Annotated in this window: 109 protein-coding genes, 1 other RNA gene and 1 riboswitch (2 of these 111 cut by a window edge); of the genes, 47 read left to right on the top strand and 63 right to left on the bottom strand. The window is 64.1% G+C overall.

All coding sequences use genetic code 11. The annotated features are described in order from the left end of the window. On the top strand, positions 1-677 hold the 3' portion of the coding sequence (locus FJ430_RS06750) for an alpha/beta fold hydrolase (protein WP_140704627.1). 385 nt of this gene lie to the left of the window's left edge; only the last 677 of its 1,062 coding nucleotides appear in the window; the start codon falls outside the window, past its left edge; the stop codon is at positions 675-677. A 182-nt stretch (positions 678-859) separates the two neighbouring features. Here the strand turns inward: FJ430_RS06750 and pyk are convergent, their stop codons facing one another. Both pyk and FJ430_RS06740 read right to left on the bottom strand, forming a co-directional pair. Continuing rightward, positions 860-2,287, bottom strand: a complete 1,428-nt coding sequence (gene pyk, locus FJ430_RS06745) for a pyruvate kinase (protein ID WP_140704625.1) — start codon at positions 2,285-2,287, stop codon at positions 860-862. Next, the gene (locus tag FJ430_RS06740; RefSeq protein ID WP_181175304.1) at positions 2,284-2,841 is read right to left on the bottom strand and encodes a DUF1036 domain-containing protein; all 558 of its coding nucleotides are present in this window, start codon (positions 2,839-2,841) and stop codon (positions 2,284-2,286) included. Before FJ430_RS06740 ends, pyk begins: the two co-directional genes overlap by 4 nt. Before the next feature lie 170 nt (positions 2,842-3,011). Here FJ430_RS06740 and FJ430_RS06735 point away from each other — a divergent pair, with 170 nt between their 5' ends. The 3 genes from FJ430_RS06735 to FJ430_RS06725 all read left to right on the top strand — a co-directional run bounded on the left by FJ430_RS06735 (position 3,012) and on the right by FJ430_RS06725 (position 5,598). Next, complete coding sequence (locus tag FJ430_RS06735) at positions 3,012-3,809, top strand: N-formylglutamate amidohydrolase (RefSeq protein ID WP_140704623.1); 798 nt, start codon at positions 3,012-3,014, stop codon at positions 3,807-3,809. 55 nt (positions 3,810-3,864) lie between these two features. Then, entirely contained in the window at positions 3,865-4,173 is a 309-nt protein-coding gene (locus tag FJ430_RS06730; protein WP_140704621.1) for a DUF1244 domain-containing protein, read from the top strand. A 243-nt stretch (positions 4,174-4,416) separates the two neighbouring features. Further along, positions 4,417-5,598: an MFS transporter gene (locus tag FJ430_RS06725; RefSeq protein ID WP_140704619.1), complete on the top strand. Its 1,182-nt coding sequence runs from the start codon at positions 4,417-4,419 to the stop codon at positions 5,596-5,598. On the opposite strand, the gene FJ430_RS06720 is transcribed toward FJ430_RS06725, so the two are convergent. Beyond that, a complete protein-coding gene (locus tag FJ430_RS06720; protein ID WP_140704617.1) occupies positions 5,556-6,470 on the bottom strand; it encodes a LysR family transcriptional regulator in 915 nt (304 codons plus the stop codon). The two genes, FJ430_RS06725 and FJ430_RS06720, sit on opposite strands and share 43 nt — an antisense overlap. 96 nt (positions 6,471-6,566) lie before the next feature. Between FJ430_RS06720 and FJ430_RS06715 the strand changes: the two genes are divergently transcribed. Then, entirely contained in the window at positions 6,567-7,523 is a 957-nt protein-coding gene (locus tag FJ430_RS06715) for an SDR family oxidoreductase (protein ID WP_140704615.1), read from the top strand. Here the strand turns inward: FJ430_RS06715 and FJ430_RS06710 are convergent, their stop codons facing one another. The 5 genes from FJ430_RS06710 to FJ430_RS06690 all read right to left on the bottom strand — a co-directional run bounded on the left by FJ430_RS06710 (position 7,524) and on the right by FJ430_RS06690 (position 14,111). Beyond that, positions 7,524-7,682: a DUF3309 family protein gene (locus tag FJ430_RS06710; protein WP_140645812.1), complete on the bottom strand. Its 159-nt coding sequence runs from the start codon at positions 7,680-7,682 to the stop codon at positions 7,524-7,526. A gap of 199 nt (positions 7,683-7,881) precedes the next feature. Next, positions 7,882-11,058 carry an efflux RND transporter permease subunit gene (locus FJ430_RS06705; protein WP_140704613.1) on the bottom strand — a complete coding sequence of 1,059 codons (3,177 nt, stop codon included), beginning with the start codon at positions 11,056-11,058 and terminating at the stop codon, positions 7,882-7,884. Between the two features lie 74 nt (positions 11,059-11,132). Then, positions 11,133-12,332, bottom strand: coding sequence for an efflux RND transporter periplasmic adaptor subunit (locus tag FJ430_RS06700; RefSeq protein WP_140704611.1), 1,200 nt, complete (start codon positions 12,330-12,332; stop codon positions 11,133-11,135). A gap of 85 nt (positions 12,333-12,417) precedes the next feature. Beyond that, on the bottom strand, positions 12,418-12,630 hold the full coding sequence (locus FJ430_RS06695) for a hypothetical protein (protein WP_140704608.1): 213 nt from the start codon (positions 12,628-12,630) through the stop codon (positions 12,418-12,420). 59 nt (positions 12,631-12,689) lie between these two features. Then, entirely contained in the window at positions 12,690-14,111 is a 1,422-nt protein-coding gene (locus FJ430_RS06690; protein ID WP_140704606.1) for a coniferyl aldehyde dehydrogenase, read from the bottom strand. Positions 14,112-14,384: 273 nt separating this feature from the next. Between FJ430_RS06690 and FJ430_RS06685 the strand changes: the two genes are divergently transcribed. Further along, the gene (locus tag FJ430_RS06685) at positions 14,385-15,269 is read left to right on the top strand and encodes an AraC family transcriptional regulator (RefSeq protein WP_140704960.1); all 885 of its coding nucleotides are present in this window, start codon (positions 14,385-14,387) and stop codon (positions 15,267-15,269) included. 89 nt (positions 15,270-15,358) lie between these two features. Here the strand turns inward: FJ430_RS06685 and FJ430_RS06680 are convergent, their stop codons facing one another. Beyond that, on the bottom strand, positions 15,359-16,489 hold the full coding sequence (locus FJ430_RS06680; RefSeq protein ID WP_140704604.1) for a patatin-like phospholipase family protein: 1,131 nt from the start codon (positions 16,487-16,489) through the stop codon (positions 15,359-15,361). A 495-nt stretch (positions 16,490-16,984) separates the two neighbouring features. Continuing rightward, positions 16,985-18,070: a citrate synthase/methylcitrate synthase gene (locus tag FJ430_RS06675; protein ID WP_140704602.1), complete on the bottom strand. Its 1,086-nt coding sequence runs from the start codon at positions 18,068-18,070 to the stop codon at positions 16,985-16,987. An 89-nt stretch (positions 18,071-18,159) separates the two neighbouring features. Here FJ430_RS06675 and FJ430_RS06670 point away from each other — a divergent pair, with 89 nt between their 5' ends. Then, the gene (locus FJ430_RS06670) at positions 18,160-19,305 is read left to right on the top strand and encodes a citrate synthase (protein ID WP_140704600.1); all 1,146 of its coding nucleotides are present in this window, start codon (positions 18,160-18,162) and stop codon (positions 19,303-19,305) included. A 79-nt stretch (positions 19,306-19,384) separates the two neighbouring features. Here FJ430_RS06670 and FJ430_RS31590 read toward each other — a convergent pair whose 3' ends face one another. The 3 genes from FJ430_RS31590 to FJ430_RS06660 are packed head-to-tail and all read right to left on the bottom strand — an operon-like array spanning position 19,385 to position 20,539. Continuing rightward, a complete protein-coding gene (locus tag FJ430_RS31590; protein ID WP_264296185.1) occupies positions 19,385-19,534 on the bottom strand; it encodes a hypothetical protein in 150 nt (49 codons plus the stop codon). Then, positions 19,470-19,808 (bottom strand): thymidylate synthase, encoded by a 339-nt coding sequence (gene thyA, locus FJ430_RS06665; RefSeq protein ID WP_264296135.1) that lies wholly within the window; start codon positions 19,806-19,808, stop codon positions 19,470-19,472. The genes FJ430_RS31590 and thyA overlap by 65 nt, the downstream gene beginning before the upstream one ends. A gap of 11 nt (positions 19,809-19,819) precedes the next feature. Then, positions 19,820-20,539, bottom strand: coding sequence for a winged helix-turn-helix transcriptional regulator (locus tag FJ430_RS06660; RefSeq protein WP_140704598.1), 720 nt, complete (start codon positions 20,537-20,539; stop codon positions 19,820-19,822). 205 nt (positions 20,540-20,744) lie between these two features. On the opposite strand from FJ430_RS06660, the gene FJ430_RS06655 reads away from it, so the two are divergent. Continuing rightward, the gene (locus tag FJ430_RS06655) at positions 20,745-21,977 is read left to right on the top strand and encodes a flavin-containing monooxygenase (RefSeq protein ID WP_140704596.1); all 1,233 of its coding nucleotides are present in this window, start codon (positions 20,745-20,747) and stop codon (positions 21,975-21,977) included. 439 nt (positions 21,978-22,416) lie between these two features. Here the strand turns inward: FJ430_RS06655 and phaR are convergent, their stop codons facing one another. Further along, positions 22,417-23,010 (bottom strand): polyhydroxyalkanoate synthesis repressor PhaR, encoded by a 594-nt coding sequence (phaR, locus tag FJ430_RS06650; protein WP_140645823.1) that lies wholly within the window; start codon positions 23,008-23,010, stop codon positions 22,417-22,419. Between the two features lie 305 nt (positions 23,011-23,315). Between phaR and FJ430_RS06645 the strand changes: the two genes are divergently transcribed. The 6 genes from FJ430_RS06645 to FJ430_RS06620 all read left to right on the top strand — a co-directional run bounded on the left by FJ430_RS06645 (position 23,316) and on the right by FJ430_RS06620 (position 31,601). Beyond that, positions 23,316-24,500: an acetyl-CoA C-acetyltransferase gene (locus tag FJ430_RS06645; protein WP_140645824.1), complete on the top strand. Its 1,185-nt coding sequence runs from the start codon at positions 23,316-23,318 to the stop codon at positions 24,498-24,500. Between the two features lie 124 nt (positions 24,501-24,624). After that, complete coding sequence (gene phbB / locus FJ430_RS06640) at positions 24,625-25,350, top strand: acetoacetyl-CoA reductase (RefSeq protein WP_140704594.1); 726 nt, start codon at positions 24,625-24,627, stop codon at positions 25,348-25,350. A gap of 714 nt (positions 25,351-26,064) precedes the next feature. Continuing rightward, positions 26,065-29,619: a helicase-related protein gene (locus tag FJ430_RS06635; protein ID WP_140704958.1), complete on the top strand. Its 3,555-nt coding sequence runs from the start codon at positions 26,065-26,067 to the stop codon at positions 29,617-29,619. Positions 29,620-29,770: 151 nt separating this feature from the next. Then, positions 29,771-30,157 carry an RNA-binding S4 domain-containing protein gene (locus FJ430_RS06630; protein WP_140704592.1) on the top strand — a complete coding sequence of 129 codons (387 nt, stop codon included), beginning with the start codon at positions 29,771-29,773 and terminating at the stop codon, positions 30,155-30,157. A gap of 151 nt (positions 30,158-30,308) precedes the next feature. Continuing rightward, positions 30,309-30,647: a ferredoxin FdxA gene (gene fdxA / locus FJ430_RS06625; RefSeq protein ID WP_140645827.1), complete on the top strand. Its 339-nt coding sequence runs from the start codon at positions 30,309-30,311 to the stop codon at positions 30,645-30,647. A gap of 372 nt (positions 30,648-31,019) precedes the next feature. After that, complete coding sequence (locus FJ430_RS06620; protein WP_140645828.1) at positions 31,020-31,601, top strand: CarD family transcriptional regulator; 582 nt, start codon at positions 31,020-31,022, stop codon at positions 31,599-31,601. A 299-nt stretch (positions 31,602-31,900) separates the two neighbouring features. Here the strand turns inward: FJ430_RS06620 and FJ430_RS06615 are convergent, their stop codons facing one another. The 3 genes from FJ430_RS06615 to FJ430_RS06605 all read right to left on the bottom strand — a co-directional run bounded on the left by FJ430_RS06615 (position 31,901) and on the right by FJ430_RS06605 (position 34,285). Then, entirely contained in the window at positions 31,901-32,671 is a 771-nt protein-coding gene (locus FJ430_RS06615) for an amino acid ABC transporter ATP-binding protein (protein WP_140704590.1), read from the bottom strand. Then, entirely contained in the window at positions 32,668-33,348 is a 681-nt protein-coding gene (locus FJ430_RS06610; protein WP_027166691.1) for an ABC transporter permease subunit, read from the bottom strand. Before FJ430_RS06610 ends, FJ430_RS06615 begins: the two co-directional genes overlap by 4 nt. A 163-nt stretch (positions 33,349-33,511) precedes the next feature. Next, the gene (locus FJ430_RS06605; protein ID WP_140645831.1) at positions 33,512-34,285 is read right to left on the bottom strand and encodes an amino acid ABC transporter substrate-binding protein; all 774 of its coding nucleotides are present in this window, start codon (positions 34,283-34,285) and stop codon (positions 33,512-33,514) included. A gap of 305 nt (positions 34,286-34,590) precedes the next feature. Here FJ430_RS06605 and FJ430_RS06600 point away from each other — a divergent pair, with 305 nt between their 5' ends. The 3 genes from FJ430_RS06600 (at position 34,591) to FJ430_RS06590 (ending at position 37,616) form a co-directional block, all read left to right on the top strand. Continuing rightward, positions 34,591-35,454, top strand: coding sequence for an RNA polymerase factor sigma-32 (locus FJ430_RS06600; protein WP_140645832.1), 864 nt, complete (start codon positions 34,591-34,593; stop codon positions 35,452-35,454). A gap of 171 nt (positions 35,455-35,625) precedes the next feature. After that, complete coding sequence (locus tag FJ430_RS06595; protein WP_226892096.1) at positions 35,626-36,642, top strand: caspase family protein; 1,017 nt, start codon at positions 35,626-35,628, stop codon at positions 36,640-36,642. Further along, positions 36,642-37,616, top strand: a complete 975-nt coding sequence (locus tag FJ430_RS06590) for a tetratricopeptide repeat protein (protein ID WP_226892095.1) — start codon at positions 36,642-36,644, stop codon at positions 37,614-37,616. Before FJ430_RS06595 ends, FJ430_RS06590 begins: the two co-directional genes overlap by 1 nt. A gap of 73 nt (positions 37,617-37,689) precedes the next feature. Here the strand turns inward: FJ430_RS06590 and FJ430_RS06585 are convergent, their stop codons facing one another. The 4 genes from FJ430_RS06585 to thiB form a co-directional block, all read right to left on the bottom strand. Then, positions 37,690-39,156 carry a M48 family metalloprotease gene (locus FJ430_RS06585; protein ID WP_140654974.1) on the bottom strand — a complete coding sequence of 489 codons (1,467 nt, stop codon included), beginning with the start codon at positions 39,154-39,156 and terminating at the stop codon, positions 37,690-37,692. A 153-nt stretch (positions 39,157-39,309) separates the two neighbouring features. Continuing rightward, the gene (thiQ, locus tag FJ430_RS06580; protein ID WP_140654971.1) at positions 39,310-40,098 is read right to left on the bottom strand and encodes a thiamine ABC transporter ATP-binding protein; all 789 of its coding nucleotides are present in this window, start codon (positions 40,096-40,098) and stop codon (positions 39,310-39,312) included. Next, complete coding sequence (gene thiP / locus FJ430_RS06575) at positions 40,095-41,711, bottom strand: thiamine/thiamine pyrophosphate ABC transporter permease (protein WP_140704588.1); 1,617 nt, start codon at positions 41,709-41,711, stop codon at positions 40,095-40,097. Before thiP ends, thiQ begins: the two co-directional genes overlap by 4 nt. Positions 41,712-41,935: 224 nt before the next feature. Further along, positions 41,936-42,937: a thiamine ABC transporter substrate binding subunit gene (thiB, locus tag FJ430_RS06570; RefSeq protein WP_413467864.1), complete on the bottom strand. Its 1,002-nt coding sequence runs from the start codon at positions 42,935-42,937 to the stop codon at positions 41,936-41,938. Between the two features lie 51 nt (positions 42,938-42,988). Beyond that, a riboswitch (TPP riboswitch) is annotated at positions 42,989-43,094 on the bottom strand. A 136-nt stretch (positions 43,095-43,230) separates the two neighbouring features. Here thiB and FJ430_RS06565 point away from each other — a divergent pair. The 4 genes from FJ430_RS06565 to FJ430_RS06550 are packed head-to-tail and all read left to right on the top strand — an operon-like array spanning position 43,231 to position 46,297. Continuing rightward, positions 43,231-43,875, top strand: a complete 645-nt coding sequence (locus FJ430_RS06565; protein ID WP_140704584.1) for a thiamine diphosphokinase — start codon at positions 43,231-43,233, stop codon at positions 43,873-43,875. 10 nt (positions 43,876-43,885) lie between these two features. Further along, complete coding sequence (locus FJ430_RS06560) at positions 43,886-45,700, top strand: ABC-F family ATP-binding cassette domain-containing protein (protein WP_140704582.1); 1,815 nt, start codon at positions 43,886-43,888, stop codon at positions 45,698-45,700. A gap of 55 nt (positions 45,701-45,755) precedes the next feature. After that, the gene (locus FJ430_RS06555) at positions 45,756-45,998 is read left to right on the top strand and encodes a type II toxin-antitoxin system CcdA family antitoxin (RefSeq protein WP_140645840.1); all 243 of its coding nucleotides are present in this window, start codon (positions 45,756-45,758) and stop codon (positions 45,996-45,998) included. Beyond that, positions 45,998-46,297 (top strand): CcdB family protein, encoded by a 300-nt coding sequence (locus FJ430_RS06550; protein ID WP_140645841.1) that lies wholly within the window; start codon positions 45,998-46,000, stop codon positions 46,295-46,297. The genes FJ430_RS06555 and FJ430_RS06550 overlap by 1 nt, the downstream gene beginning before the upstream one ends. Positions 46,298-46,324: 27 nt before the next feature. On the opposite strand, the gene FJ430_RS06545 is transcribed toward FJ430_RS06550, so the two are convergent. Together FJ430_RS06545 and FJ430_RS06540 are read right to left on the bottom strand one after the other, a co-directional pair. Continuing rightward, the gene (locus FJ430_RS06545; RefSeq protein ID WP_140704580.1) at positions 46,325-48,121 is read right to left on the bottom strand and encodes a hypothetical protein; all 1,797 of its coding nucleotides are present in this window, start codon (positions 48,119-48,121) and stop codon (positions 46,325-46,327) included. Between the two features lie 69 nt (positions 48,122-48,190). Then, entirely contained in the window at positions 48,191-49,489 is a 1,299-nt protein-coding gene (locus FJ430_RS06540; RefSeq protein ID WP_140645843.1) for an adenylosuccinate synthase, read from the bottom strand. Between the two features lie 320 nt (positions 49,490-49,809). On the opposite strand from FJ430_RS06540, the gene FJ430_RS06535 reads away from it, so the two are divergent. Continuing rightward, a complete protein-coding gene (locus FJ430_RS06535; RefSeq protein WP_140704578.1) occupies positions 49,810-50,709 on the top strand; it encodes a DMT family transporter in 900 nt (299 codons plus the stop codon). Positions 50,710-50,817: 108 nt separating this feature from the next. Here FJ430_RS06535 and serA read toward each other — a convergent pair whose 3' ends face one another. From serA to glmM, 5 genes are all read right to left on the bottom strand, one after another. Continuing rightward, on the bottom strand, positions 50,818-52,419 hold the full coding sequence (serA, locus tag FJ430_RS06530; RefSeq protein ID WP_140704576.1) for a phosphoglycerate dehydrogenase: 1,602 nt from the start codon (positions 52,417-52,419) through the stop codon (positions 50,818-50,820). A gap of 65 nt (positions 52,420-52,484) precedes the next feature. After that, positions 52,485-53,660, bottom strand: coding sequence for a phosphoserine transaminase (locus FJ430_RS06525; RefSeq protein ID WP_140704574.1), 1,176 nt, complete (start codon positions 53,658-53,660; stop codon positions 52,485-52,487). A gap of 196 nt (positions 53,661-53,856) precedes the next feature. Beyond that, on the bottom strand, positions 53,857-54,642 hold the full coding sequence (locus FJ430_RS06520; protein ID WP_140704572.1) for an outer membrane protein: 786 nt from the start codon (positions 54,640-54,642) through the stop codon (positions 53,857-53,859). A 201-nt stretch (positions 54,643-54,843) separates the two neighbouring features. Beyond that, positions 54,844-55,686 carry an outer membrane protein gene (locus FJ430_RS06515; protein WP_140704569.1) on the bottom strand — a complete coding sequence of 281 codons (843 nt, stop codon included), beginning with the start codon at positions 55,684-55,686 and terminating at the stop codon, positions 54,844-54,846. 220 nt (positions 55,687-55,906) lie between these two features. Next, positions 55,907-57,259: a phosphoglucosamine mutase gene (gene glmM / locus FJ430_RS06510; RefSeq protein ID WP_140704567.1), complete on the bottom strand. Its 1,353-nt coding sequence runs from the start codon at positions 57,257-57,259 to the stop codon at positions 55,907-55,909. A gap of 369 nt (positions 57,260-57,628) precedes the next feature. Here glmM and FJ430_RS06505 point away from each other — a divergent pair, with 369 nt between their 5' ends. Next, positions 57,629-58,489 (top strand): hypothetical protein, encoded by an 861-nt coding sequence (locus FJ430_RS06505; RefSeq protein ID WP_140704565.1) that lies wholly within the window; start codon positions 57,629-57,631, stop codon positions 58,487-58,489. Positions 58,490-59,002: 513 nt separating this feature from the next. Here FJ430_RS06505 and ftsH read toward each other — a convergent pair. The 10 genes from ftsH to ybgC all read right to left on the bottom strand — a co-directional run bounded on the left by ftsH (position 59,003) and on the right by ybgC (position 69,443). Continuing rightward, positions 59,003-60,937, bottom strand: coding sequence for an ATP-dependent zinc metalloprotease FtsH (gene ftsH / locus FJ430_RS06500; RefSeq protein ID WP_140645850.1), 1,935 nt, complete (start codon positions 60,935-60,937; stop codon positions 59,003-59,005). A 105-nt stretch (positions 60,938-61,042) separates the two neighbouring features. Next, positions 61,043-62,419, bottom strand: coding sequence for a tRNA lysidine(34) synthetase TilS (tilS, locus tag FJ430_RS06495; protein ID WP_226892094.1), 1,377 nt, complete (start codon positions 62,417-62,419; stop codon positions 61,043-61,045). After that, entirely contained in the window at positions 62,413-63,579 is a 1,167-nt protein-coding gene (gene ybgF, locus FJ430_RS06490) for a tol-pal system protein YbgF (protein ID WP_140645851.1), read from the bottom strand. Before ybgF ends, tilS begins: the two co-directional genes overlap by 7 nt. Before the next feature lie 210 nt (positions 63,580-63,789). Beyond that, positions 63,790-64,296, bottom strand: coding sequence for a peptidoglycan-associated lipoprotein Pal (gene pal, locus FJ430_RS06485; RefSeq protein ID WP_126080754.1), 507 nt, complete (start codon positions 64,294-64,296; stop codon positions 63,790-63,792). 243 nt (positions 64,297-64,539) lie between these two features. Further along, on the bottom strand, positions 64,540-64,917 hold the full coding sequence (locus FJ430_RS06480) for a four helix bundle protein (protein WP_140704563.1): 378 nt from the start codon (positions 64,915-64,917) through the stop codon (positions 64,540-64,542). A gap of 49 nt (positions 64,918-64,966) precedes the next feature. Further along, on the bottom strand, positions 64,967-66,253 hold the full coding sequence (gene tolB, locus FJ430_RS06475; RefSeq protein WP_226892221.1) for a Tol-Pal system beta propeller repeat protein TolB: 1,287 nt from the start codon (positions 66,251-66,253) through the stop codon (positions 64,967-64,969). Between the two features lie 66 nt (positions 66,254-66,319). Next, positions 66,320-67,474, bottom strand: a complete 1,155-nt coding sequence (locus FJ430_RS06470; RefSeq protein WP_140704561.1) for a TonB family protein — start codon at positions 67,472-67,474, stop codon at positions 66,320-66,322. 7 nt (positions 67,475-67,481) lie between these two features. Continuing rightward, a complete protein-coding gene (gene tolR, locus FJ430_RS06465; protein ID WP_140645854.1) occupies positions 67,482-67,940 on the bottom strand; it encodes a protein TolR in 459 nt (152 codons plus the stop codon). A gap of 9 nt (positions 67,941-67,949) precedes the next feature. Further along, the gene (gene tolQ, locus FJ430_RS06460; RefSeq protein ID WP_140645855.1) at positions 67,950-68,660 is read right to left on the bottom strand and encodes a protein TolQ; all 711 of its coding nucleotides are present in this window, start codon (positions 68,658-68,660) and stop codon (positions 67,950-67,952) included. A 309-nt stretch (positions 68,661-68,969) separates the two neighbouring features. Continuing rightward, entirely contained in the window at positions 68,970-69,443 is a 474-nt protein-coding gene (gene ybgC, locus FJ430_RS06455; protein WP_140704559.1) for a tol-pal system-associated acyl-CoA thioesterase, read from the bottom strand. 131 nt (positions 69,444-69,574) lie between these two features. Here ybgC and FJ430_RS06450 point away from each other — a divergent pair, with 131 nt between their 5' ends. Further along, positions 69,575-70,825, top strand: a complete 1,251-nt coding sequence (locus FJ430_RS06450) for a glycoside hydrolase family 5 protein (RefSeq protein ID WP_140704557.1) — start codon at positions 69,575-69,577, stop codon at positions 70,823-70,825. A 96-nt stretch (positions 70,826-70,921) separates the two neighbouring features. Here the strand turns inward: FJ430_RS06450 and FJ430_RS06445 are convergent, their stop codons facing one another. The 6 genes from FJ430_RS06445 to FJ430_RS06420 all read right to left on the bottom strand — a co-directional run bounded on the left by FJ430_RS06445 (position 70,922) and on the right by FJ430_RS06420 (position 76,318). Further along, complete coding sequence (locus tag FJ430_RS06445; protein WP_140704554.1) at positions 70,922-71,824, bottom strand: metallophosphoesterase; 903 nt, start codon at positions 71,822-71,824, stop codon at positions 70,922-70,924. A 133-nt stretch (positions 71,825-71,957) separates the two neighbouring features. Further along, entirely contained in the window at positions 71,958-72,995 is a 1,038-nt protein-coding gene (ruvB, locus tag FJ430_RS06440; protein ID WP_140645859.1) for a Holliday junction branch migration DNA helicase RuvB, read from the bottom strand. Between the two features lie 43 nt (positions 72,996-73,038). Then, a complete protein-coding gene (gene ruvA / locus FJ430_RS06435) occupies positions 73,039-73,659 on the bottom strand; it encodes a Holliday junction branch migration protein RuvA (protein WP_140654908.1) in 621 nt (206 codons plus the stop codon). A gap of 10 nt (positions 73,660-73,669) precedes the next feature. Further along, on the bottom strand, positions 73,670-74,179 hold the full coding sequence (gene ruvC, locus FJ430_RS06430; protein ID WP_140704551.1) for a crossover junction endodeoxyribonuclease RuvC: 510 nt from the start codon (positions 74,177-74,179) through the stop codon (positions 73,670-73,672). A 232-nt stretch (positions 74,180-74,411) separates the two neighbouring features. After that, positions 74,412-75,476, bottom strand: coding sequence for a glycosyltransferase family 2 protein (locus FJ430_RS06425; RefSeq protein WP_140704547.1), 1,065 nt, complete (start codon positions 75,474-75,476; stop codon positions 74,412-74,414). Positions 75,477-75,787: 311 nt separating this feature from the next. Then, positions 75,788-76,318 (bottom strand): DUF1465 family protein, encoded by a 531-nt coding sequence (locus FJ430_RS06420; protein ID WP_140654898.1) that lies wholly within the window; start codon positions 76,316-76,318, stop codon positions 75,788-75,790. A gap of 561 nt (positions 76,319-76,879) precedes the next feature. Between FJ430_RS06420 and FJ430_RS06415 the strand changes: the two genes are divergently transcribed. Beyond that, positions 76,880-77,431 (top strand): DUF2269 family protein, encoded by a 552-nt coding sequence (locus tag FJ430_RS06415; protein ID WP_140704545.1) that lies wholly within the window; start codon positions 76,880-76,882, stop codon positions 77,429-77,431. A 31-nt stretch (positions 77,432-77,462) separates the two neighbouring features. Here FJ430_RS06415 and FJ430_RS06410 read toward each other — a convergent pair whose 3' ends face one another. Beyond that, on the bottom strand, positions 77,463-78,233 hold the full coding sequence (locus FJ430_RS06410; protein WP_140704952.1) for a sulfite exporter TauE/SafE family protein: 771 nt from the start codon (positions 78,231-78,233) through the stop codon (positions 77,463-77,465). Positions 78,234-78,396: 163 nt separating this feature from the next. On the opposite strand from FJ430_RS06410, the gene FJ430_RS06405 reads away from it, so the two are divergent. Further along, positions 78,397-78,855, top strand: a complete 459-nt coding sequence (locus FJ430_RS06405) for a GNAT family N-acetyltransferase (RefSeq protein WP_140704543.1) — start codon at positions 78,397-78,399, stop codon at positions 78,853-78,855. Positions 78,856-78,889: 34 nt separating this feature from the next. On the opposite strand, the gene FJ430_RS06400 is transcribed toward FJ430_RS06405, so the two are convergent. Both FJ430_RS06400 and FJ430_RS06395 read right to left on the bottom strand, forming a co-directional pair. After that, positions 78,890-79,288 carry a GFA family protein gene (locus tag FJ430_RS06400; protein WP_140704541.1) on the bottom strand — a complete coding sequence of 133 codons (399 nt, stop codon included), beginning with the start codon at positions 79,286-79,288 and terminating at the stop codon, positions 78,890-78,892. A gap of 148 nt (positions 79,289-79,436) precedes the next feature. Continuing rightward, entirely contained in the window at positions 79,437-80,165 is a 729-nt protein-coding gene (locus tag FJ430_RS06395) for a class I SAM-dependent methyltransferase (protein ID WP_140704539.1), read from the bottom strand. Positions 80,166-80,376: 211 nt separating this feature from the next. Between FJ430_RS06395 and FJ430_RS06390 the strand changes: the two genes are divergently transcribed. From FJ430_RS06390 to FJ430_RS06355, 8 genes are all read left to right on the top strand, one after another. Continuing rightward, the gene (locus tag FJ430_RS06390; protein WP_140704537.1) at positions 80,377-81,024 is read left to right on the top strand and encodes a thiamine phosphate synthase; all 648 of its coding nucleotides are present in this window, start codon (positions 80,377-80,379) and stop codon (positions 81,022-81,024) included. Between the two features lies 1 nt (position 81,025). After that, complete coding sequence (locus tag FJ430_RS06385) at positions 81,026-82,144, top strand: tetratricopeptide repeat protein (RefSeq protein ID WP_226892093.1); 1,119 nt, start codon at positions 81,026-81,028, stop codon at positions 82,142-82,144. Between the two features lie 143 nt (positions 82,145-82,287). Next, positions 82,288-82,854, top strand: a complete 567-nt coding sequence (gene efp, locus FJ430_RS06380; protein ID WP_140645868.1) for an elongation factor P — start codon at positions 82,288-82,290, stop codon at positions 82,852-82,854. A 23-nt stretch (positions 82,855-82,877) separates the two neighbouring features. Continuing rightward, positions 82,878-83,678 carry an inositol monophosphatase family protein gene (locus FJ430_RS06375; protein WP_140704535.1) on the top strand — a complete coding sequence of 267 codons (801 nt, stop codon included), beginning with the start codon at positions 82,878-82,880 and terminating at the stop codon, positions 83,676-83,678. A gap of 192 nt (positions 83,679-83,870) precedes the next feature. Then, a complete protein-coding gene (gene trhA, locus FJ430_RS06370) occupies positions 83,871-84,563 on the top strand; it encodes a PAQR family membrane homeostasis protein TrhA (protein ID WP_140704533.1) in 693 nt (230 codons plus the stop codon). Positions 84,564-84,674: 111 nt separating this feature from the next. Continuing rightward, complete coding sequence (locus tag FJ430_RS06365; protein ID WP_140704530.1) at positions 84,675-85,697, top strand: MotA/TolQ/ExbB proton channel family protein; 1,023 nt, start codon at positions 84,675-84,677, stop codon at positions 85,695-85,697. 1 nt (position 85,698) lies between these two features. After that, positions 85,699-86,727 carry a peptidoglycan -binding protein gene (locus tag FJ430_RS06360; RefSeq protein ID WP_140704528.1) on the top strand — a complete coding sequence of 343 codons (1,029 nt, stop codon included), beginning with the start codon at positions 85,699-85,701 and terminating at the stop codon, positions 86,725-86,727. A 355-nt stretch (positions 86,728-87,082) separates the two neighbouring features. Further along, positions 87,083-87,508 carry a hypothetical protein gene (locus tag FJ430_RS06355; RefSeq protein WP_140645873.1) on the top strand — a complete coding sequence of 142 codons (426 nt, stop codon included), beginning with the start codon at positions 87,083-87,085 and terminating at the stop codon, positions 87,506-87,508. A gap of 106 nt (positions 87,509-87,614) precedes the next feature. Here the strand turns inward: FJ430_RS06355 and FJ430_RS06350 are convergent, their stop codons facing one another. Continuing rightward, on the bottom strand, positions 87,615-87,968 hold the full coding sequence (locus FJ430_RS06350) for a DUF1304 domain-containing protein (protein ID WP_140704526.1): 354 nt from the start codon (positions 87,966-87,968) through the stop codon (positions 87,615-87,617). 148 nt (positions 87,969-88,116) lie between these two features. Between FJ430_RS06350 and FJ430_RS06345 the strand changes: the two genes are divergently transcribed. The 3 genes from FJ430_RS06345 to FJ430_RS06335 all read left to right on the top strand — a co-directional run bounded on the left by FJ430_RS06345 (position 88,117) and on the right by FJ430_RS06335 (position 90,409). Next, on the top strand, positions 88,117-89,604 hold the full coding sequence (locus FJ430_RS06345; RefSeq protein WP_140704524.1) for a carboxypeptidase M32: 1,488 nt from the start codon (positions 88,117-88,119) through the stop codon (positions 89,602-89,604). Positions 89,605-89,702: 98 nt separating this feature from the next. Then, a complete protein-coding gene (locus FJ430_RS06340) occupies positions 89,703-89,981 on the top strand; it encodes a hypothetical protein (RefSeq protein WP_140646566.1) in 279 nt (92 codons plus the stop codon). Continuing rightward, positions 89,978-90,409, top strand: a complete 432-nt coding sequence (locus FJ430_RS06335; protein ID WP_140654870.1) for a type II toxin-antitoxin system VapC family toxin — start codon at positions 89,978-89,980, stop codon at positions 90,407-90,409. The genes FJ430_RS06340 and FJ430_RS06335 overlap by 4 nt, the downstream gene beginning before the upstream one ends. Positions 90,410-90,416: 7 nt before the next feature. Here FJ430_RS06335 and FJ430_RS06330 read toward each other — a convergent pair whose 3' ends face one another. Next, the gene (locus FJ430_RS06330; RefSeq protein ID WP_140704522.1) at positions 90,417-92,219 is read right to left on the bottom strand and encodes an ABC transporter transmembrane domain-containing protein; all 1,803 of its coding nucleotides are present in this window, start codon (positions 92,217-92,219) and stop codon (positions 90,417-90,419) included. 206 nt (positions 92,220-92,425) lie between these two features. On the opposite strand from FJ430_RS06330, the gene rpmE reads away from it, so the two are divergent. Next, complete coding sequence (gene rpmE, locus FJ430_RS06325; RefSeq protein WP_027166741.1) at positions 92,426-92,647, top strand: 50S ribosomal protein L31; 222 nt, start codon at positions 92,426-92,428, stop codon at positions 92,645-92,647. A gap of 324 nt (positions 92,648-92,971) precedes the next feature. Here rpmE and FJ430_RS06320 read toward each other — a convergent pair whose 3' ends face one another. Next, entirely contained in the window at positions 92,972-93,613 is a 642-nt protein-coding gene (locus tag FJ430_RS06320; protein WP_140704520.1) for a TetR/AcrR family transcriptional regulator, read from the bottom strand. A gap of 128 nt (positions 93,614-93,741) precedes the next feature. On the opposite strand from FJ430_RS06320, the gene FJ430_RS06315 reads away from it, so the two are divergent. Next, positions 93,742-94,218: a DUF1772 domain-containing protein gene (locus FJ430_RS06315; RefSeq protein ID WP_140704518.1), complete on the top strand. Its 477-nt coding sequence runs from the start codon at positions 93,742-93,744 to the stop codon at positions 94,216-94,218. A gap of 33 nt (positions 94,219-94,251) precedes the next feature. Here the strand turns inward: FJ430_RS06315 and FJ430_RS06310 are convergent, their stop codons facing one another. From FJ430_RS06310 to FJ430_RS06300, 3 genes are all read right to left on the bottom strand, one after another. Then, a complete protein-coding gene (locus tag FJ430_RS06310; RefSeq protein ID WP_140646562.1) occupies positions 94,252-94,560 on the bottom strand; it encodes a SelT/SelW/SelH family protein in 309 nt (102 codons plus the stop codon). 11 nt (positions 94,561-94,571) lie between these two features. Continuing rightward, positions 94,572-95,321 (bottom strand): YebC/PmpR family DNA-binding transcriptional regulator, encoded by a 750-nt coding sequence (locus tag FJ430_RS06305; protein WP_140654856.1) that lies wholly within the window; start codon positions 95,319-95,321, stop codon positions 94,572-94,574. A gap of 204 nt (positions 95,322-95,525) precedes the next feature. Beyond that, positions 95,526-95,849, bottom strand: a complete 324-nt coding sequence (locus FJ430_RS06300) for an ArsR/SmtB family transcription factor (protein WP_140704516.1) — start codon at positions 95,847-95,849, stop codon at positions 95,526-95,528. Between the two features lie 51 nt (positions 95,850-95,900). Between FJ430_RS06300 and FJ430_RS06295 the strand changes: the two genes are divergently transcribed. Genes FJ430_RS06295 through FJ430_RS06285 form a run of 3 tightly spaced genes read left to right on the top strand, consistent with a single transcriptional unit; the run spans position 95,901 to position 97,300 of the window. Then, the gene (locus tag FJ430_RS06295; protein ID WP_140654849.1) at positions 95,901-96,383 is read left to right on the top strand and encodes an SRPBCC domain-containing protein; all 483 of its coding nucleotides are present in this window, start codon (positions 95,901-95,903) and stop codon (positions 96,381-96,383) included. 43 nt (positions 96,384-96,426) lie between these two features. Continuing rightward, the gene (locus FJ430_RS06290; RefSeq protein ID WP_140704514.1) at positions 96,427-96,819 is read left to right on the top strand and encodes a VOC family protein; all 393 of its coding nucleotides are present in this window, start codon (positions 96,427-96,429) and stop codon (positions 96,817-96,819) included. Positions 96,820-96,871: 52 nt separating this feature from the next. Beyond that, entirely contained in the window at positions 96,872-97,300 is a 429-nt protein-coding gene (locus tag FJ430_RS06285; RefSeq protein ID WP_413467863.1) for an SRPBCC family protein, read from the top strand. Here the strand turns inward: FJ430_RS06285 and FJ430_RS06280 are convergent. The 5 genes from FJ430_RS06280 to ssrS all read right to left on the bottom strand — a co-directional run bounded on the left by FJ430_RS06280 (position 97,297) and on the right by ssrS (position 100,573). Further along, a complete protein-coding gene (locus FJ430_RS06280; RefSeq protein WP_140704512.1) occupies positions 97,297-98,061 on the bottom strand; it encodes a TerC family protein in 765 nt (254 codons plus the stop codon). The two genes, FJ430_RS06285 and FJ430_RS06280, sit on opposite strands and share 4 nt — an antisense overlap. A 70-nt stretch (positions 98,062-98,131) precedes the next feature. Further along, complete coding sequence (locus FJ430_RS06275; RefSeq protein WP_140704510.1) at positions 98,132-98,956, bottom strand: TIGR00282 family metallophosphoesterase; 825 nt, start codon at positions 98,954-98,956, stop codon at positions 98,132-98,134. Between the two features lie 49 nt (positions 98,957-99,005). Next, complete coding sequence (locus tag FJ430_RS06270; protein WP_140704508.1) at positions 99,006-99,530, bottom strand: DUF3592 domain-containing protein; 525 nt, start codon at positions 99,528-99,530, stop codon at positions 99,006-99,008. Positions 99,531-99,688: 158 nt separating this feature from the next. Then, positions 99,689-100,273, bottom strand: coding sequence for a 5-formyltetrahydrofolate cyclo-ligase (locus tag FJ430_RS06265; RefSeq protein WP_140704506.1), 585 nt, complete (start codon positions 100,271-100,273; stop codon positions 99,689-99,691). A gap of 144 nt (positions 100,274-100,417) precedes the next feature. Further along, positions 100,418-100,573, bottom strand: a non-coding RNA gene (ssrS, locus tag FJ430_RS06260) — 6S RNA. 161 nt (positions 100,574-100,734) lie between these two features. Between ssrS and FJ430_RS06255 the strand changes: the two genes are divergently transcribed. The 4 genes from FJ430_RS06255 to msrB all read left to right on the top strand — a co-directional run bounded on the left by FJ430_RS06255 (position 100,735) and on the right by msrB (position 103,805). Next, on the top strand, positions 100,735-101,574 hold the full coding sequence (locus FJ430_RS06255) for an AAA family ATPase (RefSeq protein ID WP_140704504.1): 840 nt from the start codon (positions 100,735-100,737) through the stop codon (positions 101,572-101,574). 88 nt (positions 101,575-101,662) lie between these two features. Beyond that, positions 101,663-102,109 carry a GNAT family N-acetyltransferase gene (locus tag FJ430_RS06250; RefSeq protein ID WP_140704502.1) on the top strand — a complete coding sequence of 149 codons (447 nt, stop codon included), beginning with the start codon at positions 101,663-101,665 and terminating at the stop codon, positions 102,107-102,109. 7 nt (positions 102,110-102,116) lie between these two features. Further along, positions 102,117-103,307 (top strand): vWA domain-containing protein, encoded by a 1,191-nt coding sequence (locus FJ430_RS06245; RefSeq protein WP_140704500.1) that lies wholly within the window; start codon positions 102,117-102,119, stop codon positions 103,305-103,307. 93 nt (positions 103,308-103,400) lie between these two features. Beyond that, entirely contained in the window at positions 103,401-103,805 is a 405-nt protein-coding gene (msrB, locus tag FJ430_RS06240; protein WP_140646549.1) for a peptide-methionine (R)-S-oxide reductase MsrB, read from the top strand. A 154-nt stretch (positions 103,806-103,959) separates the two neighbouring features. Here the strand turns inward: msrB and FJ430_RS06235 are convergent, their stop codons facing one another. Next, positions 103,960-104,301: a hypothetical protein gene (locus tag FJ430_RS06235; protein WP_140646548.1), complete on the bottom strand. Its 342-nt coding sequence runs from the start codon at positions 104,299-104,301 to the stop codon at positions 103,960-103,962. Positions 104,302-104,461: 160 nt separating this feature from the next. Here FJ430_RS06235 and FJ430_RS06230 point away from each other — a divergent pair, with 160 nt between their 5' ends. Further along, entirely contained in the window at positions 104,462-104,980 is a 519-nt protein-coding gene (locus FJ430_RS06230) for an arsenate reductase ArsC (protein ID WP_140704498.1), read from the top strand. Positions 104,981-105,002: 22 nt separating this feature from the next. On the opposite strand, the gene FJ430_RS06225 is transcribed toward FJ430_RS06230, so the two are convergent. The 4 genes from FJ430_RS06225 to FJ430_RS06210 all read right to left on the bottom strand — a co-directional run. Continuing rightward, complete coding sequence (locus FJ430_RS06225) at positions 105,003-105,452, bottom strand: hypothetical protein (protein WP_140704496.1); 450 nt, start codon at positions 105,450-105,452, stop codon at positions 105,003-105,005. 22 nt (positions 105,453-105,474) lie between these two features. Continuing rightward, entirely contained in the window at positions 105,475-105,735 is a 261-nt protein-coding gene (locus FJ430_RS06220; RefSeq protein ID WP_095767239.1) for a DUF2312 domain-containing protein, read from the bottom strand. Between the two features lie 232 nt (positions 105,736-105,967). Then, a complete protein-coding gene (pyc, locus tag FJ430_RS06215) occupies positions 105,968-109,426 on the bottom strand; it encodes a pyruvate carboxylase (RefSeq protein ID WP_140704494.1) in 3,459 nt (1,152 codons plus the stop codon). Positions 109,427-109,722: 296 nt separating this feature from the next. After that, positions 109,723-110,010: the end of a branched-chain amino acid ABC transporter substrate-binding protein gene (locus FJ430_RS06210; RefSeq protein ID WP_140646544.1), read on the bottom strand. Its footprint extends 831 nt past the window's final position; only the last 288 of its 1,119 coding nucleotides appear in the window; the start codon falls outside the window, past its right edge — the gene reads right to left on this strand; its stop codon occupies positions 109,723-109,725.

Genomic DNA, 110,010 nt, shown 5'->3' with positions numbered 1-110,010 from the left:
TCATCGTCGCCCATTCCTTCGGCGGCGCGATCACCACGGCCTTCGCCCGCCAGCATCCGCACAAAACGCTCGGCCTCGTCTTCCTGGCTCCCGCCACGCATCCCTGGCCGGGCGGCGCGACGGCCTGGTACTACAAGCTCGCCGCCATGCCGGCGATTGGCTGGTTGTTTTCCGAAACGCTCGCTTATCCGGCCGGTATGCTGCGGATCGGCAATGCGACGGCTTGCGTCTTCTCGCCCAACAAACTGCCGGACTTCTATATCGACAACACCTCGATCCCGCTGGTGCTGCGGCCGTCCGCCTTCCGCGCCAACGCCCGCGATGTCGTCCAGCTCTACGACTATGCACGCTCCGCCTCGCCGCACTATCGCGAGATCAAGGCGCCGACGGTCGTGATATCGGGCGATCGCGACAAGGTGGTCTACGCGACGATCCACTCCATCGGCCTGGAGCGCGACATTCCCGGCGCCGAGCTGGTCTGGGTCCACAATCTCGGCCACAAGCCGGACTGGATCGCGTCCGACCTCGTGGTCGGCGCGATCCGGAAAGTCGCAGGCAAGGATGTCGATCTACAAGCGATGGCCAGGACCGTGGAAGGCCGGCTCGCCGGCGATGCCTATAACGACGGCAAATGCCCCGACATCAAAGTGCCCGACGCCGAGCTCGCGCCGACCTGATTTTTGGGAAATTAGCTCCTGAATGCCACGGCGGAGACGGTTAGGTGTGTCGAGATTCACGTCAGGCCGAGTCGAAAGTAGTGGCTTCCGAGAACTGGAGCGGAGCGCACTTTAAGTACGTGAGCACCGGAAGCGCAGGTAGCCGCTACTTGCAGGCCGGCCTCACCTGAATATCGGCATATTTAATGCGCGTCCGATCCCAGATACGCTATCCGCAGCATATTGGTCGAACCGGGCGTCCTGAGCGGCACGCCGGCCGTGATGATCACCCGGTCGCCCGGCTTGCCGAAGCCTTCTTCCAGCGCGATCCGGCAGGCCCTGTCGACCATGTCGTCGAGGTCGGTGGCATCTGGCGAGACGACGCAATGCGTGCCCCACAGCAGCGACAGGCGACGCGCCGTATTGAGGATCGGCGACAGCGCCACGATCGGCACCTGCGGGCGTTCGCGCGCGGCGCGGAGCCCAGTGGTGCCCGATGCGGTGTAGGAGATGATCGCCGACAGTTTCAGCGTCTCGGCGATCTCGCGCGCGGCCAGCGAAATGGCGTCGGCCCCGGTGGCCTCGGGCTCCGAGCGCTGCGCGTTGATGATGCCGGCGTAAGTCGGGTCGGCTTCGACCTTGGTGGCGATGCGGTTCATCATGGCGACCGCTTCGACCGGATAGGCGCCGGCCGCGGATTCGGCCGAAAGCATGATCGCGTCCGCGCCTTCGAAGACGGCGATCGACACGTCGGAGACCTCGGCGCGGGTCGGCACAGGCGCGGTGATCATCGATTCCAGCATCTGCGTGGCGATCACCACCGGCTTGCCGGCGCGGCGCGCCGCGCGCGTGATCTGCTTCTGGATGCCGGGCACCGCTTCGATCGGCATCTCGACGCCGAGATCGCCGCGGGCAACCATCAGCGCGTCGGAGAGCTCGATGATTTCGGGGAGCCGCGCCACGGCCTGCGGCTTCTCGATCTTGGCCATGATCAGCGCGCGGCCGCGCGCGATCTTGCGGGCCTCCGCCAAATCCTCCGGCCGCTGCACGAAGGACAGCGCCACCCAGTCGACGCCGGTGGCGAGCACCGCATCGAGATCGGCGCGGTCCTTCTCGGTCAGCGCGCCGACCGGCAGGTCGGTGTCGGGCAGGCTGACACCCTTCTTGTCGGAAATGCCCGAGCCGGCGACGACCGTGCAGGTGATCGACTTGCCGTCGCTCTTGACCGCCTTCAGCTCCAGCTTGCCGTCGTCGATCAAAAGTCGGTGACCGGTCTCGACCGAGCTCAGAATTTCGGGATGCGGCAGATAGACTCGCTTCGACGTGCCGGGTTCGGGATTGTCGTCGAGCGTGAATGTCTGCCCTGGAGTCAGCGCTTCCTTGAGGTTGGCGAACTTGCCGACCCTGAGCTTCGGGCCCTGCAGGTCGGCGAGGATGCCGATCGGCCGGCCGACGGCCTCCTCGACGGCGCGGATGCGGCCGACCAGCGTGCGCATCAGTTCGTGGTCGGTATGGCTCATATTGATGCGGAAGACATCGGCGCCCGCTTCGAAAAGCTTCTTCAGCATCTCCTCGGATGAGGAAGCCGGACCGATGGTGGCGAGGATCTTGACCTTGCGGTTACGTCTCATTGACTGTTTGTTCCCGGAGCGGGGGCCGCTGCTGGCGCGCCTCCCGTTGCGGGCTCGTCGGTCAGCTGGACCATCCAGCTGGCCTGCTCGCCCGTGTCATATTCCTGAAATCCGGCGCGCTGGAAGCCCCGGGCGACGCAATCATTCACGCCGGCGATCTTGAACTCTTTTTCGGCGACGCACATGTTGATCGGGCCGTCCCAGCGCCCGCCGCGTTCGGCGTCTTCTGCATAAAGATAGTAAAACCTTGATGACAGCGGACCTTCGATCAGCGTCTTGCAGGTCGATCCTTCGATGTGCCACCAGCCCTCGGTGATCCAGCCGGCCTTGGCGCGATAGCCGATGCCGACGCCCACCAGATTTTGCGTTGCGTTGCAAACGCGGAAGTCGGCCCGGGCCGGCGAGGTCGCGGCTATCGCGAAAAATCCCGCGCCGATGATCAGCAACGGCACGACCAGGCGCTTGCGCAACCGGCCGGCAAAACCCATCGCAGATCCCCTTGCGAACCACATTTGCATCTCTCGAAGCCCCTTTTCAGCAAACTCAGGTCGCATGTCAACGCGCCGTTTTGTTCAATTCCAATCGATTTAGAAGGGCCCGTCGCGGGAATTCTCCACCCGTCGGGGATTTTTTGCAGAAACCTTGGCCAAACAACGGCATTGCGCCGGCGTCCTCTTCGTGGAATGACGATAGCACATCGCAGACGCCATCCCCTTTTCAGCCGATGACCCGATCCACAGTTTTCACGCCATTCGACATTGTCGAGGGCGACCGCAAGAAAGGCGTCGTGCTTCTGGCCGATCACGCCCGCCGCGATCTCCCCGACGAATATGGCAGCCTCGGGTTGCCGGCATCCGAATTCGATCGTCACATCGCCTATGACATCGGCGTCGAGACGGTGACGCGCGAGCTTGCCGCGGTGCTCGATGTGCCTGCCGTGCTTGCCGGCTTCTCGCGGCTGCTGATCGACCCCAACCGGGGCGAGGACGACCCGACCATGATCCGCCAGCTCTATGACGGGACCGTGGTGCCGGGAAACTATCCGATTGCCCGGGAGGAACGCGAGCGGCGGCTCGACCGCTTCTACCGGCCCTACCACGACGCCGTCGGCGCGATGATCGCCTCCGTCGCGCACGCCTCGGGCAAGGCGCCGTTCATCTTCTCCGTGCATTCCTTCACGCCGGTGATGCAGGGTTTTGTCCGCCCCTGGCATGTCGGCGTGCTGTGGGACCGCGACGACCGCGTGGCGCGGCCGCTGATCGACACGCTGGCCGAGGATAAGTCCCTCGTCGTCGGCGACAACGAACCCTATGACGGCGCGCTGCGCGGCGACACCATGTTCCGCCACGCCATCGTCAACGGCTACGCCCACGCGCTGATCGAGATCCGCCAGGACCTGATCGCCGACCGTGCCGGCGCTGTCGCCTGGGCCGAGCGCCTGGCACCGATCGTTGACGCCATCGACCGGCGTCCCGATATACATGAGGTGAAAATGTTCGGCTCGCGCACCGGACCCGCATGAAAGGCCGTCGGGCCAGACATGTACGTGATGAGACCGACAGTCCAGGAGTTCCTCAATGACCGAACTCAACGACAATCAGAAACGCGATTTCGAGGCAGCCGCCTTCCGCAGGTTGGTGACGCATCTGCGCGAACGCGGCGATGTCCAGAACATCGATTTGATGAACCTCGCCGGCTTCTGCCGCAACTGCCTGTCCAACTGGTATCGCGAGGCCGCCGAGGCCGAGGGCGTCGCGCTCTCCAAGGACGCTGCGCGCGAGATCATCTACGGCATGCCCTATGCCGAATGGCAGGCGCTCAACCAGACCGACGCGTCGGAAGCCAAGAAGGCCGAGTTCGAGGCGCGGCGGCCTAAGGATCACTAACGATGCCGAACGCTTTCGCGACTTCGTCATTCCAGGGCGGAGCAAGGAGCGGAGCGACGCGCGCAGACCCTGGATGACGAACGGAGGCGCGTTTCGGCCGATCTCCACGGCGGCAGCCCGCCACGAACGAAAACGGCATCGGTCGCTCGCTTGGTCCAAGCACTTCCCGAACGCGGTTCTTGACTGCTGATTGAATCGATCTAATTTGCCGCGCGAACCCCTTTGCATGGCGGATTTCAGACCATGAGCGTGCAAACCACGATGCAGGCCGCGACGCGCGGCCGCTGGGCCGTCGCCGGCATTTTCCTCGCCAATGGTTTCTTGACCGGCAGCTGGGCGCCGCAGATCCCGGTGTTCCTTACCCGACTCGACATCACGAGATTCACGCTCGGCCTGCTGATCCTCCTGTTCGGCGTCGGCGCCGTGATTGCCATGACCTGGTGCGGCCATCTCATTTCCAGGCATGGCTCGCGCACCGTGACGCGTTGGTTCGGCATCTGCGGCAGCTTCGGCCTGCTGATCGTGGCGCTCGCGCCCAACGTCCCCCTGGCGGCCATTGCCATGCTCGTCTTCGGCGGCTCGATCGGCGGCATGGATGTCGCGATGAACTCCAACGCCGTGGTGGTGGAAAGGCGGCTCTCCCGGGCGATCATGTCGTCCTCGCATGGCTTCTGGAGCCTTGGCGGCTTCGCCGGCGGCGCGCTCGGCGGCTATTCGATCCAGAACTACGGGTATCTTCCCCATGCCGTCGTGGTGACGGCGATCGCGTTTGCCGTCATCGCCTTCGCCATTCGCTATCTCGTCGCGGACGACAAACCGCAGGCCGTCGAGCACCAGAAATTCACGCTGCCGCGGCACACGGCCGTCTACCTCGTCGGGCTGATGGCGCTGCTCACCATGATTTCGGAAGGCGCGGTGCTCGACTGGGCGGCGCTCTTCCTGCATCAGGAGCTGGGCGCCGATCTCGCGGTCGCCGGCCTCGCCTACGCCGCCTTTTCCGGAGTCATGGCGCTGATGCGTTTCCTGGGCGATGGCGTGCGCAACCGCTTCGGCGCGGTGGCGACCTTGCGCGGCTCGGCGCTGGTCGCCGCCACCGGCATGCTGGTCGCCGGTCTCTCGCCCTCGCCTTACCTCGCCATTGCCGCTTTCGCCTTCTGCGGCTTCGGCATCGCCAACATGGTGCCGATCCTCTTTTCGGCCGGTGGCAACCAGGAGGGCATGTCGTCGGGCACAGGCATGAGCGTCGTCACCACCATGGGCTATTCCGGCATCCTGGTGGCGCCGTCGGCGATCGGCTTCGTCGCCGAGCATTCGAGCTTCGGGCCGATCTTCGTCGCACTGTCCGGGCTGCTGGTCATCGTGCTCTTGATGGCCGGGCTCGCTCACCGGGCCGAGTTCGCGCCCGAGCCTGTTCCTGCCGAATAGCGTTTCAATTCTTCATGCAGGAAGTCCGCTACGCGGCGGATGCGCCTGCTGGTGCGCACGTCGCGATGCATGGCGAGCCACACGGGCAGGACCGGCAGCGGTACATCGGGCAACAGCTTTTCCAGGTCCGGATCGCGGTCGGCCAGCGGCTCCTGGCCGATGCCGATACCGTTGCCGGTCCGCACCGCTTCCCACAGCACGATCTGGTTGTCGGTCCGGAAGCGGAAATGGCTGCGGCCGACCGGAATGCCGAACGCGGTGAAACCGCGAATGATCTCGTCGCTACGGTCGAAGCCGACCAAGGCATGCTCGGCAAGGTCGGCGGGTGTTTCGGGCCGGCCACGCCGGTCGAGATAGGCGCTTGCCGCACATAGGCACAGTGGAATGTCGGCGACCTTGCGCGCCACCAACTCGTTCTGCGCCGGCCGGACCATGCGGATGGCGATATCGGCATCGCGGCGCAAGAGGTTCTCGACCTGGTTCGAGGCGACGATCTCGACCTCGATGCCCGGTTCCTCCTCGCCAAGACGGGCCATCATCTGCGGCAGCACAAAGGCCGCGACCACCTCCGAGGCGGCGATGCGCACGGTGCCCTCGATTGCCTCGACGGAGCCCAGCGCCAACAGCGAAAAGGCATTGGCCTGCTCGCTGACCGCCCGGCCGCGCTCGTAGAGCGTGCTGCCCGCCTCGGTCAGCTCATAGCCGCGCCGCCCGCGCCGGAACAGGATGACGCCAAGCGCCGCCTCCAGCTCGGTGATGTGGCGGCCGAGCGTCGGCTGGCTGGCCGCAAGCCTGCGCGCGGCGCCCGACAGACTGCCGGTTTCGGCGACGGCGACGAAGCTCTTGATCAGGTTCCAGTCGAATTCTTTCATTCATTTTTGAATAACAGATCGCCGAACTCAGTCAATTTCAATTCGCCCGCGAAGGCATCAGATTGATCGGGCAAACGCAAACAACGGAGAGAACAGATGACCAAGATCGCAATCCTCGGCGCCAATGGCCGGCTCGGCCGCATGGTCGGCAAGGCTTTCATCGACGCCGGCTTCGACGTCCGCGCCGTCACCCGCACCGGCAAGGTGCCGGCGGAACTGAAGGGCGCTATCGCAGTTGCCGGCGATGCGCTCGACCGCCAATCCCTGATCCGCGCAACGGAAGGCGTCGACATCATCTTCAACGGCCTGAATCCGATCTACACCGACTGGGGCAAATGCATGCCGATGGCAGAAAACGTCATGGCCGCCTGCCGCGAAAACGGCGCGCTGCATCTCTTCCCCGGCACCGTCTACAATTACGGCTCGCCGATGCCGCAGGTGATCACGGAAGCGACGCCGTTCCATCCGACCACCGAAAAGGGCCGCATCCGCTGCGCCATGGAAGCGCTGTTCCGCGACGAGGCCGAAGCCGGCCGGGTGCGCACCATTGTCCTGCGCGCGGGCGATTTCTTCGGCGGCACCGGCTCAGGCTCCTGGTTCGACCTCGTCGTCGCCACCAAGATGAACAAAGGCGTCTACACCGCGCCCGGCCCAACCGACCTGACGCATGAATGGGCCTACCTGCCGGACTTCGCCGTCGGCTTCGTCGGCCTGGCGCGCAATCTCGACAAGCTCGGCTTCTACGAAGCCATCAATTTCCCCGGCCACGCCATCACCGACCTCGATATGAAGGCCGCGGCCGAGAAGGCGCTCGGCCGCAAGCTGAAGCTCTCCTTCATGCCCTGGTGGGTGCTGCGCGCCGGCAGCCCGTTCGTGGCCATGTGGCGCGAGATCGTCTCGATGTCCTATCTGCGCTTCGAAGCGCACCGGCTGGTTTCCACGCAGCTGGAACAGGTCATCGGCGAAATCCCGCACACCCCGCTCGACGAAGCGGTGAAAGAAGCGCTGCGGGATATCGGCATCGCCGCGGAACCCGCTCGCCGGGCCGCCTGATCAGATCCTGCCCATGAGCACAAGGATCAGCAGCACGACCAGGACGACGCCGACGATGCCGGACGGCCCATAGCCCCAGGATCGCGAATGCGGCCAGGCCGGCACGGCGCCGATCAGGATCAGGATCAGGATTATTACGAGAATTGTGCCGATCGTCATGAGAAACCCTCGCCGTCTGGTTGAACTTGAGGGCACAATGCAAAAAGCCGCTCGGTTGTTCCCGGGCGGCTTTTGTCTCTAATGCATGTCGCGCAAAAGTGTGCAGCGGTTTTGCGATAACGACATGCATGAAAACAAAGGCCTAAAGCGCGTCGCCTGAATCCGCTTCAGCGCGACGCGCTTTAGGCTTGGAAGCGCTCTATTCCGCTGCTTTCGGGAAGGCCTCCGCCGGCCCCGCGCCGGCCTCGCCGGCCGGCTCGTCGGTCGAGACCTGGCCCTTGCCGCGCCGGAATAGGCGGCTGAGCCAGTGGCGCCGCTGGCCGGGCTTCACCTTGGCGCGGGTGAACACCATCAGCATCGAGGGCGTCACCACCAAGGTCAGCAGCGTGGCGAAGGACAGGCCGAAGACGATCGCCGAGGACAGCGAAATCCACCATTGCGTCGACGGCGCGTTGATCGTCGTCTCGTGATGAAAGATTTCGAGCCCGAGGCCGAAGGCGATCGGCAGCACGCCGAGGATGGCCGACACCGCCGTCAGCACCACCGGACGGGCGCGCTCGCGGCAGGTCTGCAGCACCGCCTCCATCTTGTCCCAGCCTTCCTCGCGCAGCCGGTCATAGGTGTCGATGAGCACGATATTGTTGTTCACCACCACGCCGGCGAGCGCGATGACGCCGATGCCCGACATGACGATGCCGAAGGCCTCGCCTGTCAGAAGCAATCCGAGGAACACGCCGATCGTCGCCATGACCACGCAGGACAGCACCAGCCACACGCTGGTGAACTTGTTGAACTGCGCCAGCAGCACCAGGAAGATCAGGAAGATCGCAGCACCGAAGGCCTTGCCGAGGAAGGCGCTGGCCTCCGCGCTGTCCTCGTTGGAACCGGCGAGCTTCCAGCGGATGCCGCTGCCGAGATTCATGTCGGTAACGGCCTTGGTCACCTGCTCCTGCACCGCCGCGACCTGCGCGCCGGCGCTGACATTGGCCTGCACCACCACGGTGCGCGCGCCGTCGATGCGGTTCAGGATGCCGACGGTCGGCTCCGGCTTGCGCACGACGAAGTTGGAGATCGGCACCGAACCTTGCGAGGTCTGCACCCTGAGCTCGTCGAGCGTCGACAGCGTACGCCGGTCCTCGGGCAGGCGGAGCCGGATGTCGACCGCGTCGTCGGCGCCGGCCGGCCGGTATTCCGACAGCTTGAGGCCGTTGGTCACCAGTTGCACCACCGTACCGACCGAAGTCGGGCTGATGCCGTATTGCGCAGCCTTGGCGCGGTCGACCTCGATCGCCCAGTCGACGCCGGGCGGCGGCAGGCCGTCCGAAATATCGATGACGTTGGGGATCTTGGCGATGCGTGCCGCGACCGCGCGTGCCTTGTCGTCGAGCCCCGCCGGGTCGACGGCCGACAGCCTGATCTGGATCGGCTTGCCGGTCGGCGGGCCGGCTTCCGGCACGCGCACTTCGACATCGACGCCGGGAATGCCGGCCATCACGCCGCGTAGGTCGTCGAGGATCTGGTTGGCCGACTTGCGCTCGCGCCAGTCGACGAATTCGTACTGGATGACGCCGACCACGTCTTCCGGGATGTCCTGGCCGCCGCCTTGCGTCTTGCCGACACGCGTATAGACCGACTTCACGCCGGGCCAGCCGAGCAGGCGGTTCTCCGCCGTCTTCGTCGCCGCGTCCATTTCGGCCAGCGAGAGATTGCCGCGGGCATGCACATAGAGCAGGCCGTAGTCCGGCTCGACGCTGGGGAAGAACTCGACGCCTGCGCCATATTTCGAATAGGCGAAGCCGACGCCGACCAGAAGGCCGACGGTAAGCAGGATGACAGTGATCGGGAAGCGCACCGCCTGCTTGACCACGGCCATGTACCAGCCGTCGCGGTTGCCCTCCTCGTGATGCTCAGGCGCCTTGGCGAAGATCGCGCCCAAAGTCGGTGCGAAGACCAGCGCGTAGAGCATCGAGGCCGACAGCGTCACGATCAGCGTGATCGGCATGTATTTCATGAAGTCGCCGATGATGCCCGGCCAGAACAGCAGCGGCGAGAAGGCGGCGATGCGCGTCATCGTCGCCGCGATGACCGGGCCGGCCATGCGCTTGGCGGCCAGCGCGAAGGCGTCCGCCTTCGGCATGCCCTCGCTCATGCGCCGTTCGGCGAATTCTGTGACGATGATGGCGTCGTCGACCAGCATGCCGACCGCCAGGATCAGGCTGAACAGCACGATCATGTTGATCGTGTAGCCCATCATGGCGAGCAGCAGGATGCCCATCAGGAAGGACGACGGGATGGCTAGGCCGATGAGCAGCGAGGCTCGACCCGACAGCGCGTAGAGAATGACGATGAAGACCAGGATGACGGCGATCATCACATGGTTCTGCAGGTCGCCCAGCAGTTGGTTGACGAAGACCGACTTGTCCTGCGTGTAGGTGACATGCATGCCCTCGGGCATCGTCTTGATGAAATTGTCCGACACTTCCCTGACATGGGTCAGCGTGTCGATCAGATTGGCGCCGATGCGCTTCTTCACCTCGATGGCGATGGCTGGCCTGCCGTCGAGGCGCGTCACCGTTTCGGCATCCTTGAAGGTCGAGCGGATCGTCGCGATGTCTTTTGCCTGCACCACCGCATTGGGCGTCGCGACGACCGGCAGATTGGCGACATCCTCAGGCGTCTCGATCAGCGACGGCACCTTGACCGCGTATTTGCCTTCCGAGCCCTCCAGGTTACCGGCGGCAACCAGGCTGTTGGAGGAGGCGACACCCTGGATCACCTGGTCGAGCTGCAGCCCGTAGGAAGAGAGCTTCACCGGATCGACGACGACCTCGACGAGGTCGTCGCGCGCCCCCTGCAGCGAGCCTTCGAGCACGCCGGGCACTTCCTCGATGCGGTCGCGCAGCTCGCGCGCGGCCGACGTCAGCACGCGTTCCGGCACATCGCCGGAAAGCGTGACGACGAGGACCGGGAATTCCGAGACGTTGACCTCGTTGACCGTCGGCTCCTCGGCCGCCTGCGGCAGGTCGGCCTTGGCGTCCTGCACCTTGCTGCGCGTGTCCTGCAATGCCGTCGCGAGGTCGGTCTGCGGCTGGAACTCGACCAGCACGTAGCCGCCGCCCTGGAAGGCGGCCGAGCGCATCTCCTTGAGCCCCTTGAGGCTCTTGAGCTTGCTCTCCATCGGCCTCAGCAGCAGCCGCTCGGAATCCTCCGGCGAGATGCCCTGATAGATCAGGCTGACATACATCATCGGAATCGGAACGTCGGGTTCCGCTTCCTTCGGCGTCGACTGATAGGCGACCCAGCCCGCGACGAGCAGGAACAGCAGCGCCGATATGGTGAGGCGGGCGTTGTTGATGGCGAGTCTGACGATATCCATGACTTCGGCCTGTTATGCTTCGGAGGCTGCGGACTGCCGTCGCCGGGGTGGCCCGGCGCGCGCCGCGTCGTGCTTTACTGCGTGCCGGCGGTGGCTTCGCCGATCAGCTTGCTGATGGTCGCCTGGTCCGCCTCGACGGGCTTCACCAAGTCGCCTTCCTTCACCAATTCCTGGCCGGCGACGATGATGCGCGCATCCTGCGGGATGCCGCCCAGCACCAGGCCGTGCGGCGTGTCGTCGACGAGATCGATCGGGAAGAACGCCACCTTGTCGTCCTTGCCGACGGCGCGGATGCCGAGGTCGCCCTTGTCGCCCAGCGTCACCACCGAGCGTGGCAGCATGACCGCATTGGTCGGCTCGGCGCTGAGCGTGATCTCGGCCGTCATGCCGGCGGGGATCGAACCGTCGCCATTGGGGATCGCCACCTCGACGCGGAAGGTACGGGTCTGCGCCGAGGCATCGCGGCTGATGTAGCGCACGGTGCCGGTGACCTTCTGGTCATTGACCAGGCGCACGTCGGCCTCGTCGCCGATCTTGACGTAGCGCAGGTCGCGCTCGCTGATCTCGCCGCGTGCGATCACCGGATCGAGCTTCAGGATCGTCGCCACCTCGCCGCCCTGCATCACCGAGCTGCCTAGCTCCACCGGGATGCGGTCGATGACGCCGTCGAACGGCGCCTTGACCTCGTTGCGGTCGAGCTCCGCCTGCGCGGTGTCGAGCTGCGATTGCGCAAGCGTCAGGTTGGAGCGGGCGGTGTCGAGCTGCAGCTTGGGCAGATTGCCGGTCTTGGCCAGCCGCTCGGCGGCGTCGAGCTCGGCCTTGCGCTGCACCAGCAACTGCTTGGCGTTGTCCACATTGGAGATCTTCTCCTCGGCCGCGAGCATCAGCACGAGGTCGCCAGTCTTGACGTGATCGCCCTGCTTGACCGGCAGCTTTTCGATGACGCCATTGACGCGGGTTGCAAGAACCGCGCGCTTGTCGGCCTCGGTCAGCCCGGAAACGCGGATGGCGCGCGCAAAGGTCTTGCGCGGCGGCGTCACCACCGCGACGGTGCGCGGCGCAGCCTTGGGCTCGGTTTGCGCCTCGTTCGGCTTGGTGGTGTCCGGCTTCCCGGCTTCAGGCTGCGCCGGCTTGCCGGCGTCAGCCTGCTTGTTGGCGGTAACCGTCTTGTCGGCGGCGCTGCCGACGGAGGAAAACTCGCCCGTCCCCATCCAGGCCGCGAATCCGATGAGCACGACAATGGCTGCAAGCTTGTGAAACCTGATTTTCGGCATCGTCATTTTTCCGTTGCAGGACCTGGCGAGGTCGGCGCTTCCGACTTCGGGCGCGCGGCCGATATGGGTGCGCGCGGGGCCCAGTTCAATTTGCCGTGAACGGCGAAGCGCCGCTTCTACCTGAAAGTTGCGGCGCAATATAGCCGGAAAAGTTGCGGGAACGTTGCGGCGTGGAACGCTGTGCCTCGACAAATGCAAGCTTTTCTGCCAGCCGGCTGCCGCTTTTGCAGGCGCGGTGACAGGTTTCCCCAAGGTTACTGGCAGCAGCCGTCAGCATGATGCGAAAAATCTTCCGCATGCAGCGACAGTCGCCCGGCTGGAGCGCAGTCACGCCCCGCCATTTCCCGGCTGAAGTTGTCAAGTGATGAGGTTCAGCAGCCGGAAGAGACGCTCGAAGGTCTTGCCATAGGGCGGGCGCAGCAGGCCGCCGGCGCTGAGCTTCGACTGGATGAAGATCGGCTTTTCCTTGCTGAAGGTGCGAAACCCCCATTCGCCGTGATAGGCGCCGGTGCCGCTCTCGCCGACGCCGCCGAAGGGCTGCCGCTCCTGCACCAGATGCAGCATGCAATCATTGACCGTGACGCCGCCGGCCACGGTTTCCCGCATGACCCTCTGGCGATTGGCGCTGTCGCTGCCGAACCAGTAGAGCGCCAGCGGACGCTCGCCCCGGTTCACATGTTCGATGGCCTCGTCCACCGTGCCATATTCGACGATCGGCAGCACCGGCCCGAAGATCTCCTCGCGCATCAGCCGCAGATTCTCGCCGGCATTGCGCACCAGCACGGGCGCCATCTTGCGGTCAGTGACGCCAAGCTTCTCGTTCGCAGGATTGATCTCGGTGATGTCGGCGCCACTGTCGCGCGCTTCCGCGACCATGTCACCCAGCCGCCGGTGATGCCGCTCGCTGACGATCGCCGTGTAGTCGCGATTGTCGCCAAGGCGCGGATAGAGCTTTGCGATTGCCGCCGCGAACTTAGCCGCGATCGCCGCGCCCTGGCCTTGCGGGACCATCAGATAGTCCGGCGCGATGCAGGTCTGGCCGGCGTTGAGCAACTTGCCATAGGCGACGCTGGCGACCGCCGCGTCGAGATCGCAGGAGGGATCGAAGATCGCCGGCGACTTGCCGCCGAGCTCGAGCGTCACCGGCGTCAGATTGGCGGCGGCGGCGAGCGCAACCTGGCGGCCGACGGCCGTCGAGCCCGTGAACAGCAGGTGATCGAACGACAGGGACACGAATGCCTTGCCGACCTCCGCGTCGCCAACCATCACGCTGACCTCGTCGGCGGCGAAATATTTTTCGACCAGGCTGGCAAGCAGGTCCGAAAACTTCGGCGTCAGCTCCGACGGCTTGATCATAACGCGGTTGCCGGCAGCGAGTGCCGCGGTCGCCGGCGCAACGGCGAGCTGGAACGGATAGTTCCAGGGCGAGACGATGCCGACGACGCCGAGCGGTTGCGGCAAGAGGCGGTTGCGTCCCGGCAGGAACGGCAGGCTGGTGGCGACGCGCCGCTCGCGCATCCAGGCGCCGAGATGCGACAGCGCATGCCTGATGCCGGCGCGCACGACGAACAGCTCTGCAAGCCGCGTTTCCTCAGCCGAGCGTGCCGAAAAATCGCTGTCGATCGCAGCACATATCTCGGCTTCATGCTTTTCGGTGAGCGCCAGAAGGCGGTTCAGCCGGTCCTTGCGCGCCGCCAGCGTCGGGAACGGCTCCTTCTCGGAGGCCCTGCACTGCGCTTCAAACCTGACCCCGAGAGCGTTCTGTCCGGTCTGCAGCATCGCTTACCTCCCCTTTACGTTCAGGTAAGTTACATCGGCCAAGCAACCGAATCCAGCATTTGCCTCGATCCAAGCGATCCGGATATCCCGTTTGGCACCCGTCATCGACATAGGAAAGCCACCGGTCCGCAAACCGCCCTTTTCGCCGTTCATGCATGAATTGGCGTGCAAACGGTCCTTGGCGGCGGTGGGCGGCTCGCGACAGAACCGCAAGATCGGTCGAGCGCCTCATGTCCGCGCGGCTTAGCTGATGCTGCCACGGAGAATGGAACGATGAAGGCGGCAGTTCAAAACCACCATGCCCGGATGCGGAGGGTGCTGGATCACATAGACCGGCATCTGGACGACGATCTGGACCTGGACGCGCTGAGCGGCGTCGCGGCCTACTCGAAATATCATTTCCACCGGCAGTTCACGGCGACCTTCGGGCTGTCCGTGCATCGCTATGTCCAGCTCGCCCGCATGAAGCGCGCTTCATGCCGGCTGGGCTGCGCGGATGCCGAAAGCGTCACCGATATAGCGATGGATGCCGGTTACGACGCACCGGATGCCTTCGCGCGCGCCTTTCGGCAACGGTGCGGCCAATCGCCCTCGTCGTTCCGAAGGTCTCCCGACTGGGGTTCGTGGCTGATGGCCTTCGGGCCGCTCGACAACGCGAGGAGAAAGCTCATGCAGATAATCTTTACACCGGAAGACGTGATGATCCGCGACGTGCCGCCCACCCCGGTGGCGATCATGGAACATCGCGGGGATCGGGCGACGCTCGGCGATACCATCCAGCGGTTCATCGCCTGGCGCAAGGCAGCCGGCCTGTCGCCCGAAACGAGCCCGACCTTCAACGTCTTCCGGTCCGAAAGATGTCCCGCTGTCGCGGCCGACTACAGCATGGACATTTGTGTCGGCACCGACCGGCCGATCGACGCGGGCGACGAGCAGATGAAGGCTGGCGTGATCCCCGGCGGACGCTGCGCCGTGCTGCGCTACCCCGGCAACACCAACAATCTGGAGCCGGCCGCGCTTTATCTTTATCGCGACTGGCTTCCGGCCAGCGGCGAGGAAGCACGCGACTTCCCGATCTATTGCCAGCGGCGGCTGTCCTTTCTTCCGGAGATGTCGGTGCCCGAGATCGTCACTGAACTCTTTTTGCCTCTAAAATAGCGCGGCGGGAAAGCGGCCTTTCTCTTCCGTTCGAAGGAACGGGCCGCAATCCAACCAATCTCGGCTTTACGAGCTCACGGCCTGGGCAATCAGGCGCGGCGCCGCGCGGATTCCGGCTTGATGCGCGCGGCGAGGAATTCCTTGACGCGACGGCCCGGCGCCGGGCCGCGCAGCGGCTTGAACCCATCGTCGAGCTCGCCCGATAGATCGAGCGTGGCCCGCTGGCCGACGGCGTCGTAATTTTCTTCCAGCCAGTCGCTGGCGGCGCTGCGGCCGAGGTCGCGCAGATAGGCGATGAAAGCCCATTCGGCATTGACCTTGGATGAGGCGGACAGGTCCTTGAAGGCCTCGTCGGCATCGATGCGGTGCATGCGGATGTCGCGATATTCGCCATGCGGCAGGCGCCCGGCCGCGATCAGTTCCTTGACGAAGGCGATCGAGCGGAATTCACGCAGCAGCCCGGCGTTGAAGGTAATCTCGTCGATGCGGTTCTGGATCTCGTTGGCGCTTTTCGGCGTGCCTTCGCGCACGACCGGATTGATCTGCACCAGAAGCACGTCCTCGGTCGCCGCCGTCTTGAAGAATGGATAGAGCGCCGGATTGCCGCCATAGCCGCCATCCCAATAGGGCACGCCCTTGATCTCGACCGCCTGGAACAGCTGCGGCAGGCAGGCCGAGGCCATCACCGTGTCGAGGTCGATCTCGCCGTCGGAGAAGACGCGCAGTTGCCCGGTTTCGACATTGGTCGCCGAGATGAACAGTTCCATCGATTTGCAGGTGCGCACGTTGTCGAAGTCGATCTCCTTCTCGACCACATCGCGCAGCGGGTTGAGGCCGAGCGGATTGGCGACATAGGGCGAGAACACCCGCGACATCGTGTCGAAGAAGACATAGCCGGGTGTGTTCTCGATCGACCAGTTGCCCCAGACCACGTCCCAGGGCATGCGCTGCACCGGGCTGAAACGGCCCTTCGAGGCCACCGCCCGCCAGAAATCGTCGAGCTTTTTTCGCGCGCCTTCCACGCCGCCCCGGACAAACCCGTCGGCCAGCGCCACCGCGTTCATGGCGCCGGCGCTGGTGCCGGACACCGCCGCGATCTCCAGCCGCCCATCCTCCAGCAGCCGGTCGAGCACGCCCCAGGAAAAGGCGCCGTGCGAGCCGCCGCCCTGGAGGGCAATGTTGATCTTCTTCTTTTCCTCCGCCTTGCCGTTCTTCGCCATGGCGTTCCTTGTCTCGATGCGCCGCCCTACCGCCGCGTCATTTGGACGGAGCCGGTGCAGTCAGCCTATGTTGCAGTGCAGCATATAAGGGCGGACCAAGGCAAGAACACGAACACACAAGCGTGATCATGGATTTTCCTCGCCCCACGAAGTGGGCTACAGCATGCTGTGACTGGCGTGACTGATCAGACCTGAGGCTTGATTGCCACGTGGTTCCCCCAATCCGTCGCTGCTTCGCAGCGCCACCTTTCCCCCCTCCGGAGGGAAAGGAAGGGAGCCCTTGCTGGACGAGCGTTGTCGGCAAAAAGCCTGGCGCGCCTTTCCTCTACCCCGTCGATCGGGGGAGAGGTGGCTCGGCGAAGCCGAGACGGAGTGGGGGTCGATCAGCGCTACATTAGCCAATGCATGCGCCAAGCTGCCATACACGCTATCGCCAAAGGCCAGCCGCTTGGAAATGTGTGCATGCCGTAGACAAAGTGGGGCGAGGAACTACCCTCAGGCGACGAGATCCGGCACCGGCCCGACATAGCGCGACTGCGGCCGGATCAGCCGTCCGGTCGCCTGCTGTTCGCGGGCGTGGGCGATCCAGCCGGCAACGCGGCCGGCGGCAAAGACGTTGGAGAATGCCTCTTCCGGGAAGCCGACCGCTTCCAGGAGAAGCGCGGTGTAGAACTCGACATTGGTCTGGATCGAGCGTTGCGGCTTGGCGATGCGAAGCACTTCGAGCGCCGCCTGCTCCACCGTCTCGGCGAAGGCCAGCCGGCTGCCGGTCTCGTTGCGGGAACCGAGCTGCCGCACGACGGCCTTCAGCGCGTCGGCGCGCGGATCGCGCACACGATAAATGCGGTGGCCGAAACCCATGATGCGCCGGCCATGCGCGATCTCGTTGCGCAGCCATGCCGTGGCGTCGCCGCTCGCCTCGATGGCGTCCAGCATCTCGATCACCGGCCCGGGCGCGCCGCCATGCAGCGGCCCTTTCAGCGCGCCGAGCCCGGCCAGGACCGCCGAGGTCAGGCCGGCCTGGGTAGAAGCCACCACGCGGGTCGCGAAGGTCGATGCATTGAGGCCGTGGTCGCAGACCGTCACCAGATAGCTGTCCAGCGCCTTGGCAAGCGCCGGCGAGGCGGTGGCGGCAAGCATCCGCAGCATGTCGCCGGCATGATCGGCATTTTCGTCGGGAGCGATCGGCGTCTCGCCCCGGCCGAGGCGCAGCAGCGCCGGCGTGAGCACCGCCGGTGCCGCGATCAGCCGCAGCGCGTCGGCAAGCCCGTCACCGTCCGACAGGACGGCCATGCCGGCCCGCATGCCGCTATAGACATCGAGCGGCGCCAGCTGCGCAAGCATCGGTTTCACACGATCAAATACTTCCACCCGCGCCTTGCCGATCGCCTTCGCCAGTTCGGCATCGCTGGGAAGGTCGTCGAAGAAGCCGTCGAACAACAGCCGGACCACCTGCGCGTAGCGCCAAGGGCCGGCGAGTTCCATCAGCGAATGGCCGCGGATGGTGAGGTGCCCGCCTACACCGTCGACATCGGAAAGCACCGTGTCGGCCGCCACAACATCATCGAGCCCATTCGCCATGATCGTCTCCTTGACCTTTTGTGCATTGCAATTAATGCTGCGCAATCAATGCATCAATCTTGATCAAGATAATCAATGTAAGGCGGCAAATGACGGAATGGCTGTCGCGGGAGCAAGCGCTGGAGCGGCTGAACGTCCGGCCGCAGACGCTTTATGCCTATGTCAGCCGCGGCCGCATCGGCATGAAACCGGACGACACCGACCCGCGCCGCAGCCAGTACCGCGCCGACGACATCGCCGTGCTCGCCACGCGCCGCGACCGCGGAAGGAGCCCGCGGGCGATCGCCGAGAGCGCCATCGCCTGGGGCGAGCCGGCGATCGCCACCTCCATCTCGACGGTGCTGCATGGCCGCCTCGTCTATCGCGGCAGGGACGCGGTGGAGCTTTCGGCGACGGCGACGCTCGAGGAGACCGCCGAACTCGTGTGGGCTTCCGACCGTCCGGTGTCGTTCGCTCCGCTGACCCCTTCGGCTGCCCGGCAAAGCGGCACGCCAACGGCATTTGCCAGGCTTTCGGCGCTGGCTGCCGAAGGCTGGCCTTCGCTCGGCCGCAGGCCGGCCATGCTGCAGCAGGACGGCGCCGCCGCCACCAGCGCTCTGGCCTCCGCGCTCGGCGCGACGCCGGGCTCGGAGCCAGTGCATGACAGGTTGGCGCAGGGCTGGTCGGTGGACGCCGCGGGGGCAAAACTCATCCGCAAGGCGCTGGTGCTGCTCGCCGATCACGAGCTCAACGCCTCGACCTTCGCCGCCCGCGTTGCGGCCTCCACCGGCGCGCCGGTCGCCGCCTGCCTGCTCGCGGGTCTCGCGACGCTGAGCGGCCCGCGCCATGGCGGCGCGGGCGCGGCGGCGATCGCGCTGGTCGAGGACGCCGAGCGGCTGGGTCCTGACGAGGCGATCGCCCGCTGGCTCGCGCACGACCGGCCGCTGCCGGGCTTCGGCCACCCGCTCTACCCCGAAGGCGATCCGCGCGCCGAGGGGCTGTTTTCCGATTTCAGGATCGATGACGGCCTGTTGCAACTGCGCAAGGCGGTTCTTGCCGCGACCGGACTGCATCCGAACATCGATTTCGCGCTGGCCGCGATGACGCGCGGCCTGCGTCTGCCCGCCGACGCCCCGTTCCGCCTGTTCGCGCTCGGCCGCAGCGTCGGCTGGACCGCGCATGCCGTCGAGCAGGTGACCAGCAACAGGCTGATCAGGCCCCGCGCCCGCTATGACGGACCAATTGGCGCGGGATGATGACCTTGGAGATCAGCCGGAACGCGTTTGAGGTCGTCATCCTGGGGCGGAGCGTGTGGCTGCCGCGCTATTGGGGACTCTAGACGGCGATCGGCGCCTTGATGCTCGCATCCGCGAGCCGGAAATCCTCGAAGCGGAAGGCGAAGAGGTCTTTCACCTCCGGATTAATCCATATCGTCGGCAAGGCCTTGGGGCGTGCGCCGCATCTGCTCGCGCGCCTGCTCGAAATGCTCGAATAAAGATGCGCATCGCCGAGCGTGTGGACGAAATCGCCGGGCTTCAGCCCCGGTCACCTGCGCCACCATCATGGTGAGCAAGGCATAGGAAGCGATGTTGAACGGCACGCCGAGAAAGATATCGGCCGAGCGTTGGTAAAGCTGGCAGGAGAGCCGGCCCTCCGAGACATAGAACCGAAATAGGCAATGGCAGGGCGGCATCGCCATATTGGAGGCTTTGCCCGAGATCATCGCATCGACAAAGTGCAAAACGCCTTGGCCCGCCAACGCAATGCTGCTTAGGCCGCCTTGGGACTCTTCGCGACACGCCTCTCTACTCGCTCGGACTTCACGTCGGCAAACTTGGACCTGGCAAGCCAACGTGGCAGGGCCGATCTTGCTCGGGCGCTACCGATCGCTTCGATCCTGCTTTGGCTGAGCGCGGCGTGAAGTGGAAGATCACCGCGCCAGACGTAGATCATGTCGCGCAAGGTCGTGGTTAGGTAGAGATCGACATCAAACGCAGGATCAGTGATGCAGAGCTGCGTGGCGCCATTCTCGCCGACAAACCAGTAGTGCCGCCAGCGAGCCGGTCGCTCGCGGAACGTAAGCTTCACGACCGAACGCTGTGCTCCGAAGGCATCCGGATGCGCCCCCCTTTCAATTGCCCAGAGAAGCAGACCAGCATCGAGTTCATGATCCATTAGCTCTCGGCGAGACCACCGTTGACCCCAGACGCCGAGCGCGTGCACCAGCGGCATCAGATCTTGGCCTGGCGCCGTGAGGTGGTAAGTCCAACCGCGCCCTGATTCCGGTAGGCGCCGCTCAACAAGTCCCTCCGCCTCCAGTTGTTTGAGGCGCTTGGAAAGGAGGGTCGGAGACGCCCGCGCAACACCGCGTTGAAGTTCAGAGAAGCGCGAAACGCCCTTACCGAGGTCGCGCAGGATCAATGGCGTCCAGCGCTCGCAGAATATCTCGGCGGCTTTGGAAATGGGACAGAACTGCCCGTAACTTCTCAATGGCCCGCTCCTTCTGTCAGCGTATCAACGCAAGAATACTACACTTTGTGGAGTATTCGAGTGCAAGGCGTCGGGGCAAACTCATCCAAGCAAGAGGCAGGTCGCCGCGCATCGCGGGCTGGCCGCGGTCGGTTGCCGCGCCCAGCGCGTGCGAGGGCTGTCGGAAGGATGGTGACGAGATGAACGATGGCCATTGGGGGCGGCCATGAGCGAAATGGGCGTTCTGGATGCCGTGGTTGTGGGCGCTGGATGGGCCGGCCTCGGCGTCAGTTATATGCTTGCCCAATCCGATATGCGGCATTGCGTCCTTGAACGCGGGCGAATCGGCGAAACCTGGCGGACCCAGCGTTGGGACTCGTTCCACTTCAATCTTCCCAACATGTACAGCGTGATGCCGGGCGATCGTTACGATGGCCCGGACCCAGAAGGGTTTATGACGCATATAGAGTTTGCGACTCTCCTTGAAGACTATGCGCGGCGCTACCAACTCCCGGTTCGTAACGGCATCTCGGTCACAAAACTGAAATCAAGTGACGGGCTCTTTCACATTGTGACGCCTGAGCAGACGTGGCGGGCGAAAAACGTGGTTGTCGCCAGCGGCAGCTTGAACCGTCCGCGTCGACCAGTTTCCGCCTCAGCGTTGACGGATGGCCCAGTACAGCTCGATGCCTCTGACTACCGTAATGCCGACGACCTTCCCGCCGGAGCTATCCTCGTCATCGGCAGTGCGCAGTCTGGCAGTCAAATCGCCGAAGATTTGATTCTGGCAGGCAGGGAGACCTATCTTGCGACGGGCCATATTGGCCGCCTGCCGCGATGCTATCGCGGGCACGACATTGTCGTATGGATGGTGAAGACCGGATTGGTCGATGCGCCGCGCAAGGATTTCGTCGATCCCTCCGGTCGCGTTGCCGGCAGGCCCCTGATTGGCGCTTTGCACACGATAAGTCTGCAATCTCTCAGCGCCCAAGGCGTCATGCTGCTCGGACGATTTCTCGGCGTGGAGAACGGCCAGCCTGTCTTCGCCGACGACCTTGTTGGGAATATTCGGTTCGGCGACGAGATTTCCGCGCAATTCAAAAAACGTATCGATGAGTTTATCGAACGCAGCGGTCTCGATGCCCCCGCACCCGTTAAGGAGGAGGCGGAGGCAGTCGCTCCGCGCCTACCCCAGCGCCCCATTCTGTCGCTCGATCTCGTAGAGCGGAACATTTCAGCGATTGTCTGGTGCACCGGCTTCCAGGGCGATTTCAGTTGGATCGATGTACCCGGTGTTCTCGACAAGCAAGGCCAGCCGGTTCACGAAGACGGCGTTGCCCCGATTCCCGGAATCTATTTTGCCGGGCTCGATTTTGCGTCCACGCGCCGGTCGGGCACCGTTATGGCCATTGAAGACGAGGCGCGTCGATTTGTCGGCCAAATATTAGCTCGGACGTGATCCGGTGACGGGTGAAGAGGTCACCTATCCGAATCGAATTCAGGAGGGTAGACGGCCAACAATCGGTGAGGACGCGCCTCTCGGAGCTTTGTTGCTCGGGCGGGCCGGGAGTTTCGAGGGTGGGACTTTGGGGCGGCCCTTGAACCGGCCTTCAACCGTTCGATGCGGTTGAAGGCCGGTCAGGCGGTGCAGGAGCTGGAGCGCTTGTCGTCCGCAGCCTCGACAGCCTAATCTGTCGCGAAACGCCAAAAGCCGCCTTTCGGCGGCCTCGGTCTTCTTCAAATCGGCACCATAAGCGACACTGGAACTGTTCGGCCTCAAATTTCCACCGTAAGTAAGTGTCGGTCTCGGTCAAAACCTGTCCGAGGATGACGAAGGGATGGGTCGGTTCGGCTAATCTCAGGCGCGGCGACCACCACCAACGACAGCCACCAACCCGTCAGGACATCGTGTCCAGCTTGCGCTGCATGGCCGCAATCTGCGCCTTCAATTCCTGCAGATCGTCGCCCTTTTCTTCCTTCTTCGGCGGCTCGGCCGGTGCTGCCGAATTGCCGCCGGCGGGCGGGAACGGCGTGAACATGCGCATGGCGTTCTGGAACATCTCGACATTGCGTCGCGTCTGTTCCTCGAGCGCCTTCATCGGCGTCTTCATCATGTCGATCGGCGTCTTGCCGAAGGCACCCTTGAGCTGCTCGCGAAACCGCTCCTGCTCCTTGGAGAAGGCGATCATCGACTGTTCGAGGAAGCTCGGCACGATCATCTGCATCTGATCGCCGTAAAAGGAGATGAGCTGGCGCAGGAACGGGATCGGCAGCATGTTCTGCCCTTCCTTGTTCTCCAGCTCGAAGATGATCTGCGTCAGCACCGGGTGGGTGATGTCATCGCCGGTCTTTGCATCCTGGACCGTGAACTCCTCGCCCTTCTTGACCATCTCGGCCAAGTCCTCGAGCGTCACATAGGTGCTTGTGCCGGTATTGTAGAGCCGGCGATTGGCATACTTCTTGATGACGATCGGGTCGTCTTTTGCGGCCATCCGTATCCTCCCCAGGACACCGGCACCTCTAGGAGTAAGCGGCCGGTAACGATTGCGCCCTTTAACCAAGATACGCGCAAAAGCGTCACAATTCCAAGCGGTTTGTGCACTGCGGCATCAATTAATGCTGCACAGCCATTGCAAAATCCGCCGCATGGCCAACGTCACGTTACCGCGACTGGCGCGCGCTCTGCTTGCCGCGCATGGCGGTCATGCCCATTTCCGGTTTGACTCAGGGTTTCGAACGGGCAAGAAAGTCCTAAAGCGATCTCGAAAATACGACACCTCGAAGTCTGGAGAAGAAAATGTCCGCTTCCAATTCCATCGTCGTCGCCAGCGCCGCCCGCACCGCGGTCGGCTCCTTCAACGGCAGTTTCGCCGCAACGCCCGCGCATGAGCTCGGCGCCGTCGTCATCAGGGAACTGCTGGCGCGGGCGAATGTCGAGGCGGCGGAAGTCGACGAAGTCATCCTCGGCCAGGTGCTGACCGCCGCGCAAGGGCAGAACCCGGCTCGCCAGGCCTCGATCAATGCCGGCCTGCCGAAGGAGACCACCGCCTGGGGCCTCAACCAGGTTTGCGGCTCGGGCTTGCGCGCCATCGCGCTCGGCATGCAGCAGATCGCCACCGGCGACGCCAAGGTGATCGTCGCCGGCGGCCAGGAATCGATGTCGATGTCGCCGCACGCCGAGCACCTACGCGCCGGCGTCAAGATGGGCGACTACAAGATGATCGACACCATGATCAAGGACGGCCTTTGGGATGCCTTCAACGGCTATCATATGGGCAACACCGCCGAGAACGTTGCCCGCCAGTTCCAGATCACCCGCGAAACCCAGGACGAGTTCGCCTTGGCCTCGCAGAACAAGGCCGAGGCCGCGCAGAAGGCCGGCAGGTTCAAGGACGAGATCGTCGCCTTCACCATCAAGGGCAAGAAGGGCGACACAACAGTCGACCAGGACGAGTACATCCGCCACGGCGCGACGCTCGACGCCATGACCAAGCTGAAGCCCGCTTTCGACAAGGACGGCACGGTCACCGCCGCCAACGCCTCCGGCATCAATGACGGCGCCGCCGGCGCGCTGCTGATGACGGAGGCCGAGGCCGCCCGGCGCGGCATCACTCCGCTGGTGCGCATCGCCTCCTGGGCGACCGCCGGCGTCGATCCGGCGATCATGGGCACGGGGCCGATCCCTGCCTCGAAGCGGGCGCTGGAAAAGGCCGGCTGGTCGGTCAAGGACCTCGATCTCGTCGAGGCCAACGAGGCGTTCGCCGCGCAGGCCTGCGCCGTCAACAAGGGCATGGGCTGGGATCCCTCGATCGTCAACGTCAATGGCGGTGCCATCGCCATCGGCCATCCGATCGGCGCTTCGGGCGCCCGCGTCTTCAACACGCTGGTCCACGAGATGCGCCGCCGCGGCGCCAGGAAGGGCCTCGCCACGCTGTGCATCGGCGGCGGCATGGGCGTGGCCATGTGCGTGGAAGCGCTGTGAACTCAGCGAGTAGCGAATAGGGAGTAGCGAATAGGGAAGAAGAAGCGTCGCGCGGCGGGACATCGGACCCTACTCGCTATTCGCTACTCTCTACTCGCTCAGACGATTTTAAAGGGAGGACCACATGAGCAAGGTAGCAATCGTCACGGGCGGATCGCGCGGCATCGGCGCGGCGATATCGGTCGCCTTGAAGAACGCCGGCTATTCCGTCGCGGCGAACTATGCCGGCAATGACGAGGCGGCGCAGAAATTCAAGGCCGAGACCGGCATCCCGGTCTACAAATGGTCCGTCGCCGACTACGAGGCCTGCGCCGCCGGCATCAAGCAGATCGAAGCCGATCTCGGACCGGTCGGGGTGCTGGTCAACAATGCCGGCATCACCCGCGACGCCATGTTCCACAAGATGACGCCCGCGCAGTGGAAGGAAGTCATCGACACCAACCTCTCCGGCGTCTTCAACATGACGCATCCTCTGTGGAGCGGCATGCGCGACCGCAAGTTCGGTCGCGTCATCACCATTTCCTCCATCAACGGCCAGAAGGGCCAGGCCGGCCAGGTCAACTACTCGGCCGCCAAGGCCGGCGATATCGGCTTCAGTAAGGCTCTTGCCCAAGAAGGCGCGCGCGCGGGCATCACCGTCAACGTCATCTGCCCCGGCTATATCGCGACCGAAATGGTCAAGGCGATCGACGAAAAGGTGCTCACCGAGCGCATCATCCCGCAGATCCCGGTTGGCCGCCTCGGCGAGCCGGAAGAGATCGCGCGCTGCGTCGTCTTCCTGGCGTCCGACGAGGCCGGCTTCATCACCGGCTCGACCATCACCGCCAATGGCGGCCAGTACTTCGCCTGATACCCAACTTCGCCTGATACCCTTTTTGCGCCGAGGCGGCCCCGACATCGGAGCCGCCTTTTTGCCCCGTCGACAAGCTCGGCGCGACACCTTGCCTCAATTCGGCACGCAAAGGTTAACGGCAGCAGCCTCCTTTATGCGCAACTCCGCCAACAAGCTGTGAATTCTCGGTGGGTAAGCTGTGGATAACACCATATCTAGGGGTGAACAAACCGGGAAAATAACCGGATCGCTGATTCGTCGCCGATTCGTTCTGGCTTTGGCCGGAAAGTTAACGGCGGACGGCGCAAACGTCACCGAATCCGTTAAAGGCGATTAAGAAAAATCAATAATTTCATAACTTTGAGGGCAAGGCTCAAGTCAACCGCGACCGTTGCCCGGCAAAAGTTAACGACAGTCTCGGTCAGACGGGGCCACGCAGGAATCGGGCCAATTCAGCGATTCAGCATGTGGTGAGACTCGCCGTCAAAAAACCCACATATAGCCGTGAACAAAACCTGAATCAGAACGAGTCAGCGATTCGTCGCTGATTCGTTCCAGACTCGTTCCAGCCGTTAACAACGACCGATTTTGCCCACCCCGGTCCGCTCTGCCTGTCCCCAAAGGAACATTCCGCTTTCGCTTCGCGCCCGAAGTCCCTATGTGTCGCCTGTCACACGCGGCAGCACCGCCGTGCTTCAGACTACAAGCGGCAGAAACCTTATTTCCGAGCCGATGAACATCCAGCCGAAACACTCCCAGCCGCTGATCCTTTCGGGCCGCGACGTGACGGCCGTGCTGGGGCCCACCAACACCGGCAAGACCCATCTCGCCATCGAGCGCATGGTCGCGCATGAGACCGGCGTCATCGGCCTGCCGCTCAGGCTGCTCGCCCGCGAAGTCTATGCCCGGGTCTGCGAGAAGGTCGGCGCCCACAAGGTGGCGCTGATCACTGGCGAGGAGAAGATCGTGCCTGCCGGGGCGAAATATTCGGTCTGCACCGTCGAGGCGATGCCGCGCGAAACCGACGCCACCTTCGTCGCCATCGACGAGGTGCAGCTCGCCGGCGATCTCGAACGCGGCCATATCTTCACCGACCGCATCCTGCATCTGCGCGGCCGCCAGGAAACGCTGCTTCTCGGCGCTGCCACCATGCACGGCATCCTGCAGCGCCTGTTGAAGGGCGTGTCGGTGGTGACGCGGCCGCGGCTTTCGCACCTTGCCTATGCCGGCTCGAAGAAGCTCACCCGGCTGCCGCGGCGCACCGCTATCGTCGCTTTCTCCGCCGACGAGGTCTACGCCATCGCCGAGCTGATCCGCCGCCAGCAGGGCGGCGCGGCCGTCGTCCTCGGCGCGCTCTCGCCGCGCACCCGCAACGCGCAGGTGGAGATCTTCCAGTCCGGCGATGTCGACTATCTCATCGCCACCGACGCCATCGGCATGGGACTGAACCTCGACCTCGACCATGTCGCCTTCGCCCAGAACCGCAAATTCGACGGTTACCAATACCGTAACCTGACCGCCGCCGAGCTTGGCCAGATCGCCGGCCGTGCCGGCCGGCACCTGCGCGACGGCACGTTCGGCGTCACCGGCCAGGTCGATCCGTTCGACGAGGATCTGGTCGCCAAGATCGAGGGACACGACTTCGACCCGGTGAAGGTGCTGCAGTGGCGCACCGCCGATTTCGACTTTTCCAGCCTCGATGCGCTGAAACGCTCGATCGAGGCCAATGCGCCGGTGGAAGGGCTGACCCGCGCGCTGCCGGCCGTGGACGCGCAGGCGCTGGAGCATCTGTCGCGCGATGGCGACATCCGCGCTTTGGCCACCGGCAAGGAGCGCGTGGCGCTGCTGTGGGAAGCCTGCGCCCTGCCGGACTACCGCAAGATCGCGCCGGCCCATCATGCCGACCTCGTCGCCTCGATCTATATGGACCTTGCGCGTCACGGCTATGTCGATGAGAATTACATGGCCGAGCAGGTGCGGCGCGCCGACACGACGGACGGCGATATCGACACGCTCTCGCACCGGATCGCGCAGATCCGCACCTGGACTTTCGTCTCCAACCGCCCCGGCTGGCTGGCCGATCAGCTACACTGGCAGGAAAAGACGCGCGAAATCGAAGACAGATTGTCGGATGCGCTGCATGAGCGGTTGACGAAACGCTTCGTAGACCGCAGGACTTCCGTCCTCATGCGGCGCCTTAGAGAAAATACCATGCCTGAAGCCGAAATCAGCCCTACCGGAACCGTCCTCGTCGAAGGCCATCATGTCGGCGAGTTGCAGGGGTTCCGCTTCACCGCCGACCAGAGCGCCGGCGGCGAGGACGCCAAGGCGGTGCGCACCGCCGCCCAGAAGGCGCTCGCCGCCGAGTTCGAGGCGCGCGCCGAGCGCTTTGCCGCTTGCGCCAATGGCGACCTGGCTTTGGGCTCGGACGGCGTCCTGCGCTGGATCGGCGCGCCGATCGGCACGCTGGTCGCCGGCGACGAGGCGTTGAAGCCGCGCCTGGTCCTGCTTGCCGACGAGCAGCTGACCGGGCCTGCCCGCGACAAGGTCGCGGCGCGCGCCGAGCGTTTCGTCAATTTCCAGATCGAGTCGCTTTTGAAGCCGCTGGTCGACTTGAAGAATGCCGACCAGCTCACCGGCATCGCGCGCGGCATCGCCTTCCAGCTGGTCGAGCATTTCGGCCTGATCAATCGCCGCGACATCGCGGAGGAGATGAAGTCTCTCGACCAGGAAGGCCGCGCGGCACTTCGCCGCCTCGGCGTGCGCTTCGGCGCCTACCATGTCTTCGTGCCGGCGCTGATCAAGCCGGCGCCTGCCGGCCTGGTGACCTTGCTCTGGGCGCTGAAGAATGACGGCAAGGACAAGCCGGGCTTCGGCGACGTGGTGCATGCGCTGGCCTCCGGCCGCACTTCCGTGGTCATCGACCCGGCCTTCGACAAGACCTTCTACAAGCTCGCCGGCTACCGCAATCTCGGCCGCCGCGCCGTGCGCGTCGACATCCTGGAAAGGCTCGCCGACCTCATCCGCCCGGCGACCAACTGGAAGCCTGGCCTCGGCCAGCGTCCGGACGGCGCCTATGACGGCCACGCCTTCATGGTGACGCCGCCGATGATGTCGATCCTCGGCGCCACCGCCGACGACATGGAGGAGATCCTCAAGGGTCTCGGCTATCGCTCCGAGGCAAAGCCGGCCGCCGAGGTGAAAGCGAAGCTCGACGCGCAGGACGACGCCGCCCGTGAAGCGGCCGCGGCCAAGCTCGCCGCGGAAGAGGCCGCTCGCGCCGCGCGGGCGACGGAGGCGCCCGCCCCCGAGGCCGCCACCGTGGCAACGTCCGGCGAGAGCCCGGAGACGGACAGCACCGAAATCCATGCCGCGGAAACCCCGGCCGAGAGCGCGGCGGAGCCTGTCGACGAAACAATCGGACAGGAAACTCTGGCCGCGGAAGCCACGGAAACCGCGGCGGCAAGCGAACCGGCGGCGCAAGGCGATGAGCCGGCCGGCGAGGCCGTGACGGAGGAAGGAGTGCCCTTGGCTGAGGCCGAGTCCTCGCGGACCGAAACCCCGGCCGAGAGCGCGGCGGAGCCTGTCGACGACACAGCTGGACAGGAGACCGTGGCCACGGAAACCGCGGCGGCAGGCGAACCGGCAGCGCAAAGCGATGAGCCGGCCGGCGAGGCCGTGACGGAGGAAGGCGTGCCTTCGGCTCAGGCCGAGTCCTCGCAGACCGAAACCCCGGCCACGAGCGAGACCCCCGCATCGACTGAAATGACGACGGAAGCCGAAACCGCGGCCGAGACTGAAGAGCCGAAGCCTGTCCTTCTGTGGCGCCAGGCGCGCTTCGACCATCAGCGTCCGCGCCATCGCCACGACAACCGTCGCGACAATCGTCCGCGTGGCGGCCAGCCCGCGCGCGATGGCCAGCCTGGCGCCGCTGCCGGCCAGCCCGGCGATCGCCCCGCCCAGGAAGGCCGCCGCGAGCAGCGCGACGGCGCCGGCAAGCCGCGCTTCGACCGCTCGAAGTTCAAGCCACGGCCGGAAACCGGCGACAGGCGCGAAGGTGGCGAACGGCGCGAAGGCAGGCCGCAAGGCGAGCGGCCAGATCGCCACGAGGGGGGCCGCCGCGAGGGCCGGCCCGAATGGAAGGGCAACAGGCAGGACGGCAAGGGCAACGCCCAGGGCGGCAAGCCGGCCTTCCAGGGCAAGCCGCGCGAGGAGCGCCCGCAACGCTTCGATCCGGATTCGCCCTTCGCCAAGCTCGCCGCCTTGCGCGACCAGCTGAAGAAATAGGTTCGAGCATGATCCCGAAAAGTGGGGCCCGGTTTTCGGGCGAGATCATGCTCCATCAAAGAGCCAGCATGATCCCGAACCGAAGGACCGCGCCAGCGAAAAGTGGGAACCGGTTTTCCGATAAGATCGTGCTCCAACAAAGCTAGCCCCGATGGTTGGAGAGGGCCGCCAGCGCATCGACAAATGGCTGTTCTTTTCGCGCGCGGTGAAATCGCGGTCCCTGGCGGCGAAAGTCGTCGTCGCCGGGCGTGTCCGCATCAATCGCGACAAAGCAGCGCAGGCCTCCGATCTGGTCAAGCCCGGCGACGTTCTCACCATCACGCTCGAGGGCCGTATCCTGGTCTGGAAGGTGCTGAATTGCGGCACGCGACGCGGTCCGGCCGACGAGGCGCGGCTGCTTTACGAGGACATGTCGCCGGCGCCGACACCCAAGGGCGAGACGGTTCCGGATGCCATTCCAGGCCTGCGCGAGGCCGGCAGCGGGCGCCCGACCAAACGCGAGCGGCGGCAGACCGACCGCCTGCTCGGCGATGATTGAATTGGGCCAGCCGGACCGCCAGCGGCGAGACCGCTGGAATTCTATTCCCCGGGGCCGGCAGTGCCCGAATGCCCTGCCCTTGCAAGCAGCCGGCAAAGGCGTTACCTCAACCTGAAAAAGCCGAGCAAATCGGGACGTTCCGGAGCCTGCAATGACCTATGTCGTGACCGACAATTGCATCAAATGCAAATACATGGACTGCATCGAGGTCTGTCCGGTCGACTGTTTCTACGAGGGCGAGAACATGCTCGTCATCCATCCCGACGAGTGCATCGACTGCGGCGTGTGCGAGCCCGAATGTCCTGCCGACGCGATCAAGCCGGACACCGAGGGCGGCCTCGACAAATGGTTGCAGGTCAATTCCGAATACGCCGAGAAGTGGCCCAATATCACCGCCAAGAAAGAGCCGCCCGCGGACGCCAAAACCTTCGACGGCGAGGCCGGGAAGTTCGAGAAATATTTCTCGCCGGAGCCCGGTGAAGGCGATTGATGCTGGCGCCGGCGACGCCGGCATGACGCGACGTAACGCGACCGATACAGTTGCTGTCTTGACAGGCAGCGACCCCGTTTGGCGTTAGCGAACGCAGCAAAACCTTGATTCTTCCGACTTTTTGTGTTACATCAACGAAACATGCCGGTGACACAACGTCGATTTATGGCGCTAACGCCCCAAATCACTGAAAGGTGAGCTTTTAGATCCGGACCAGAGCGATCTGGGGCAGGCGGCCGCATTCGTGCGGTATGCCGGTCCCTGCTTTTCCGGTGGGTTCATCCTGTTGCGCGGCTAATGGTCGGCTATCGCCGACCCCATCGGTTCGAGCCGGCATGATGCCGGCTGCACAACTAAGGAGTTCAGGGCGTAATGGCAACGATCACCCCGCAGAAGAAGTCCAACGCGGCCCGCCACGGGTTCAAGACCGGCGAGTTCATCGTCTATCCGGCGCATGGCGTCGGCCAGATCGTGGCGATCGACGAGCAGGAAGTTGCGGGTCACAAGCTGGAACTGTTCGTCATCGATTTCCAGAAGGACAAGATGCGGCTCAAGGTACCGGTCGCCAAGGCGACCTCGATCGGCATGCGCAAGCTGTCGGAAGAGGACTATGTCGACCGCGCGCTGAAGGTCGTGCAGGGCCGCGCCCGCATCAAGCGCACCATGTGGTCGCGCCGCGCCCAGGAATATGATGCCAAGATCAATTCCGGCGACCTGATCTCGATCTCGGAAGTGGTGCGCGACCTTTACCGCGCCGACAACCAGCCGGAGCAGTCCTATTCCGAGCGTCAGCTCTATGAAGCCGCGCTCGACCGTATGGCCCGCGAGATCGCCGCTGTGAACCGCATGTCGGAGACCGAGGCGGTTCGCCTCATCGAGGTCAACCTCAACAAGGGTCCGAAGCGCGGCGCCAAGGCCGACAACGAAGAATCCGAACAGGAAGAAGCTGCCTGAGCTTTTTCGCTCATTGAACTACGAAGAACCCGGCCTCGCGTCGGGTTTTTTGTTTGGGCTTAAAGCATGTCTCCCGAAAGTGGACCCGGTTTCGGGACAAAGACATGCTTAAAATCAAAACTTAAAGCAGGTCGCGTGAATCCTTTTTCACGCGACCTGCTTTAATGCATGTCGCGCAAAAGTGTGCAGCGGTTTTGCGACAACGACATGCATGAAAACAAAGCCTTGAAGAAGCGGCGGCCCCCGCTCTTTACCCGGACCTTCGGTCCGGTCTCCCCACAAAAGGGGAGGTAAAGGACTCAGCCGCCAGACTCCTTCTGCGCTTCTTCCTGCCGCAGCGAGGCGATGAAGCGCTTGGTCCGCTCGCGCTCCGGATTGTCGAACACGACCGAGGCTGGGCCTTTCTCGACGATCGAGCCGGCATCGAGAAAGACGACCTCCTGCGCGATCTTGGAGGCGAGCCTCAGATCGTGCGTCGCCATCACCATGGTTGTGCCTTCGCGGGCAAGCTGCCCAAGCACGTCGACCACTTCCTGCGCCAGTTCCGGATCGAGCGCCGAGGTCGGCTCGTCGCAAAGCAGCACGCGCGGCGACGGCGCCAGCGCCCGGGCGATCGCCACACGCTGCTGCTGGCCGCCGGACAGCGTCGCCGGCCAGGCATCGGCCTTGTGCGCCATGCCGACCTTTTCGAGCAGCGCCATGGCCCGCTCGCGCGCCCTTGGCTCCGGCCATTTCAGCACCGTCACCAGCCCTTCCATGACATTCTCGATCGCGGTGCGATGCGGGAAGAGCTGGAAATTCTGGAACACCATGCCGGTCTGCAGGCGAATGCGCTGGATGTCCTTGGCCGGCACCTTGATGCCCGGATGGAATTCCAGCCCCTCCTCGCCGATGCGCAAAGCGCCCGACGTCGGGATCTCCAACAGGTTGATGCAGCGTAAGAGCGTGCTTTTGCCGCCGCCCGAAGGGCCGACCAGCGCCGTCACGCTGCCCTCGTCCAGGCTGACGGTGACGCCTTTCAGCACCAGATTGTCGCCGAAGCGCTTTTCGATGTTGCTGAGGCCGATCATGCGTTGGCCTCCAGGAACCCGCCATAGCGGTTGAGCCGCACCTCCAGCCGCGCCTGTAGCGCCGACAGCACCGAGCTCAATGCGAGATAGAGCGCCGCCGCCTCGACATAGAGGATCAGCGGCTCATATGTGGTGGCGACGATGCGCTGCGCCGCCTGGAACATCTCGGGCACCGTGATCGCCGCCGCCAGCGAGGTATCCTTGACCAGCGAGATGAAGGTGTTGGAAAGCGGCGGCACCGCGACGCGGCCGGCTTGCGGCAGGATCGTGCGCCGCATCGCCTGGCTCCAGGTCATGCCGATCGAGTAGGATGCCTCCCATTGGCCTTTCGGCACCGAGCCGATGACGGCGCGAATGATCTCCGACGTATAGGCGCCGATGTTGAGCGTGAAGCCGATAAGCGCGGCGGGAAAGGCATCGAGCAGGATGCCGACCGACGGCAGGCCGTAGAAGATCAGGAACAACTGAACGAGCAGCGGCGTGCCGCGAAAGATCCAGACATAGAAGCGAACCAGCGCAACCAGCGGCTTTGGACCGAACAGCCGGATCAGCGCCGTCACCAGTCCGGCGATGAGCCCGAGCGCGAAGGACAGGAGCGTCAGCGGCACGGTGAAAATCAGCGCCGCCCACAACAGCGTCGGCAACGATTCCAGCATCAATTGCAGCCAGTGCGGCACGGAGCGCTTCTCCCTTCCAGATACGGCGGCGCGTTCCCCCGTCTGGACTGACTATCATGCAAAAACCGGCGGGCCGTCAAAGACGGCGGCGCATGAATATCGTGCAAAAAATAACGGGCCGTCTTTGACGGCCCGCCGGTTTCCGAACAAGAGGACGATTGCCTTACTTCGAAACGTCCTGGCCGAAATATTTGTCGGCGATCTTCTGGTAGGTGCCGTCGGCCTTGATGTCGGCCAGCGCCTTGTTGATGGCCGCGACCAGCTCCGGATCGCCCTTGCGCACGATAACGCCGGAATAGTCGGCATTCTCTTCCTGCGCGGCGATCTTCACATTGGCGTCCGGCTTGTGCTTCTTGAAGTCGAGGAAGGACAGGCTGTCGTTGATGGTGGCGTCGGCGCGGCCGGTGAGCAGAAGCTGGATCGACTGGTCGAAGCCGTCGGTGCCGACGAGCTCGGCGCCATTGGACTCGGCGAGCTTGCCGAAGTTGGAGGTCAGCGACTGCGCCGACTTCTTGCCCTTGAGGTCGGCGAAGGTCTTGATGTCGGTGTTGTCGCCGCGCACGATCAGCACCGCCTTCGAGGCGATGTAGGGATCGGAGAAGTCATACTTGGCCTTGCGCGCATCGGTGATGCCGACCTCGTTGATGACGGCGTCGTAGCGGTTGGCGTCGAGGCCGGCGATCAGCCCGTCCCACTTGCCTTCGAGGAACTCGACCTTGACGCCGAGCTTGTCGGCGATGGCCTTGGCGATCTCGACATCGAAGCCGACCAGGGCGTTGGATTCGTCATGATAGGTGAAGGGCGCGTAGGTGCCTTCGGTGCCGACCTTGATGACGCCCGCCTGCTTGATCTGGTCGAGATTGGCGCCGGCATGCCCGGCCGTGACCGCCAGAACCTGCAACGTTCCGGCGACAAGGAGCGATTTGAGCCATTTCATTTTTCTGTGATCCCGTTTTGACCGGTGCCCCGGCGCGATTGTGAGAGCCGGAAACTGACAGATAGAAGGCCGCGAAATAAGGAACCAGATTTCAAAAATCGGCTCTTCCAGAAATCCGTTTCTCAAAATTGCCTGATAACCGCCAACCGACTCTTTCGGGCCGATAACAAAACGTTCCCGCTGGCAATATTTGCCCCCTCGGACGGCGGAACCATCGATGCGCCTGACACGTTGCATGGCTGTTGTAGGGCGCGGCGGCATCTTTTCAACCGCTGTAAGCCCACTCACCACCAAAAGGAGCCGGCATGATCGAGGACGCGGCAGGACGGACGCTGGTCCGGGCGGCAATGAAGGCTCCTTATCTCGAGCGTGACGAGGAGCATGTCCTCGCCTTGCGCTGGAAGGAAGAGAACGACCAGCACGCGTTGCACAGGATCACCGTCGCCCATATGCGCCTGGTCATCTCGATGGCCTCGAAATTCCGCCATTACGGCCTGCCGCTCGGCGACCTTATCCAGGAGGGCCATGTCGGCCTGCTCGAGGCCGCCGCCCGTTTCGAGCCCGCGCGCGAAGTGCGCTTCTCGACCTATGCCACGTGGTGGATCCGCGCCTCCATGCAGGATTACATCCTGCGCAACTGGTCGATCGTGCGCGGCGGCACGAGTTCGGCGCAGAAGGCGCTGTTCTTCAACCTGCGGCGTCTGCGCGCCCGCCTCGCCAACGGCGCCGAGCCGCTCTCCAATGCCACGCTCTATCGCGAGGTCTCGGCCGCGCTCGGCGTTCCGGAAGCCGACGTTGCGATGATGGATTCACGCCTGTCCTCGCCCGACAGCTCGCTCAACGCGCCTTTGGCCGATGAGAACGGCGCCGCCGAGCGGATGGATTTCCTGGTCTCCGAAGACCCGCTCCCCGACGAGATCGTCGGCGACCGGATCGACATCCAGCGCCGGGCTGTCTGGCTGAAGAGCGCGCTCGGCGCGCTCAACGCCCGCGAGCTTCGCATCATCGAGGAGCGCAGGCTGAGCGACGACGGCGCCACGCTGGAAGCGCTCGGCGAACAGCTCGGCATCTCCAAGGAACGCGTCCGCCAGATAGAGGCCCGCGCCATGGAAAAGCTGAAGCTGGCTCTTGTGAAGCAGAATCCGGAATTTTTGGCGGAAGCGGCCTGAAATTAATGTAATTAAAAAATCAAAGATAAGAAATTTATTAAATAAGAATATATTCGCCGTCGAGGCGATTTTTCCTCGGTAACGCATATTGATTGTGAGCTCTTTAACAGACCGCTGCGCCGCAATCGGCTTTTTTGACGCCTCCAGATCATAACATATGGGGGATCTGCCATGCTGCGATGCTGCGCGCTCCTTGCAGCCCTGTTCCTCGTGGGCCTCACGACATTCGAAGCGCACGCCGATCGAAGGGTTGCCCTCGTCATCGGCAATTCCGAATATCGCGAAATCCCGGCGCTCAAGAATCCGGACAAGGACGCGGAAGACGTGTCCAATACGTTCCGGCTGGCCGGCTTCGAGGTGTTCGCCGCCAAGGACCTGACCAGGCTTCAGTTCGAAGAGCGGTTCCGCAACTATCTGGCGGCAGCCGACGGCGCCGATCTCGCGGTCGTCTACTATTCGGGACACGGCTTTCAGATCGGCGGCGAGAATTTCCTGATTCCGGTCGATGCGTCGCTGAAAGATGCGGCCGACATGGAGGTCCAGGCGATCAAGGTCGACGACATATTGCGGCAACTGCGCTCGAGATCGAAGATCCAGATGATCATCCTCGACGCCTGCCGCAACAATCCCTTCCCGCGCAAGGACTATTGGCTGCGCGACCAGTTGATCGTCGCCGGCGACAGCGGACTTGCGCAGGTAACAGGTTCGCAGAACACGCTGATTGCCTATGCAACCGAGCCGGGGGCGGTCGCCTATGATGGTTCCGGCGATCTCAGCCCGTTCTCGTCGTCCTTCTCCCGCCGCGCGCTGGCGCCGGACCAGGAGATACGCTCGGTCATGGCGGCCGTGCGCCGCGACGTGGTCAAGGCCACCAACGGCAAGCAGGTTCCGTGGGAGAACTCCTCGCTGATCGACGATGTCGTGCTGATGCGCGGGGCGGAGCAACCAGCGCCACCGCCTTCCGACGCGCAGCAGAACGAGCAGGTGGCGGAGCGCGGAATCCAGGTTGGCGATGTCGCCGAGGCGATTGGAAGTCGCGATATCCGCGTCCCGGTCGGCGTCGGCCCGGTTCCGCTGAAACTGGTCTTCCGGCCAAGGATGCCTCGATCAGCCTCAAGCTTGCGAGCTACCCGGCGACCGGAACGCTGTCCTTGCCCGGTCGCGTCCTGTCGCCGCAATCGAGCCTGATGGCCGCCGAGGTCGACAATCTGCGCTACGAGCCGCAGATCGGCTCGGCCGCTCCCGTCGAAGTCGGCTTCGAGATCCGTGTGGGCAACGCCGCGAAGCGGGCGACGATGAAACTGTCGCCGGGCGCCGACCCTTGCGACCAGGCCGCCGGCGAGCCGCTCGACCTGCAGGGCGTCGTCTCGGGACGGTTGCCGAACGAGATCGGCGGCGGGGCTCTCGAGACCTGCGAGGCGGCGGTGAAGTCCTACCCCGACATTGCGCGCTTCCGTTACGAACTGGGGCGGGCGCTGCTGGCGGCGGGCAGGATCGACGAGGCCAGGCAGGCCATCCAGGAAGCCGCGGACAAGGGACATATCCGCGCCCTGTTTGCGCTCGGCTCTATCGCCTCGTCCGGAACAGGGACGGCTGTCGATGCATCGAAGGCGAACGGCCTCTATTCGAAGGCGTCGGACAACGGAGACCCCTACGCCCTGGCCGCCTGGGGACGCGCTTTGTTCAATGGCATCGGCGTCGAGCGCGACACCGGCAAGGGCCTGGACCTGCTGCTCCAGGCAGCGGCGATGGGACATGTCGACGCCATGAAGGAGCTTGCCGTGATCTTCACGGAAGGCCGCAACGGCGTGCCCGCCGACCCGGCCCGCGCCCTGGCTTTCCTCAAAGCCGGCATGGAGCGGCAAGACGTCTATTCGATGGGCGTTCTCGGTCTTTCCGCGCACCCCGCGCGCACCACCCCCGTGGTCATGGCGTGCAAGGCCCCGAAGGTCATCACGAAGATAAAAGTGGTGCGCGTGCCCGTGTCGAAACCGAAGACCGTCACACCGACAATTCCGGGGGCACCAAAGGTCAAGCCGATGCCAACGGGAACCGGGAGGACATCCTGGACTGGTGGCAGTAGCCGCGCTGCCAGCACCGGCGGTGGCAATACCGGCGACGGCGAAGGTGACGGCGGCGACACCGGTAGTGACGGCTTGTGAAGGACAACGGCTCCCGGCCCGGGCGATTGTTCAAATAGCCGACGGCGCCTGGTTGGTGCGAATTCGCAGGTCCCTACCTGTCGGTGACGATCTTGACCTTGTCGCCCGACGACACTGTCGCGCCCGGCGACATGGCGTTGAGCACGCGGAACAGGTCGAGCTTGCGGTCGACACCGACCATCTGCGCGGCGAGCGAGCCCATGGTCTGGCCGGCCTGGACGGTGACGACCCTGATATGCAGCGGCTTCAGCGCCGCCTTCTCGGCCGGACTCAGCACGCGGAAGGAGCCGCTGACCGAGCGCGCCACCGGGTCCAGCGAAGTGCTGGCCGAGGGCGCGGCCGTCAGCAGCCTGTAGACTTGGCCGCCGGCGCGGATCACTGCGATGTCGAACTGCCAGCCTTGCGCGCTGGCATGCGCCGTCGCCGCATCGTTGCCGTTGATCGTCTCCTGGCGCACGCTGGCGTCTTCCAACCCCGCCACCCAGCCGCTGCGGATGTAATCGGTGAGCGAGACGGACTTGTCGATCGCCACGCCGTCGAAGCGGATGGCGATGTCGCCCGGCCCGGTCGCGGTGACGGCGGCCGCCGAATTGTCGATGACGAAGCCGTCCGGCACCGTGAAGGAGACGCCGAGATTGGGGTGCATGAAGGTCTGGCCGCGCACATAGCCTTCTTCCGGCGTGTCGCCGTAAAGCAGGCCGTCGATGCCGGCCAGAAATGCGTCGCGGTCGCGCGTGCCGACGCCGGGCGGGCCGAAATTGCGCGCAAGGCGCTGCGCCAGCTCGATGCGCTGCGGCGTGTTGGGGTGCGTCGCCAGGAAGTCGAGGCTGGCGTCGGTGGCGCCGCTGACCGAGCGGAAATCCGTATAGGCCGACATCGACTGCAGGAAGCGACCCGCCGCATAGGGATCGTAGCCCGCCTCGCCGATCGACTTGATGCCGATGGCGTCGGCCTGCAGTTCCTGGTTGCGCGAGAATTGCGCAAGCCTGAGCTTGCCGCGGATGAGCGCCGCCTTGGCCGTCGGGCTGTCGCCGAGCACATCGGAAACCACCTTGGTCGCCAGGCCTTCCTCGGCTTCGAGTTGCTGCCGCTGCAGGCCGTGATTCGCGGTGACGTGGCCCATCTCATGCGCGATGACCGCGGCAAGCTCGGACGAATCGTTGGCCAGCGCCAGCAAGCCGCGCGTCACATAGAGATAGCCGCCCGGCAACGCGAAGGCGTTGACGTTGGGTGAGTTGAGGATGGTGATGCGATAGGTTTGGGTAGGGTTCGCCGACACCACCGTCAGATTGCCGACGACCTTGGCCACCATGCGTTCGAGCCTGGGGTCGGAATATTCGCCGCCATAGGTGGCGAGAATCCGCGGATGCTGCGCCTTCGCCATTTCGGCGAGCTTGGCGTTGGCGACGACATTGTCGACGGTGATCGGCTTGTCGGAAGGCTGGAAGCCGCTTTCCTGCACGTCCGGCGGCGTGAACATCTGGCAACTGGCCAGTACGGCAACACTCGCCAGCGCGAGAAATCGTGCCAGCGGCCTCATCCAAACCTTCTCAGCGCCGGTCGACAGATCGGCTTCCTTTCGAACTCTTTCGGCAAATCGCTGCCCAGCCGGACTAGCATGGCCGGACCTAGCCACACTCCCCCGGACAAGGCAAGCAAACGCCGGATCGCCCGTTGCCGGTTTGGCCGTAAATTATGTCCGCTTCCAGGCAATATGTTGTGATCCGGCAACGGTGCCGGCTCGATCGCCGATATAGCGCCGGAAGGCGTCCGGTCCAGACCGATCGAAGAAATCATCCGCCGGCCCGGTTGCCGCGATCGTGCCTTCGTCGAGAAAAGCCACGTCCTGGCCGATGCGGCGCGCATCTTCCGGCTGATGCGTGACGAACAGCACCGTCATTTCGCGCTCGGCATGGATGCCGGCCATAAGGTCGAGCATGTCGTCGCGCAGCGCCGGGCCGAGCGACGCGAAAGGTTCGTCGAGCAGCAAGACTGGCCGGTCGCGCAACAGCACCCGCGCCAGCGCCACGCGTTGCCGCTCGCCGCCGGAAAGCTCGCGCGGCAACCGCCTTTCCTTGCCCGCAAGACCGACCCGCGCCAGCGCCTCGGTGACGTCGGCGCGATCGGCATCGCCGAGTTTGAGCGACGGCGAGCGGCCGAGCCCGACATTGGCTTCGACCGAAAGATGCGCGAACAAATTGTTTTCCTGGAACACCATCGACACCGGCCGCGCCGAAGGCGGCGTGTTGCCGAGATCGGCGCCGCCGATCAGCACCTTGCCCGCATCGGGCGTTTCGAAGCCGGCTATCAGATTGAGCAGCGTCGACTTGCCGGAGCCGCTCGGCCCCATGATGGCGGTGATCCTGCCGGCCGCGAATTCGGCGTCGAAACTGAAGGAGGATTCGCCATAGCTGAACGAGACGCCCTCCAGCGCGACGGTGAGGCCCTTTTGCGCGGCGGCGCCATCGATGCTCGTCGTCATGACTTTCCTTCCCGCCCCAGCCAGTCGGCGGCGACCACCAGCATCAGGCAGACGAGGCCAAGCAGCAAGGCAAGCCCCGCGGCGTCGGCTGTCCGGTAGCTGCCCATGCGCGCCAAAAGCAGATAGGGCAAGGTCTGCACGGAATCGCTGCCGAACAGCGCGATCACGCCGAGATCGCCGAGCGACAGCGCCACGGCGAAAGCGAAGCCGGTGGCCAGGGGCCGCCTGAGCGACGGCCAGTCGATCAGGCTGAGCCGGGTCCAGCCGGATATGCCGAGCGCCAGGCAAAGCCGCTCGTGGCGCTCGCTCGCCGCGTCATAGGCCGGGCGAATGGCGCGGATGGCGAAGGGCATCGCCATCACCGCGTTGACGGCGACGACCATGGCCGGCGCGACGGCGAAGACATCGGTGACGTGGCGCAGCGCCAGGAACCAGCCGGCGCCAAGGACGATTGGCGGCACGACCAGCACGAAGCCGGCGCCAGTGTCGGCGGCATGTTCGAGCAGGCCCATGGCGCCGCCTGCCCGGCGCCGCAGGGCCAGCGCGCGCCGCGCCGCGATCAGCGCCAGCGACAATGTCACGCTGAGCAACGCCGCAAGCAGGGCGAGGCCCGCGCTGGTGAGCGTCGCGCGGCGCACCGCCTCCTCGTCCGCCAATCGGCCGAGGTCGGCCTGAAGGCCTGAAAGCACGGTCGCCAGCATCGGCCCGGCGACGAACAGCAGGGCCAGCGCGATGAGGCCGGCGTTCAGCACGCTTTCGGTCCGTCCCGCCGAAAGGTAGCGGCGTGGCGCCACCGGCAGATTGGCATCGCCGACCGTGTTGGCGCCGAGCCGCGTGAGCGCAACGACCACGACGAAGGTGAGCGCGATCTGCAGCAGCGTCAGCACCACGGCGCGCGCGGGATCGAAGTCGAAGCGCAGCGCCTGGTAGATGGCGACTTCCAGCGTCGTCGCGGCCGGACCGCCGCCCAGCGTCAGCACGATGGTGAAGGAAGTTATGCAGAGCATGAAGACCAGCCCGGCGATCCCCGGCAGGGCCGCGCGCAGCACCGGCCATTCGATCAGCCGGAAAGCCGGCCGGGCTCCCATGCCGAGCTGACTCGCCAGCCGCCACTGGTCGGCGGGAACGGTGCCCAGCGCCTCGAGGAAGAGGCGCGTGGCCAGGGGCAGGTTGAAGAAGACATGCGCGACAAGGATGCCGGAGAGGCCGTAGATTCCCGGCCAATCCCCACCGCCAAGTTCGGCGAAGACGCCGGCAAGATACCCCGCCCGTCCATAGAGCGCCAATATGCCGAGCGCGGCGACGATCGCCGGCAAGGCCAGCGGCACGGTGAACAGCTGCAAGATCAGGCGACGCCCGGGAAAGGTCGGATGTCTCGACAAAGCGCGCGCGACCAGCAGCGCCGGCGCGACCGACAGCAGCGTCGACAGAGCCGCCTGCCACAGCGTGAAGCGGGCGACGCGCAGGAGGTAGCCGTCGAAGGCGGCGGCAGCGCCGGAGAGATCCTGCGCGCCTTCGAGGACAAGGCCGGCGAAGGCGCCGCCAATAAGGAAGCCGATGGCGGCAAGGGCGATGACGCCGGCGGGGATGCGGGAGTCACGCGCGTGTCGCACGCTGCGCCATTTGAGTTCGAGCTAACGAGCGCCGCGTTCCTTCGCGCCCCCCTCTGTCCTGCCGGACATCTCCCCCTCTAGGGGGGAGATTAGCAGCTTCGACGCCCCGCTTAGTCCTGCAGCATTGGAGATTGGCGAAAGTCGGCGTGACAGCCAATCTCCCCCCCTGAGGGGGAGATGTCCGGCAGGACAGAGAGGGGGGCCTCGGCGCAAGCATCGCAGCCCTACTTGCTCATCACCGCCAGCCACTCATCCACCCAGGCCTTGCGGTTGGCAGCCACTTCCTCGGGGCTGAACAGCAAGGTCTTGGTCGGCTTGACCAATTTGTCGAAGGCCGGGTTGAGCGGCTTGTCGGTCTTGCCGGCCGGGAACATCCAGTTGGTCTCCGGAATCACGTCCTGGAATTTCGGTCCGGTCATGAAGGCGATGAACTTTTGCGCCAGCGGGTTCTTCGCGCCCGTCGTGGTGATGCCGGCAACCTCGATCTGCAGGTACTCGCCTTCCTCGAAAGAGGCCGCCTGATAGCGCTCGGTGTTCTCGGCCACCATGTGATAGGCCGGCGAGGTGGTGTAGGAGAGCACCATCGGCGCCTCGCCCTTGGTGAACAGGCCGTAGGCCTCGCTCCAGCCCGGCGTCACCGTCAGCACCTTCGTCTTGAGCTTTGCCCAGGCCTCCGGCGCCTTGTCGCCATAGACGGACTTCACCCACAAGAGCAGGCCTAGGCCGGGCGTCGAGGTGCGCGGATCCTGGATGACGATCTTGTCCGTGCCGGCGCCCTCCACCAGGTCCTTCAGGCTCTTGGGCGGTGTCTTCAGCTTCTGTGTGTCATAGACGACGGCGAAATAGCCATAATCGAACGGGACAAAAGTGTCGTCGCTCCAGCCGCCAGGCACGTTGATGCCGGAGACTTCGCCATGCGGCGCGAACAGGCCGCTCGCCTTGGCATCCGCCGTCAGGTTGGTGTCGAGGCCGAGCACGATGTCGGCCTTGGTGCCGGCGCCCTCGAGCTTCACGCGGTTGAGCAGCGCCACGCCGTCGGCCACCGAGACGAATTCGAGATCGCAGCCGCATTCGGCCTCGAACTCCTTCTTGACGGCCGGGCCCGGCCCCCAGTCGGCGGTGAAGCTCTCATAGGTATAGACGGTGAGCTTGTCCCTTGCCTCTGCAGGCGCGACGCTCGCCAGAAGCGAGACAAGACCGGTTGCGAGAATGAGATTGGACAGCATTGCGCGCATCGGCGCCTCCTTCGTTCGAGTGACAAGGATTGAGGCGCCGGATGGTCCGAAACGTCTAATCCCTCCGCCGGTACAAACCGGATCAGGTTCAGCGGGTTGGCTTGATCGCCTCTCAGCCGGATCACGTCCGGCACCCCGTTAGAGCGTTTCGACAGATAGGCCCCGCCGAAGCGGCGCGCAAGCGGAAGTTTGCCGGGCAGCTGATGTTCGGACGGCAGGCGCGCAACCGAAGCGCGGGCCGTCCGGCTTCCGTTTCGCTTGGAGGGCTGGTAAGGGCCACGGCCATGGGCACATTCACCATCCTGCTTGGCGGCGAGCTTGTCCGCACGCCCCGGCTCGAACGCCAGATCGAAGGTTCGCGCGTCATCGCCGCCGACGCCGGCATCGGCCATGCCCGCATGCTTGGACTGGTGCCGGAGCTGTGGGTCGGCGATTTCGACTCGGTGCCTGCCAATCTGCCGGATGATCTCGCCGCCGTTCCGCGAAAGGTCTTTCCGGCCGAAAAGGACATGACCGATGGCGAGCTCGCCATAGCGGAAGCGCTCCAACGCGGCGCCACCAGCCTTGTGCTGGCCGGCGCCTTCGGCGGCAAGCGCGCCGACCATGCTTTCCTGCACCTGGCGCTGGCCGTGCGGCTGGCAGAGGCCGGCACCGAGGTCTTGCTGACCAGCGGCGCGCAGGAAGGCGTTCCCATCCTGCCTGGCAAGGCCGGCTTCGACTATGACGACGGCACCTTGTTTTCGGTGCTCGGCTTCTCCGAGCTCGCCGGCCTGACGGTGACCGGCGCCAAATGGCCGCTCGACCGCGTCGAGGTGGCGTTCGGCTCCTCGCTCACTATATCAAACGAGGTCAAAGGGCGGCTCGACATCGCGCTGGAGCGCGGCCGGGCGCTGCTTCTGGCCCACCCCTATCCTCTTCCAGAAAGCTGACATTCCAGACATGGCGCCGCCACTCCTCAATCTCGACGGCATTAAACTGACCTTCGGCGGCACCCCGCTGCTCGACGGCGCGGCGCTCAGCGCATCCGCTGGCGAGAAGATCGCGCTGGTCGGACGCAACGGCTCGGGCAAGTCGACGCTCCTCAAGATCGCCGCCGGCATGATCGAGCCGCAGGACGGCGAGGTGTTCCGCCAGCCTTCGGCGACCGTCCGCTATCTGCCGCAGATGCCGGATATGGACGGCTTCGCCGACGTGCGCGCCTATGTCGAGGCGGGCCTCGGCCCGGCCGACGATCCGCATCGCGCCACCTATCTGATGGAGCATCTCGGCCTTACCGGCGAGGAGCGTCCGAACGACCTTTCCGGCGGCGAGGCGCGCCGCGCCGCGCTTGCCCGCGTCATGGCGCCGGAGCCCGATATCCTCCTGCTCGACGAGCCGACCAACCATCTCGACCTGTCGGTCATCGAATGGCTGGAAGAGGAACTCGCCCGCACCTCCTCCGCCGTCATCCTGATCTCGCATGACCGCCGCTTCCTCGAGCGCGTCACGCGCGCCACCGTCTGGCTCGATCGCGGCCAGACGCGGCGGCTGGACAAGGGCTTTGCCCATTTCGAGGAATGGCGCGACCAGGTGCTGGAAGAAGAAGAGCGCGAGCAGCACAAGCTCGGCCGCCAGATCGTGCGCGAGGAGCACTGGCTGCGCTATGGCGTGACCGCCAGGCGCAAGCGCAACATGCGTCGCCTCGGCGAGTTGCAGACCATGCGCCAGCGCTTCCGCAGCCATCGCGGCGCCGAAGGCACTGCCACCATGGTGGCGAGCGATGCAGCCGAATCCGGCAAGCTGGTGATCGAGGCCAAGGGCATCGACAAGAGCTTTGGCGAGCTCACCGTGGTCAAGGGTTTCTCGACCCGCATCCAGCGCGGCGACCGCGTCGGCCTGGTCGGCGCGAACGGCGCCGGCAAGACGACATTGTTGAAGATGCTGACCGGCGAGCTGGCGCCGGATGCCGGCACCGTGCGGCTCGGCGTCAATCTGGAGATCGCGACGCTCGACCAGAAGCGCGAGGCCGTCGACCCGGCCGAGACGCTGGCGCATTACCTCACCGACGGGCGCGGTGAGAACCTTGTTGTCAATGGCGAGCAGCGCCATGTCGTCTCCTACATGAAGGATTTCCTGTTCAAGCCGGAGCAGGCGCGCACGCCGGTGCGCGAGCTTTCCGGCGGCGAGCGCGCGCGCCTGCTTCTGGCCCGCGTGCTGGCGCGGCCGGCGAACCTTCTGGTGCTCGATGAGCCGACCAACGATCTCGACATGGAGACACTGGAGTTGCTGCAGGAACTGGTCGCGGGCTTTGCCGGAACCGTGATCCTGGTCAGCCACGACCGCGACTTCCTCGACCGCACCGTCACCAGCGTGATCGCGCCGGACGGCAACGGCCGCTGGATCGAATATGCCGGCGGCTATTCCGACATGCTGGCGCAGCGCGGCGGCTCGAAGCTGGAAGACCGCAAGGCGAGGTCGAAGGCCGAGGCGAGCGAGGCTGGATCGAAAGCCGAACAGGCAGCACCCAAAGGCCCCGCCAAAAAGCTCTCGTTCAAGCAGAAATTCGCATTGGACTCGCTGCCCAAGAAGATCGAGGCGGTGACGGCCTCGATCTCGCGGCTGGAGAACAACATCGCCGACCCGTCCTTCTACGAGCGCGACCCGGCCTCGTTCCAGAAGACCATTGCCGCGCTCGACAAGGAGCGCACGACGCTGGCCGCGCTTGAGGAAGAGTGGCTGGAACTGGAGATGCTACGGGAAGAGATGGAGGGATGAGCAGCTTGCTTGCACGCAGATATGCGCTTATTCTATGCGCATGAAGAGGTAGGCCATGCTCCATTCAACTGCAAAACCGCAACGCAAATCGGTCAATACCTCGATTGATTCCAGATTGATCGAGGAGGCCAAGGCATTGGGCATCAACATGTCCCGCGCTGCCGAGCAAGGGATCGCTAAGGCAATTTCTGCCGAGAAAACGCGTCGCTGGCAGGAAGAGAACAAGGAAGCGCTCGAAAGCTCCAACGAATATGTCAAACGCAACGGTCTGCCTTTAGCCAAGCACCGGCTGTTTTGATGGCCCGTTATGATTTCTATCGGAACGCAGGAAGCGACGGTTATCTCCTTGATGTCCAGTCCGACATACTGGAACACCTCGACACCAACGTCGTCGTTCCGCTTCTGCCGCCCAACATCGCACCGTTGCCGGCGCGCAGGCTAAATCCGATCTTCAGAATCGATGGCAAAGACCACGTGATGGTCACTCAATTCATTTCGGCTGTAATGGCTTCGGAATTGCGGGCGGCAGAAGGAAACCTCGCAAGACATCACGATGAGATCGTCGCCGCTCTCGACATGCTGTTTCAGGGCTTCTGAGCGGTAGCTCAAGACCGCCGCTGTTCCTCACCCCGACGTCTTCGCTGCCCAGGCCTTCAGCGCCTCGTCGAAAACCTTCTCGCCCGGGATGCCCTTTTCCATGGTGAGCAGCGCGCGGCGTCCGGTCTTGTAGACCACGGGCACGTCGATCCAGTCCTGGCCGCGAAGCAGCGTCAGGTTGGCGTCCTCGTCCGCCTTGGTGTCGTTGAGCGCGACGAGGAAGAAGCCGTCGGCGATCTTGGCCGGAATGCCGATCAGCGGGCTGCCGGCATCCTGTTCGGAGCTCTTCATGGCGATGCGCAGGATGTTGTCGACGCCGCCGCCGTCAAACCCTTCCGGCGTCAGGAAGATCATCTCGACGATGTGGCTGGCCGGCAGCGTCTGGTCGGTGTTGCGCCGGATCGTCATGCGCAACTGGATATTCTTGCCGGGGATCGTCGCCTCGGCGCGGATCGCCGGTTCGGGCGGCAGATCGCCGCCGGGCGATTCCTGCACCAGCGACCAGACGATGCTGCCGGGCTCGGCCGTGCCCTGCTGCGTGCTGGTGCGCTCCTCATAGAAGATCGCCTTCTGTCCTACCGGCACGGTCGCAGTCGTCGGCGCTGGCGCGGGCGGCGTCGTGCCTGCGGCCGGCGGCGTTGCTCCAGCCGCCGGTGGCGTGGTGCCAGCCGCGGGCTGCGTTGCCGCATCAGCCGCGGGCGGTGTTGTTCCGGCCGCTGGCGGCGTCGGATTGGCGGCGTCGGTCGGAGCCGGCGTTGCGGCAGGCGCCTCGGGCGTTTGCGTGGCCGGAACAGGCGGTGTCGTCACCGGCGCGGCCGGCGGCCGGGAGGTCAGCGCCGCGACGGATTCGCCTTCGCCGATCGTGGCCTGTCCGCCGGCCGGACCGGGATCGGTCTCCTTGCCCTCGGGTGTCAGGCGTTGCGTGAATTTGGTCGCGTCGGCCGGCTCGCTGGCGCTGGGCGCAGCCGGCGGGGCCGCCGTCTCCGTCGCCGGCTTGGCCGGAGCCGGCTTGACCAGCGGCTCGGTCGAGACCGTCTTGCTGCCGCCGCCAAGGCCGAAGAGCGAGCCGAACGCATTCTTGTTCAGCCATATGCCGTAGCCGCCGCCGGCGAGCACCAACAGCGCGATGAGAGCGGCGATCAAGCCGCCATAGCTGCGCTTGCGTTCCTGCCGCTGTGGCCGCAGGCGCTGGAAGGTATCGGCCGCCGGCTGCTCGTCATTGGCAAAGACATCGCCGCCGTCATCGGCATCGTCCATGCCCGTCAGGCCTACATCGTCCTCGCGCGGCGACGGCATCGGCGGCGGCGCCTTCTGCCAGGCTGGTTCGGCCTTTGGCGCGGTCTGCCAGTTCGGCTCCGTCCTTGCCGTGTTCTGCCACGCCGGCTCGGCTTTCACGGGGTTCTGCCGCGCGGGCTCCGCCTTCGGCGCGCTTTGCCAGCTTGGTTCCGTCCTGGCGGGCGCGGGCGCCGGCCTGAACGGTTCGGATTTGAACGGATCCGGCTTGGCAGGCTCAGGCGCCGCCGGCTGGCGGGAATGGCTCGGCTGGTTCTTGTTGCGGTCGATGGAGGAGAAAATATGCTCCAGCTCCGCCAGCGGATCCTCGGCCGGAACGGGTTTGGCATATTCGCGCTCGACGCTGGAGATGGCATCTTCCAGCGAGCGCTTCTGCTTGCTGACGACATCGGGCGCAAGCGGCGGGGAATACTCGGCGAGCTTCTTCGCCAGCACCGCGCGGGCACCGTCGTATATCTGTTTGCGCACCTCGAACGAAGGGTCCACCTTCTTGTCGATCTGCTTTTTCAGAACACTAACGAAATCTGCCATGCGTCAGGTGACCTGCATTCTTTTCCCGCCGGCCGCAAATCAGCCGTAGCGCCGGGAAGGGCTGTGAAACTAGTCTTGAAACGGATCGGTCACAAGTATTGTGTCGTCCCGCTCGGGGCTGGTGGAGAGCAGCGCCACCGGGGCGCCGATCAGCTCCTCGATATGGCGGACATATTTGACGGCTTGCGCCGGCAAATCGTTCCAGCTTCTGGCGCCGGCCGTGGTTCCCTTCCAGCCTTCGAGCGTCTCGTAGATGGGCTCGACCCGCGCTTGCGCGCCCTGGCTGGCCGGCAGGTAATCGATCGTCTCGCCATCGAGCCTGTAGCCCGTGCAGACCTTGATCTCGTCCAGCCCGTCGAGCACGTCGAGCTTGGTGAGAGCGATACCCTTGATGCCGTTGACGGCGACGGCCTGGCGCACCAGCACGGCGTCGAACCAGCCGCAGCGGCGCTTGCGGCCGGTGACCACGCCGAACTCATGGCCGCGCGTGCCGAGGAACTCGCCGATCTCGTTCTTCTGCTCGGTCGGGAACGGTCCCTCGCCGACGCGCGTCGTGTAGGCCTTGGTGATGCCGAGCACATAACCGATGACGCCGGGGCCCACGCCCGAGCCGGCAGCCGCCTGCCCGGCCACGGTGTTGGACGAGGTGACGAAGGGATAGGTACCGTGGTCGATGTCGAGCAGCGTGCCCTGCGCGCCCTCGAACAGGATGCGCTCGCCGGCGCGACGCTTGTCGTCGAGCACCTTCCAGACACGGTCCATGTAGGGCAGGATCTCGGCGGCCACCGAGGTCAGCTCCTGCATGATCGCCTCATGCGTCGCTTCCGCATGGCCGAGCCCGCGACGCAGCGCGTTGTGGTGCGTCAGCAGCCTGTCGACCTTCAAGGGAAGTGTTTCCAAATCCGCCAAATCCATCACCCGCACCGCGCGTCGTCCCACCTTGTCCTCATAGGCGGGGCCGATGCCGCGGCGGGTCGTGCCTATCTTGGTTCCGGAATTTGAGGCGGCGTCTTCGCGGAATCCGTCCAGCTCCCGGTGCAGCGACAGGATAAGCGCGGTGTTTTCGGCTATTTTCAGGCGCTCCGGCGTGACCTCCACGCCCTGCTCCTTGAGCTTCTTGGCTTCGGCGACGAAGGCATGCGGATCGAACACCACGCCATTGCCGATGATCGAAAGCTTGCCTTCCCGCACCACGCCCGAGGGCAGCAGCGACAGCTTGTAGACCTTGCCGTCGACGACCAGCGTATGGCCGGCATTGTGGCCGCCCTGGAAGCGCACGACCACATCGGCCCGTTCCGACAGCCAGTCGACGATCTTGCCCTTGCCTTCGTCGCCCCATTGCGAGCCGACGACCACCACATTGGCCATGTTCTTTTCCCTTGAAATGCCGCGCGGGCGGCCTGAAACGACAGGCCTCTATAGCGTCTAGCGCAGGCGGGCGCGACCCTTTCTTTGCCGCCGAAACCATCCTTGGAGCATGACCCCGAACCGAAGGTCAGCGAACCCAAAAAGCGGGAACCGGCTTTCGCAAGTGACCATGCCCCACACAGGAGTTGGATCAAAATGACGCCGCCGGCGAAACGTCAACCTGATCCAGGCACAACAAATTCCGGCTTTCGCATCATTTACTTGCCGCCGCCTCCACTCTAGGCCGGGCTGAATCCTCGAACACCGAGGCCGGAACCTCCATGCACCGAGCCGCCTATCTGTTCCTTCTGTCGACCATGCTCCTGTGGGGCGGCAATTCGGTGGCGGGCAAGCTTGCCGTCGGCCATGTCTCGCCGATGACGCTGGTGTTCCTCCGCTGGGTGATGGCGGTGCTGATCCTGCTGCCCGTCGGTTGGCGGACGCTGCGTGAGGATTGGCCCGAAGTGCGCAGGCACTGGAGGTTGCTTGCCGGCCTCGGCGCCTGCGGCTTCACCATCTTCAACGTCATCTTCTACACGGCGCTTAACTACACGACCGCCATCAACGTCTCGATCGAGCAGGCAGCCATCCCGATCGTCATCATCCTTGCCAATTTCGTGCTGTTCAGGCTGCGCGTGCAGCCTCTGCAGGTCGTCGGCGTCGTCCTCACCATCGTTGGCGTCGCGCTGACCGCCAGCCATGGCGACCTCGGCCAGCTCTTGAAGCTCGATCTCAACTTCGGCGACGCCATCATGCTTGTCGCGGTGCTTTGCTACAGCCTCTATTCGGTGGGGCTGCGCCTCAAGCCGGCAATCCGCTGGCAGAGTTTCATGCTGGCGCTGTCGATCGCCGCGCTGCTGATCTCCGTGCCCTTCTTCGTCTGGGAGGTCGCATCTGGCCGCGTCATCGTGCCGGATGCGCGTGGATGGGCGCTCACGCTCTACACGGCGCTCGGCGCCTCGGTCGTCTCGCAGGTCCTTTACATCAAGGGCAACGAATTGATCGGCGCCAACCGCGCCGGGCTGTTCATCAACCTGGTGCCGATCTTCGGCACGCTGCTTTCGGTGCTGATCGTCGGCGAGCAGTTTCAGGCCTATCAGGCTTTCGCGCTGGCGCTTGTCCTCGGCGGCATTGCACTTGCCGAGTACAGCGGCAGCCGAGCAGCGCTGCAGACGGGATGATGTCTCAAATCATGCGCCAAGCAGCCGCCGGGTGACGGCCATATCATAAATTAGCGGCCCGCCTGCTGCTGCAGGCGGGGCATTTCATGTCGGACGATGGATGATCGGCTACTCGGCACCGACGTCGAAGCGAAGCCGCTTCGCCGAGTCGATCGACTTGTGCGCGCGCACCTGCTCCAGCACTTTTTCCGGGAAGGGCGCGTCGAGATAAAGCAGCGCGATCGCATCGCCGCCCGGCCGGTTGCGGCCGAGCTGGAAGTTGGCGATGTTGACGCCGTTCTCGCCGCACACCGTGCCGAGCAGGCCGATGATGCCGGGCGCGTCGGCATTGGTGGTGTAGAGCATGTGCTGGCCGACCTCGGCGTCGAGATTGATGCCCTTGATCTGGATGAAGCGCGGCTTGCCGTCGGAGAAGCAGGTGCCGGCGATCGAGCGCGTCCTGTGCTCGGTCTTGACGGTGAGCTTGATATAGCCGTCGAACACACCCGACTTGTCGCGCTTGACCTCGGCGACGATGATGCCGCGCTCCTTCACCATGATCGGCGCCGACACCATGTTGACGTCGGAGACCTGCGGCCGGATGAGGCCGGCAAGGGCGGCGCTCACCAGCGCGCGCGTGTTCATCGTCGCGGTCGAGCCGTCGAACAGGATCTCGACCTCCTTGATCGGATCCTCGGTGACCTGGCCGACAAAGGCGCCGAGCACTTCGGCGAGCTTGACGAAAGGCTTCAGCCGCGGCGCCTCCTCGGCGCTGATCGAAGGCATGTTGATGGCGTTGGAGACCGCGCCCTTGATCAGGTAGTCGCTCATCTGCTCGGCGACCTGCAGCGCGACATTTTCCTGCGCCTCGGTGGTCGAGGCGCCGAGATGCGGGGTCGCCACGACATTGTCCATGCCGAACAGCGCGTTCTGCTCGGCCGGCTCGACCTCGAACACGTCGATGCCGGCGCCCGCCACCTTGCCGCTCTTCAGCGCCGCGACCAGGTCCGCCTCGACGACCAATCCGCCGCGGGCGCAGTTGATGATGCGCACGCCGTCCTTCATCTTGGCGATCGCGGCCGCATCGATGATGTTGCGCGTCTTGTCGGTCAGCGGCGTGTGCAAGGTGATGAAGTCGGCGCGGGCGAAGAGCTCGTCGAGCTCGACCTTCTGGACGCCGAGCTCCTCGGCGCGGCTGTCCGACAGGAACGGGTCGAAGGCGATCACATGCATCTTCAGGCCGACGCCGCGCGTGGCGACGATCGAGCCGATATTACCGCAGCCGATCACGCCCAGCGTCTTGCTGGTGATCTCGACACCCATGAAGCGGTTCTTTTCCCACTTGCCGGAATGGGTCGAGGCATTGGCTTCCGGTATCTGTCGCGCCAGCGCGAAGATCATCGCCACCGCATGCTCGGCCGTGGTGATCGAATTGCCGAAGGGCGTATTCATCACGATGATGCCCTTGCGGCTGGCGGCCGGGATGTCGACATTGTCGACGCCGATACCGGCGCGGCCGACGACCTTGAGCCTGCCGGCGGCATTGATCAGTTTCTCGGTGACCTTGGTCGCCGAGCGGATGGCGAGGCCGTCATACTGGCCGATCACCTCAAGCAGCTTTTCCTTGTCCTTGCCGAGGTCGGGCAAGTAGTCGACCTCGATGCCGCGATCCTTGAAGATCTGCACGGCGGTGGTGGAAAGTTTATCCGAAACGAGAACGCGGGGCGCCATCACGGCCTCCTTGAAGGGGATTGGATGTGTCGGAAAATGGTGGCGGCCGGAGGCCGCCACGGATTTCAGGCCGCTGCCTTGAGCGACGCCTTTTGCGTGGCGAAGGCCCAGTCGAGCCAGGGCAGCAACGCTTCGAGATCGGCGGTCTCGACGGTGGCGCCGCACCAGATGCGCAGGCCGGGCGGCGCGTCGCGGTAGGAGCCGATGTCGTAGGCGACGCCCTCCTTGTCGAGCGAAGACACGATACCCTTGGCGAAGGCCGCCTGCCCGTCCGCATCGAGCGCCGCCACTTGCGCGTCGGTGAACGAAAGGCACACGGACGTGTTCGAGCGCGTCGCCGGATCGACGGCGAGGTGGCCGAGCCACGCCGACTTGTCGGCGAACCGGTCGAGCACCGCGGCATTGGCGTCCGCGCGGGCAATCAGCGCCTCGAGCCCGCCGATCGACTTCGCCCAGTGGAGCGCGTCGAGATAATCCTCGACGCACAGCATCGACGGCGTGTTGATGGTCTCGCCCTTGAAGATGCCTTCGATCAGCTTGCCGCCCGAGGTCAGGCGGAAGATCTTCGGCAGCGGCCAGGCCGGCTTGTAGGTCTCCAGCCGGGCGACGGCGCGCGGGCTGAGGATCAGCATGCCATGCGCGCCCTCGCCGCCCAGCACCTTCTGCCAGGAAAAGGTGACCACATCGAGCTTTTCGAAATCGAGCCGCTGCGCGAAGGCGGCCGACGTCGCGTCGCAGATGGTCAGGCCCTTGCGGTTCGTAGGAATGAAATCGCCATTCGGCACACGCACGCCCGAGGTCGTGCCGTTCCAGGTGAAGACGACGTCGCGGTCGAAGTCGATCTGGGTCAGGTCGGGCAGTTCGCCGTAGCCGGCCTCGATCTTGCGCATGTCGGCGAGCTTCAGCTGCTTGACGACATCGGTCACCCAGCCGGAGCCGAAACTTTCCCAGGCGACCATGTCGACGCCACGCTTGCCGAGCAGCGACCACAGCGCCATCTCGACAGCGCCGGTATCCGACGCCGGCACGATGCCGATGCGGTAGTCCGCGGGAACCTTGAGGATTTCGCGCGTCAGCTCGATCGCCTGCTCGAGCTTGCTTTTGCCGATCTTGGCGCGGTGCGAGCGCCCGAGCGCGGCAGCTTTGAGCGCCTCGACCGACCAGCCGGGGCGTTTTGCGCAAGGACCTGAAGAGAAATTGGGGTTTGCCGGACGGAGTCCGGGCTTGGTAAGCGTCGTCATCGTGGTCTATCCTTCCAGATAGTGGCCCCTCGTTGGGGAGGGGTGGCCCACGGACGGCGATATGCGCTTAGACCTTCGGCGTCAAGAACAAAGTTTTTGTCGCTGTCAGGATATTCCCTTCGACTGATGCTCGATCCGAAACGAAAACGGCGGGGCCTTCAGGGACCCGCCGTCGAAACCTCTGCGCCTACTCCGCTCACCAGAGATCGTAACGCAGCCCAAGCTTGATCTGATGGTTGCTGATGCCTTTGTGGACTGGGAAGGAATTCAGGCTTGCGGCCGTAACATATTCGGCATCGGGCGCGGAGAAATACTGATAGCCAAGATCGATCAGGACATTCTTCGAGACCTGATAGGCAAGGCCGGCGTTCAATGTGTATGCCAAGGAATATTTTGTTTTGCTGCTGCGCTGAGAGAAGTCGTCGCTTGCGTCACCGTTGTCAGTGAAATAGTCCGCCGAAAGGCTGTATTTGCTTTGAACGATGCCGATACCAGCGCCAATATAGGGCGTGACGCCGACATACGTGCCAAGGTCGACATAGCCGTTCAATATGCCTGAGAAGGCATAGTTCTTGAGGCTTCCGGCTCCCACGGTCGCCGTTGCCGGCGCCACCACGGTGGCTGTGTCGTCATAGCTGAAGCTGGCTTTGTTGCCGGGCAGGTATCCGAGGTTGAGATCGGCGCGGAGATAGTCATTGAAATGATACCCGAAGCCGACGCTCGCGAAATAGGCGTCCTCGCTCTCGCTGAAGCTTGCGCTGGCGATCGCTGACGGGAAGGTGAAATCCCCGTTTTTGAAGCTCTTCTGCGGCAGATAGGCGACATCGCCGCGCAGGTACCAGCCCGAGCCGACCTCGACCGGCTGGTAGTCCGGCGCCTGGTCGGCATAGACCGGCGGATCGTAGTCCGCCGCCAGCGCCGGCGTCATCGGCAACAGGATGGTTGCGGCAAGCGCTGACGCGATACGCGATCTGGATATCATGGTCCCCGGCTCCCGAAATTGGCGCCAGCCGCGAACGCGGACGCCGTTTCAAGGAGCCATTGTTAACCATAGTGGTTAAGTGGCGGTTAAGGATAACAGCCGGTTACCGAATTGATTTTGATCGGATTTTAGCGGTCATAAAAGGCGAAAGCCGCCCGGCTGGCGCCGGGCGGCTGACGAATTTCGGGATAATGAAGACGATTACTTGGTGTAGATCGGTTCCGGCTGGTAGGGCTCTGGCGGCGGAGCGCAGTCGGACTGGCCGAACTGGTAGCGGAGGCCACCGCGAACTTCATGCACGCTGATGCCGTGATCGTAGCCCGGGCCTACGTTGCTGTCCGAAGCGTATTCGAACATCTTGCCGCCATTGATGTGGCTGTAACGGTAACCGACATCGAGCTTGACCTGATCGGTCAGGCAGTAGGAAGCGCCGGCCATGAGGGCATAGGCGAAGCGCCAGCCCTTGCCGCCGCTGTGCTCGAATGAGCCATCGTCATCGGTGTTGTGCAGCGTATCCCATTTGACCCAGGCGCCGCCGATGCCGGCACCGACATAAGGCGTAACGCCGTGCCATGTGCCGATGTCGACATAGGCGTTGGCCAGAAGCAGCATGGCGCTGTAGGAACTCGTGTCGCTGGAAGTGCAGGCATGTACCGTAGGTGTGGCACAGAAGCCATTGGTAGAGCCTTGGAAATCGGACTTGCCCATCCAGTCGAAGGTGACATCGGTGCGGAAATACTGATTGACCTGATAGCCGACGCCGGCGCCGGCGGAGAAGGAACCCTTCAGCTTGCCGGTGGCGAAGCTGCCGGGAATCTGCGGTGCTGCCGCGTTGTAGGTGGTGTAATCGGAACCGCCGAAGTGTGACCAGTGATAGTCGATGTCGCCGCGGATGTACCAGCCGCCGACATCGATCGGCTGCTGTTCGACGACCGGCGGCGGTGCCTCTTCGATTTGCGGTTCGGGGAGGTCGGCCGCGAAGAGCGGTCCGGCCAAGCCCGCGAACAGCGCGGCAAGCAATGCCATTCTTGCTGTTTTGAACATTCTGTCACCCCTAAGAAGCCTCGGGACGACATCGCCCGAAGATGATTGACCTCGGGTGTGGATAATGAATTGCAAAGGTTAAAAGCCGTTTAACCGTACCGATTAACCACGACTCTATACAATTTTAGAGGGAAGGCCGTTGTCCGAACGGCCCGCCCGGCGACGAAAAAGCCCGCCTGGCGGCGGGCTCGCGGATTTAGAGGAACTACGGAACCGGGGTTCAGGCGGCGCTGCGGGTGTCCTGCAGGATGCCGACGATGTCGTTGACGACCGCTTCGACCAGTTGCGGATCGTCGCCCTCGGCCATGACGCGGATGAGCGGCTCGGTGCCGGAGGGCCGGATGACGAGGCGGCCGGATGTGCCGAGCCGGTTGCGCCCTTCCTCGATCGCCGCCTTGACCGGCGCTTCCTCCAGCGGCTTGCCGCCCGAGATGCGGACATTCTTCAGAAGCTGCGGCACCGGCTCGAACTTCTTCGACAGCTCGCTGACCGGGCGGTTCTGCCGCTTGATGCAGGCCAGCACCTGCAGCGCCGAGACGAGGCCGTCGCCAGTGGTCGAGAAATCGGAAAGCACGATATGGCCGGACTGCTCGCCGCCGACATTCAAGCCGTGCGCGCGCATATGCTCGACCACATAGCGGTCGCCGACCTTGGTCCGGTGCAGCTGCAGCTTCATGTCGCCGAGGAAGCGCTCCAGGCCGAGATTGGACATCACGGTGGAGACGACGCCGCCGCCGGCCAACCTTCCGCTCTGGTGCCAAGATTCGGCGATCAGCGCCATGATCTGGTCGCCGTCGACGATCGCGCCGTTCTCGTCGACGATGACGACGCGGTCGGCGTCGCCGTCGAGCGCGATGCCGATGTCGGCGCGCACTTCGTGCACCTTCTTCTGCAGGCCGGCCGGATGGGTCGAGCCGCATTCCTTGTTGATGTTGAAGCCGTTCGGCTCGACATTGATCGCCACCACCTCGGCGCCGAGTTCCCACAGCGCCTCGGGCGCCACCTTGTAGGCTGCGCCGTTCGCGCAGTCGACGACGATCCGCAGGCCCGAAAGCGACATCGAGCGCGGCAGCGTGCGCTTGGCGAATTCGATATAGCGATCATGCACGCCGTCGACGCGCTTGGCCCGGCCGAGCCCGTCGGAATCGGCGAGCGCCAGCTCGATGTCCTTGTCGAGCATGCCTTCGATGCGCTCCTCGATCTCGTCGGAGAGCTTGTACCCGTCGGGACCGAAGAGCTTGATGCCGTTGTCGTAGTAGGGATTGTGCGAGGCCGAGATCATCACGCCGATGTCGGCGCGCAGTGAGCGCACCAGCATCGCGACCGCAGGCGTCGGTATGGGACCGAGCAGGAAGACGTCCATGCCGGCGGCGCACAGGCCCGCCACCATCGCGTTCTCGATCATGTAGCCGGAAAGCCGCGTGTCCTTGCCGAGCACGACACGGTGACGATGATTGCCGCGCTGGAAGGAGAGCCCGGCAGCCATGCCGACGCGCATGGCGACCTCGGCCGTCATCGGAAATTTGTTGGCGCGTCCGCGGATACCGTCGGTGCCGAAATACTGACCTGCCATGTGCCTTACAGTCCCCGTCGGTTCTTCAGCCGCCCGTATTGCCACAATTGGGGCCGCATCCGATCATCAAATTTCGTGATTATATATTACCAATCCTTAGAAAAACATTGTCGCGGGCGGCGCAAGTGATTCGGCAGCCTATCACCACCTTTGACTTGCCGGCGCTACACCTGCCCGTGCGAGGCTCTTCGGCGCCCTATCCACCGGCAAAGCTTGACTGGCGGCGAACCGGCAAGCAATTCATCACCTTATCGGGAGCAACACACTTTGTGACGGCGCCCATGCCGGAAGCATCTGGCGCAACCGGACATTGAGAGTTATTGATTTGGCATAGGGACACTTATTGGCGGCAGCAAGGGAGAAAACGCCATGCTTATTCATAGACTTGCAGCTTTGACGGGTATCACCGTCGCGACCTTGTTCCTGGCGGCGCCGGCCAACGCGCTGACCATGGCCGAGTGCAGCACCAAGTATAACGCGGCCAAGGATGCGGGAACGCTCGCTGGCCAGACCTGGAACCAGTACCGCAAGGCGCAGTGCGGCAGCGACGCTTCCGCCGCCACCGACACCAAGGCGGCGACAGACGCCAAGGCGGCGACCGATACGAAGGCCGCCGACACCAAGCCCGCCAAGAAGACGAAGGCGGCCGCCGCCGCTACCGACGACGCCGCCAAGGGCCTGAGCTCCAAGGAATGCAGCGCCAAATACCAGGCTGCGAAATCCGCCGGCACGCTGAACGGCATGAAGTGGAACGACTTCCGCAAGGCCGAGTGCGGCGCCGGCGCAACCGCCGCGGCGGCAACCGCGCCCGCCAAGACGGCCAAGACCTCGACCGCGGCTGCCGACGGCGGCAAGGGCCTGAGCATGGCCGAATGCAGCACCAAGTACCAGGCTGCGAAAACGGCGAACACGCTCAAGGGCATGAAGTGGAACGACTTCCGCAAGGCCGAGTGCGGCGCCAGCGCCGACGATGACGACACCGTGCCGGCTCCGACGGAAGCCACCTACACCAACGAGCCGGCGAAGCCGTCCGTCGCCGCGCCGAAGGGCGTCAGCTTCCCGAAGGCGATTTCGCCGAAATTCGCCACCGAGACCCCGGCCAAGGGCCGCATGCACACCTGCCTCGAGCAGTACTACGCCAACAAGGATGCCAACACGCTGAACGGCCTGAAGTGGATCCAGAAGGGCGGCGGCTTCTACAGCCTGTGCAATGCCAAGCTGAAGAGCTGATCGCTTAGTCTCTTCCAGAGAAAGGCCCGCGCATCGCAAGATGCGCGGGCCTTTTTGTTGGGTGGCTCACAAAGGTCATACCCACGCTACAAGGAGGCTCGCCGTCGGCTACGCATCGAAGCAAAATTCTCAGCCGTTGCAACGCCTTAGCATCACGGCATGGATTCCAGGGTCTGCGCGCGTCGCTCCGCTCCTTGCTCCGCCCTAGAATGACGACCGCAAAGTAGCGATCCTTTCGCCCTCTCTGCCGGACATCTCCTCCACAAAGGGAGAGGTTGGAAGCGCCCTTCGGCTACGGTCACGGCAAGCCGGTCAGACCCGAGGATGACGAAGAGAGGCCGGCGGGACAGCGCCCCTCTCTGCCCTGCCGGGCATCTCCCCCACAAGGGGGGAGATTGGCTGTCGCGCCGGGTTTCGCCAATTTACCAGCCGCGCCAGCTAAACCTTTGGCGCTCCCAAAACGAAAACGCCGCGGTTTGATCCGCGGCGTTTGTTTGTATCGTCTACCGAAACTCAGCCCTGCGGCTGCGGTTCCATGCCGCCTTCGGGCTCAGGGCCCTTCTTGCGGCGGCCGCCGGTGCCGGCCTTCGGCACGGCCGAGCCGCGGCTGGGCGGAGTATCGTCGCCGAGGTCGCGGGCGGGCTTGTTGCCCGCGATCAGCTGCTTGATCTCGTCGCCCGACAGCGTCTCGTATTCGAGCAGCCCTTCGGCGAGCGCGATCCATTCCTTCTTCTTCTTGGTCAGGATGGTCTTCGCGGTCGAATAGGCGTCGTCGATCAGCCGGCGCACTTCGGCGTCGATGATCTGGGCGGTCTCTTCCGAGATGTTCTGCGTGCGCGCCACCGAATGGCCGAGGAAGACCTCTTCCTGGTTGTCGCCATAGGCGACGTGGCCGAGCTTGTCGGAGAAGCCCCAGCGCGTGACCATGGCGCGTGCCAGCTTGGTCGCCTGCTCGATGTCGGAGGAGGCGCCGGAGGTGATGTTCTCCTTGCCGAACTTGAATTCCTCGGCGACGCGGCCGCCCATCATGATGGCGAGCCGCGAGACCATGTATTTGTAGCTCATCGAATAGCGGTCGCCTTCCGGCAGCTGCATGACCATGCCGAGCGCGCGGCCACGCGGGATGATCGTCGCCTTGTGCAGCGGATCGGCGGACGGCACGTTGAGCGCCAGGATCGCGTGGCCGGCCTCGTGATAGGCGGTGAGCTCCTTCTCGGCCTGCGTCATGGCCGACGAGCGGCGCTCGGCGCCCATCATGATCTTGTCCTTGGCATCCTCGAACTCGGCCATGGTGACGAGCCGCTTGTTGCGGCGCGCCGCCATCAGCGCGGATTCGTTGACGAGGTTCATCAGATCGGCGCCGGAAAAGCCCGGCGTGCCGCGCGCAACCACCTTGAGGTCGACATTAGGCGCCAGCGGCACGTTGCGGACATGCACCTTGAGGATCTTCTCGCGTCCGACGATGTCGGGGTTCGGCACCACGACCTGGCGGTCGAAACGGCCAGGCCTCAGCAGCGCCGGGTCGAGCACGTCGGGCCGGTTGGTGGCGGCGATAAGGATGATGCTTTCGTTGGATTCGAAACCGTCCATCTCGACCAGCAGCTGGTTCAGCGTCTGCTCGCGCTCGTCATTGCCGCCGCCGAGGCCGGCGCCGCGATGGCGGCCGACGGCATCGATTTCGTCGATGAAGATGATACAGGGCGCGTTCTTCTTGGCCTGGTCGAACATGTCGCGCACACGCGATGCGCCGACGCCGACGAACATCTCGACGAAGTCCGAGCCGGAAATGGTGAAGAACGGCACGTTGGCTTCGCCGGCGACGGAGCGGGCGAGCAGCGTCTTGCCGGTGCCGGGCGGGCCGACCAAGAGCACGCCGCGCGGGATCTTGCCGCCGAGGCGCTGGAATTTCTGCGGATCGCGCAGGAATTCGACGATCTCTTCGAGGTCCTCCTTGGCCTCGTCGACGCCGGCGACGTCCTGGAAGGTGACGCGGCCATGCGCCTCGGTCAAAAGCTTGGCCTTCGACTTGCCGAAGCCCATGGCGCGGCCGGAGCCTGATTGCATCTGCCGCATGAAGAATATCCATACGCCGAGGATCAGGATCATCGGCAGCCACGAGATCAGATAGCCGAACAGCGAATTGGAGCCGTCGGTTTCGGGCTTGGCGGTGATGGTGACGTTCTTGTCCTGCAGCCTGGAGACCAGCGACGGGTCGCCGGGCGAGTAGGTCTGGAAGCCATTGGCGTTGTCCGTGTAGTTGCCGAAGATGCGGGCGCCGGCGATGGTCACGCTCTTGACCCGGCCGGACGCGACATCCTGCAGGAACTGCGAATAGGCGATATCCGTCGTGGCACCGCGCGTCTGGGGCGTCTGGAAAAGATTGAACAGGGCGATGAGCAGGACCGCTATGATCGCCCAGAGCGCGAGGTTGCGATAATTCGGATTCATCTATTGTCCCGTTGGGGTCCCGCGTACGGACCCGCGATGATGGAGAAGCTTGGGCCTAACATAGGGAGAGCGCCTCCCCTTGCCAAGCAGAACAGCACGTATCGGTTAAGCTTTCGCCCACCCTCGGCCGCCATCATGGCCGTGGAATGGCGGCGCCGGCGGCGGCAGCGCGCCGACAAGGTCCGCCGCGGCGGCGGCGGGCGCGAGATCGAAGGACGGCAGGAAGCGGGCGAAAGGGGCTACCACTGGGACCATCGAGATCGCCCGCGGGCCGGCATCCCCGCCAGTGAAATCAAGGCGTTCGTCTCCGGACCACAGCGCGGGCTCCGCGGCAAGCGCGGCGCGCGAAAGGCTTGGTGGGATATCCTCGCTCAAAGGCGCTTTCCTGGCAGCGGCGGACCCCAGCGGCGCGATCACCAAGCCGCCCGGCCCGTCTTTCAAAGTGATGCGTCGCCGGTTGTCCCAAAGCTGGTTATCCGACGGCGGCAGGGCAGCGGGCAGGTTGCGGTTCTCGCGGCGCAGGAAAATGCCGGTTCGGCGCGCGTCGACCACCGTCCGCGACAATGTGGCGCAAAGCGGAGCCGACCGCAGGCGGAAAAGCAGCGCGGCGCAGCGCGCCTCGTCGGCGAGGAACGACATGCCGCCGACAGCGGCCAACAGGATGCGCAGCGCATAGAGGGCGGCTTGGCCATCCTCATGCTCGGTAAACTCGCGGTCGAGGCGGATGAGGCCCGGAACCGGCCTGTCGGCAAACGCGTCGATGAGCACGGCGGCGCGGCGGCCGATGTCGTGGCGCTCGAGAGCCGCCTGCTGTGACCGTGCCAACGCTTCCGCGATCCGCCGTTCGCCATCACCCTGCCCGAGCTTTGCCCGCACGCGCGGCCGCTCGAACCGGATATCGACATTGGTAGGGTCCTCGATCCAGCCGATGTCGCGAGCCCGCAGCATGGCGCGCAACATCCCGCGCCTGATGCCTAGCAGCGGCCGGACGATCCATATCCGCCAGTCGTGCAGCGTGGCGGGCGCCATGCCGGCAAGGCCCCGGCCTTCCTCGTCGCGGGCCTGCCGCATCAGCACCGTCTCGGCCTGGTCGTCGGCGGTATGGCCGGTCAGGATCAGCTTGATGCCTTCGGCGCCGGCCGCTTCGGCAAGCAGCCTGTAGCGCGCCTCGCGCGCGGCGGCCGGCAGACCGGTCGCGGGCTTGTCGCCGCGCCAGGGAAGAATGCGATGCGCGATGCCGCGCTCGGCGCAGAAACGGGCAACCTGCCGCGCCTCGACGGCCGAGCCTGGCCTTAGGCCATGATCGACGGTCACCGCGAGCAGCCTGGCGCCCGATGCGGTCCGATCGAAGTAATCCTTGAGGAGAATAAGCAGGGCGGTCGAGTCGCTGCCGCCGGACACGGCCGCAACGGCGCCGGTCGAAAAGTCTAGGTCGAAGAAAAGGTGGTCTGAAAGGTGAGTTTTGGTATCGGGCGTCAGCACGCCGCCAGCGCCTTTTCCTGCTTGATGCGTTCCTTGAGCGCGCCGGAAACGTCGGGATAGCGCTTGCCGATCTCGCTGAAGGTGGCGCAGGCCACGTCGTTCTGCTTCAGGCCGACCAGCGAAACGCCGAGCTTGAGCAGCATGTCGGGCGCCTTCTTGGCCTTCGGGTATTCCTTGCTGGCGGCGAGGAATATCTCGGCCGCGTCACGGTATTTCTGCTGGCCGAGCAGCGACTCGCCCAGCCAGTAATGCGCATCCGCCGCCTTGGCGTCCTTGGGGAAGCGCGAAATATGATCGCGAAAACCCTGCTCGGCGGTCGGGTAATCGCCCGACAGGATGAACTGGTAGGAGTTGCGGTAGAGCTCGTCGGGATCGTTGGTCGACGGCAGCGCGGCAACTTGCGTGTCGCCGGCCTTGTTCTTCTTGGCCGGCGTCTCGGCGGAAGGAGCGCTTGCGGTGGCCGCCGGGGCTTCCGCCGGCGCGCCGGCCTGCGAACCGGTCTCGGCATTGACCACATTGCCGTTCTTGTCAACGGTGATGGTGCCGAAATTCTTCGGCGGCGCGCCGGTGATCAGCTTGCCGGGATCGCCGGTCTGCGATTCCACGATGACGTCGCCAACGCTTTTGCCGCCGTTTTGCGCGCCGGTGTCGGCCGGCGCCTGCGTCGCCGGAGCCTGGGCGACGCCGTTGTCGGTTCCGGCGTCGCCGGTGCCGGATTGACCAGTGCCGGCATCGCCGAGATTGGTGTTGCCGTCGTTGCTGTCCCCGTCCTGGGGCGCGGCTTCCGATTTCTTCTGCCCGGCCGGCTTGGCGCCTCCTTGCGAACCGCCCTCGAGCTGCTGGAAACGGAACTCATTGTCTTCCTGCTGCTTGCGCATCTGTTCCTGCATCTGCAGGATCTGGAAATTGAGCTCCTCGATCTTGCCGTTCATCTGGCGAAGCTGGTCCTCCAGGCCAGTCATGCCAGCGCCGCCATCCTGCTGCGCGATCTGCGCCTGTTCCGGCTTCTTCTTGTCGCCGAAGATGCCAAGCGTCGGCAGACGGAAGGTGAACCCGCTGTCGGAGGCCCGCCCGGCACTGTCAGCCGAGGCGGCAAGGCTTGGGAGGCTTGATACGAGCAGCAGCGCAAGCGTGCCGCTCAGGACCGTTCTGAAATGCATTCTGTCTCTCGCGGTGGGTGTTGGCCTGATGCGCCTTTCCAAATCAAACAGTGGGAGAAAGCGCCCTCGCGCTCATAGCAGGACGCGAGACTTCGGCCAAATTTTGTTTCAATCCGTTGCAAATGAAAAAGGCGGCCCTGAGGCCGCCTTTCATTTTGGGATGTTGTATTTTTGTCGCCTGGGACGCCTGGCGCCCTTGGCGAAAATCGATCAGGAGCCGGCGCCGGAAAGCGTGGTGACGGCGCGGCGGTTCTGCGACCAGCAGGAGATGTCGTCGCAGACCGCGACCGGACGCTCCTTGCCGTAGGAAATCGTCTTCAAGCGGCCGGCGGAGACGCCCTTGGAGACCAGGAAGTCGCGCGTGGCGGCGGCGCGGCGGGCGCCCAGCGCCAGATTGTACTCACGCGTGCCGCGCTCGTCGGCATGGCCTTCGATGACGATCGCGTACTGGCGGTACTGGTTGAGCCACTGCGCCTGGCGGGCCAGCGTGGTCTGCGCATCGGCGCGGATCGACGAGGAATCGGTATCGAAGAAGATGCGGTCGCCGATGTTGACGGTGAAGTCCTGCGCGGAACCCGGCGTAGCGGCACCGGCACCGTTGAGGCCGAGATCGGCCGCGCTGTTCGGGGTCTTCTTCGAGGCGCAACCGGTAATGGCGAGAGCCGCCACCAGCGCGATCATGGCCGGGTTTCGGGTAAGTGCTGCGATACGGCCCATGCCGCCTCTCCTTCGCATTCGAGTGATTTCGTTGATCACCCAGTAACCACGTTTGGGTTAACCGGCATTCAAGAAACACGGTTAATATTTGGTTTCGAGCCGCCGTCCGCGACTGCTTGGCCCCACGCTTTCCAAGGGGCGACATTGCGCGCGGACCCTAGGCGGAAATGCGGCTAAAACGCGACCGGGTTGTGAAAAAAGGGGAATTGAAGAATTGAGGAATTGAAGAATTGGCGAAAAGGGTCACTTCAATCTTTCCCTCAGATTCACCAGCATTCCATGGATGTGAGCATATGATTGCAGCCATTCGCTGCGCTGCGCTTGTGTGATGTAGTCAAGGTCGAACGCGTAAGAAATCCACGTTTCCATTTCGCTGCACGATCCCAGAGCCATCGAGATGAACCGCGCGAATTCGGGCCTGGAATGGGTCTGTTTGGCGAAGCCCTCAGCCAGATTGGCGCATATCGCCTTGCTGGATCGACGCATTTGATCAGCCAGCGCGTATTGCTCGATTTTCGGGAAAACGAGTGTGGCTTTATGGACGTCGAGGGAAACTGCATAAGCACGCCTATAGACCTCCAGATCCTTCGCGCGCTTGATGTAGCTACCCTCTTTCTCCATTCTTCAATTCTTCAATTTCTTCAGTTCTTCAATTCCTCTTTCTTCCCCCTCACTCCAAAAGCGGCGACCACGCCGGGTCCGACGCATAGTTCGCGGTCGGAATCTGCTGTTCATTGCGGCCGGTGAGATCGACCGAGACCAGCTTGGGACCGCCGGCGGTGTCGCGGAAGAACATCAGCACGCGACCATTCGGCGCCCAGGTCGGACCCTCCTGCTGGAAGCCGGAGGACAGGATGCGCTCGCCCGAGCCATCGGTCTTCATGACGCCGATCTGGAATTCGCCGCCGCTCTGCTTGGTGAAGGCGATGAGGTCGCCGCGCGGCGACCAGACGGGCGTCGAATAGACGCCGTCGCCGAAGGAGATGCGGTGCGGATTGGAGCCGTCCGCGCCCATGACGTAAATCTGCGAACGGCCGCTGCCGCCGCCGCGGTCGGAGGTGAAGACGATCTGCGAGCCGTCCGGCGAATAGGAAGGAGAAGTGTCGATCGCGGTCGAATCGGTGAGCCGCGTCGTCGAACGGCTCCTCAGATCCATGGCGAAGATGTTGGAATTGCCGTCATCGCGCAGCAGGCTCATGATCACCTTCTGGCCGTCGGGCGAAAAGCGCGGCGCGAACGTCATGCCGGGGAAGTTGCCCACCAGCTCGCGCTGTCCAGTCTCGATCTGCAGCAGATAGACCTTCGGCTGCCCGCTTTCATAGGACATGTAGGTGATTTCCTGCCGGTTCGGCGAGAAGCGCGGCGTCAGAACGATCGCGCGGCCGTCCGACAGGTAGCGCACATTGGCGCCGTCCTGGTCCATGATGGCGAGCCGCTTCTTGCGGGCGTTCTTGGCGCCGGACTCGTCGACGAAGACGACGCGGGTGTCGAAATAACCCTTTTCGCCGGTGATCTTCTCATAGATCGCATCGGCGATGATGTGCGCGACACGGCGTTGGTTGGCGTCGTTGGCGAAAAACTGCTCGCCGGCCAACTGCTGGTTGCCGAAAATATCCCACAGGCGGTACTGGGCGCGAATGCGGCCATCCGCCTCCTTGCTCACGCTGCCGGTCACCAGCGCCTGCGCATTGATGACCTTCCAGTCGTCGAAACGAGGCTGGGCATCCGGATTCGTGATCTTTTCGACAAAGGCGGCCTTGTCGATCGGCGCGAACAGTCCTGACCGCTTCAGGTCGGCTGCGACGATCTCCGATATCTGCGGTCCAAGCCCTCCCTGAAAGTCAGGGATGGCGATCGGCATCGGCTCGACATTGCCTTTGTTGACGTTGAGCTCGAGGGTTGCTCGGGCAGGCAAGGTGACGGCAGCATTTATGCCCATCGCCATCGCGGCGACCATCAGGAGCGGCTTGAGGATGGATTGCATGTCTTCTCGCTTCTCTTGCTGATTTCTCGGACGCTCAGGCTAAAGACCGAGCATCGCTCTCGGGTCGAAGTTGACGCGAACGTCGGACCATATGTCTTGCTTCCCGGCTGGAACCTGCAGTCCGGCGACATCGCATTTCTGCACGGCGCGAACCGCGCTGGCGTCGAACTGAGGGTTGCCGCTGGACTTCTCAACGGTCGGGCGGCCCTCCAGCTTGCCGGAGGCATTCAGGTTGAAACGGATGACCACGGTGAAGTTCTCGGAACCTTCGAGGCCCACCGGAAGGGTCCAGCAACCACCGAGCTGATCCTCCAACGCCCCCTGCTCCGACTTGGAGAGCTTCTGGCCCTGGTCCTTTTCGCCGCCGAGCGAGGCCTGCTGGGTCGAGCGCTTGGCGCCGCCGCCGGACGGCTTCTGCTTATCGAGCAGGGCCGTTATCTCGTCGGCGTTGAACTGCTTCTCGTCTGACTTCGGCTTCGAGGAAGCCTCCTTGACCGGCTTTTCCGCATCCTTGCGATCCGGCGCCTTGGCGCTCTCGGCCTGGGCCGGCTGCGGCTTCGGCCGCGCTTCCGGCGCCGGCGCGGAATCCGGAAGCTTTGCCTCTTCCGTCGGCTGATCCTGCGAGATCGCCTCTGCGACGGCGTCGGGCTTGACCTCTTCCTTTTGGATGGCCGCGGTCTTGTCCGGCTGCGGCGCGGGCGTCGGTTCCTTGGCCGGTGTCGGCTTCGGCTCCGTCTGCTTGACCGGCTCGGGCTTGACTTCTTCCTTCGGCGTCGGCGTCGGGGCTACCTCGGTCGCCGGGGTCGGCTTCGGCTTCTCCTGCGGCTTCGGCACGTCCTCGACCGCGGGCTTCTCGGTCGGCGTCGGCGCGGGCGGCGGCGCCGCTGTCTTCTCGACCGGCTTCGGCTTGGCTTCCTCCGTCACCGGCTTGTCGGTATCGACGGTGTTCTCGCCGACCTTCTGGGCGTCGGGCACGACATCGGGACGCTTGGTCGGCAGCGGCGCCGGCTTGTCATGCATGACCGCCTTCTTGTCGCCCTGCAGCGTCTGTGCCACGGCTTCCATCGGCACGATGTCGACCGCCACCGACTCCACGTCGCTGGCAGGCATGGCCGGCGGCGACGACAGCGTGAACAGCCCGAAGGCCAGCGCCACCGCATGCAATATCACCGAAGAGGTGAGGCCGGTCCGCATTTGGCGTCTACTGATCCTGTTCCTGCAGCGAGACCAGGCCGATATTCTTGTAGCCGGCCGCCGAAATGCGAGCCATGACCTTCATCGCCGTGCCATAGTCGGTCGACTTGTCGCCGCGGATGAAGATGCGCTCGTCATAGCCGGTCTTGGAAATCGCCTGCAGCTTGGCTACCAGTTCCTCGATCGGAATCTCGGTCTCCTGCAGGAAAATCTTGCCCGCGGCGTCGATCGAAACGGTGATCGGCTGGGTGTCGACATTCATCGCCTTGGCCTGCGTGTCCGGCAGGTCGATCGGAACCCCGACGGTGAGCAGCGGCGCCGCGACCATGAAGATGATCAACAGCACCAGCATCACGTCGACCATCGGCGTGACGTTGATTTCGGATATCAGGGCATGGTGACGGCCACGCCGCCTATGGCCGCGTCCGCCTCGCCCCATGCCACCTGCGCCTGCAGACATCCCCATGATCGTTCCTCAGGTCTTCTGCGCTACTTTTTCATCGATTTGGCGCGAGAGTATGGCGGAGAACTCGTCCGCGAACCCTTCCATGCGCACGCCGAGTTTGTTCGCGTCCGATGACAGCTTGTTGTAGGCGATGACCGCGGGAATGGCCGCGAGCAGGCCGATCGCGGTCGCCAGCAGAGCCTCGGCGATACCCGGCGCCACAACCGAGAGGCTGGTGTTCTTCGAGGCGGCGATCGCCTGGAACGACGTCATGATGCCGATGACGGTGCCGAACAGCCCGATGAAGGGTGCGGCCGAGCCGGTGGTGGCGAGGAAGCCGAGGCGACCCTCCAGCTTCTCCATTTCGCGCGTCAGCGCCAGGTCCATCGCCTTGTCGATGCGGGTCTGCAGCGCCAGCGCCGATTTCGCGCCCTTTTCGAAACTCTTCTTCCATTCGCGCATGGCGGCGACGAAGATCGCGCCCATGCCGGTGGTCTTGCGGTCGGCCAGCGTCCGATAGAGTTCTTCAAGCGATTGCCCGGACCAGAAGATCTGCTCGAAGCGGTTCAGTGCTAACTTCATCCGGCCATAGGCGACGAGCTTGTCGATGATGATGGCCCAGGTCCAGATCGAGGCGCAGAGCAGGCCGATCATGACCAGCTTGACCACCCAGCCGGCCTGCATGAACAGCGCCCAGATCGATAAATGCGCTGCCGGATCGGCGAGTGCGATGTTTTCCATGACTTAAGTCCTTAAGATTATCCGGGCATCGCTGGCGGCTGGCCCATGGCATCCCTTTGGTCCGATCGCGCGAAGCGTGAAGCTTGCGGGCTACGCCCCGAATGCACCGTTTCGCGGCCTTTTCGAGGCAAATATTGGTGAAAGGAAGGCGCACGGATTGCGCCAATCTTCGCCAATTCCTTCATGAACCGTTATGGTTAAGGATGGGTTAGGACGTAAGGCGCGGCGCATTGCCGCGCATGGCTGCAGCCGTCCGGCCACAGGAGCCGTCTGGTTATCGGCTTCGAGATTGTGCCGGCAACCGAAGGGTCAGGCCTTGGCCCTTGGCATAAAGGCGGCGACCCATTCCTTCGGGAAACGCTTTGGCCGGCCGCTTTCGCCGACGATCGCCGCTTCGACCCTGGCCTCGACCAGCACATCGCCGCCGCGCTTCAAATGCTGGCCCATGAAGATGCGGGCGCCGGAAATGTCGTCGGTGCGCGTGTCGATGGTCAGGACATCGTCCATGCGCGCCGGCGAACGGAAGTCGATCTCCATGCGCCGCACCACCCAGACGATGCGCTCGCCATGCTTGCCGTCCAGGAGTTCGGTGTGGTGGACGCCGGTCAGCCGCAGATAGTCGGAGCGGCCGCGTTCGAGGAATTCGAGATAGCGCGCATGATAGACGACGCCGGAGAAATCGGTGTCGGCATAGTAGACCCGGGCCATCAGCCGATGGCCGAAATCCGTCAGCGCGCCGGAAAGCCCGGCGCTCAGCGCCGCCGATTCACCATGATCGTCCATCGCGCTTTCCTTTTCAGGCCCGAACAGGCACCTAAAGCCCTCGGGCCCTAGGCATTTTTTCTATGCGTGTCGTTATCCCAAAACCGCTGCACACTTTTGGGCGACACGCACTGTTTTCGCGCGCAAACGGGATGGCATTGTTGGGCACGATGATCAAGACCTTGATGGCGGCGCTGCTTGCGTTTGCCGCTTTGGCGTTGCCCGCCGGAGCGGCGACGTTCTCGATGAAACGCGGCCTCAATCTCGACCAGTGGGTGACCTGGCCGACCGAGGACAGATGGGGCGACCGCCAGGCGATCCTGCCCTATCCGGAATGGCGCAAATTCCTCAACGAGGATGACCTCAAGGCACTCAAGGATGCAGGCTTCGACTTCCTGCGCATGCCGGTCGATCCCGCGCCCTTTCTCTCGGACCAGACCGCGGCCCTTCGCGACGACCTCTATGGCAGCGTGCTGGACTCGGCGCGCATGGTCAACCGCGCCGGCCTCAAGGTGATCGTCGACCTGCATCTGATCCCCGCCGGCGGCAATCGCAAGATCGGCATGAGCGACGTCATGCACGATCCGGCCGTCTTCGATGCCTATACCGAGTTGGTGCGCAAGATGGCGCGGACGCTGGCCAAGGAGGATCCGAAGCTTGTCGCGCTGGAATTGATGAACGAGCCGCTGGTCGATTGCGACGCGAGCGGCACCAATCTTTGGCCCGACCTGCAGAAGCGCTTGTTCGCCGCCGCGCGCGCCGCAGCCACCCGGCTCACGCTGGTGCTGAGCGGCGGCTGCTATTCGAACGCGGAGTCGCTGGCCAAAATCGATCCCAGGACGATCGCCGATGACAACGTCATCTGGACCTTCCACTCCTACGATCCGTTTCTTCTGACGCATCAGGGCGCAAGCTGGGCCGGCGACTTCATCCCCTATGTCAGCGGCCTGCCCTACCCGCTGACGGCCGTTCCGAAGACGCAGCTGGACATGACGCTGGACACGATCCGCGACCGGATCAAGGCCGAGGCGCCCTGGGCGCGGCGGAGCGGCCTGCTCGCCTATCTCGACGAGCAGGTGGCGACGATGGACAGCCTCGAAAAGCTGCTTGGCCTGATGGATGCGCCGTTCGCGACGGTCGACGCCTGGGCGAAGGCAAACGACGTCAAGCCGCGGGATATCACGCTCGGCGAATTCGGCATGATCCGCCAGGAATACGGCAACGGCTTCGTCATGCCGGCCGCCTACCGCGCGGCCTATGTGCGCGACATGATCGCCCGCGCCGAGGCGCACGGCTTTTCCTGGTCGGTGTGGAGCTATGGCGGCGCCTTCGGCGTCGTCGACGCGTTCGACGGCGAGAAGGCGGAGCCGGACGTGATGAACGCCATCCGAGCGCTTCGGTAAGCTGAGCTAAAGCGCGTCGCGCTGAAGCGGATTCAGGCGACGCGCTTTAAGCCGTTGTTTTCATGCATACCGCTGCACACTTTTGCGCGACATGCATTAGCCGAGATCGATCTGCAGGATCTCCGGCCGCACTCCGAAACGTATCGGCGCGATGCTGAAGCCCAGTCCGCCCGAGACAATCAGGTTGCGATCGTTCTCGACGACATGGCCGTAGGCGTAACGGTTGCCGTAGGCGGAAGGCACCACCGGCGAATAGCCGAACAGCCGCACCTGTCCGCCATGCGTGTGACCGGACAGCGTCAGCGAAACCCTCCAGGGCACTTTCGGAAAAATATCCGGCTCATGCGCGAGCAGGATGATGGGAGCAGTGTCGCCAACCTTGGCCAGCGTGCCGGGAAGATCGTCGAGACCGGTGAGCCCCCTGCGGCCCTTGGCCTTGTCCGGCAACAGGGCGATCTGGTCGGCCAGGCCGGCTATCCAGAAGCCCTGCCCGTCCTTTTCCAGGCGTACGACGTCGTTCTCCAGCACCGGAATGCCGACGGCCTCCAGCGCCTTTCGCGAAATGGTCGGCCCTGCACCGGCCGCTTGCGCCGAGCGATCATCCCACCAGTCGTGATTGCCGAGGATAGACCACACGCCGAGCGGCGCCTTGAGCCCTGCCAGCGCGGGCGCCCATTCCGACGCGTTTACCCAGCCGGTCACCAGCCGGGTCCCGGCGGGATAGTCGCCAAGCATGACGATGAGGTCCGGCTGCAGCGCATTGGCCTCTTCGGCAAGTGCTGCGATCCGTTCCGGCGTCATCCAGGGCCGGCAGGCATGGATGTCGGCAAGCGCCACGACGCGCAACTTGAGTCCGGCCGGCCAGTGCGGCGGCGTCAGCGTGTAGCGCTTCACATGGGTCAGCAGCATCGGCTCGATGCCGACGGCATAAGCGCCAAGCGACACCAGGCTGAAGGCCGAGCCGCCGACAAGGCGCAGGAAACCACGTCTGGTGATCATGGATCGGCCCAAGCCCCTTGGGATTCTATCAGGAAGCTGCCTTAAAGGGGGCAATTACGCCCTCAGCTAGGCCGAGGCGAGCAGATTCTGCGCAGACGGGCCGTTACGCGGCCAAACGGCGAACAAATATGCGTTACTCTTCCTGAAACAGGCTGATCTGCTGCTGGACGATATCCTTCGGCGGGTCGAGCCCGAGATGGCGCCAGGCATTGGCGGTCAGAACGCGGCCGCGCGGCGTGCGCTGGATGAAGCCCTGCTGGATCAGATAGGGCTCGATGATGTCCTCGATCGCGTCGCGCGGCTCGGAGAGCCCGGCCGCGATCGTCTCGATGCCGACCGGTCCGCCGCCGAAATTGCGCGCGATCATCGACAGATAGCGGCGGTCGAGCGCGTCGAGGCCAAGCGCGTCGACCTCCAGCCTTGTCAGCGCCTCGTCGGCGATCTTCCTGTCGACATGGCCGTCCCCCGCGACGCTGGCGAAATCGCGCACCCGGCGCAGCAGGCGGCCGGCGATGCGCGGCGTGCCGCGCGCACGGCGCGCGATCTCCAGCGCGCCATCGTCGCCAAGCGGCATCGACAGGATGCGGGCGCCGCGCCGCACGATCTGCTCCAGCTCCTCGACCGTATAGAAATTGAGCCGGACGGGAATGCCGAAACGATCGCGCAGCGGATTGGTCAGGAGCCCAAGCCGGGTCGTCGCCGCGACCAGCGTGAAACGGGCGAGGTCGATCTTGACCGAGCGCGCCGCCGGCCCCTCGCCGATGATGAGATCGAGCTGGAAATCCTCCATGGCTGGATAGAGGATTTCCTCGACCGCCGGATTGAGCCGATGGATCTCGTCGATGAACAGCACGTCGCGCTCCTCCAGATTGGTGAGCAGCGCCGCCAGATCGCCCGCCTTGGCGATCACCGGACCCGAGGTCGAGCGGAAATTGACGCCGAGCTCGCGCGCCATGATCTGCGCCAGGGTCGTCTTGCCGAGCCCCGGCGGACCGACGAACAGCACATGGTCGAGCGCCTCGCCGCGGCCCTTGGCGGCATCGATGAAGACCTTGAGATTGGCGCGCACTGCCGCCTGGCCGACGAACTCGTCGAGCGACTGCGGCCGCAAGGTCTGGTCGGCATCCTCACCGCGCTTGTCGGGGGCAATGAGGCGGGGCGAAAGGCTCATGCCGCCTTCCTTGCATAGGACCGACAACGGAACAAGCGCCGCCTCACCGCGCCAGTTCCTTAAGGCCGAAGCGGATCAGCTTGGACGCATCCGCGCCCTCGCCAGCCGATTTCAGCGCTGCCGCAACCGCGTTCGCCGCGATGTCGCGCGAATAGCCGAGATTGACCAGCGCCGAGACAGCGTCGGTGATCGGTGCCGCCGCGACGCCTTCGCCGAGCTCCTGCTTGAGGCCGATCGTGCCGCTGGCCGCGCCCGCATAGGCAGGCGCCTTGGTGCGCAATTCGGTCACGATGCGCTCCGCCACCTTCTTGCCGACGCCTGGCGCTCTGGAGACCATGGCGATGTCGCGCAGCGCGATCGCATTGGCAAGCTCGGCCGGCGCCAGCGTCGACAGCACCGCCAGCGCCACCTTGGCACCGACGCCCTGCACATTGTTCATCAAAAGCCGGAACCACTCGCGCTCCAGCGCCGACTGAAAGCCGTAGAGCCGGATCATGTCCTCGCGCACATAGGTCTCGATGAACAGCACCACCGCCTCGCCGGGCGACGGCAGCGACGCCAGCGTGCGCGCCGAGCAATGCGCGACATAGCCGACGCCGTGCACGTCGACGAGGCAGGAGTCCTCGTCGATCTCGTCCAGCGTGCCCTTGAGCTTGCCGATCATGATTGTCCCCTCACGCCAGCGCTGCCATCCGGTAGGCGACGCTTTGGCGGTGATGCGCATGGCAGATGGCGATGGCCAAAGCGTCGGCAGCATCGTCGGTATCGAAGATCGCCTTCGGCATCAGCACCTTGACCATCATATGGATTTGCTTCTTCTCGCCGTGGCCGACGCCGATAACCGCCTTCTTGACCGCATTGGGGGCATATTCGGCGACCACCAGCCCGGCACGCGCCGGCACCAGCATGGCAATACCGCGCGCCTGGCCGAGCTTCAGCGTCGCCGTGGCATCCTTGTTGACGAAAGTCTGCTCGACCGCTGCCTCATGCGGCATGGCTTGGTGCAGCACCTCGGCCAAACCGTCATGCAACTGGCAGAGTCTTGTCGCCAACGACTCCTTTTCGTCGGACCGCACCGTGCCGGACGCGACGAAGCGCAGCGAATTGCCCACGCTGTCGATAATACCCCAACCGGTGCGCCTCAGCCCCGGATCGATGCCGATGATGCGAATCGCTTCCCCCATGCGCCAAGTCTAGCCGTGGCGGCAAGCGACGCCAGCGAAATGTGAACAAACCAGAAACAATCGCGATCTTAAGAACGCATTCGAAATCCCATCAGCTGGCGTTCACGGGCTGGCAGGTCCGAAATCCCGGACCTAATGCGTGTCGCGCAAAAGTGTGCAGCGGTTTTGCGACATGCATGAAAACAAAGCCTTTTAAAGCGCGTCGCCTGAATCCGCTTCAGCGCTACGCACTTTAGTTCGTCACGCGACGGATGGTTTTCGACAGCCGCGTGAGAAATGCCGGTCTCGACGACGCGACCAGCTTCCATGCCAGGACTGCATTTCCCATGCGCCGCGGCAGGAGCCCGATGCAGAGGAACCAGGCTGCCAGCGCAGCCCGCCGCCGCCAGGATGCGTTCATTTCCAGACTGGCGGCGGCGCCCGCTTTTGCCAGTCCCAGCCGGGAGTCGGTCGTGACCGGATGCCGGGGCTCGTCGACGCAAAGCGAGGCCAGTCGCTCTTCCAGATGAACCGGATCGCGAAGGCCGGCATCCGGCGGTACGGTCAGACCGATCTCGGCCGCCCGGTCGGACAAGGCTTCAAGGCGCCGGAAGTCATGCGCCACGCGCCAGCGCGCCCGCTCGGCAAGCTTTTCGGCAAAGACCGAATGGTTGGAGCCGTGGATGCGGTAGGCGCCAAGGCAGGTGTCGATGGATTTCACCTCCCCGTGCAGCGGCGCGAGCGTTGCGAGATAGCCATCGGCGCCTTGCCGGAAATCGCTTTCGGGCATGGGCATTATCGGGTCCAGCGCCTCACGGTCGAACGCCAGCCCGCTCGTCACCGTCGTACGGTAGCGCCCCTTGCGCAACAATTCCGGGACGACGTCGCCCGAGTCGAATGGCTGTTCCGGGGGTGGAAAGACATCCTTGATATGTTGGTCCTCATCGACGAGATGCAGTCTGAATTGCGCCTGGGCGACATCCGCGTCCCACTCGTCCAGGACCTCGGAGACGGCGTTCGGATAGAGATAATCGTCGGCGTCGAGGAAAAGAACGATCTCCCCGGTGCTCGCCTCGAACCCCGTATTGAACGCAGCGGCATGTCCGCCATTCCTGCGCCTGAGGCACGAGCGGATCTTGTCGCCGTAGGATTCGATGACGGCTACCGACGCGTCCGTCGATGCGTCGTCGACGACCACGACCTCGACATTTCGGTGGTCCTGTTCCAACGCGCTGTCGATGGCGCGTCCAAGAAACTGTTCGTAGTTATAATTGGGGATGATGATCGATACCGGGATGCGGTCCAATGGCGAATGCACGGGATCAAGCCTCGCAATCTGCTTTGGTCACAGTGACGGTGATTTTCTTGCAAAACCGGCTCAGGTCGACCCGGCTGCGGCGAACGGCTCCAACTAGGAGCCCATCGCTTCAAGACAAGGGCAATATTTCTCGCGAAGGCCGGCATGGCCTTCGATGCAACGACGGTTACCCGCAGTATCGAAGAGCAGTCGGGGTCGCAGGCGCTCGACTTGCGGCCACGATCGCGGCTCGCCAGATCGCGCCTCGATTGAACGATGTGGGTTCCCGCTTCCCGCGCGCCGCTATCGCGGCGTTTGTTGCAAACGCGGTTTCAGCCGCGCGCGAAAGCCGTATTCAAGAGACTGATCTGGTCGGAAACCGGGTTGGCCCGCCGGCTGGGGGCGTGCGTCTCGTTGATGACGCCGCCATAGATTTCCTCGTCCATGCGCCGCACCAGCGCCTGAAGGCGCAGCGAGCGCGTCACGAGGTCCAGAAAATCCTTGGGCAGCTCTTTCCAGCCGAGCGCCTCGTCATGCGCGGAGGCGGTGTCGAGTCGCACCTTGGATTTCTCCGAGGCCACCTGGTCGCGCGTCATCTCGCCGGAATTCGCCGCCCGCTGCAAAAGCAGCCAGGAGGCGACCTGCATGAGCCTTGTGGTCAGCCGCATCGACTCGGCCGCATAGAGTGTCGCCGCCGTGCGCGACAATTTCTTGGCTTCGAGCCTGCCCTTGCCATCGAGATATTCGGCGGCCTGCTCGACCAGCCCCATGCCTTCCTGGTAGAGCGGCTTGAAGGATTGGGAGAAAACCCGGCGCTCCGCCAATTTGATGGTCTTCGCGCTGCCCTTCGAAGGCTCGTTCATCGATACGCCCCTGCACTGCCGTCGGCCGATTCGGCAATCCTTGCCGACGCGGCCCGCACCCTAAATGACTGAGGCTTGAAAATGCGCTTCGATGCCCATGAAGGCAAGCGCATGTTTAACAAACGGTTAACGCCGGCCTCGTTCCAGCCATCCGCAAGCGGATGGCACCCGGCTTGCCGCCCGCGGACAAAAAAAGAGCCGCGGATAAGGCGGCTCTCAGGAGTTTAACAGGGAGGCGTCAAACAAAGTGGCTCCAACCACTCGGTAAGAATCCAGCAAAACTGGATGCGCATAGTAAACGCCCGTAAAGCTTAATGAACCCTTAACGCGGCGACGATTTTTTAAGCGACCGCGCTTTTCTGTGCCGGAACAGGACAGCCGGCCTCGCCGCCCGGGATCGCCCGAAAACCGGATTTCGGATGCTGTCATCGCGGCCTTCGAAACATGTTGGCTGCCGCCGCGACATCGTTCCGAAACACGCGCCACGCAAAAGCCCGCTCCTCTGAAGCGGCGCGCAAATCCGCGCCGCTCGAAATCATGCGGGATATCCGGGAGCAGACCATGGATTGGTATTCGATCGTCAAATTCCTTCACATCGTTTCGGCCGTTTTGTGGGTCGGCGGCGGCTTCGTGCTGTTCCTGCTCGGCGTGCTGGCCGAGCGTGCCGGCAACATCGAGGACAAGCTGCAGGCTATGCGCGCCAGCGGGCAGCTCGGCGGCAAGTTCTTCGCGCCGATGTCGATGCTGACGCTGGTCTTCGGCCTCATCATGTGCGGCTTCTGGGTCGGCTTTGCCGACCTGTGGATCGTCATCGGCCTCGTCGGCTATGCCACGACCTTCTCGATCGGCATGCTCGTCTTCAAGCCAACCGGCGAGCGCATGGGCGCCATGATCGCCGAGCAGGGCGTGACGCCGGCCGTTCTTGCCATCGGCCAGCGCATGATGAACTGGGCGCGCCTCGATTATGCGGTGATGCTGGTGATCATCGCCGACATGGTGCTGAAGCCCACCCTGCACGACATCGGCATTCTTGCCGGCATGGTCATGGTGGTCGCGCTGGGCGCCGCGCTCGCCTTCGGCGGTAGCCGCCAGATGGTGCCGAGCGCCGCCTGAATGCTTGTGGTGAGGTGGCCTGATAGTCACCTCACCACAAGCCGGCGATACCATCCCACAGCAACTTGACGGCGACCACCGCGACGGTGGCGTAGGTGAACGGGTAGAAGATCTCTGCCCGCATGCGGCGCACCAGCCACGCCCCGGCGATGGTGGAAAGCGGCGCCAGGGGCATCAGCACCGCCGACGCTGTAAGGTTGGTGGTGTCGAACTGGCCGAGCGCGAAATAGGGGATGAGCTTCAGCGCGTTGGTGGCGGCAAAGAAGATCGCCGCCGTGCCCGACAGCACTTTCGGATCGAGCCGGATCGGCAGCGCATAGACCTGGAAGGGCGGGCCGCCGACATGGGCGACGAAGCTGGTGAAGCCGGCGACCGTGCCCCAGAAGGCGGCGGCAATGCGGTTCGGTTCCGCCGCATGGTCGGCGCCGTGGCGGAACTGCAGGTAGATCCAGCGCAGCACGAACACCAGCGCGACCGCGCCGACGATCAGCCGCACCATCTCCTCGGTGACCAAAGCCGCTGTCAGCCAGCCGAGCCCGATGCCGATGACGGCGCCAGGCATCATGTCGACCAGCATCTTGCGGTCGTAGACGCCCCACCAGGTCCACACGGAAACGACATCCATCAAGCACAGGATCGGCAGCAGGATGGCAGCCGCCTGAACCGGCGGGATGGTCAGCGCCATCAGCGGCACGCCGACGAAACCGACGGCGCCGCCGAAGCCGCCTTTCGACAAGCCGACAAGGATCACCGCCGGAATGGCGGCGGCATAGAACCACGGGTCGCTGAGCGGGCCTGACATCGGCAAGGGAAGGTTGGAGAAGGCGGGAATTCAGCCATAGCGCAGAATAGCGCGGCCCGGATAGTCATTGTTGCCTGCATCCGCTATTGCCGGCCCGATATCGACGACCTGCCGCACGGCCAAGGTTCGTCATTCGGCCGGCTCGCTGTCTAGAGGTATGGAAATGAACGCCATCAGCATTCGCAAGGCACGCGAAGCGGACATTGCTGCGATCGTCGCGATGCTTGCCGACGACGCGCTCGGCCAGGCCCGCGAAGACGCCGGCCTGCCGCTGTCGCGGGCCTATCTGGACGCCTTCGCCGCGATAGACGGCGATCCGAACCAGTTCCTCGCGGTGATGACCGACGGCGACGACGTGATCGGCACGCTGCAGATCACCTTTATCGCCGGGCTGTCGCTGCGCGGTTCCCGGCGCGGCCTGATCGAGGCGGTGCGCATCGCGGCGGAGCGGCGCGGCGAGGGCTTGGGACAGCGCCTCTTCGAATGGGCGATCGACAAATGCCGCGAGCGCGGCTGCCGCGTCGTCCAGCTGACGACCAACAAGAGCCGGCTCGACGCGCATCGCTTCTATGAGCGCCTTGGCTTCAAGGCCAGCCATATCGGCTACAAGCTGGAGCTGTAGAGCGGCTCAGCGTTTCACGGAAGCGCCTGCCCCTCTAGCCTTTCGTATAGTCAGGCCCAAAACGCGACGGCAGGCCGTCGGCGAGTTTCAACCAGGGGAGCTTTTCCTCGAAAGCGACATGTAGCGTAGGCACAAATTTTTCCGGCTCCGCCATCGCAGCCGCAAAAAAATGCATGACACCAGACATGTTCTTTGAGCGGAAGGAAAGCGGCGAGCCACAGTGATCGCAAAATGTTCTTTCCACGCCGGGAGAAGAGTTGAATACCTTCGGTGGCTTGCCCAGCCATCGCCATTGGCCGTCCAGGACGCCAATATAGGCGGTCATCGGCGCAGAACATTGCCGCCGACAACTTTCACAATGACAAACCACGCAGGCCTGTGCCGAGCCATCGACTTCAAAGGCAACAGCGCCACATAAGCAATGGCCGCGCATGCGAAACCTCCTTGAGGCAGCGAGGACAGCTTAGTGCCGGGGGCGTGCGGGAGTCGCCAAGAAATGCGCCGAACTTGCGCCTGATCCCGACATTCGGCACTGGCGAATGTGGCCGCGTGCGCGAGGCGTTAGCTTCAAGCTGAGTTCATCACCGCCGTGCCTGGACCAGCAGGAACATTGGCCGCTCGAGTTCCTCGGCCAGTTCCGGCCGAGCGGCGATCTGCTCCTCCGACGGGCAAAATTCCTCGACATGCCCGATGCTGAATCCGGCCTGGATCAGCAAATTGAGCGTGGTGCCGATGGTGCGGTGGTGCTTGACCACGCCCTTGGTGAACCAATCTGTGGTGCGCGGTCCCTCGACCAGATACCGGTCGACCGGCCATGTCTTCCTGCCCGCGGCATCGACGGACCAGCCCGGGTTGGTCGGCGCCATGTAAATCGGATGTTCCGTCGAGAAGACGAAGGTTCCGCCGGGAACCAGGGCCTCGTGGACGGTCGCGAACAAGCCCGCGGCATCGCCGACATAATGCAAGGCAAGCGAGCTGTAGGCGAGGTCGAAACGGGCTTTTGGCAGACTGAGTTCGTCGAGGTCGGCGCGCCGATAGGTGACGGCATCGTCGGAGCCGGCGGCGCGTGCCCGTGCAAGCATCTTTTCCGACAGGTCGAGGCCGAGGACTTCGCTCGCGCCATGCGAGCGCGCCCAGCGGCAGAACCAGCCGAACCCGCAACCGAGATCGACGATGCTCAAGCCGTTGACGTCGGGCAACATGGCGCGCAGCGCCGGCCATTCGGGCGCGCCGCCCAGGCCCTCGACCGAGCGGCCAAGACGACTATAGCCGTCGAAGAAATCCGGACGGTCGTAGATGTTTTGCGCCATGTGCCTGTCCTGCTTTTTGCCTGCATATCTAGCGGACCTCCCCGCGGCTTCCAACGCCATCCTCGGAACCCGAATGGGCGACGCAAGCCACAGCGGTGGTTAAGCATTTTGGCCCTGGCGCCGCACGGCTGCTGTTCAAGCCGCCCCCTTTGCTCTATGCCGCAATGCAACCATCTTCGCCCGGCATAGGCGAAACCGGGATCGAAGGCCAATGAACGATTTAACTCCGCCCAACCGCTGCCGCATCGTGCTGATCGCGCCGCCGCTCGTGCCGGCGGAGCAGATCTGCGCGGCGTTCGAGGGCGGCGACGTCGCCTCGCTGATCCTGCCCGACAACGGCATGGACGATGCCTCCTTCCAGGCCTTTGCCGAAAGGATCGTGCCGATCGCTCAAAGTGCCGGCGTCGCTGTCATCATCGCCGGCGACAGCCGCATCGCCGGGCGCGTCCAGGCCGACGGCATCCATGTCGAAGTGAAGTCGGGGGAACTCGCCGAGACGATCGAGCGTCTGGCCGGCAAGATGATGGTCGGCGTCGGTGGCGCCAAGACGCGCGACGAGGCGCTGGAGCTCGGCGAGGAGCGGCCCGACTATATGTTCTTCGGCCGTTTCGGCTATGACAACAAGCCGGAGCCGCACCACCGCAACCTCACCCTCGGCAAATGGTGGGCGGAGATGATTTCGATCCCCTGCATCGTCATGGCCGGCTCCGAGCTTGCTTCCGTCGAGACGGTGGCCGCGACTGGCGCGGAATTTGTGGCGCTGTCCAGCGCCGTCTTTGCCGACGGGCGCGACCCGCGGGCGGCGATTGCCGCCGCCAACGCGCTGCTCGATGAAACCGCGCCGCGTTTCGAGGACTGACATGCGCCTGCGTGTCCTTTCTCTGGTTGTCCTGGCCGGCTTGTTGGCGCAGGCCGCGATGGCGGCTGAGACCATCCCGCTGCCACAGCAGCGGCCGGATGCCGGCACTCCGGACTCCGGCACACCGAATACGGCCACACCGAACGCGGCAACGCCGGATGCCGGCGAGCCGGATGCGAGCAGGTTCGGCACCACCACGCACATCGACAAGCCGATCCAAAACACCTTGCCGCAACCGGCCACCATGACGCCGCCATCGGCCGACGCCGTCAATCCCGACCGCTTCGGCGCCAAGCAGCCGGACGCCGCCTACGGCGCCTTCCAGCGCGGGCTTTACAAGACCGCCTACAACCTCGCCATGGACCGCGCCAAGAACGGCGATCCGGCGGCCGAGACGCTGGTGGCCGAGATCCTGTCGCGCGGACTGGGCGTGCCGCTCAATCCGGCCGAGGCCGGCAAATGGTATGCGCTGGCCGCCGAACAGGGCGTGCCGGAGGCACAGTTCCAATATGCGCTGATGCTGCTCGACGGCCGTTATGTGAAGAAGGACGAAAAGGGCGCCTTCGCGCTGATGCAGGCCTCGGCCGAGGCCGGCAACCGGCTTGCGCAGTTCAATTTCGCCCAGTTGCTCGTCCAGCAGGATCCCGGCGATGACGGCCTGGTGAAGGCCGCCGTCTACTACGAGCGTGCCGCCGCCACCGGCCTTGCCGATGCGCAATATGCAATGGCGCAGCTCTACGCCAACGGCGTCGGCGGCAAGCCGCACGACGACGCCCAGGCGCGTCTTCTGCTGGCGCAAGCCGCGAGGCAGAACTACGACACCGCGCAGATCGACCTCGCCGCCTGGATGATCGAGGGCCGCGGCGGCGGGCGCGACCTGAAATCGGGCTTTGCCTGGATGAAGCGGGCGGCGGAGGGCGGCAACGTCGCCGCCCAGAACCGCCTCGCCAAGCTCTATATGGGCGGCATCGGCACCGACCCGGACCTGATCCTTGCCGGCGCCTGGTACATCGTCGCCCGCCGCGCCGGCCTGATCGACCCGCGGATGGACGATTTCCTGCAGGGCCTCGACGACGACCAGACCAAGCAGGCGCTGCAGAAGGCAAATCGCCTGCGTTGACGCATGGCGCTATGGACGCCATTTCCTGGCTCGCTTGGGTCCCCTCCCTTGCCTCCCTCCCTTGCTACTGCGTGCAATTTGTGGTCTTGGAGGCGCCAAAGCGCGACCCGCGCCTGAAAAATCTCATTCCGGATCAGTTCATCATGGCCAAGATCAGTGGCAACGAAATCCGTCCCGGCTACGTCATCGAGCACGATGGCGGGCTGTGGGTGGCGGTCAAGACCAACACCGTCAAGCCTGGCAAGGGCGGCGCCTACAATCAGGTCGAGCTGAAGAACCTGATCAACGGCACCAAGCTCAACGAGCGCTTCCGCTCGGCCGAGACCGTCGAGCAGATCCGGCTCGATCTGAAGGATTTTTCGTTCCTCTACGAGCAGGGCGACGCCCTGGTCTTCATGGATACCGAAAGCTACGAGCAGCTCGAGCTGGCCAAGGACTTCGTTGGCGAGCGCGCCGCCTTCCTGCAGGACGGCATGATGGTGACGGTGCAGCTTTACGAGGAGCGGCCGATCGGCATTTCGCTGCCCGACCAGGTAACGCTGACCATCACCGAGGCCGACCCGGTGGTTAGGGGCCAGACGGCCGCCTCCTCCTACAAGCCGGCGGTGCTGGAGAACGGCATTCGCGTGCTGGTGCCGCCCTTCATCTCGGCCGGCGAGCGCATCATCGTCGACACCAACGAAATCACCTACATGCGCCGCGCGGATTAACGGCAAAAAAGCAGGAAGAAAAAATGGCGCGTTCCGCTCTCCTCAACGTCATGGTCCAGGCCGCGATGAAAGCCGGCCGCTCGCTGTCGCGCGACTTCGGCGAGGTGCAGAACCTGCAGGTCTCGATGAAAGGCCCGGGCGACTATGTCAGCCAGGCCGACCGCAAGGCCGAAGAGATCGTCTTCGCCGAGCTTTCCAAGGCGCGGCCGGGTTACGCCTTCCTGATGGAGGAGCGCGGCGCCGTCGAAGGCGAGGACGCCCAGCATCGCTGGATCGTCGACCCGCTCGACGGCACCACCAACTTCCTGCACGGCATTCCGGTCTTCTCGGTGTCGATCGCGCTCGAGCGCCAGGGCCAGATCGTCGCCGGCGTCGTCTACAATCCGGCGATGGACGAACTCTACACGGCCGAGCGCGGCGGCGGCGCCTTCATGAACGACCGTCGGCTGCGCGTTGCCGGGCGCTCCAAGCTGACCGACGCGGTAATCGGCTGCGGCGTACCGCATCTCGGCCGCGGCCAGCACGGCAATTTCCTGATCGAGCTGCGCAACGTCATGGCCGAAGTCTCCGGCGTACGCCGCCTTGGCTCCGCCGCGCTCGATCTCGCCTATGTCGCGGCCGGCCGCATGGACGGCTTCTGGGAAACCGGCCTGTCGTCCTGGGACATCGCCGCGGGCATCCTTCTGGTGCGCGAAGCCGGCGGCTTCGTCTCCGATATGGATGGCGGACAGGACATGCTGGACAATGGCGAGGTCGTCGCCGGCAACGAGCTCATCCAGCGCGCGCTTCTCAAGACCGTGAAGAAACCGCTGTCGTCGCGCTGAGAGGTGGGGCGCGCGAAGCGCCCTTACTGCGAAAGTCGGAATCGATTTTCGGAAAGGATCGTGTGCAAATCAAAGTGCTGCAGTGTCCTTTGCGCGTCGAAAGGACGCGCCGCTCCGCAGTCGCAAAACCGCAACTGAAGCTTGAAATACTGGTCCGCGACTGCCCAGATCAAGGGATAGCAGGACCATTTTATGAACGATGTGCGGCCAGATACCCAGCTTGACATCCCCTTTGTGGGGCGCTGGCATTACTCGCGCGCCGAGATAATCGCCGACGGCATCGTGCATGCGGTGGGCATCGTGCTGGCGATCGCTGCCGGCTCGACTTTCCTGGCGCTTGCCGCTTTTCATTCCGGTCCAGGCGAATATACCGCAGCCGTCTTCTACGTGGTGTCGCTGCTCACCGTGCTGTCCGTATCGCTGACTTACAATCTGTGGCCGGTCTCGTGGCCGGCGAAATGGATCCTGCGCCGCTTCGATCACGCAGCGATCTATCTCCTGATCGCCGCCACCTACACGCCCTTCCTCGCCCAGCTCCACAACACGCCGCTGGCGCTACCCATGGTCGTCGTCGTGTGGAGCGCAGCAGCGGCCGGCATCGCCATCAAGATGTTCCTGCCCGGGCGCTACGACCGGCTGGCCATCGTCTTCTATCTCGCCATCGGCTGGAGCGGCGTGGTGCTCGCCGGACCGCTGGTCGAGACACTGCCGACGACCTCGGTCGCGCTGCTCGTCGCCGGCGGCATCGTCTATTCCTGCGGCGTCGTCTTCTTCGCCTGGAAGGGCCTGCGCTTCCACAATGCCGTCTGGCACGGCTTCGTCGTCACCGGCGCCGGCCTGCACCTGGCCGCCATGGTCGACTGCCTGGTGGTCAACCGGTTCTAGGCCTGTGGCGCCGGCCTATCGGGCCATATTGCCAAGCGCCATTCAATTTGGTCACAATTCCGTTTAGAGTCGCGGCAATTCTGCGGCGGTGGCATCGGAAACGGGGCACGGATGGCTTTTCTCAGATCCTTCGGCAGGCGATCGGACGTCCTGGTCTATGATCCGCACAAGCTGTCGAGTCCGCAGGTCTTCCTGCTCACCATGGTGATCTTCCTGATCATCGTCGCTTTCATCGCCGCCATCCTCACCCGCCAGATCTCGACCGCCTTCTCCAGCAATCCGGGCCTCAACGGACTGATCATCGGCGTGCTGGCGGTCGGTATCCTGCTTGCGTTCGTGCAGGTCGGGCGGCTGTTCCGCGAGGTGCGCTGGGTCAATTCCTTCCGCGCCGGCTCCGAGACCACCGAGCCGGTTCTTTTGGCGCCGATGAAGGCGATGATCGGCCGTTCGTCCTCGGTGGCCTTCTCGACCTCGTCGATGCGCACGATGCTGGATTCCATCGCCACCCGCCTCGACGAAAGCCGAGACACCTCGCGCTACCTGGTCGGCCTGCTGGTGTTCCTAGGCCTGCTCGGCACCTTCTGGGGCCTGCTCAACACCATCGCCTCGATCCGCGAGACGATCGAGGCGCTGGACCCGGGCACCGGCGATGCCGCCGCCGTGCTCGACGCGCTGAAGCAGGGCCTGTCGGCGCCGCTCGCCGGCATGGGCACCGCGTTTTCGTCCTCGCTGTTCGGCCTTTCCGGCTCGCTTGTGCTCGGCTTTCTCGATCTGCAGGCCGGCCGCGCCCAGACCCGCTTCTACACCGAACTCGAGAACTGGCTCTCCTCGGTCACCGATCTGTCGTCGGACATCGTCGTGTCCGATACGTCAAAGGCCGCCGAATCCTCCGAGGATATCCGGCTGCTGTCGGAACGGCTGCGCAGCCTGCAGGAGAATGGCGGAGGCTCCAATCCGCGCGTCGCCACCGCCATGGCCAATCTTGCCGACGGCATCTCGGGGCTGGTGAAGAACATGCGCTCCGAGCAGCAGATCATGCGCGACTGGGTCGAGGCACAGTCCGATGAGCAGAAGGCCATGCGCAACACACTGGAAAAGATCGCCGACGCGCTGAAGAAGCAAGGGGTCCACTGACGTGGCGCTGGCAAGACGGCGCGCCGACCGCCGCATCGACTACTGGCCGGGCTTCGTAGATGCCTTGTCGACGCTGCTGCTGGCGATCATGTTCCTGCTCACTGTCTTCGTGCTGGCGCAATTCCTGCTCAGCCGCGAGATATCCGGCAAGGACGCGGTGCTGAACCGCCTCAACTCGCAGATCAACGAGCTGACCCAGTTGCTCGCGCTGGAACGCACGAACAGCCAGGACAAGGAGGATTCGCTCGCCAACCTGCAGGCGTCGCTGTCGGCGGCGCAGGCTGAAAAGAGCCGCCTCGAACAATTGCTGGCACAGGGCGCCGGCGCCGGCGACGCGGCCACCAAACGGGCTGACCAGCTGTCCGACGAACTCGGCAACCAGCGCCAGATAAGCCAGCAGGCGCTGAGCCAGGTCGAGATCCTCAACCAGCAGATCGCCGCCCTGCGCAAGCAGATCGGCGCGCTGGAAGACGCGCTCAACGTCTCCGAGCAGCGCGACCGCGTCTCCAACACCAAGATCGCCGATCTGGGCCGCCGCCTGAATGTCGCGCTGGCGCAGCGCGTCCAGGAACTCAACCGCTACCGTTCCGATTTCTTCGGCCGGCTGCGCGAAATCCTCGCCGACCGCGAGAACATCCGCATTGTCGGCGACCGCTTCGTCTTCCAGTCGGAGGTGCTGTTTCCGACAGGCTCCGACGTGATCAACGACGCCGGCAAGGTCGAGATGAAGAAGCTCGCCGACGCCATCATCGAATTGCAGAAGGAAATCCCGCCCGAGATCAGCTGGGTGCTGCGCGTCGACGGCCATACCGACAACCAGCCGCTCTCCGGCACCGGCCGCTATCGCGACAATTGGGAATTGTCGACCGCGCGCGCGACGTCCGTCGTGAAGTTCCTGATCGAGAACGGCGTGCCGGCCAACCGGCTGGTGGCCGCCGGCTTCGGCGAATTCCAGCCGCTCGACCCGGCCGACACCGACGAGGCGCGCAGCAAGAACCGCCGCATTGAACTGAAGCTCACCGAACGGTGATTTGAAGCATGTCTCCCGAAAGCGGGAACCGGTTTCGGGACAAAGACATGCGTAGAATCAAAACCCTAAAGCGTACGGAGCGGATCTGAAAGATCGCGACGCGCTTTAGGATCACGCAAAGTCACGGGAAGTTGTTTGTCGGCTGAATACTTAGCGCGCCAAGTGCCGGCGGCAAGGCCTGAAAACATTATCTTTTTTTAATTACACATCGCGAATCGACGCACCTAACTTGCCGCGCAGGGCCGGGGTCCCGCCGGCGATGCCTCCCATCGCGACGCGACGGAACCGGACGGCCCGGAAGGTCGGAAGGCGACGCGGCGCGGCCGCTCCCTTCCTGGTAGAAGGATGCGCCGCCATGCGCGCTTCAACATCTCTCAAGACTGCAATCCTCGCTGCGGTTCTGATCGCGGCCCCGCTCGCCGGCGCCTATGCGGCCGGGCACCACAAGGGACTTCTCGATGCGACCCCTCCAGCCAATTTCATCGGCCCGCGTGTGACCAGCCTGATCGATCAGATCCAGGGCGTGGATCAGGGCATCACCGATGCCCGGCAGGCAAACAACATTTCGGCTTCGGAAGCGCACCGACTGCACATGCGCGCCGCGCATATCAGCCAGGCCGCGGAGCATGTCGCGGCCTCGGATCACGGCAGGATACCGTCCGCGCAATATCATGAGATGCTGCGGCGCCTCGACAATGTCGACCAGAGGCTGATGAACGACACCGGCAGCGGCTTCATGGTGGGCGACGGCGACGGCGGTGGCAATTACCCGAACGGCTGAAGCGGTTCGCCATTTCAAGGAGACGGCCCGCACACAGGAAGGGACCAACTGGCGCCCGCGGGACCTGGCCCCGAGGGCGTCCTTTTTGGATCGCGTCCTGCTTCGATTACACGCCGAGCCAAAGCGCGATGATGGCGAGCACCGCCGGCACAGTCTGGATGAAGAGTGTCTTGCGGCCGACGGTCGCCGCGCCGTAGAGGCCGGCAATAGCGACGCAGATGAGGAAGAACATCTTGATCTGGAATCCGCCGGCGCCGAGATAGAGTCCCCAGATCAGGCCGGCGGCGAGAAAGCCGTTATAGAGCCCCTGATTTGCGGCAAGCACCTTCGAGGCGCTGGCGAATTCCGTCGTCAGCTTGAACGCCTTGTGGCCGCGCGGCGTGTCCCACAACACCATCTCAAGGTAGACGATATAGCAGTGGATCAGCGCCACCAGCCCGACCAGGATATTGCCGATCATTGTTCCCCACCGCTCGTTCGGACAAGCATTGACCACACGTCGACGCCGCCGCGCAAGATAGGTCGACCCCGGCCTCGCCGAGCAGGGTTGCCAAGCTTCGCGCCTTGGTATCTTTTTCGCGCCAGCCCATTTGCAGCCGGAACCCGCCATGTCCTTCCAGAAACTCGACCAACTCGGCCACAAGCTCGAAGCGCTGGAGCATGCTTTAGCCATCCTCGGCGCCGACGAGGCGACGCATATGGCGGTCGGCGGCGGCGAGAAGCGCGCCGAGGCGATGTCCTCGCTTGCCGGCATGCTGCACGCCCAGGCGACCGCGCCGGAGATCGGTGACTGGATCGCGGCCGCCGAAGCCGAGCCGCTGAGCGAAGAGCAGCAGGCGGCGGTCAGGGAGTTGCGCCGCCAATACACCAACCTCACCTGCCTGCCTGTCGAATTCGTCGAGCGCCAGACGGTGGCGCGCATGCGTTCCGAACAGCTCTGGCGCGACCTGCGCGCCAAGAACGACTGGGCCGGCTTCCTGCCGGCGCTGGAAGGCGTCGTGACCCTGGTGCGAGAGGAAGCGGCGCTGCGCGCCGACGCCCTCGGCCTCGCCCCCTATGATGCGCTGATGGAGCAGTATGATCCCGGCAACCGCGCCGCCGACATCACGCCGGTGTTTGCCAAGCTGAAGGCCTTTCTCAAGGATTTCCTGCCGCGTGCGCTGGCCATGCAGGAAGCACGGCTGGCAAAACATCCGTTGAAGCCGCTGTCGGGCACCTATGCCGTCGACCGCCAGCGCGAGCTCGGCCTTGCCATGATGGCGGCCGTCGGCTTCGACCTCACCCATGGCTCGCTGTCGGTGTCGCACCACCCCTTCTGCGGCGGCGTGCCGACCGACGTGCGCATCACCACCCGCTACAAGACCTCCGACTTCCTGTCGGCGCTGATGGGCGTGCTGCACGAGACCGGCCACGCGCTTTACGAGCAGAACCTGCCGAAAGCCTGGTCGCATTGGCCGCTCGGCAAGGCGCGCGGCATGGCCGTGCATGAGAGCCAGAGCCTGTTCGTCGAAAAGCAGATCGGCCGCAACCCGGCGTTCTGGCGCTGGGCGTTGCCGGTGGTCGAAAAACACCTCGGCGAAGCCTGGTCGCTCGACGACATCCTGCCGCATGTCCACCATGTCGAGCGCGGCCTGATCCGCGTCGACGCCGACGAGGTCACCTATCCGCTGCATGTCATCCTGCGCTACGAGCTCGAGCAGGAGCTTGTGACCGGCCGGCTGGAGGTCGCCGACCTGCCGGAGGCATGGGACGCCAAGATGCGCGACTATCTCGGCCTCTCGACCATCGACAACCCGGCCGACGGGCCGATGCAAGACGTGCATTGGCCGGGCGCCGCCTTCGGTTATTTCCCCTCCTACACGCTAGGCGCCATGATGGCGGCGCAGCAATGGGCGGCCTTGACCAGGGAGCATCCGTCCGCCGACGAGGACCTCGCCAAGGGCGATTTCAGCGCCGTCAACGAGTGGCGTCGCGCAAAGATCTGGTCGCAGGGCTCGCGCTGGTCGACGCCGGACCTGCTCGAGCGCGCCACCGGCGAGAAGCTCAACGCCGCTTACTTCACCGAGCACCTGCGCAGGCGTTACGGAACTGCATAAGTCGGCGGGTCGTTACCACGTCAGAGAACTAGAATGAGCTCATCGCCCATTTGCGTACGATTTCGTGCTGCTATATCTTATGACCACGAGGTGCGCAGATGAACGCTTCAGGTCCTAAGGAACGCGCTACGTTTTCTATCGACAGCGCGGTCAAGGAGACGCTCGAGAACCAAGTTCCGAAGAACAAGCGATCCCGTTTCGTCGAGGAGGCAATCGCAAAGGCATTGAAAGATGCCGCAAAGGAGCGCGCTTTAAAGATGATCCGGGAATTGAAACCGGGCTCGACAGGCGGCGAAAGCTCGACCGACGTGCTGCGTAGAATTCGCCAGGAGATGGACGGCCGACCAGAGGACATCCTCGAAGGCCGGAAAAAGTGATTATTGTCGACGCGTCGATTTTCATCAAACTCTTTCGGGACGAGGATGGTAGCGAACAGGCGCGAAACCTGTTCGCGAAAAACATCGCAGACGGTCGCGCCATGGCCGCCCCCAGCATCTTACTTTACGAGTCACTATCTGCCGCGCTTCACTATGAGCAATCCTTCGTTATGGTCGCAACGCTGATCGCCGGGCTGCGGGAAGGCGGTTTCCAGCTTCTGGAACCGGACATGGGCGAGCTGGCCAAAACGCAGGAGATCGCGACGCAGCTGAGCCCTGCCGGCGGCTATCCAACGCTCAACGACTGCGTTTACCACGCCATGGCAATCAATCGCGCCGCAACATTGGTGACAGCCGACCAGCGCCATTTTGCCAAAACGAAACATTTAGGCAGCATTGTGCTTCTCGCCGATTGGCGAGCGCCCTAAGATTGCTCTACTCCGCCGCGCCCTTGAAGGCGCTGGCTCCGGTCTCGAACTGGAGCTTCGCGAGCCGCGTGTAGATGCCGCCCTTGGCCACCAGGCTCTGATGCGTGCCTTCCTCGACGATGCGCCCGCCGTCCATGACCAGGATGCGGTCGGCCTTCAGCACCGTCGCCAGCCGGTGCGCGATGACGATGGTGGTGCGACCGCGCATCAGCCGCTCCAGCGCCCTTTGCACCAGCGTCTCGCTCTCGGCGTCAAGCGCCGAGGTCGCTTCGTCGAGCAGGAGGATCGGCGCGTCGCGCAGGATGGCGCGGGCGATCGCGATGCGCTGGCGCTGCCCGCCGGACAGCGTCACGCCGCGCTCGCCGACCTGGCTGTCATAGCCCTTGTCGAGCCTGGCGATGAATTCGTCGGCAAGCGCCGCCTTCGCCGCGGCCTCGATCTCGGCGTCGCTGGCGCCCTGCCTGCCGAAGCCGATATTGTCGCGAACGCTCGCGGCGAAGATGGTGACGTCCTGCGGCACGATCGCGATCCGCTGCCGGACAGCCGCCGGATCGGCCTCGCGCACGTCGACGCCGTCGAGGACGACGCGGCCGCTCTCGGGATCGTAGAAGCGCAGGATCAGCGAGAAGACGGTGCTTTTTCCGGCGCCCGAAGGCCCGACGATCGCCACCGTCTCGCCGGGCTTCACCTGGAAGCTCAGGCCATGCACGGCGGCGCGGTCCGGCCGCGCCGGATAAGAGAAGGAGACGTCGTCGAAGCTGATCGCGCCCTTGGCCGTGGCCGGCAACGGAACGGGGTCGGCAGGCCGCTGGATCGCCGGCGTCTCGGCCAGGATCTCGGTCAGCCGCTCTGCGGCGCCCGCCGCCTGCGACAGCTCGCTCCACACCTCCGACAACGCGCCGAGCGCGCCGGCGGCAAACACCGAGTAGAGCAGGAACTGGCCGAGCGTGCCGGCCGACAGCGTGCCGGCAAGCACGTCGCGCGAGCCGAACCACAGCACCGCGACCACCGAGGAAAAGATCATGAAGATGGCAAAGAAGGTCAGGAACGAGCGCGCGAACACCGAGGCCCGCGCCGCCTCGAAGGCAGCATCGACGGCGCCAGCGAAGCGGCCGGTCACCAGCTTCTCGTTGGTGAAGGCCTGCAGCGTGCGCACCGCGCCGATCTGCTCGCTGGCATAGGCGGTGGCCTCGGCGAGCGTGTCCTGCGCTTGCCGGGACTTGCGGCGCACCGAACGGCCGAAGGCGACGAGCGGCAGCACGATCACCGGAATGGCCGCGATCACCAGGCCGGAGAGTTTCGGGCTGGTGACGACCATCATCGCCACCGCGCCGAGGCCGAGGATGACGTTGCGCAGCGCGACCGAGGCGGTGGCGCCGACCGCCGACTTCACCTGCGTGGTGTCGGCGGCAAGCCGCGACACGATCTCGCCCGAATGCGAACGATCGAAAAACGCCGGCGACAGCGTCGTGACATGGGAGAAAACGTCGCGGCGGATGTCGGCGACGACCCGTTCGCCGAGCGTGATAACGAAATAGTAGCGGCTGGCCGAAGCGGCCGCGAGCAGCGCGGCCATCAGAACCAGTGCCGCGAAATACTCCGCGATGAAGGTGGAGCCCGCGGCCTGGAAACCGTGGTCGATCATGCGCCGCACAGCCATCGGCAAGGCCAGCGTCGTTACTGCCGCCACGATCAGCGAGATGATGGCGCCGATGGCGAGCTTCCGGTAGCGGGTGATATAGGGAAAAAGGCTGCGGAGCGGCCGGACCGAGCGTCTGCGCTCGCTTGCGCTGCCACCGATTTCCGCCATGAGCGTTTCCTCTGGCCGCTTGCCGGCACCGCGCTTCAATATGCGCTCGCCGCGGCCTTGTGATTCAATTCCGGCTGATGTATAGGCTCGCCGACCGTTTTAGAAGCCGTGGCTTTTCATTAGCTGCGGCTTCGAGTTTTAAAAAGGGGCGCATCGACGCAGGCCTTTGGGCCCGTCAGCAGCGCCGGCAGCCAGGAAACACGACAATGAAGGCCGATATTCATCCCGACTACCACACCATCAAGGTCGTCATGACCGATGGCACCGAATACCAGACCCGTTCGACCTGGGGCAAGGAAGGCGACACGATGAACCTCGACATCGACCCGACCACCCACCCGGCCTGGACCGGCGGCCAGCAGACCCTGCTCGACCGTGGCGGCCGCCTGTCGAAGTTCAAGAAGCGTTTCGAAGGCTTCGGCCTCTAAGCCAGATACATCGGCAGACTTTGAAAACCCGCCTTCGAGGCGGGTTTTTTGTTGGCCGCATTTCTTCCTTCTCCCCGTTCTACGGGGAGAAGGTGCCCGAAGGGCGGATGAGAGGCAGCGCCAGCCTCGGCGATTGGCCGGCCAAGGTGCGAGAAATTCAGAATTCGATGACAGTGCGCTTTTTCGACGACGCCAATGTCATAGGTCGGCGCCGCCCCTCACCTGCCTGCCGGCATCCTCTCCCCGTATAGTGACGGGGAGAGGGGCGCTCTCGCCGGCGATTTCGCCAATCGCCGACGCTGTGGGAAAGCGCCTGGGTTGTACCTACTCCCCCACAAACTCCCTAAGCGCCATGCGCTTGTAGGCCGCGACAAGCCTGTCGCCCTCCTCGCGGTCGACGGAGATCGCCAGCCGCACCGCGGCCTCGCCCATCTGCCAGACGAGGAACGCCGTCGTTTCCAGTTCCACTGGATCGGCATGAGGGCGCAGCCGCTTCAGCACCGCGAGCAGGAATTCGGCATTGGCCCGGCTGTCGGCGAGTTCCAGTTCGCGCAACGCCTTGTCGGCCTGCGTACCCGACCAGATGTCGCGCATCACCGGCTCGGCCAGGAACAACTGGTAGTAAATGTCCACCAGCTCCGAAAACGCCCGTTTCATTCCCTCGGCATCGCGGACATCCTTCAGCGTCGTCGCAATGCAGGCCTGGCTTTCGGCGGTGTAGCGCTCGGCAAGCGCCCAGACGATCGCCCGCTTGTCCGGGAAAAACTGGTAGAGCGAGCCGATCGACACCCCAGCCCTTTCCGCCACCTCGCCCATGCGCATGGCATCGCTGCCTTGCTCGGCAATCAGCGCCGAGGCGGCCGCAAGCATGCGCTCGACCCGCTCGCGGCTGCGCTGCTGCGTAGGCGACCGGCGCGGCGAAGCAATGGCCGCCTGGTCCGGCTTGGCGGTAACTTTTTCATCCATGGCTCTGTCCGGGCGATTTCTCGAAAACTGACTTGACTCACAAAATACGAGGGTTTATCACGTTTTGCAAATGTGAGGATTACTCGCATTTTGGAATCGAGCAAAACCCGGCATCTGGAGCAACTGAGATGATGAAACTTCTTCCCACTCTCACCTTCATCGCCGCGATCGGCTCGGGCGTCGTCGGCGGCGTCTTCTTTGCCTTCTCGAATTTCGTCATGGCGGCGCTTGCCCGACTGCCCGTCCCGAGCGGCATCGCCGCGATGAATTCGATCAACATCACGGTGATCACCCCGACCTTCATGACGGCGCTGTTCGGCACCGGCCTCATCTGCCTGGTGTTGATTGCCGGCGTTTTCTTCGGCTGGAGCCAGTCGGGCTCGTACTGGCTGCTTGCCGGCGCAGTGCTCTATTTCGTGGGCAATCCGATCGTGACCATGATCTTGAACGTGCCGCTCAACGACGCACTCGCCGCCGTCGATCCTGCGAGCGCCAACGGCGCCGCCGTGTGGGCGAACCATCTGAATGAGTGGGTGATATGGAATCACGTCCGCACCATCACCGCCATCGCAGCAATGGCCTGCTTCATCATGGCATTGACCTGAAGACGGCAACCCGCGAATGCAAAAGGCTCCGGCTCAGGCGGAGTCTTTTTTATGATCCTTGCGATCGGCGTGGCCGAGGTCACGCTCTGGGTCGATGACGTCGCGAACCAACTGCTTCAGCTTCGCCGCATCCGGAAAACCGCCGTCGCGCTTGCGCTCCCAGATGAGCACGTCGTTGCAGGAAATGGTGAAAATGCCGCCAGTTCCCGGCACCAGCACCACCTCGCCGAGATCGGTGCCGAAGGTCGAGAGCAGTTCCTGCGCCATCCAGCCGGCGCGCAGCAGCCAGTGGCATTGCGTGCAGTACGTGATGCGGATGGTGGGAAGCGGCTTCTCGCTCATAGCGACTTGGCTCAGGCCGCGCTGAGCTTGGCCATGGTCTCGTCGTCGACCTCGAAATTGGCGTAGACGCTCTGCACGTCGTCGTCGTCCTCGAGGGTGGCGACCAGCTTCATCAGCGACTGCGCGCGCTCTTCGTCGACCGGAACGTTGTTCTGCGGCTGCCAGATCGGCTTTACCGATTCCGCTTCGCCGAGCGAGGCTTCCAGCGCCTTGGACACGTCGCCGAGGTTTTCGAAGGCGCAATAGATGGTGTGGCCTTCCTCGTCGGACTCGACGTCATCCGCGCCGGCTTCGATCGCCGCTTCCATGACCTTGTCGGCGCTGCCGGCCGAGGCCGGATAGTAGATCTCGCCGACGCGGTTCCACATGAACGACACCGAGCCGGTTTCGCCAAGCGCTCCGCCGGCCTTGGTGAAGGCGGCGCGCACATTGGAGGCCGAGCGGTTGCGGTTGTCGGTCAGCGCCTCGACGATCAGCGCGACGCCGCCGGGACCGTAACCTTCATAACGCACCGCCTCGTAGTTTTCGGCATCGCCCATCGACGCCTTGTTGATGGCGCGCTGGATGTTGTCCTTCGGCATCGACACCGCCTTGGCGTTCTGCACGGCGAGGCGAAGCCGCGGATTCATCGATACATCGGGCGTCCCGCTCTTGGCGGCGACGGTGATTTCACGCGCCAGCTTGGAAAACATTTTCGACCGCACCGCGTCCTGGCGGCCCTTGCGGTGCATGATGTTCTTGAACTGCGAATGGCCAGCCATGGCACCCCTGTCGTGTTCGGCTAGAGCATCTCGAAGCGGGGTGTCATCACCTCGTCTTCGGCAAAATGCTCGAATTCAATCTTTCAGAACGTCCCGGACATGCCTGCGAAGGCACGCGGCGCTCTTTGTCGGAATGGCCGGCTTATAGATAAATCGGCTCAATTCGTCCAGCCGCGCCGTCACTCCGACGTTGAACCGGCCCGCTCACCCCTCCAGATCGGACTTCAACCGGTCGAGAATGCTGATGGCGTGACCGGCATACTGGCTGATCCAGCGGTCGTGGATCTGCTTGATCGGCAGCGCATTGAGATGGTTCCAGCGCTCGCGCCCCTCACGCTTGGAAACGATCAGGTCGGCCTCCTCGAGGACTTTCAGGTGCATCATCACCGTGCAGCGGTCCATGTCCGGAAAAGCCCCGCATAGCGCGCCGGTGGTCTGCGGCTGGTCCTTCAGCCGATCCAGCAATTCGCGCCGGCGCGAATGCGCCAAGGCCTTGAAAACATGATCGTCCGCGGTTTCGCTTGACATGTTATGTTTCTATAACATATCGTCTTGGCAAGCAAGGAAGGAGCTGTGGATATGTCGCTTGGATTCAGGATTTCCGGACGCATCGGCAAACCGGTCGCCGAGGTCTTCGACGCCGTCGTCAACCCGACGAAGCTCAGCGGTTATTTCACCACCATTGGCGGCGCCTCCGCTCCGCTTGTCGCCGGCACCACCGTCACCTGGTGGAAGATGGTGCCGGTGGAGGTCGACGAAGTGACGAAGGACAAGCGCATCGTGCTGCGCTGGGACGCCACCGATACCGACGGCAAACCCGCCTACAAGACCCGCATCGAGATGAATTTCGAGCCGCTGGAGGACGGCGGCACCTTCGTCACCATCGCCGAGCAAGGCTGGCGCGAAGGCGAAGTCGGCCTGAAGAAGTCCTACCTCAACTGCGAGGGCTGGTCGCAGATGCTCGCCTGCATGAAGGCCTATCTCGAATACGGCATCAATCTGCGCGACGGCTACTACCGCAGCGAGATGAAGGGCGAGCCGGCCAACGAGACCAACATCTGAGCCTGCGTCACGTCCCGATATCCAGCAGGAGGAGGTCGCCCCGATGACGAAAGCAACACCATTCCTGATGTTCGAGGGAAACGGCGAGGAGGCCATGACCCTCTATTGCGGGACCATTCCCGATAGCCGTGTCCTCGACATCGCGCGCTACGGTTCGGGCGAGGACGGGACGGAAGGAACGCTCAAGCTGGCGCGCGCTTTGGTCGGCGGCGTCGAGATCAGGATCTACAACAGCCCCGTTCATCACGCCTTCACTTTCACGCCGTCCTTCTCCTTCTTTGTCGACTGTTCTTCCGGGCAGGAACTGGAGCGGATCGTCGGCGTTCTTTCCAAGGATGGTGGATTTCTGATGCCACCAGGCAATTACGGCTTCAGCCAGCGTTTCGCCTGGCTCAACGACCGGTTCGGCGTCTCCTGGCAGATCAACTTGCCCTGACATCGAGGAGGGTACTGTGGAATTGAAGCGCGCCCCCACCGCCGAAACCGCCATGCTGATCCGGCGGCCGGTCGCCGACGTCTTCGAGGCGATTGTCGATCCGGCGATCACCACGAAATTCTGGTTCACGCATTCGAGCGGCCGACTGGACGAAGGCAAGACGGTCGAGTGGGAGTGGCGCATGTACGGGGTCTCGACCAGGGTCGAGGTCAGCGAGATCGTCCCCAACGAGAAGATCGTCATGCAATGGAGCGATCCGCCGACCACCGTCGTCTGGACCTTCACCAAAATGCCCGATGAGGCGACCTTCCTCGAGGTCCGCAATTTCGGCTTCGCCGGCTCCGCCGACGAGCAGGTCAAGCAGGCAATCGACTCGACCGGCGGCTTCTCTCTGGTGCTCGCCGGCGCCAAGGCATGGCTGGAACAGGGCCTGACGCTCGGCCTGATCGGCGACCGTCACCCGAAGGGCATTTCGGCCTAATGCCCCTCGCCCGACCCCTGCTTCTTGCGATGCCGTGCCAGCATGTTGAGGCCCTCGACCAGGGCTGAAAAACCCATGGCGGCGTAGATGTAGCCCTTGGGCACATGGTAGCCCATGCCGTCGGCGATCAGCGTCATGCCGATCATCAACAGGAAGCCCAGCGCCAGCATCACGATAGAGGGGTTCTTGGCGATGAAATTGGCGAGCGGCGTCGCCGCCAGCATCATCACGCTCACCGCCACGATCACCGCGATATACATGATGGCGATCTCGTCGGTCATGCCGACGGCGGTGATGATGGAATCGATCGAGAAGACGAGGTCGAGCAGCAGGATCTGGAAGATCGCGCCGGCAAGGCTCATCTGCAGCGTGCCCACCATCGTATCCTGATGGTCCTGCGGGTCGACCGTGTGATGGATCTCCTTGGTCGCCTTCCAGACCAGGAACAGGCCGCCGGCGATCAGGATCAGGTCGCGCCAGGAAAAGCCGTGGCCGAAGGCTGTGAACACCGGCGTCGTCAGCTGCACGATGATCGAGATGGTGGCGAGCAGGACGAGGCGCATGATCAGCGCCGCCGAGATGCCGAGCCGGCGCGCGCGGGCGCGCTGCGCTTCCGGAAGCTTGTTGGTCAGGATCGAGATGAAGATCAGATTGTCGATGCCGAGCACGACCTCGAGCACCACCAGGGTCAAAAGCGCGACCCATGCGGTCGGATCGGAAACAAAGTGAAAGTGCGGCGCCAGAAATTCGACAAGCTGCATGGAGGTCGTCCCCTCTACGATCTAGAGCAGTGTTGCCGGCAATTAGGTACTCTGCGCACCTATATCAATGTCACGGCCAGAAGGACGGCGCCGTTTCTTCCAGCCGCGGCCCGCGACGAAACGGCGCGATTTTTTCGGCAAGCCCGGTGCGGTCGGAAATATCGACGCCGACGCCGCACAATGTCGCCGGCCCGTTGGCCGCCTCGAAACGGCCCTTCGGCACCTTGGAAAGAAACCGGTTGAGCGGTTCCTCCTTGTCCATGCCAAGCGAGGAGTCATAGTCGCCGCACATGCCGGCGTCCGAAATATAGGCGGTGCCGCCATTGAGGATCTGATGGTCGGCAGTCGGCTGATGCGTATGCGTGCCGACCACGAGGCTGGCGCGGCCGTCGACGAAATGCGCGAAGCACATTTTCTCCGAGGTCGCCTCTGCGTGGAAATCGACGATGACCGCATCGGCCTGCTCGCCAAGCGGACAGGCGGCCAGCTCGCGCTCGCCGGCCTGGAACGGGTCGTCGAGCTCCGGGTGCATGAAGACGCGGCCCATGATGTTGGCGACCAGCACGCGGGCGCCATTGCGGGCGATGTAGACGCCCGAGCCGCGCCCCGGCGTGCCCTTGGGGAAATTCGAAGGCCGCAGGAAGCGCTCCTCGCGCGGCGCGAAGATCAGCGCGTCGCGCTGGTCCCAGACATGGTTGCCGGTGGTGACGACATCCGCGCCCGCCGCGAGCGTCTCGCGAAAGATTTCTTCGGTTATGCCGAAGCCGCCGGCGGCGTTCTCGCCATTGACGATGACGAAATCGAGCTTGAAGTCGGAAATCAGCCCCGGCAGCTGTTCCCAAACCGCCGTGCGTCCCGTCTTGCCAACCATGTCGCCGAGGAAGAGGAGTCTCATAGCCACTTCTATCCAGAGCTGTGGACGCTAGGCAAGCGGCACCGAGGTCCTAACGCCGTCCAAAAGTGGCGCGTTGCTGTTCGGTCGGCGTTGCGCTCGCGCCCGAGACGCGGGTAGCCGAGGGGATCGGCAAGGCCGGCGGTGCGTTCCGTCCTCGCAACCAGAAGAACCAGAGATAGAAAGCGGCGAACCCGCCGGTGACGGCAAGCAGCAGCAGCCCGCCGCGCCATCCCTTCATCGCGCCCGTATCAAGGTTCGCTGGATCGGCGGGATCGTAGTAGAATTCCATCTGGTCGCCCTTGGCTGCCTTGTAGAGGCCGATGTCCTTGCCCTTGCCGGACCATATCATCGGCGCATCATTGGCGACGTAAGCCAAGGCGACATTGATGCCGTCCGTTTTGAGGCCGTTCGCCTGCATTTCGCTGTAAGGACTGACATCCGTTACGGTGGCGACCGTCCGCTGCCAGGCGGACTGGTGGTGCAGGGCAGTTCCTATGATGTGCAATGCCATCAAAAATAGTATCGCCGAGATCAACGCGAACGGCATCAGCAAATAGCGCGCAAGAATAAACACCACGACCCCGTCGAGCTGGACTATCTTTCAGGAATATAGCCGACGTTTGTTGGAACCGCGTTAAGCAGGTCGCGACAGTCGCCCAAAAAGAGCGCAGCGCTTTGGGACGACCGACAAAAACCTAAAGCGCGCCTGAATTCGTTTCAGCGCGACGCGCTTTAAGCGATATCGAAGCGGCGCAACCCGCTCTCGGTCAGTATTTCCCCAATGATGACGTCGTGGTCTTCGTTCGGCACCAGCGGCACTTCCTGGCAGTCGAAGGCGATGCCGATCAGCCTGGGCACGATGCCCTTGTCGGCCAGCCTGGCGATGGCGCGGTCGTAATAGCCGGCGCCATAGCCTATGCGGTGACCGCGGGCGTCGAAGGCGGCGAGCGGCACCAGCATCAGCGTGGGGTCGAGCACTTCCGCCTCTTCATGCGGCCCGACGGTGCCGAACCCCATCTCGACCATCGGCGCGCCGCGCACCAGCTCACGGAAGACGATCGTGGTCTTGTCGAGAATCGCCGGCAGGCAGAGCCTGGCGCCCTTTTCGCGCAGCGCGAACATCAGCGGCCGCACATCGACCTCCGAGCGCATCGGCCAGAAGCCGGAGACGACCCGGCCGGGCTCGAAGTTGATTTTTTCCTTCGCGGTCTCGGCCATTTCGAGCGCGATTTCCACCCGCCAGAATTCGTCGAGCGCATCGCGGCGCGCCAGCGCTTCCTTGCGAAGCTGTTTTTTCAGGTCTCTGGAAGGTGACATGCGCCGAGGCTAGAAAAGGTCAGATTTGAATGGAGTTTCAGGAGCGACGTTTCTAGCGCAATTCCAGGAAAAGTGCGCAGCGGTTTTTCCGTCCGGAATTGCGCAAAACAGAGAGAAGACGCATGTCTCCCGAAAACGGGAGAGTGACGATCCACACAACCGGTGGAGAGGTCGATCCCGGGTGCCTACAAAGTAGGTGGGCGCCGTGTGAGAAAACCCACGGGTCTTCCCAGGGACAGCTCCCTAAGGATCGATAAGGCCCCGGGGATAAGTTTCTCCTGCCGGGAAGCGCAGACCGCCGGAGACAAATATAGGCCGATGGTTAGCCGAGCGCCAGTGAAACGGGCACCATTCGCGCGTAATTCGTCTGGCAGACCATCCTGATAGGGAGCTCTTCCGCAACCGCCCTTGCGCGGCCCGTCCAGCCTCCTTACGGTCCCGCCGCACGGACAGGAGAAAAGATGCGTTTCGAAGGCACCACGGCCTATGTCGCCGACAAGGATCTGATGGTCGCGGTCAACGCCGCGATCGCGCTGGAACGGCCCTTGCTGGTCAAGGGCGAGCCCGGCACCGGCAAGACCGAGCTCGCCCGCCAGGTGGCATCGGCACTCAAGCTCGAGTTCATCGAATGGAACGTCAAGTCCACCACCAAGGCGCAGCAGGGCCTCTACGAATATGACGCCGTCTCGCGGCTGCGCGACAGCCAGCTCGGCGACGAGCGCTTCAACGACATCGCCAACTACATCAAGCGCGGTAAGCTGTGGGACGCCTTCGCGGCACAAAAGAAAGTCGTGCTTTTGATCGACGAGATCGACAAGGCCGACATCGAATTCCCCAACGACCTCCTGCAGGAACTCGACCGGATGGAGTTCTTCGTCTACGAGACCGGCGAGACGATCCGCGCCGAATTCCGCCCGATCGTCATCATCACCTCGAACAACGAGAAGGAACTGCCGGACGCCTTCCTGCGCCGCTGCTTCTTCCACTACATCCGCTTCCCCGACATCGGCACGCTACACCGCATCGTCGAAGTGCATTACCCCGGCATCAAACAGAATCTGGTGCGGGCAGCCCTCACGCAGTTCTACGAGATCCGCGAGGTGCCGGGCCTGAAGAAGAAGCCGTCTACCTCCGAGGCGCTCGATTGGATCCGGCTGCTGGTCGCCGACGACATCGCGCCCGAGGATCTGCGCGCCGATCCGAAGAACATGCTGCCGAAGCTGCACGGCGCGCTGTTGAAGAACGAGCAGGACGTGCACCTGTTCGAGCGCCTGGCCTTTATGGCCAGACGGCAGCAGTAAGCCGGCAGCAATAGCGCTTTCCCGTCCGTGGACCGTTGCCGGCGAGCGGCCGCTGCCGCAGCCTCGGGTCAAAGTGTTGGAGGAAAAAATGTCCGAGATCATCATCCGCCCGCTCGCGCAGTCCGACCACGCCGACTGGCGCCGGCTTTGGACTGACTATCTGACTTTCTACGAGACGAAGCTGCCGGAAGAGGTCTACGCGATCACCTGGAAGCGCCTGTTCACGGATGGCGAGTTCGAGCCGAAGGGTTTCATTGCCACGCTCGACGGCAAAGCCGTAGGCCTCACCCATTATCTCTATCACCGCTCCGGCTGGTCCGAGAAAAACAACTGCTACCTGCAGGACCTGTTCGCCGATCCGGAGGTGCGCGGCAAGGGCGTCGGCGCCGCGCTGGTCAAAGCCGTGCAGGACGAGGCCGGAAAGATCGGCGTGAAGAACGTCTACTGGATGACGCACGAGACCAACGCCACGGCGCGCCGGCTCTACGATCATGTGGCGCGGCGGACGGGCTTCATCGAATACGATCTGCTATAAGGGGCCGATGTTCATCCCCTTCTTCCTCGAACTGAAGGCCGCGCGGGTTCCCGTTTCGCTCAGGGAATATCTGTCGCTGCTGGAAGGGCTGGAAGCCGGGCTCGTCGATTATGACCTCGAGGCTTTCTACTACCTCGCGCGCGCGGCCCTGGTGAAGGACGAGCGCCACATCGACCGTTTCGACCAGGTGTTTGCGCATGTCTTCAAAGGCGCCGAAGCGCTCGGCGGTCTCGACGCCGTCGATGTGGCCAACATCCCGGAAGAGTGGCTGCGCCGGCTGGCCGAGAAGCATCTGACCGAGGAGGAAAAGAAGCTGGTCGAAGCGCTCGGCGGCTTCGACAAGCTGATGGAGACGCTGAAGCAGCGCCTCGAGGAACAGAAGGGCCGCCACCAGGGCGGCTCGAAATGGATCGGCACCGGCGGCACCTCGCCCTTCGGCGCCTATGGTTACAACCCAGAAGGCGTGCGCATTGGCCAGGATGAAAGCCGCCATCGTCGCGCGGTAAAAGTCTGGGACAAGCGCGAATTCAGGAATTTCGACGACACCGTCGAACTCGGCACCCGCAACATCAAGGTGGCGCTGAAGCGGCTGCGCCGTTGGGTGCGCGAGGGCGCCGAGGAGGAGTTCGACCTTCCCGGCACCATCCACGCCACCGCCGAGCACGGCTATCTCGACGTCAAAACCCGGCCCGAGCGACGCAACGCGGTGAAGCTTTTGATGTTCTTCGATGTCGGCGGCTCGATGGACGACCATATACGCGGCGTCGAGGAACTGTTCTCGGCCGCGCGCGCCGAGTTCCGCCAGCTCGAATATTTCTACTTCCACAACTGCCTCTACGAGCGCGTCTGGAAGGACAATCGGCGGCGGCAGGCCGAGACGATCCCGACCTTCGACCTCATCCACAAATACGGGCCCGACTACAAGGTGATCGTCGTCGGCGACGCCTCGATGAGCCCCTACGAGATCGTGCACCCAGGCGGCTCGGTCGAGCATTGGAATCCGGAGGCCGGAAGTGTGTGGCTGGACCGCCTGTTGCGGCAATGGCCGAACGCGATCTGGCTAAACCCGGAAGCCGAGAAGAACTGGCGCTACACGCATTCGATCCAGTTGATCGGCGACATCTTCGGCGGCCGCATGTTCCCACTGACATTGGCCGGGCTTGAGGCAGCGACAAGACAGTTGTCGCGCAAGCACTAGCTCGCTTTCACTGGCGGCGTTTGTAACAAATGCCTATGTTCCGACGAATACCCGTTGCAAGCAACGACGAGCCGCCAAGGCCGAGGAGATTCCATGGACACCCACGCCTATCCCGTCACCCGCACCGATGCCGAGTGGCGCGCCCGGCTGACGCCGGAGCAATATGCCGTGATGCGCAACCACGGCACCGAGCGCCCCGGCAGCTGCGCCCTGCTCTACGAGAAGCGCGCCGGCACCTTCTACTGTGTCGGCTGCGACCAGCCGCTGTTCGAATCCAAGCTGAAGTTCGAGAGCGGCACCGGCTGGCCGAGCTTCAACGATCCGGTCCCGGGCTCGATCGACACCACCGTCGACCGTAGCTACGGCATGGTCCGCACCGAATGCCATTGCGCGCGCTGCGGCAGCCATCTCGGCCATGTCTTCGAGGATGGCCCGCCGCCGACCGGCCTGCGCTATTGCATCAATGGCGTGGCGCTGCGCTTCGAGCCGGCAGCCTGAAGCCTCGGGAATGACTTCGCAAAGGGCGGTCTCGGCCGCCCTTTTTCATGCTCTAATGTATGTCGCGCAAAAGTGACCTCGGTTTTGCGACAACGACATGCATCAAGCAACGACCTAAAGCGCGTCGCGTGAATCCGTTTCGACGCGACGCGCTTTAGACGATGGCCGTCGCGATCAGCCAGAGCGCGGAACCCAGCATCATCAGTTGCGCCTTGAAACCCCCGGTCTTCTCCGCGGTCCGCCAGACGGCGACCGTCAGGAAGATGGTGTAGGGAACGGGGAGGAAATGCACCGCCAGCACCAGCCAGAGCGGCAGCTTCAGCCCAAGCAGGACCAGCGCCAGCGCCGAAGAGGCGACGCTCAAGATCGTCCCGACAAGCAGCATGTCGCGCCAGAACAGCCGGTCGAGCGGCGCTTCGCCCCTCCAGCGTGAGCGCAAGAAGCCGGCTTTGTGATCGATTAGCGCTGTCACGCCCGTGGAGTCGAAGTCACCCATCAATCAAGCCTCGTTGAGCGGAGCGCCGGGGGTTTCGGCGGGATGATGCCGCGAAATTTGATGCTGATGCCGCAGAATCCGCCGCCAAAACCTGTACGATCACAGACACGTGACCCATATCGTATTCTGTCGTTTTCGCCGCAACACCCAGGAGTTCGGAATGAGCGATCAGGTCTACAACGTTCTCTTTCTCTGCAATGCCAATTCGGCCCGCTCGATCATGGCCGAAGCCATACTTAACAAGCTCGGGGCCGGCCGCTTCAAGGGCTATTCTGCTGGCTCGCGACCGAAAGGCACCGTCCATCCCCATGCGATTCAGTTGTTGGAGAGCATGGGCCACGACACGTCGTTTGCCCGGTCGAAGAGCTGGGACGAATTTTCAGGGCCGGACACACCGAAGATGGACTTCGTCTTCACCCTCTGCGACACCACAGCGAATGAAAGCTGTCCGGTCTGGCCAGGCCATCCGATGACCGCGCTTTGGGCTGTCCCCGATCCCTCCAAGGCCAGTGGCACTGAAGCCGAGCAGCATTTCGCTTTCGCCGAGGCCTATCGCATGGTCGGCAACCGCATCGCGCTGTTCACGAACCTGCCGATAACATCGCTCGATCACCTGGCCCTGCAGCAGCGTCTGGATGAGATCGGCCGCGATGGGCGGCGGCGAGCTGAAGGCGCGTAAGCGCAGCGGTAGGCAGTCAATCTTACGGCAGGCCTTCGTCTCCGAGCACCTCGACAACGGCTTCTTCGAAGCGTGAGCATTCCCTCACCAGCCAGTCGGTCATGGCCGGCCAGTTGTCCTCGGCGTAGCAGTTCACCCGCCACATCGAGTTGATGCCGAGACCCTCACAGCTCTGTTCGGGCCTGAGCTTCAGCCTGGCCTCGATCGCCGGCTGGAACGGTTTCAGCCGCGACCAGGACTCCGTGGCGCCGAACTTCTCATTGCGCCCGAAGAAGACGCCGACATGGTTCTGCGCCGGCGCGACATACATCGAAAGGACCAGGGCGAAGTCCGGCAGCCCACGCTGCCAGAACCACGGCCCGCGCCGCGCCATCCTTCCCCTTTCTTCCGGATGCCTCTCCGCGAACAGCGCCCAGAAGCCGCGATGGCGGAACTCCGAGGCGCGACGGCCGCCGAAGTCGAATTCGTTCATGGCCGGTCTCCGGCCACGAGGCTTACGCCATGCCGAGGGCGGCCTTGTAGAGATCCAGGATCGACTCTTCTTCCTGGCGCTCGGCCTGGTCCTTCTTGCGCAGGCGCACGATCGTGCGGATCGCCTTGGTGTCGAAGCCGGTGCCCTTGGCTTCGGCATAGACGTCCTTGATGTCGTCGGAGATCGTCTTCTTCTCTTCCTCGAGCCGCTCGATGCGCTCGATGATGGTGCGCAGCTGGCCGGCGGCTACAGTCTGGCTGGTCTCGGTGATTTCGTCGGCCATTTTTTTCTCCGCGTCTTCTGGAGCCATGGCGATTCCCGCCACGGCGAATTGGAGCGGGTTCCCTGCCCGAGCGGACGCGGCGGGTCAAGACACTTGTCGAGCGGCTGTGGACGGCTGGGCACATCTTAAGGTGCGCCGATATTCAGGTCAGGCCGAGTCGAAAATGGCGGATACCGAGAAGCGCAGGGAAGCCGCCGTTTGCAGGCCGGCCTCGCCTGAATATCGACACACCTCATTTGAAGGCGATCAAGAGATCCTTGGCATCGATCTGGTCGCCGGCCTTGACCAGCACCTCCGCGATCTCGCCGTCGCGTTCGGCGTGGAGCGCGGTTTCCATCTTCATCGCCTCGATCGATAGCAGCACGTCGCCAGCCTTGACCGCCTGTCCGGCCGCCACGGCAAGCGCCGACACGACGCCCGGCATCGGCGCGCCGACATGCCCCTCATTGCCGGGCTCGGCCTTACGGCGCGCCTTGGCGGCGGAAGCGCCATGCGCCCTGTCGGGCACCTTGACGCGGCGCGGCTGGCCGTTGAGCTCGAAAAACACGGTGACCATGCCCTTGTCGTCGACATCGCCGAACGCCTGGCAGCGAACCACCAAGGTCTTGCCCTTCTCGATGTCGAGGAAGATCTCGTCTTCCGACTTCATGCCGTAGAAATAGGTCGGCGTCGGCAGCACGCTCACCGGCCCATAGGTCTCCTGCGCCGCGGCGAAGTCGGTGAACACCTTCGGGTACATCAGCCACGACGCGAACTCGTATTCCGAGAGCTTGCGGTCGAGCTTCGTCTCGATGTCCTTGCGGCTGGCCTTGAGGTCGGCTGCTTTCAGCAGCGAGCCGGGCCGAACGGTGATCGGCTTCTCGCCCTTCAGAGCCTTCTTCTGCAGCGCTGCCGGCCAGCCGCCCGGCGACTGGCCGAGATCGCCACGCAGCATCGACACGACCGAATCCGGGAAGGCGATGTCCTTGGCCGGATTCTCGACATCGGCGACGGTGAGATCCTGGCTGACCATCATCAGCGCCATGTCGCCGACCACCTTGGACGACGGCGTCACCTTGACGATGTCGCCGAACATCAAATTGACGTCGTGATATGCCTGCGCGACCTCATGCCAGCGCGTCTCCAGCCCAAGCGAGCGCGCCTGTTCCTTGAGGTTGGTGAACTGGCCGCCCGGCATTTCGTGCAGGTAGACTTCCGAGGCAGGTCCCTTGAGATCGCTCTCGAAGGCGGCGTACTGGTTGCGCACCGCTTCCCAATAGAAGGAGATGCGGCGGATCCACTGCGGATCGAGACCGGGATCGCGCTCTGTGCCCTTCAGCGCCTCGACGATCGAGCCGAGGCAAGGCTGCGAGGTGTTGCCGGAGAAGGAATCCATCGCCGCGTCGATGGCGTCGGCGCCGCTCTCCACCGCCGCCAGCACCGTCGCCGCCGAGAGGCCTGATGTATCGTGCGTGTGGAAATGGATCGGCAGGTCGGTCGCCTCGCGCAGCGCCTTGAACAGCACGCGCGCCGCGGCCGGCTTCAGCAGGCCGGCCATGTCCTTGACGGCGATGATATGCGCGCCGGCAGCCTCCAGTTCCTTGGCCAGCCCGACATAGTATTTGAGGTCGTATTTGGCGCGTGCCGGATCGAGGATGTCGCCGGTGTAGCACATCGCCGCTTCGACCAGCTTGCCCTCGGCGCCGACCGCGTCCATGGCGACCCGCATGTTCTCCACCCAGTTCAGGCAATCGAAGACGCGGAACAGATCGACGCCGCCGCTCGCCGCCTGGCGGACGAAATGCTGGACGACATTGTCGGGATAGTTGGTGTAGCCGACGCCGTTGGCGCCGCGCAGAAGCATCTGCAGCAGAAGGTTCGGCGCCGCCTCGCGCACCTTGCTCAGCCGCTCCCACGGGTCCTCGGTGAGGAAGCGCATGGCGACGTCGAAGGTGGCGCCGCCCCAGCATTCCAGCGAAAGCAGCTGCGGCAACGCCCGCGCGTAAGTGCCGGCGATGCCGACGATGTCATGCGTTCGCATGCGCGTGGCGAGCAGCGACTGGTGGCCGTCGCGCATCGTCGTGTCGGTGACCAGCACCTGTCGCTGCTTTCGCATCCAGGCCGCGAATTTCTCCGGGCCGAGCGCATCGAGCCTCTGCTTGCTGCCATCCGGGATATGGCCATTGAGATAGGGCACCACTGGCGCGGCCGCATTCGCCTTCGGCATCGGCCGGCCGCGCGTCTCGGGATGGCCATTGACGCTGACATCGGCCAGGTAGTTGAGTAGCTTGGTGGCGCGGTCCTGCCGCTTCACCTGCTCGAACAGTTCCGGCGTCGTGTCGATGAACCTGGTCGTGTAGGAATTGTCGGCGAAGCGCGGGTGGTTGATGATCGCTTCGAGGAAGGTGAGGTTGGTGGCGACGCCGCGGATGCGGAACTCGCGCAGCGCCCGGTTCATGCGCGAGATCGCCTCGCCGGGCGTCGGCGCCCAGGCCGTCACCTTTTCGAGCAGCGGATCGTAGAAGCGGGTGATGACCGCGCCCGAATAGGCGGTGCCGCCGTCGAGCCGGATGCCGAAGCCCGCCGCCTCGCGGTAGGCGGTGATGCGGCCGTAGTCCGGAATGAAATTGTGCTCCGGATCCTCGGTGGTGATGCGGCACTGCAGCGCGTGGCCGTTCAGCCTGATGTCCTTCTGCGCCGGCACGCCCGATTGCTTCGTACCGATGGCGAAGCCGTCGAGGATATGGATCTGCGCCTTGACGATGTCGATGCCGGTCACCTGCTCGGTGACGGTGTGCTCGACCTGGATGCGCGGATTGACCTCGATGAAATAGAACTTGCCGGTGTCGGCGTCCTGCAGGAACTCGACCGTGCCAGCGCCGATATAGCTGGTCTCGCGCGCGATCTTCAGCGCATAGCCGCAAAGCTCCTGGCGCAGCTCTTCGCTGAGATAGGGCGCCGGGGCGCGCTCCACGACCTTCTGGTTGCGGCGCTGGATCGAGCAGTCGCGCTCGAACAGGTGCACCGCATTGCGGTGGGTGTCGCCCAGCACCTGCACCTCGACATGGCGGGCGCGCTCGATCAGCTTTTCGAGATAGACCTCGTCCTTGCCGAAGGCGGCCTTGGCCTCACGCTTGCCTTCCATCACCTCGCGCGCGAGGTCGGCCTCGGCGCGGATGGCGCGCATGCCGCGGCCGCCGCCGCCCCACGAGGCCTTCAGCATCACCGGATAGCCGATCGTCGCGGCGAGCTTCTTGACCTCGTCCATGTCGTCGGGCAGCGGATCGGTTGCCGGCACGACCGGCACGCCGACCTCGATCGCCAGGTTGCGCGCGGCGACCTTGTTGCCCAGCCGGCGCATCGTTTCCGGCTTCGGGCCGATGAAGGTGACGCCGGCCTCGGCGCAGGCCTCGGCGAATTCCGGGCTTTCCGACAGCAGGCCGTAACCGGGGTGAATGGCGTCGGCGCCCGATAACCTGGCGACCCGGATCACCTCCTCGATCGACAGGTAGCTTTCGATCGGCCCCATGTCCTTGGCCAGATGCGGTCCGCGCCCGACCTGGTAGCTCTCGTCGGCCTTGAAGCGATGCAGCGAATATTTGTCCTCCTCCGCCCAGATCGCCACGGTTTTGAGGCCGAGCTCGTTGGCCGCGCGGAACACGCGGATGGCGATTTCGGACCGGTTGGCGACGAGGATCTTCGTGATGGCCAAGGACTGGGCTCCAGCAGCGTAGGGGAAGATGAACCGGCGCAATGATTAGCGTGAAAATGCTGCAGTGCAAACAAATTTGAGCGACACCTAAAACGATTTAAGTCGCTTGTTTGCGTCAAACTGTTATTGCCGTTCTTCGAATACCGTAAGCGGGCGGCCGACGGGCATTCCCGAGCGCGCGGCGCGGAGCTTTCCGGTCGGCCCCACCCGCAAACGAAAATGCCCGGCGCTCGCGCCGGGCATTTCCGAAACGTAGGCTAAAGCAGATCTCACGACCTGCTTTAGGGTTTGCCGGCTTATTTCTCGAAGTAGCTGTACTTGCCGTCGTCGCCCTTCTTCCACTCATAGATGACATAGTCAGGACGGGTGATGTCGCCCTTGGCGTCGTAGCCGATGTCACCGATAGCGGTTTTCCAGGTGTTGGCCCTGATCGTCTCCGCAACCTTCTGCGCGTCGTCGGCCGAGCCGGTCTTGGCGATGGCCTGGGCGATGATCTGCACCGCGGCATAGGAGTAGAGCGTGTAGGCTTCCGGCTCGAAGCCGTTGGCGCGGAACTTCTCGACCACTTCCTTGGCGGCCGGATT

This window comes from Mesorhizobium sp. B2-8-5 (assembly GCF_006440675.2).
Classification (GTDB): domain Bacteria; phylum Pseudomonadota; class Alphaproteobacteria; order Rhizobiales; family Rhizobiaceae; genus Mesorhizobium.
This window is presented reverse-complemented; position numbering and strand designations above follow the sequence as displayed.

Excerpts from the sequence above, each read along its gene's own strand:
- pyk (WP_140704625.1), bottom strand. The coding sequence starts at position 2,287 with ATGAGACGTAACCGCAAGGTCAAGATCCTCGCCACCATCGGTCCGGCT.
- FJ430_RS06740 (WP_181175304.1), bottom strand. The coding sequence starts at position 2,841 with ATGCGACCTGAGTTTGCTGAAAAGGGGCTTCGAGAGATGCAAATGTGG.
- FJ430_RS06735 (WP_140704623.1), top strand. The coding sequence starts at position 3,012 with ATGACCCGATCCACAGTTTTCACGCCATTCGACATTGTCGAGGGCGAC.
- FJ430_RS06730 (WP_140704621.1), top strand. The coding sequence starts at position 3,865 with ATGACCGAACTCAACGACAATCAGAAACGCGATTTCGAGGCAGCCGCC.
- FJ430_RS06725 (WP_140704619.1), top strand. The coding sequence starts at position 4,417 with ATGAGCGTGCAAACCACGATGCAGGCCGCGACGCGCGGCCGCTGGGCC.
- FJ430_RS06720 (WP_140704617.1), bottom strand. The coding sequence starts at position 6,470 with ATGAAAGAATTCGACTGGAACCTGATCAAGAGCTTCGTCGCCGTCGCC.
- FJ430_RS06715 (WP_140704615.1), top strand. The coding sequence starts at position 6,567 with ATGACCAAGATCGCAATCCTCGGCGCCAATGGCCGGCTCGGCCGCATG.
- FJ430_RS06710 (WP_140645812.1), bottom strand. The coding sequence starts at position 7,682 with ATGACGATCGGCACAATTCTCGTAATAATCCTGATCCTGATCCTGATC.
- FJ430_RS06705 (WP_140704613.1), bottom strand. The coding sequence starts at position 11,058 with ATGGATATCGTCAGACTCGCCATCAACAACGCCCGCCTCACCATATCG.
- FJ430_RS06700 (WP_140704611.1), bottom strand. The coding sequence starts at position 12,332 with ATGCCGAAAATCAGGTTTCACAAGCTTGCAGCCATTGTCGTGCTCATC.
- FJ430_RS06695 (WP_140704608.1), bottom strand. The coding sequence starts at position 12,630 with ATGCGGAAGATTTTTCGCATCATGCTGACGGCTGCTGCCAGTAACCTT.
- FJ430_RS06690 (WP_140704606.1), bottom strand. The coding sequence starts at position 14,111 with ATGCTGCAGACCGGACAGAACGCTCTCGGGGTCAGGTTTGAAGCGCAG.
- FJ430_RS06685 (WP_140704960.1), top strand. The coding sequence starts at position 14,385 with ATGAAGGCGGCAGTTCAAAACCACCATGCCCGGATGCGGAGGGTGCTG.
- FJ430_RS06680 (WP_140704604.1), bottom strand. The coding sequence starts at position 16,489 with ATGGCGAAGAACGGCAAGGCGGAGGAAAAGAAGAAGATCAACATTGCC.
- FJ430_RS06675 (WP_140704602.1), bottom strand. The coding sequence starts at position 18,070 with ATGGCGAATGGGCTCGATGATGTTGTGGCGGCCGACACGGTGCTTTCC.
- FJ430_RS06670 (WP_140704600.1), top strand. The coding sequence starts at position 18,160 with ATGACGGAATGGCTGTCGCGGGAGCAAGCGCTGGAGCGGCTGAACGTC.
- FJ430_RS06655 (WP_140704596.1), top strand. The coding sequence starts at position 20,745 with ATGAGCGAAATGGGCGTTCTGGATGCCGTGGTTGTGGGCGCTGGATGG.
- phaR (WP_140645823.1), bottom strand. The coding sequence starts at position 23,010 with ATGGCCGCAAAAGACGACCCGATCGTCATCAAGAAGTATGCCAATCGC.
- FJ430_RS06645 (WP_140645824.1), top strand. The coding sequence starts at position 23,316 with ATGTCCGCTTCCAATTCCATCGTCGTCGCCAGCGCCGCCCGCACCGCG.
- phbB (WP_140704594.1), top strand. The coding sequence starts at position 24,625 with ATGAGCAAGGTAGCAATCGTCACGGGCGGATCGCGCGGCATCGGCGCG.
- FJ430_RS06635 (WP_140704958.1), top strand. The coding sequence starts at position 26,065 with ATGAACATCCAGCCGAAACACTCCCAGCCGCTGATCCTTTCGGGCCGC.
- FJ430_RS06630 (WP_140704592.1), top strand. The coding sequence starts at position 29,771 with ATGGTTGGAGAGGGCCGCCAGCGCATCGACAAATGGCTGTTCTTTTCG.
- fdxA (WP_140645827.1), top strand. The coding sequence starts at position 30,309 with ATGACCTATGTCGTGACCGACAATTGCATCAAATGCAAATACATGGAC.
- FJ430_RS06620 (WP_140645828.1), top strand. The coding sequence starts at position 31,020 with ATGGCAACGATCACCCCGCAGAAGAAGTCCAACGCGGCCCGCCACGGG.
- FJ430_RS06615 (WP_140704590.1), bottom strand. The coding sequence starts at position 32,671 with ATGATCGGCCTCAGCAACATCGAAAAGCGCTTCGGCGACAATCTGGTG.
- FJ430_RS06605 (WP_140645831.1), bottom strand. The coding sequence starts at position 34,285 with ATGAAATGGCTCAAATCGCTCCTTGTCGCCGGAACGTTGCAGGTTCTG.
- FJ430_RS06600 (WP_140645832.1), top strand. The coding sequence starts at position 34,591 with ATGATCGAGGACGCGGCAGGACGGACGCTGGTCCGGGCGGCAATGAAG.
- FJ430_RS06595 (WP_226892096.1), top strand. The coding sequence starts at position 35,626 with ATGCTGCGATGCTGCGCGCTCCTTGCAGCCCTGTTCCTCGTGGGCCTC.
- FJ430_RS06590 (WP_226892095.1), top strand. The coding sequence starts at position 36,642 with ATGGCCGCCGAGGTCGACAATCTGCGCTACGAGCCGCAGATCGGCTCG.
- FJ430_RS06585 (WP_140654974.1), bottom strand. The coding sequence starts at position 39,156 with ATGAGGCCGCTGGCACGATTTCTCGCGCTGGCGAGTGTTGCCGTACTG.
- thiQ (WP_140654971.1), bottom strand. The coding sequence starts at position 40,098 with ATGACGACGAGCATCGATGGCGCCGCCGCGCAAAAGGGCCTCACCGTC.
- thiB (WP_413467864.1), bottom strand. The coding sequence starts at position 42,937 with ATGCTGTCCAATCTCATTCTCGCAACCGGTCTTGTCTCGCTTCTGGCG.
- FJ430_RS06565 (WP_140704584.1), top strand. The coding sequence starts at position 43,231 with ATGGGCACATTCACCATCCTGCTTGGCGGCGAGCTTGTCCGCACGCCC.
- FJ430_RS06560 (WP_140704582.1), top strand. The coding sequence starts at position 43,886 with ATGGCGCCGCCACTCCTCAATCTCGACGGCATTAAACTGACCTTCGGC.
- FJ430_RS06555 (WP_140645840.1), top strand. The coding sequence starts at position 45,756 with ATGCTCCATTCAACTGCAAAACCGCAACGCAAATCGGTCAATACCTCG.
- FJ430_RS06550 (WP_140645841.1), top strand. The coding sequence starts at position 45,998 with ATGGCCCGTTATGATTTCTATCGGAACGCAGGAAGCGACGGTTATCTC.
- FJ430_RS06545 (WP_140704580.1), bottom strand. The coding sequence starts at position 48,121 with ATGGCAGATTTCGTTAGTGTTCTGAAAAAGCAGATCGACAAGAAGGTG.
- FJ430_RS06540 (WP_140645843.1), bottom strand. The coding sequence starts at position 49,489 with ATGGCCAATGTGGTGGTCGTCGGCTCGCAATGGGGCGACGAAGGCAAG.
- FJ430_RS06535 (WP_140704578.1), top strand. The coding sequence starts at position 49,810 with ATGCACCGAGCCGCCTATCTGTTCCTTCTGTCGACCATGCTCCTGTGG.
- serA (WP_140704576.1), bottom strand. The coding sequence starts at position 52,419 with ATGGCGCCCCGCGTTCTCGTTTCGGATAAACTTTCCACCACCGCCGTG.
- FJ430_RS06525 (WP_140704574.1), bottom strand. The coding sequence starts at position 53,660 with ATGACGACGCTTACCAAGCCCGGACTCCGTCCGGCAAACCCCAATTTC.
- FJ430_RS06520 (WP_140704572.1), bottom strand. The coding sequence starts at position 54,642 with ATGATATCCAGATCGCGTATCGCGTCAGCGCTTGCCGCAACCATCCTG.
- FJ430_RS06515 (WP_140704569.1), bottom strand. The coding sequence starts at position 55,686 with ATGTTCAAAACAGCAAGAATGGCATTGCTTGCCGCGCTGTTCGCGGGC.
- glmM (WP_140704567.1), bottom strand. The coding sequence starts at position 57,259 with ATGGCAGGTCAGTATTTCGGCACCGACGGTATCCGCGGACGCGCCAAC.
- FJ430_RS06505 (WP_140704565.1), top strand. The coding sequence starts at position 57,629 with ATGCTTATTCATAGACTTGCAGCTTTGACGGGTATCACCGTCGCGACC.
- ftsH (WP_140645850.1), bottom strand. The coding sequence starts at position 60,937 with ATGAATCCGAATTATCGCAACCTCGCGCTCTGGGCGATCATAGCGGTC.
- ybgF (WP_140645851.1), bottom strand. The coding sequence starts at position 63,579 with ATGCATTTCAGAACGGTCCTGAGCGGCACGCTTGCGCTGCTGCTCGTA.
- pal (WP_126080754.1), bottom strand. The coding sequence starts at position 64,296 with ATGGGCCGTATCGCAGCACTTACCCGAAACCCGGCCATGATCGCGCTG.
- FJ430_RS06480 (WP_140704563.1), bottom strand. The coding sequence starts at position 64,917 with ATGGAGAAAGAGGGTAGCTACATCAAGCGCGCGAAGGATCTGGAGGTC.
- tolB (WP_226892221.1), bottom strand. The coding sequence starts at position 66,253 with ATGGTCGCCGCGATGGCGATGGGCATAAATGCTGCCGTCACCTTGCCT.
- FJ430_RS06470 (WP_140704561.1), bottom strand. The coding sequence starts at position 67,474 with ATGCGGACCGGCCTCACCTCTTCGGTGATATTGCATGCGGTGGCGCTG.
- tolR (WP_140645854.1), bottom strand. The coding sequence starts at position 67,940 with ATGGGGATGTCTGCAGGCGCAGGTGGCATGGGGCGAGGCGGACGCGGC.
- tolQ (WP_140645855.1), bottom strand. The coding sequence starts at position 68,660 with ATGGAAAACATCGCACTCGCCGATCCGGCAGCGCATTTATCGATCTGG.
- ybgC (WP_140704559.1), bottom strand. The coding sequence starts at position 69,443 with ATGGACGATCATGGTGAATCGGCGGCGCTGAGCGCCGGGCTTTCCGGC.
- FJ430_RS06450 (WP_140704557.1), top strand. The coding sequence starts at position 69,575 with ATGGCATTGTTGGGCACGATGATCAAGACCTTGATGGCGGCGCTGCTT.
- FJ430_RS06445 (WP_140704554.1), bottom strand. The coding sequence starts at position 71,824 with ATGATCACCAGACGTGGTTTCCTGCGCCTTGTCGGCGGCTCGGCCTTC.
- ruvB (WP_140645859.1), bottom strand. The coding sequence starts at position 72,995 with ATGAGCCTTTCGCCCCGCCTCATTGCCCCCGACAAGCGCGGTGAGGAT.
- ruvA (WP_140654908.1), bottom strand. The coding sequence starts at position 73,659 with ATGATCGGCAAGCTCAAGGGCACGCTGGACGAGATCGACGAGGACTCC.
- ruvC (WP_140704551.1), bottom strand. The coding sequence starts at position 74,179 with ATGGGGGAAGCGATTCGCATCATCGGCATCGATCCGGGGCTGAGGCGC.
- FJ430_RS06420 (WP_140654898.1), bottom strand. The coding sequence starts at position 76,318 with ATGAACGAGCCTTCGAAGGGCAGCGCGAAGACCATCAAATTGGCGGAG.
- FJ430_RS06415 (WP_140704545.1), top strand. The coding sequence starts at position 76,880 with ATGGATTGGTATTCGATCGTCAAATTCCTTCACATCGTTTCGGCCGTT.
- FJ430_RS06410 (WP_140704952.1), bottom strand. The coding sequence starts at position 78,233 with ATGTCAGGCCCGCTCAGCGACCCGTGGTTCTATGCCGCCGCCATTCCG.
- FJ430_RS06405 (WP_140704543.1), top strand. The coding sequence starts at position 78,397 with ATGAACGCCATCAGCATTCGCAAGGCACGCGAAGCGGACATTGCTGCG.
- FJ430_RS06400 (WP_140704541.1), bottom strand. The coding sequence starts at position 79,288 with ATGCGCGGCCATTGCTTATGTGGCGCTGTTGCCTTTGAAGTCGATGGC.
- FJ430_RS06395 (WP_140704539.1), bottom strand. The coding sequence starts at position 80,165 with ATGGCGCAAAACATCTACGACCGTCCGGATTTCTTCGACGGCTATAGT.
- FJ430_RS06390 (WP_140704537.1), top strand. The coding sequence starts at position 80,377 with ATGAACGATTTAACTCCGCCCAACCGCTGCCGCATCGTGCTGATCGCG.
- FJ430_RS06385 (WP_226892093.1), top strand. The coding sequence starts at position 81,026 with ATGCGCCTGCGTGTCCTTTCTCTGGTTGTCCTGGCCGGCTTGTTGGCG.
- efp (WP_140645868.1), top strand. The coding sequence starts at position 82,288 with ATGGCCAAGATCAGTGGCAACGAAATCCGTCCCGGCTACGTCATCGAG.
- FJ430_RS06375 (WP_140704535.1), top strand. The coding sequence starts at position 82,878 with ATGGCGCGTTCCGCTCTCCTCAACGTCATGGTCCAGGCCGCGATGAAA.
- trhA (WP_140704533.1), top strand. The coding sequence starts at position 83,871 with ATGAACGATGTGCGGCCAGATACCCAGCTTGACATCCCCTTTGTGGGG.
- FJ430_RS06365 (WP_140704530.1), top strand. The coding sequence starts at position 84,675 with ATGGCTTTTCTCAGATCCTTCGGCAGGCGATCGGACGTCCTGGTCTAT.
- FJ430_RS06355 (WP_140645873.1), top strand. The coding sequence starts at position 87,083 with ATGCGCGCTTCAACATCTCTCAAGACTGCAATCCTCGCTGCGGTTCTG.
- FJ430_RS06350 (WP_140704526.1), bottom strand. The coding sequence starts at position 87,968 with ATGATCGGCAATATCCTGGTCGGGCTGGTGGCGCTGATCCACTGCTAT.
- FJ430_RS06345 (WP_140704524.1), top strand. The coding sequence starts at position 88,117 with ATGTCCTTCCAGAAACTCGACCAACTCGGCCACAAGCTCGAAGCGCTG.
- FJ430_RS06340 (WP_140646566.1), top strand. The coding sequence starts at position 89,703 with ATGAACGCTTCAGGTCCTAAGGAACGCGCTACGTTTTCTATCGACAGC.
- FJ430_RS06330 (WP_140704522.1), bottom strand. The coding sequence starts at position 92,219 with ATGGCGGAAATCGGTGGCAGCGCAAGCGAGCGCAGACGCTCGGTCCGG.
- rpmE (WP_027166741.1), top strand. The coding sequence starts at position 92,426 with ATGAAGGCCGATATTCATCCCGACTACCACACCATCAAGGTCGTCATG.
- FJ430_RS06320 (WP_140704520.1), bottom strand. The coding sequence starts at position 93,613 with ATGGATGAAAAAGTTACCGCCAAGCCGGACCAGGCGGCCATTGCTTCG.
- FJ430_RS06315 (WP_140704518.1), top strand. The coding sequence starts at position 93,742 with ATGATGAAACTTCTTCCCACTCTCACCTTCATCGCCGCGATCGGCTCG.
- FJ430_RS06310 (WP_140646562.1), bottom strand. The coding sequence starts at position 94,560 with ATGAGCGAGAAGCCGCTTCCCACCATCCGCATCACGTACTGCACGCAA.
- FJ430_RS06305 (WP_140654856.1), bottom strand. The coding sequence starts at position 95,321 with ATGGCTGGCCATTCGCAGTTCAAGAACATCATGCACCGCAAGGGCCGC.
- FJ430_RS06300 (WP_140704516.1), bottom strand. The coding sequence starts at position 95,849 with ATGTCAAGCGAAACCGCGGACGATCATGTTTTCAAGGCCTTGGCGCAT.
- FJ430_RS06295 (WP_140654849.1), top strand. The coding sequence starts at position 95,901 with ATGTCGCTTGGATTCAGGATTTCCGGACGCATCGGCAAACCGGTCGCC.
- FJ430_RS06290 (WP_140704514.1), top strand. The coding sequence starts at position 96,427 with ATGACGAAAGCAACACCATTCCTGATGTTCGAGGGAAACGGCGAGGAG.
- FJ430_RS06285 (WP_413467863.1), top strand. The coding sequence starts at position 96,872 with ATGCTGATCCGGCGGCCGGTCGCCGACGTCTTCGAGGCGATTGTCGAT.
- FJ430_RS06280 (WP_140704512.1), bottom strand. The coding sequence starts at position 98,061 with ATGCAGCTTGTCGAATTTCTGGCGCCGCACTTTCACTTTGTTTCCGAT.
- FJ430_RS06275 (WP_140704510.1), bottom strand. The coding sequence starts at position 98,956 with ATGAGACTCCTCTTCCTCGGCGACATGGTTGGCAAGACGGGACGCACG.
- FJ430_RS06265 (WP_140704506.1), bottom strand. The coding sequence starts at position 100,273 with ATGTCACCTTCCAGAGACCTGAAAAAACAGCTTCGCAAGGAAGCGCTG.
- FJ430_RS06255 (WP_140704504.1), top strand. The coding sequence starts at position 100,735 with ATGCGTTTCGAAGGCACCACGGCCTATGTCGCCGACAAGGATCTGATG.
- FJ430_RS06250 (WP_140704502.1), top strand. The coding sequence starts at position 101,663 with ATGTCCGAGATCATCATCCGCCCGCTCGCGCAGTCCGACCACGCCGAC.
- FJ430_RS06245 (WP_140704500.1), top strand. The coding sequence starts at position 102,117 with ATGTTCATCCCCTTCTTCCTCGAACTGAAGGCCGCGCGGGTTCCCGTT.
- msrB (WP_140646549.1), top strand. The coding sequence starts at position 103,401 with ATGGACACCCACGCCTATCCCGTCACCCGCACCGATGCCGAGTGGCGC.
- FJ430_RS06235 (WP_140646548.1), bottom strand. The coding sequence starts at position 104,301 with ATGGGTGACTTCGACTCCACGGGCGTGACAGCGCTAATCGATCACAAA.
- FJ430_RS06230 (WP_140704498.1), top strand. The coding sequence starts at position 104,462 with ATGAGCGATCAGGTCTACAACGTTCTCTTTCTCTGCAATGCCAATTCG.
- FJ430_RS06225 (WP_140704496.1), bottom strand. The coding sequence starts at position 105,452 with ATGAACGAATTCGACTTCGGCGGCCGTCGCGCCTCGGAGTTCCGCCAT.
- FJ430_RS06220 (WP_095767239.1), bottom strand. The coding sequence starts at position 105,735 with ATGGCCGACGAAATCACCGAGACCAGCCAGACTGTAGCCGCCGGCCAG.